110 protein-coding genes, 2 tRNA genes and 1 pseudogene (2 of these 113 running past the window's edge) are annotated in these 113,460 nt (G+C 71.0%); 81 read left to right on the forward strand and 32 right to left on the reverse strand.

What is annotated here, in order from left to right:
• From AMO33_RS27525 to gatB, 6 genes are all read left to right on the forward strand, one after another.
• Positions 1-752, forward strand: the 3' portion of a protein-coding gene (locus AMO33_RS27525; protein ID WP_060594799.1) for an NADH:flavin oxidoreductase. Its footprint begins 460 nt before the window's first position; the window shows 752 of its 1,212 coding nt (coding positions 461-1,212); the start codon falls outside the window, past its left edge; it ends in the stop codon at positions 750-752.
• Positions 753-938: 186 nt separating this feature from the next.
• A complete protein-coding gene (locus AMO33_RS27530; RefSeq protein WP_076573818.1) occupies positions 939-1,829 on the forward strand; it encodes a serine hydrolase in 891 nt (296 codons plus the stop codon).
• Between the two features lie 68 nt (positions 1,830-1,897).
• A complete protein-coding gene (locus AMO33_RS27535; protein ID WP_011210775.1) occupies positions 1,898-2,932 on the forward strand; it encodes an ATP-dependent 6-phosphofructokinase in 1,035 nt (344 codons plus the stop codon).
• 40 nt (positions 2,933-2,972) lie between these two features.
• Complete coding sequence (locus AMO33_RS27540; protein WP_011210774.1) at positions 2,973-3,437, forward strand: hypothetical protein; 465 nt, start codon at positions 2,973-2,975, stop codon at positions 3,435-3,437.
• A 96-nt stretch (positions 3,438-3,533) separates the two neighbouring features.
• The gene (locus tag AMO33_RS27545; RefSeq protein ID WP_060594801.1) at positions 3,534-4,910 is read left to right on the forward strand and encodes an alpha/beta hydrolase family protein; all 1,377 of its coding nucleotides are present in this window, start codon (positions 3,534-3,536) and stop codon (positions 4,908-4,910) included.
• Between the two features lie 52 nt (positions 4,911-4,962).
• Entirely contained in the window at positions 4,963-6,468 is a 1,506-nt protein-coding gene (gene gatB / locus AMO33_RS27550) for an Asp-tRNA(Asn)/Glu-tRNA(Gln) amidotransferase subunit GatB (RefSeq protein ID WP_371391990.1), read from the forward strand.
• Between the two features lie 61 nt (positions 6,469-6,529).
• Here the strand turns inward: gatB and AMO33_RS27555 are convergent, their stop codons facing one another.
• Both AMO33_RS27555 and AMO33_RS27560 read right to left on the reverse strand, forming a co-directional pair.
• Positions 6,530-6,940 (reverse strand): DUF4259 domain-containing protein, encoded by a 411-nt coding sequence (locus tag AMO33_RS27555; RefSeq protein ID WP_060594802.1) that lies wholly within the window; start codon positions 6,938-6,940, stop codon positions 6,530-6,532.
• A 100-nt stretch (positions 6,941-7,040) separates the two neighbouring features.
• Positions 7,041-8,144: a PQQ-dependent sugar dehydrogenase gene (locus AMO33_RS27560; protein WP_060594803.1), complete on the reverse strand. Its 1,104-nt coding sequence runs from the start codon at positions 8,142-8,144 to the stop codon at positions 7,041-7,043.
• Positions 8,145-8,261: 117 nt separating this feature from the next.
• Here AMO33_RS27560 and AMO33_RS27565 point away from each other — a divergent pair, with 117 nt between their 5' ends.
• Positions 8,262-9,161 (forward strand): DoxX family protein, encoded by a 900-nt coding sequence (locus AMO33_RS27565; protein WP_011210769.1) that lies wholly within the window; start codon positions 8,262-8,264, stop codon positions 9,159-9,161.
• A gap of 72 nt (positions 9,162-9,233) precedes the next feature.
• On the opposite strand, the gene ilvD is transcribed toward AMO33_RS27565, so the two are convergent.
• The gene (gene ilvD / locus AMO33_RS27570) at positions 9,234-11,075 is read right to left on the reverse strand and encodes a dihydroxy-acid dehydratase (RefSeq protein WP_060594804.1); all 1,842 of its coding nucleotides are present in this window, start codon (positions 11,073-11,075) and stop codon (positions 9,234-9,236) included.
• Between the two features lie 139 nt (positions 11,076-11,214).
• Positions 11,215-11,838, reverse strand: a complete 624-nt coding sequence (locus AMO33_RS27575) for a PH domain-containing protein (protein ID WP_076573820.1) — start codon at positions 11,836-11,838, stop codon at positions 11,215-11,217.
• A 348-nt stretch (positions 11,839-12,186) separates the two neighbouring features.
• Between AMO33_RS27575 and AMO33_RS27580 the strand changes: the two genes are divergently transcribed.
• The 4 genes from AMO33_RS27580 to AMO33_RS27595 all read left to right on the forward strand — a co-directional run bounded on the left by AMO33_RS27580 (position 12,187) and on the right by AMO33_RS27595 (position 16,505).
• Complete coding sequence (locus AMO33_RS27580; protein ID WP_060594805.1) at positions 12,187-14,130, forward strand: acetolactate synthase large subunit; 1,944 nt, start codon at positions 12,187-12,189, stop codon at positions 14,128-14,130.
• Positions 14,127-14,630 carry an acetolactate synthase small subunit gene (gene ilvN / locus AMO33_RS27585; protein WP_011210765.1) on the forward strand — a complete coding sequence of 168 codons (504 nt, stop codon included), beginning with the start codon at positions 14,127-14,129 and terminating at the stop codon, positions 14,628-14,630. Before AMO33_RS27580 ends, ilvN begins: the two co-directional genes overlap by 4 nt.
• Positions 14,631-14,738: 108 nt before the next feature.
• Positions 14,739-15,740: a ketol-acid reductoisomerase gene (gene ilvC / locus AMO33_RS27590; protein WP_170916168.1), complete on the forward strand. Its 1,002-nt coding sequence runs from the start codon at positions 14,739-14,741 to the stop codon at positions 15,738-15,740.
• A 111-nt stretch (positions 15,741-15,851) separates the two neighbouring features.
• Positions 15,852-16,505 (forward strand): Uma2 family endonuclease, encoded by a 654-nt coding sequence (locus AMO33_RS27595; RefSeq protein WP_060594806.1) that lies wholly within the window; start codon positions 15,852-15,854, stop codon positions 16,503-16,505.
• A 65-nt stretch (positions 16,506-16,570) separates the two neighbouring features.
• Here AMO33_RS27595 and AMO33_RS27600 read toward each other — a convergent pair whose 3' ends face one another.
• From AMO33_RS27600 to AMO33_RS27615, 4 genes are all read right to left on the reverse strand, one after another.
• Complete coding sequence (locus AMO33_RS27600) at positions 16,571-16,879, reverse strand: hypothetical protein (protein WP_127516205.1); 309 nt, start codon at positions 16,877-16,879, stop codon at positions 16,571-16,573.
• 249 nt (positions 16,880-17,128) lie between these two features.
• A complete protein-coding gene (locus AMO33_RS27605) occupies positions 17,129-17,968 on the reverse strand; it encodes a helix-turn-helix domain-containing protein (protein WP_060594807.1) in 840 nt (279 codons plus the stop codon).
• Positions 17,965-18,486, reverse strand: coding sequence for a DUF6879 family protein (locus tag AMO33_RS27610; RefSeq protein WP_060594808.1), 522 nt, complete (start codon positions 18,484-18,486; stop codon positions 17,965-17,967). Before AMO33_RS27610 ends, AMO33_RS27605 begins: the two co-directional genes overlap by 4 nt.
• On the reverse strand, positions 18,467-18,796 hold the full coding sequence (locus AMO33_RS27615) for a hypothetical protein (protein ID WP_060594809.1): 330 nt from the start codon (positions 18,794-18,796) through the stop codon (positions 18,467-18,469). Before AMO33_RS27615 ends, AMO33_RS27610 begins: the two co-directional genes overlap by 20 nt.
• 597 nt (positions 18,797-19,393) lie before the next feature.
• Here AMO33_RS27615 and AMO33_RS27620 point away from each other — a divergent pair.
• The 7 genes from AMO33_RS27620 (at position 19,394) to AMO33_RS27645 (ending at position 25,963) form a co-directional block, all read left to right on the forward strand.
• On the forward strand, positions 19,394-20,164 hold the full coding sequence (locus AMO33_RS27620) for an HNH endonuclease (protein ID WP_060594810.1): 771 nt from the start codon (positions 19,394-19,396) through the stop codon (positions 20,162-20,164).
• A 366-nt stretch (positions 20,165-20,530) separates the two neighbouring features.
• Positions 20,531-20,737: a cold-shock protein gene (locus tag AMO33_RS27625; protein WP_011210759.1), complete on the forward strand. Its 207-nt coding sequence runs from the start codon at positions 20,531-20,533 to the stop codon at positions 20,735-20,737.
• A gap of 177 nt (positions 20,738-20,914) precedes the next feature.
• On the forward strand, positions 20,915-21,037 hold the full coding sequence (locus AMO33_RS32740; protein ID WP_255266212.1) for a hypothetical protein: 123 nt from the start codon (positions 20,915-20,917) through the stop codon (positions 21,035-21,037).
• A gap of 198 nt (positions 21,038-21,235) precedes the next feature.
• Complete coding sequence (locus AMO33_RS27630; protein ID WP_011210757.1) at positions 21,236-21,442, forward strand: cold-shock protein; 207 nt, start codon at positions 21,236-21,238, stop codon at positions 21,440-21,442.
• A gap of 1,124 nt (positions 21,443-22,566) precedes the next feature.
• Entirely contained in the window at positions 22,567-24,165 is a 1,599-nt protein-coding gene (gene serA, locus AMO33_RS27635) for a phosphoglycerate dehydrogenase (RefSeq protein WP_011210755.1), read from the forward strand.
• 70 nt (positions 24,166-24,235) lie between these two features.
• The gene (locus tag AMO33_RS27640; protein ID WP_011210754.1) at positions 24,236-25,243 is read left to right on the forward strand and encodes a 3-isopropylmalate dehydrogenase; all 1,008 of its coding nucleotides are present in this window, start codon (positions 24,236-24,238) and stop codon (positions 25,241-25,243) included.
• A gap of 132 nt (positions 25,244-25,375) precedes the next feature.
• Complete coding sequence (locus tag AMO33_RS27645; RefSeq protein ID WP_011210753.1) at positions 25,376-25,963, forward strand: Uma2 family endonuclease; 588 nt, start codon at positions 25,376-25,378, stop codon at positions 25,961-25,963.
• Here the strand turns inward: AMO33_RS27645 and AMO33_RS27650 are convergent.
• Entirely contained in the window at positions 25,929-27,164 is a 1,236-nt protein-coding gene (locus AMO33_RS27650; protein WP_060594811.1) for an MFS transporter, read from the reverse strand. The two genes, AMO33_RS27645 and AMO33_RS27650, sit on opposite strands and share 35 nt — an antisense overlap.
• Before the next feature lie 201 nt (positions 27,165-27,365).
• Between AMO33_RS27650 and AMO33_RS27655 the strand changes: the two genes are divergently transcribed.
• From AMO33_RS27655 to AMO33_RS27670, 4 genes are all read left to right on the forward strand, one after another.
• A complete protein-coding gene (locus AMO33_RS27655; protein WP_011210751.1) occupies positions 27,366-28,139 on the forward strand; it encodes a fumarylacetoacetate hydrolase family protein in 774 nt (257 codons plus the stop codon).
• Between the two features lie 13 nt (positions 28,140-28,152).
• The gene (gltX, locus tag AMO33_RS27660; protein WP_060594812.1) at positions 28,153-29,622 is read left to right on the forward strand and encodes a glutamate--tRNA ligase; all 1,470 of its coding nucleotides are present in this window, start codon (positions 28,153-28,155) and stop codon (positions 29,620-29,622) included.
• Positions 29,623-29,751: 129 nt separating this feature from the next.
• Positions 29,752-29,823: transfer RNA gene (locus AMO33_RS27665), tRNA-Gln, on the forward strand.
• A 151-nt stretch (positions 29,824-29,974) separates the two neighbouring features.
• Positions 29,975-30,047 (forward strand) — tRNA-Glu (locus tag AMO33_RS27670).
• Between the two features lie 98 nt (positions 30,048-30,145).
• On the opposite strand, the gene AMO33_RS27675 is transcribed toward AMO33_RS27670, so the two are convergent.
• The 3 genes from AMO33_RS27675 to AMO33_RS27685 form a co-directional block, all read right to left on the reverse strand.
• On the reverse strand, positions 30,146-30,328 hold the full coding sequence (locus AMO33_RS27675; protein WP_060594813.1) for a DUF5302 domain-containing protein: 183 nt from the start codon (positions 30,326-30,328) through the stop codon (positions 30,146-30,148).
• Positions 30,329-30,430: 102 nt separating this feature from the next.
• Positions 30,431-30,988 carry a pyridoxamine 5'-phosphate oxidase family protein gene (locus AMO33_RS27680; RefSeq protein ID WP_011210748.1) on the reverse strand — a complete coding sequence of 186 codons (558 nt, stop codon included), beginning with the start codon at positions 30,986-30,988 and terminating at the stop codon, positions 30,431-30,433.
• 32 nt (positions 30,989-31,020) lie between these two features.
• A complete protein-coding gene (locus tag AMO33_RS27685; protein WP_011210747.1) occupies positions 31,021-31,722 on the reverse strand; it encodes an IclR family transcriptional regulator in 702 nt (233 codons plus the stop codon).
• A 155-nt stretch (positions 31,723-31,877) separates the two neighbouring features.
• Here AMO33_RS27685 and leuC point away from each other — a divergent pair, with 155 nt between their 5' ends.
• The 3 genes from leuC to AMO33_RS27700 all read left to right on the forward strand — a co-directional run bounded on the left by leuC (position 31,878) and on the right by AMO33_RS27700 (position 34,807).
• Positions 31,878-33,302, forward strand: coding sequence for a 3-isopropylmalate dehydratase large subunit (gene leuC / locus AMO33_RS27690; RefSeq protein ID WP_011210746.1), 1,425 nt, complete (start codon positions 31,878-31,880; stop codon positions 33,300-33,302).
• 39 nt (positions 33,303-33,341) lie between these two features.
• The gene (gene leuD, locus AMO33_RS27695; RefSeq protein ID WP_011210745.1) at positions 33,342-33,950 is read left to right on the forward strand and encodes a 3-isopropylmalate dehydratase small subunit; all 609 of its coding nucleotides are present in this window, start codon (positions 33,342-33,344) and stop codon (positions 33,948-33,950) included.
• Positions 33,951-34,108: 158 nt separating this feature from the next.
• Complete coding sequence (locus AMO33_RS27700) at positions 34,109-34,807, forward strand: HU family DNA-binding protein (RefSeq protein ID WP_011210744.1); 699 nt, start codon at positions 34,109-34,111, stop codon at positions 34,805-34,807.
• 127 nt (positions 34,808-34,934) lie between these two features.
• On the opposite strand, the gene AMO33_RS27705 is transcribed toward AMO33_RS27700, so the two are convergent.
• The 3 genes from AMO33_RS27705 to cofC all read right to left on the reverse strand — a co-directional run bounded on the left by AMO33_RS27705 (position 34,935) and on the right by cofC (position 38,816).
• Positions 34,935-35,873 (reverse strand): NUDIX hydrolase, encoded by a 939-nt coding sequence (locus tag AMO33_RS27705; RefSeq protein WP_011210743.1) that lies wholly within the window; start codon positions 35,871-35,873, stop codon positions 34,935-34,937.
• Positions 35,874-35,893: 20 nt separating this feature from the next.
• Entirely contained in the window at positions 35,894-38,062 is a 2,169-nt protein-coding gene (locus AMO33_RS27710) for an RNA degradosome polyphosphate kinase (RefSeq protein WP_011210742.1), read from the reverse strand.
• A gap of 73 nt (positions 38,063-38,135) precedes the next feature.
• Positions 38,136-38,816 (reverse strand): 2-phospho-L-lactate guanylyltransferase, encoded by a 681-nt coding sequence (gene cofC / locus AMO33_RS27715; RefSeq protein ID WP_011210741.1) that lies wholly within the window; start codon positions 38,814-38,816, stop codon positions 38,136-38,138.
• Between the two features lie 31 nt (positions 38,817-38,847).
• On the opposite strand from cofC, the gene AMO33_RS27720 reads away from it, so the two are divergent.
• A complete protein-coding gene (locus AMO33_RS27720; protein WP_011210740.1) occupies positions 38,848-39,858 on the forward strand; it encodes an NAD(P)H-dependent glycerol-3-phosphate dehydrogenase in 1,011 nt (336 codons plus the stop codon).
• Positions 39,859-39,923: 65 nt separating this feature from the next.
• The gene (locus AMO33_RS27725; protein ID WP_060594814.1) at positions 39,924-41,015 is read left to right on the forward strand and encodes a D-alanine--D-alanine ligase family protein; all 1,092 of its coding nucleotides are present in this window, start codon (positions 39,924-39,926) and stop codon (positions 41,013-41,015) included.
• 8 nt (positions 41,016-41,023) lie between these two features.
• On the opposite strand, the gene AMO33_RS27730 is transcribed toward AMO33_RS27725, so the two are convergent.
• From AMO33_RS27730 to AMO33_RS27740, 3 genes are all read right to left on the reverse strand, one after another.
• Positions 41,024-42,187 carry an NAD(P)-binding protein gene (locus tag AMO33_RS27730; RefSeq protein WP_011210738.1) on the reverse strand — a complete coding sequence of 388 codons (1,164 nt, stop codon included), beginning with the start codon at positions 42,185-42,187 and terminating at the stop codon, positions 41,024-41,026.
• Positions 42,184-42,837 carry a TetR/AcrR family transcriptional regulator gene (locus tag AMO33_RS27735; RefSeq protein WP_060594815.1) on the reverse strand — a complete coding sequence of 218 codons (654 nt, stop codon included), beginning with the start codon at positions 42,835-42,837 and terminating at the stop codon, positions 42,184-42,186. The genes AMO33_RS27730 and AMO33_RS27735 overlap by 4 nt, the downstream gene beginning before the upstream one ends.
• 104 nt (positions 42,838-42,941) lie before the next feature.
• Complete coding sequence (locus tag AMO33_RS27740) at positions 42,942-43,670, reverse strand: DUF3515 domain-containing protein (protein WP_011210736.1); 729 nt, start codon at positions 43,668-43,670, stop codon at positions 42,942-42,944.
• 99 nt (positions 43,671-43,769) lie between these two features.
• On the opposite strand from AMO33_RS27740, the gene AMO33_RS27745 reads away from it, so the two are divergent.
• The 4 genes from AMO33_RS27745 to AMO33_RS27760 all read left to right on the forward strand — a co-directional run bounded on the left by AMO33_RS27745 (position 43,770) and on the right by AMO33_RS27760 (position 46,766).
• Positions 43,770-44,771, forward strand: coding sequence for a thiamine-phosphate kinase (locus AMO33_RS27745; protein ID WP_060594816.1), 1,002 nt, complete (start codon positions 43,770-43,772; stop codon positions 44,769-44,771).
• Positions 44,772-44,782: 11 nt separating this feature from the next.
• Positions 44,783-45,466, forward strand: a complete 684-nt coding sequence (locus AMO33_RS27750; protein WP_011210734.1) for a uracil-DNA glycosylase — start codon at positions 44,783-44,785, stop codon at positions 45,464-45,466.
• A 70-nt stretch (positions 45,467-45,536) separates the two neighbouring features.
• A complete protein-coding gene (locus tag AMO33_RS27755; RefSeq protein ID WP_011210733.1) occupies positions 45,537-45,794 on the forward strand; it encodes a hypothetical protein in 258 nt (85 codons plus the stop codon).
• A gap of 90 nt (positions 45,795-45,884) precedes the next feature.
• A complete protein-coding gene (locus tag AMO33_RS27760) occupies positions 45,885-46,766 on the forward strand; it encodes an alpha/beta fold hydrolase (RefSeq protein ID WP_011210732.1) in 882 nt (293 codons plus the stop codon).
• Between the two features lie 10 nt (positions 46,767-46,776).
• Here the strand turns inward: AMO33_RS27760 and AMO33_RS32745 are convergent, their stop codons facing one another.
• From AMO33_RS32745 to rpmB, 3 genes and pseudogenes are all read right to left on the reverse strand, one after another.
• Complete coding sequence (locus tag AMO33_RS32745; RefSeq protein ID WP_041561253.1) at positions 46,777-47,553, reverse strand: enoyl-CoA hydratase/isomerase family protein; 777 nt, start codon at positions 47,551-47,553, stop codon at positions 46,777-46,779.
• 126 nt (positions 47,554-47,679) lie between these two features.
• A pseudogene (locus AMO33_RS32750) lies at positions 47,680-48,042 on the reverse strand (GNAT family N-acetyltransferase); the annotation flags it as partial.
• Positions 48,043-48,129: 87 nt separating this feature from the next.
• Complete coding sequence (gene rpmB, locus AMO33_RS27770; protein WP_011210730.1) at positions 48,130-48,321, reverse strand: 50S ribosomal protein L28; 192 nt, start codon at positions 48,319-48,321, stop codon at positions 48,130-48,132.
• A 344-nt stretch (positions 48,322-48,665) separates the two neighbouring features.
• On the opposite strand from rpmB, the gene AMO33_RS27775 reads away from it, so the two are divergent.
• Positions 48,666-50,300, forward strand: a complete 1,635-nt coding sequence (locus tag AMO33_RS27775; protein WP_060594817.1) for a DAK2 domain-containing protein — start codon at positions 48,666-48,668, stop codon at positions 50,298-50,300.
• A gap of 24 nt (positions 50,301-50,324) precedes the next feature.
• On the forward strand, positions 50,325-52,592 hold the full coding sequence (gene recG / locus AMO33_RS27780) for an ATP-dependent DNA helicase RecG (RefSeq protein WP_060594818.1): 2,268 nt from the start codon (positions 50,325-50,327) through the stop codon (positions 52,590-52,592).
• Positions 52,593-52,614: 22 nt separating this feature from the next.
• Here the strand turns inward: recG and AMO33_RS27785 are convergent, their stop codons facing one another.
• A complete protein-coding gene (locus AMO33_RS27785) occupies positions 52,615-54,036 on the reverse strand; it encodes a short-chain fatty acyl-CoA regulator family protein (RefSeq protein ID WP_174520494.1) in 1,422 nt (473 codons plus the stop codon).
• A gap of 222 nt (positions 54,037-54,258) precedes the next feature.
• Between AMO33_RS27785 and AMO33_RS27790 the strand changes: the two genes are divergently transcribed.
• The 4 genes from AMO33_RS27790 to coaD all read left to right on the forward strand — a co-directional run bounded on the left by AMO33_RS27790 (position 54,259) and on the right by coaD (position 59,267).
• Positions 54,259-54,639: an SgcJ/EcaC family oxidoreductase gene (locus AMO33_RS27790; protein WP_060594819.1), complete on the forward strand. Its 381-nt coding sequence runs from the start codon at positions 54,259-54,261 to the stop codon at positions 54,637-54,639.
• Between the two features lie 133 nt (positions 54,640-54,772).
• On the forward strand, positions 54,773-58,174 hold the full coding sequence (locus AMO33_RS27795) for a pyruvate carboxylase (protein WP_060594820.1): 3,402 nt from the start codon (positions 54,773-54,775) through the stop codon (positions 58,172-58,174).
• A complete protein-coding gene (gene rsmD, locus AMO33_RS27800) occupies positions 58,174-58,740 on the forward strand; it encodes a 16S rRNA (guanine(966)-N(2))-methyltransferase RsmD (protein WP_060594821.1) in 567 nt (188 codons plus the stop codon). Before AMO33_RS27795 ends, rsmD begins: the two co-directional genes overlap by 1 nt.
• Before the next feature lie 41 nt (positions 58,741-58,781).
• The gene (coaD, locus tag AMO33_RS27805) at positions 58,782-59,267 is read left to right on the forward strand and encodes a pantetheine-phosphate adenylyltransferase (RefSeq protein WP_011210723.1); all 486 of its coding nucleotides are present in this window, start codon (positions 58,782-58,784) and stop codon (positions 59,265-59,267) included.
• Between the two features lie 54 nt (positions 59,268-59,321).
• Here the strand turns inward: coaD and AMO33_RS27810 are convergent, their stop codons facing one another.
• The gene (locus AMO33_RS27810; protein WP_011210722.1) at positions 59,322-59,834 is read right to left on the reverse strand and encodes a GtrA family protein; all 513 of its coding nucleotides are present in this window, start codon (positions 59,832-59,834) and stop codon (positions 59,322-59,324) included.
• 232 nt (positions 59,835-60,066) lie between these two features.
• Here AMO33_RS27810 and AMO33_RS27815 point away from each other — a divergent pair, with 232 nt between their 5' ends.
• The 8 genes from AMO33_RS27815 to AMO33_RS27850 all read left to right on the forward strand — a co-directional run bounded on the left by AMO33_RS27815 (position 60,067) and on the right by AMO33_RS27850 (position 66,769).
• A complete protein-coding gene (locus AMO33_RS27815; protein WP_041560319.1) occupies positions 60,067-60,813 on the forward strand; it encodes a DivIVA domain-containing protein in 747 nt (248 codons plus the stop codon).
• 129 nt (positions 60,814-60,942) lie between these two features.
• Entirely contained in the window at positions 60,943-61,569 is a 627-nt protein-coding gene (locus AMO33_RS27820; RefSeq protein ID WP_011210720.1) for a YceD family protein, read from the forward strand.
• A 57-nt stretch (positions 61,570-61,626) separates the two neighbouring features.
• Positions 61,627-61,809 carry a 50S ribosomal protein L32 gene (rpmF, locus tag AMO33_RS30740; RefSeq protein ID WP_011210719.1) on the forward strand — a complete coding sequence of 61 codons (183 nt, stop codon included), beginning with the start codon at positions 61,627-61,629 and terminating at the stop codon, positions 61,807-61,809.
• A 25-nt stretch (positions 61,810-61,834) separates the two neighbouring features.
• Positions 61,835-62,557, forward strand: a complete 723-nt coding sequence (gene rnc, locus AMO33_RS27830; RefSeq protein ID WP_060594823.1) for a ribonuclease III — start codon at positions 61,835-61,837, stop codon at positions 62,555-62,557.
• 1 nt (position 62,558) lies between these two features.
• Entirely contained in the window at positions 62,559-63,443 is an 885-nt protein-coding gene (gene mutM, locus AMO33_RS27835) for a bifunctional DNA-formamidopyrimidine glycosylase/DNA-(apurinic or apyrimidinic site) lyase (protein WP_011210717.1), read from the forward strand.
• 66 nt (positions 63,444-63,509) lie between these two features.
• Positions 63,510-64,091 (forward strand): dihydrofolate reductase family protein, encoded by a 582-nt coding sequence (locus AMO33_RS27840; RefSeq protein ID WP_011210716.1) that lies wholly within the window; start codon positions 63,510-63,512, stop codon positions 64,089-64,091.
• Entirely contained in the window at positions 64,092-65,147 is a 1,056-nt protein-coding gene (locus AMO33_RS27845; RefSeq protein ID WP_011210715.1) for a PHP domain-containing protein, read from the forward strand.
• Positions 65,148-65,260: 113 nt separating this feature from the next.
• Positions 65,261-66,769 (forward strand): PstS family phosphate ABC transporter substrate-binding protein, encoded by a 1,509-nt coding sequence (locus tag AMO33_RS27850; protein ID WP_060594824.1) that lies wholly within the window; start codon positions 65,261-65,263, stop codon positions 66,767-66,769.
• 4 nt (positions 66,770-66,773) lie between these two features.
• Here AMO33_RS27850 and AMO33_RS27855 read toward each other — a convergent pair whose 3' ends face one another.
• From AMO33_RS27855 to AMO33_RS27865, 3 genes are all read right to left on the reverse strand, one after another.
• Positions 66,774-66,902 (reverse strand): hypothetical protein, encoded by a 129-nt coding sequence (locus AMO33_RS27855; protein ID WP_255266211.1) that lies wholly within the window; start codon positions 66,900-66,902, stop codon positions 66,774-66,776.
• A 113-nt stretch (positions 66,903-67,015) separates the two neighbouring features.
• Positions 67,016-69,151, reverse strand: coding sequence for an amylo-alpha-1,6-glucosidase (locus tag AMO33_RS27860; RefSeq protein ID WP_086844062.1), 2,136 nt, complete (start codon positions 69,149-69,151; stop codon positions 67,016-67,018).
• On the reverse strand, positions 69,148-70,278 hold the full coding sequence (locus AMO33_RS27865) for a glycosyltransferase family 4 protein (protein WP_060594825.1): 1,131 nt from the start codon (positions 70,276-70,278) through the stop codon (positions 69,148-69,150). Before AMO33_RS27865 ends, AMO33_RS27860 begins: the two co-directional genes overlap by 4 nt.
• A 490-nt stretch (positions 70,279-70,768) precedes the next feature.
• On the opposite strand from AMO33_RS27865, the gene AMO33_RS27870 reads away from it, so the two are divergent.
• The 7 genes from AMO33_RS27870 (at position 70,769) to AMO33_RS27900 (ending at position 74,872) form a co-directional block, all read left to right on the forward strand.
• Positions 70,769-70,957 carry a hypothetical protein gene (locus AMO33_RS27870; protein ID WP_086844058.1) on the forward strand — a complete coding sequence of 63 codons (189 nt, stop codon included), beginning with the start codon at positions 70,769-70,771 and terminating at the stop codon, positions 70,955-70,957.
• Between the two features lie 101 nt (positions 70,958-71,058).
• Entirely contained in the window at positions 71,059-71,517 is a 459-nt protein-coding gene (locus tag AMO33_RS27875; RefSeq protein WP_060594827.1) for an OsmC family protein, read from the forward strand.
• A 68-nt stretch (positions 71,518-71,585) separates the two neighbouring features.
• Complete coding sequence (locus AMO33_RS27880; RefSeq protein ID WP_011210707.1) at positions 71,586-71,888, forward strand: acylphosphatase; 303 nt, start codon at positions 71,586-71,588, stop codon at positions 71,886-71,888.
• 31 nt (positions 71,889-71,919) lie between these two features.
• Positions 71,920-72,651 (forward strand): hypothetical protein, encoded by a 732-nt coding sequence (locus AMO33_RS27885; RefSeq protein WP_060594828.1) that lies wholly within the window; start codon positions 71,920-71,922, stop codon positions 72,649-72,651.
• Positions 72,651-73,817, forward strand: a complete 1,167-nt coding sequence (locus AMO33_RS27890; protein ID WP_060594829.1) for a glutathionylspermidine synthase family protein — start codon at positions 72,651-72,653, stop codon at positions 73,815-73,817. Before AMO33_RS27885 ends, AMO33_RS27890 begins: the two co-directional genes overlap by 1 nt.
• Before the next feature lie 45 nt (positions 73,818-73,862).
• The gene (locus tag AMO33_RS27895; RefSeq protein ID WP_011210704.1) at positions 73,863-74,312 is read left to right on the forward strand and encodes a DUF350 domain-containing protein; all 450 of its coding nucleotides are present in this window, start codon (positions 73,863-73,865) and stop codon (positions 74,310-74,312) included.
• A gap of 116 nt (positions 74,313-74,428) precedes the next feature.
• Positions 74,429-74,872, forward strand: coding sequence for a DUF1707 SHOCT-like domain-containing protein (locus AMO33_RS27900; protein ID WP_011210703.1), 444 nt, complete (start codon positions 74,429-74,431; stop codon positions 74,870-74,872).
• Positions 74,873-74,929: 57 nt separating this feature from the next.
• Here AMO33_RS27900 and AMO33_RS27905 read toward each other — a convergent pair whose 3' ends face one another.
• Positions 74,930-76,147 carry a hypothetical protein gene (locus AMO33_RS27905; RefSeq protein WP_060594830.1) on the reverse strand — a complete coding sequence of 406 codons (1,218 nt, stop codon included), beginning with the start codon at positions 76,145-76,147 and terminating at the stop codon, positions 74,930-74,932.
• A 305-nt stretch (positions 76,148-76,452) separates the two neighbouring features.
• Between AMO33_RS27905 and smc the strand changes: the two genes are divergently transcribed.
• The gene (gene smc / locus AMO33_RS27910; protein ID WP_060594831.1) at positions 76,453-80,064 is read left to right on the forward strand and encodes a chromosome segregation protein SMC; all 3,612 of its coding nucleotides are present in this window, start codon (positions 76,453-76,455) and stop codon (positions 80,062-80,064) included.
• A 102-nt stretch (positions 80,065-80,166) separates the two neighbouring features.
• On the opposite strand, the gene AMO33_RS27915 is transcribed toward smc, so the two are convergent.
• Complete coding sequence (locus AMO33_RS27915; RefSeq protein WP_011210700.1) at positions 80,167-80,556, reverse strand: DUF2237 family protein; 390 nt, start codon at positions 80,554-80,556, stop codon at positions 80,167-80,169.
• 121 nt (positions 80,557-80,677) lie between these two features.
• Between AMO33_RS27915 and ftsY the strand changes: the two genes are divergently transcribed.
• The 12 genes from ftsY to trmD all read left to right on the forward strand — a co-directional run bounded on the left by ftsY (position 80,678) and on the right by trmD (position 92,805).
• Complete coding sequence (gene ftsY / locus AMO33_RS27920; RefSeq protein WP_060595193.1) at positions 80,678-82,243, forward strand: signal recognition particle-docking protein FtsY; 1,566 nt, start codon at positions 80,678-80,680, stop codon at positions 82,241-82,243.
• 253 nt (positions 82,244-82,496) lie between these two features.
• On the forward strand, positions 82,497-83,843 hold the full coding sequence (locus AMO33_RS27925; protein WP_060594832.1) for an ammonium transporter: 1,347 nt from the start codon (positions 82,497-82,499) through the stop codon (positions 83,841-83,843).
• Positions 83,844-83,847: 4 nt separating this feature from the next.
• Positions 83,848-84,186, forward strand: coding sequence for a P-II family nitrogen regulator (locus tag AMO33_RS27930; RefSeq protein WP_011210697.1), 339 nt, complete (start codon positions 83,848-83,850; stop codon positions 84,184-84,186).
• Positions 84,187-84,252: 66 nt separating this feature from the next.
• Positions 84,253-86,706 (forward strand): [protein-PII] uridylyltransferase, encoded by a 2,454-nt coding sequence (locus AMO33_RS27935; RefSeq protein WP_060594833.1) that lies wholly within the window; start codon positions 84,253-84,255, stop codon positions 86,704-86,706.
• Between the two features lie 122 nt (positions 86,707-86,828).
• Positions 86,829-87,143: a hypothetical protein gene (locus AMO33_RS27940; RefSeq protein ID WP_060594834.1), complete on the forward strand. Its 315-nt coding sequence runs from the start codon at positions 86,829-86,831 to the stop codon at positions 87,141-87,143.
• Positions 87,144-87,234: 91 nt separating this feature from the next.
• Positions 87,235-88,797 (forward strand): signal recognition particle protein, encoded by a 1,563-nt coding sequence (ffh, locus tag AMO33_RS27945; protein WP_011210694.1) that lies wholly within the window; start codon positions 87,235-87,237, stop codon positions 88,795-88,797.
• A 120-nt stretch (positions 88,798-88,917) separates the two neighbouring features.
• The gene (locus tag AMO33_RS27950; protein ID WP_060594835.1) at positions 88,918-90,012 is read left to right on the forward strand and encodes an amidohydrolase family protein; all 1,095 of its coding nucleotides are present in this window, start codon (positions 88,918-88,920) and stop codon (positions 90,010-90,012) included.
• 95 nt (positions 90,013-90,107) lie between these two features.
• Positions 90,108-90,662 carry a dihydrofolate reductase family protein gene (locus AMO33_RS27955; protein WP_011210692.1) on the forward strand — a complete coding sequence of 185 codons (555 nt, stop codon included), beginning with the start codon at positions 90,108-90,110 and terminating at the stop codon, positions 90,660-90,662.
• A 220-nt stretch (positions 90,663-90,882) separates the two neighbouring features.
• Positions 90,883-91,317, forward strand: coding sequence for a 30S ribosomal protein S16 (rpsP, locus tag AMO33_RS27960; protein ID WP_011210691.1), 435 nt, complete (start codon positions 90,883-90,885; stop codon positions 91,315-91,317).
• On the forward strand, positions 91,317-91,559 hold the full coding sequence (locus AMO33_RS27965; RefSeq protein WP_011210690.1) for an RNA-binding protein: 243 nt from the start codon (positions 91,317-91,319) through the stop codon (positions 91,557-91,559). The genes rpsP and AMO33_RS27965 overlap by 1 nt, the downstream gene beginning before the upstream one ends.
• A gap of 15 nt (positions 91,560-91,574) precedes the next feature.
• Positions 91,575-92,099 (forward strand): ribosome maturation factor RimM, encoded by a 525-nt coding sequence (rimM, locus tag AMO33_RS27970; RefSeq protein WP_060594836.1) that lies wholly within the window; start codon positions 91,575-91,577, stop codon positions 92,097-92,099.
• A 10-nt stretch (positions 92,100-92,109) separates the two neighbouring features.
• Positions 92,110-92,805, forward strand: a complete 696-nt coding sequence (gene trmD / locus AMO33_RS27975) for a tRNA (guanosine(37)-N1)-methyltransferase TrmD (protein WP_060594837.1) — start codon at positions 92,110-92,112, stop codon at positions 92,803-92,805.
• 6 nt (positions 92,806-92,811) lie between these two features.
• On the opposite strand, the gene AMO33_RS27980 is transcribed toward trmD, so the two are convergent.
• Positions 92,812-94,002, reverse strand: coding sequence for a PQQ-binding-like beta-propeller repeat protein (locus tag AMO33_RS27980; RefSeq protein ID WP_060594838.1), 1,191 nt, complete (start codon positions 94,000-94,002; stop codon positions 92,812-92,814).
• A gap of 104 nt (positions 94,003-94,106) precedes the next feature.
• Positions 94,107-94,955, reverse strand: a complete 849-nt coding sequence (locus tag AMO33_RS27985; protein WP_050768311.1) for a LuxR C-terminal-related transcriptional regulator — start codon at positions 94,953-94,955, stop codon at positions 94,107-94,109.
• A 95-nt stretch (positions 94,956-95,050) separates the two neighbouring features.
• On the opposite strand from AMO33_RS27985, the gene AMO33_RS27990 reads away from it, so the two are divergent.
• From AMO33_RS27990 to AMO33_RS28035, 10 genes are all read left to right on the forward strand, one after another.
• On the forward strand, positions 95,051-96,700 hold the full coding sequence (locus tag AMO33_RS27990; protein ID WP_060594839.1) for an AMP-binding protein: 1,650 nt from the start codon (positions 95,051-95,053) through the stop codon (positions 96,698-96,700).
• Positions 96,697-98,364, forward strand: coding sequence for an AMP-binding protein (locus tag AMO33_RS27995; RefSeq protein ID WP_060594840.1), 1,668 nt, complete (start codon positions 96,697-96,699; stop codon positions 98,362-98,364). Before AMO33_RS27990 ends, AMO33_RS27995 begins: the two co-directional genes overlap by 4 nt.
• 220 nt (positions 98,365-98,584) lie before the next feature.
• Positions 98,585-100,936, forward strand: coding sequence for a Tex family protein (locus AMO33_RS28000; RefSeq protein WP_011210683.1), 2,352 nt, complete (start codon positions 98,585-98,587; stop codon positions 100,934-100,936).
• Between the two features lie 47 nt (positions 100,937-100,983).
• Positions 100,984-101,865, forward strand: coding sequence for a hypothetical protein (locus tag AMO33_RS28005; RefSeq protein ID WP_011210682.1), 882 nt, complete (start codon positions 100,984-100,986; stop codon positions 101,863-101,865).
• A gap of 162 nt (positions 101,866-102,027) precedes the next feature.
• The gene (rplS, locus tag AMO33_RS28010) at positions 102,028-102,369 is read left to right on the forward strand and encodes a 50S ribosomal protein L19 (RefSeq protein WP_011210681.1); all 342 of its coding nucleotides are present in this window, start codon (positions 102,028-102,030) and stop codon (positions 102,367-102,369) included.
• Between the two features lie 82 nt (positions 102,370-102,451).
• Positions 102,452-103,228, forward strand: coding sequence for a signal peptidase I (gene lepB / locus AMO33_RS28015; RefSeq protein ID WP_011210680.1), 777 nt, complete (start codon positions 102,452-102,454; stop codon positions 103,226-103,228).
• 67 nt (positions 103,229-103,295) lie between these two features.
• A complete protein-coding gene (locus AMO33_RS28020; RefSeq protein WP_011210679.1) occupies positions 103,296-104,051 on the forward strand; it encodes a ribonuclease HII in 756 nt (251 codons plus the stop codon).
• Between the two features lie 46 nt (positions 104,052-104,097).
• Complete coding sequence (locus AMO33_RS28025) at positions 104,098-104,403, forward strand: DUF2469 domain-containing protein (RefSeq protein WP_011210678.1); 306 nt, start codon at positions 104,098-104,100, stop codon at positions 104,401-104,403.
• Between the two features lie 100 nt (positions 104,404-104,503).
• Positions 104,504-104,860: a YraN family protein gene (locus tag AMO33_RS28030; RefSeq protein ID WP_041561245.1), complete on the forward strand. Its 357-nt coding sequence runs from the start codon at positions 104,504-104,506 to the stop codon at positions 104,858-104,860.
• Positions 104,860-106,368 carry a YifB family Mg chelatase-like AAA ATPase gene (locus AMO33_RS28035; protein WP_060594841.1) on the forward strand — a complete coding sequence of 503 codons (1,509 nt, stop codon included), beginning with the start codon at positions 104,860-104,862 and terminating at the stop codon, positions 106,366-106,368. Before AMO33_RS28030 ends, AMO33_RS28035 begins: the two co-directional genes overlap by 1 nt.
• 110 nt (positions 106,369-106,478) lie before the next feature.
• On the opposite strand, the gene AMO33_RS32365 is transcribed toward AMO33_RS28035, so the two are convergent.
• A complete protein-coding gene (locus AMO33_RS32365) occupies positions 106,479-107,318 on the reverse strand; it encodes a hypothetical protein (protein ID WP_159005423.1) in 840 nt (279 codons plus the stop codon).
• Here AMO33_RS32365 and dprA point away from each other — a divergent pair.
• The 6 genes from dprA (at position 107,292) to AMO33_RS28065 (ending at position 113,243) form a co-directional block, all read left to right on the forward strand.
• A complete protein-coding gene (dprA, locus tag AMO33_RS32370; RefSeq protein WP_011210674.1) occupies positions 107,292-108,470 on the forward strand; it encodes a DNA-processing protein DprA in 1,179 nt (392 codons plus the stop codon). The two genes, AMO33_RS32365 and dprA, sit on opposite strands and share 27 nt — an antisense overlap.
• A gap of 86 nt (positions 108,471-108,556) precedes the next feature.
• The gene (locus AMO33_RS28045) at positions 108,557-109,480 is read left to right on the forward strand and encodes a tyrosine recombinase XerC (RefSeq protein ID WP_011210673.1); all 924 of its coding nucleotides are present in this window, start codon (positions 108,557-108,559) and stop codon (positions 109,478-109,480) included.
• A 44-nt stretch (positions 109,481-109,524) separates the two neighbouring features.
• Positions 109,525-110,280: an acetoacetate decarboxylase family protein gene (locus AMO33_RS28050; protein ID WP_181857427.1), complete on the forward strand. Its 756-nt coding sequence runs from the start codon at positions 109,525-109,527 to the stop codon at positions 110,278-110,280.
• A gap of 338 nt (positions 110,281-110,618) precedes the next feature.
• On the forward strand, positions 110,619-110,990 hold the full coding sequence (locus AMO33_RS28055; RefSeq protein ID WP_011210671.1) for a YidH family protein: 372 nt from the start codon (positions 110,619-110,621) through the stop codon (positions 110,988-110,990).
• On the forward strand, positions 110,987-111,307 hold the full coding sequence (locus tag AMO33_RS28060) for a DUF202 domain-containing protein (protein ID WP_060594842.1): 321 nt from the start codon (positions 110,987-110,989) through the stop codon (positions 111,305-111,307). Before AMO33_RS28055 ends, AMO33_RS28060 begins: the two co-directional genes overlap by 4 nt.
• A gap of 40 nt (positions 111,308-111,347) precedes the next feature.
• Entirely contained in the window at positions 111,348-113,243 is a 1,896-nt protein-coding gene (locus tag AMO33_RS28065) for an alkyl/aryl-sulfatase (RefSeq protein ID WP_060594843.1), read from the forward strand.
• Between the two features lie 49 nt (positions 113,244-113,292).
• Here AMO33_RS28065 and AMO33_RS28070 read toward each other — a convergent pair whose 3' ends face one another.
• Positions 113,293-113,460: the end of a GAF and ANTAR domain-containing protein gene (locus AMO33_RS28070; protein ID WP_060594844.1), read on the reverse strand. Its footprint extends 555 nt past the window's final position; 168 of the gene's 723 nt are visible here — the last part of the coding sequence; the start codon falls outside the window, past its right edge; it ends in the stop codon at positions 113,293-113,295.

Genomic DNA, 113,460 nt, shown 5'->3' on the forward strand with positions numbered 1-113,460 from the left:
AGGCCGGATTCGACGCGGTGGAAATCCATTTCGGCCACAACTACCTCGCCAGCTCGTTCCTGAGCCCGTTGTTGAACCGGCGCACCGACGGCTACGGCGGCACACTCGCCAACCGGGCCCGCTTCGCCCGCGAGATCGCCCGCGCCGTCCGCGCGGCCGTCGGCGGCCGCCTGGCCGTCCTGGCGAAACTCAATATGGAAGACGGGGTTCCGGGCGGGCTCACGCTGCCGGAGTCCTTGCAGGTCGCCGCGTGGCTGGAACAGGACGGCAGCCTCGACGCACTGGAGCTGACCGCGGGCAGCTCGCTGCTGAATCCGATGCTGCTCTTCCACGGCACGCCGCCGCGCAAGTCCTTCGCGAACGTGCTGCCGGTGCCCGCGCGGTGGGGATTCCGCGTCGTCGGCAAGAAGTTCCTCCGGGAGTACCCCTATCAGCCGGCCTATCTGCTCGAACGCGCCCGCCAGTTCCGCCGGGAGCTGTCGTTGCCGTTGGTGTTGCTCGGCGGTGTCACCGACCTGGACTCCATGCGCCTGGCGATGGCGGAGGGTTTCGACTTCGTCGCGATGGGCCGCGCACTGCTGCGCGAACCCGATCTGCTGCAGCGCATCCAGGCCGACGCGGGCACCCGGTCGGCCTGCACCCACTGCAACGAATGCATGCCGACCATCTACTCCGGAACACGGTGCGTGCTGCGGCTCGACAGCCCCGGCACCGTGCGCCACGCCCCGGCGTCGCAGATCGAACCGGCCTGAACGTCCTCGTCGCCGCACCGCGTCGCACCGGAGGTGGTCGCCGACCGTGGTACCCAGTACGGTGTCGGGGCGGCCCCACCGCCATCGGGGCCGTGCGGAGCCGGCGACGGCTGGCTGAGGCCACCGGCGACGGCGGCGCGCACGCTCCCGGCGTGCGCGGTGACGAGCCCGAGGATGTGTCGAGATATGTCTGCTGATCGGTCCGGGCGGACTGGGAAGGCGCTGGTCGCGGCCGCGCTGGCGATACTGGCGCTGACCTCCTGCACGATCGATACCGGCGACGATGCCCAGGCCGCCGAACCGCCGGTGGCGACCACGACGTCCACCCCCGCCGATCAGCAACGCATCGAGATCACCCTGCCCGGCACGCTGGCCGCGGACTTCCAGCAGTGGAAGGCCGGACTGCGCGGGCGCGCGGGACTGGCCGTCATGCCGGTCGGCGGCGAACGGATGGTGACCTTCGGCGACTGGACCAGCGGCCCGGCCTGGTCGACGATGAAGATCCCGTTGGTGATCGCGGCCGAACGCGCCGACGCGGGCGCGTCCACCTATGCGATGTCGGCGGCGGTCACCGCGTCCGACAACGCCGCCGCCGACACCCTGTGGCAGGGCCTCGGCGGTGGCAAGCAGGCGGCCGAGGCGGTGGAGGCGGTGCTGCGGGAAGCGGGCGACAGCACCACCGCGGTGCCACCCACCCGGGTACGGGCCGAGCATTCCGCCTTCGGGCAGGCCGAGTGGTCGCTGGCCGAGCAGGTGCGCTTCGCCTCCCGGCTGCCGTGCCTGTCCGGGGCGGACACCGTGCTGAACCTGATGGCCCAGATCGTGCCCAGCCACCGCTGGGGCCTCGGCACGGTCGGCGGCGCCGAGTTCAAGGGTGGCTGGGGGCCGGACACCTCGGGCGACTACCTTGTCCGGCAGTTCGGCATCATCGACGGCCCCGGCGGGCGGATCGCGGTGGCGCTGGCCGCCCAGCCCGAATCGGGCGCCTTCAGCGACGGGATGACCGCGCTGAACGCCATGGCCGCGCTGATCACCGACCATCTCGACGAACTCGCGGGTGGCAGCTGCCCGTCCTGACCGGGCGCGACGCGGCGTTGCCGGGGCCGCGGCTGCCGGAATCGCGCGCGAGGGGCAAGATAGCGGCCATGCGCATCGGAGTCTTGACCGGAGGCGGGGACTGTCCAGGACTGAACGCGGTCATCCGCGCTGTCGTTCGTACCGCGAACGGCCGCTACGGTGACGCGATCGTGGGATTCCAGGACGGCTGGCGCGGCCTATTGGAAGACCGCAAGATCAACATCCTCAACGACGACCGCACCGACCGGCTGCTCAACAAGGGCGGCACCATGCTCGGCACCGCGCGCACCAACCCCGACGTGCTGCGCGCCGGGCTCGGCAAGATCAAACAGACCCTCGACGACAACGGCATCGAGGCGCTCATCCCGATCGGCGGCGAGGGCACCCTCACCGCGGCCAGCTGGCTCTCCGACGAGGGGGTGCCGGTGGTCGGCGTCCCCAAGACCATCGACAACGACATCGACTGCACCGATGTCACCTTCGGCCACGACACCGCCCTCAGCATCGCCACCGAGGCCATCGACCGGCTGCACACCACCGCCGAATCGCACCAGCGCGTGATGCTGGTCGAGGTGATGGGCAGGCACGCGGGCTGGATCGCGGTCAACTCGGGCATGGCCGCGGGCGCCCACCTCACCCTGGTGCCGGAGGAACCCTTCGACGTCGACGAGGTGTGCACGATGATCAAGCGGCGCTTCCAGCGCGGCGACAAGCATTTCATCTGCGTGGTGGCCGAGGGCTCGCATCCCGCGCCCGATTCCGGGTTCACCCTGCGCGAGGGCGGTGTCGACGAGTTCGGCCACGAGCGGTTCACCGGCGTGGCGCAACAGCTGGGCACCGAGATCGAGCGCCGCATAGGCAAGGAGGTGCGCACCACCGTCCTCGGTCACGTGCAGCGCGGCGGCAGCCCCACGCCCTACGACCGGGTACTGGCCACCCGCTTCGGCCTGCACGCCGCCGAGGCCGTGCACGCCGGGCATTTCGGCCAGATGGTCGCGCTGCACGGCACCGCCATCGAACTGGTGCCGCTGGCCGAGGCGACCAAGCAGCTCAAGCGCGTGCCCACCGAGCGGTACCGGGAGGCGCAGGCGTTCTTCGGGTGACCCGCTGACATCGTCGGGGCCGCGAATTAGGCTGGCCGCCATGGTTTTCCTCGACGACGCCCCGGCCTGCCCGAACAGCTTGGATCTGCCCGCCGAGACGGTGACGGTGCTGCGCCGCCGAGCGCGCTCGGCCGGGCAGCCGCCCGCCGAATACGTGCGTGCCGAACTGGTCCAGCGGGCGGCCACCCGCGTGCCCGAGGACACCGTGGTGGAGTTCCTGGCCGCGCACGAGCGCGACCTCACCCCCGAGATCGACGGCGCCGCACGGGAACTGGCGCAGTTCTACGACCTGCCCGCGGAGACCTTGGCGGTGTTCGCCCGCCGCGCCGCCGCGAGCGGAACGCCGCTGGGTGAGTACGTGCGCCGCGAGCTGATCGCCTCGGCGCGGCGCACCACCGTCGAGGACGCGCTGGCCGAGTTCGCGGAGGTCTCGGCGGGCGCGCCGGAGCTGAACATCGACATGGAGGCCATCGCCGCCGCCGTGCGCTACGCGCGGGGGCAGTGAATCCGCGTCCGTCGCGCCTGATTCATCCTTTCGGCGGACCGGCTCGCGACCCGTGAACGATCCGGACCGGCAGCATCGACAGGTACCGTGCGGGTCATGCGCACCGGTCGTCTGCTCGTCTCACTCGTCGCCGTCCTGGTCGCCGTCGCGGCCTGTTCCTCCGGCTCCGAAGCACCCGACCAGGTCAGTGGCGCCTGGCACGGCGTGATCGAGGTGCCCGGCCAGCCGCTGGCGGTCGGGATCGACGTCACCGGGCCCGATTCGGCCACCATCGACATCCCGGCGCAGGGAATCGACGGGATGGCGCTACGCGATGTGCGCACCGCACCCGGCGATGTCGGTTTCGTGCTGCCCGGCATCCCCGGCGAACCCACCTTCAAGGGCGCGCTGGACCGCGAAAAGGACCGCATCACCGGTGATTTCACCCAGTTCGGGCAGAGCGTGCCGTTGACGCTGGAGCCGGGCGAACTCGCGCCGCCGAATCGCCCGCAGGAGCCGAAGCCGCCGCTGCCCTACCGGGCCGAGGAGGTCACCTTCCGCAGCGGGGAGATCACCGTCGCGGGCACCCTCACCCGCCCCGAGGGGGCGGGCCCGTTCCCGGCCGTCGTGCTGATCACCGGCAGCGGCGCGCAGAACCGCGACGAGGAGATCGCCGGGCACAAGCCGTTCCTGCTGTTGGCCGACACCCTCACCCGGGCGGGCTACGCGGTGCTGCGCACCGACGATCGCGGTGTCGGCGGCACCGGCGGCGACCTGGAGACCTCGAACTACGACGACCTCGCCGACGATGCCGCCGCGGGTATCGCCTATCTGCGTGGCCGACCCGACATCGCGCCCGACCGCATCGGCCTGCTCGGGCACAGCGAAGGCGGCTATCTCGCCCCGCTGGTCGCCGCCCGCCCCGACAGCGGCGTCGCCTTCGCGATCCTGATGGCCGGGCCGGCCGTCCCCGGCGGTGACGCGTTGATCGAGCAGACCCGCGCCATCCTCGCCGCCTCCGGCGTGCCCGCCGAGGAGATCGACAAGCAGGTCAGCGACACCACCGAGATGGTCGGGCTGCTGCGCGCCGGTGACATCGAGGGTGCGCGGGCGGTCTTCCAGCGACGGATGGCGCAGCTGCCGCCGGAGATGCGCGAGTCGATGACCGAGGCCGACAACCCGATCACCCCCTACTACGCCGCCTTCGTCGCCTACGATCCCGCGCCCGCGCTGGCGGCGCTGCGCGTCCCGGTGTTCGCCTTCTTCGGTGAGAAGGATCTGCAGGTGCTGCCCGGTCAGAACGAGGGGCCCGCCCGGCAGCTGCTGGCTGCCGGCCCGGACGCCACCGTGCGCGTGTTCCCCGGCCTCAACCACCTGATGCAGCCCACCGCGACCGGCGCGATCGACGAGTACAGCACCATCGAAACCACCATCGCGCCCGAAGTCCTCACCGCCGTCACCGAGTGGCTGACCGACCGGGTCCCGCCGCGGTGACCGCGAGGAGGTCGTGGCGATCGCGCGGGCGGGCTTACCTAGACTGATGGCCATGAGCGCACCCACGGTCGAGCTGATGGATTACGCCGATGTCGTCGCCCGGTACGAGCCGGTGCTCGGCATGGAGGTCCACGTCGAACTCTCCACCGCGACCAAGATGTTCTGCGGTTGCCCGACCGATTTCGGCGCCGAGCCGAACACCCAGGTGTGCCCGGTGTGCCTCGGCCTGCCCGGCTCGCTGCCGGTCGTCAACGAGAAGGCCGTCGAATCGGCCATCCGCATCGGCCTGGCGCTGAACTGTTCGATCACCCCGTGGGGCCGGTTCGCGCGCAAGAACTACTTCTACCCGGACCAGCCGAAGAACTACCAGATCAGCCAGTACGACGAGCCGATCGCCACCGACGGTCACCTCGATGTGGTGCTCGACGACGGCAGCGTGTTCCGGGTCGACATCGAGCGCGCGCACATGGAGGAGGACACCGGCAAGTCCGTGCACGTGGGTGGCGCCACCGGCCGCATCCACGGTGCCAGCCACTCGCTGCTGGACTACAACCGTGCCGGGGTGCCGCTGATCGAGATCGTCACCAAGCCGATCACCGGGGCGGGGGAGCGGGCGCCCGAGGTGGCCCGCGCCTACGTCACCGCGCTGCGTGATCTGCTCAAGTCGCTGGGCGTGTCGGATGTGAAGATGGAGCAGGGCTCGCTGCGCTGCGACGCCAACGTCTCGCTGATGCCGGTCGGCGCGAGCGAGTTCGGCACCCGCACCGAGACCAAGAACGTCAACTCCCTCAAGAGCGTCGAGGTCGCCGTGCGCTACGAGATGCGCCGCCAGGCCGCCGTACTGGCCGCGGGCGGCGCCATCGTGCAGGAGACCAGGCACTTCCACGAGTCCGACGGCACCACCTCGCCCGGCCGCCGCAAGGAGACCGCCGAGGACTACCGCTACTTCCCCGAGCCCGACCTCGAGCCGATCGCCCCGTCCCCGGAGTGGATCGAGGAACTGCGCGCGACCATTCCCGAGTACCCGTGGCTGCGTCGGGCCCGCATCCAGCAGGAGTGGGGGGTCTCCGACGAGGTCATGCGCGACGTCGTCAACGCGGGCGCGCTGGATCTCATCATCGCCACCGTCGAGGCCGGCGCACCGGCGAACGAGGCCCGCTCCTGGTGGGTCGCCTACCTCAGCGAGAAGGCCAAGGAACGCGGCGTCGCGCTCGACGAGCTGCCCATCACCCCGGCCCAGGTCGCCGAGGTGGTGAAGTTGGTCGAGTCCAAGACGGTCAACAGCAAGGTCGCCAAGCAGGTCGTCGACTTCGTGCTGGCGGGCGAGGGGGAACCGGCCGCCGTCGTCGAGGCCAAGGGTCTGGGCATGGTCAGCGACGACAGCGCGCTGCAGGCCGAGGTGGAGAAGGCGCTGGCCGCCAACCCCGACATCGCCGACAAGATCCGCGCCGGGAAGGTGCAGGCCGCGGGCAAGATCGTCGGTGACGTCATGAAGGCGACCCGCGGCCAGGCCGACGCCGCCCGGGTGCGCGAGCTCGTGCTCGCCGCCTGCTCCTGAGCGGTGCCGCCCGCGGTGACACCGCCGCGGGCGGATCCGGCCGGGTGCGCTCGCTGCGCGATCAGTGCGCCGCGAGCGCGTCCTGGTAGCGGTCGAGGCTGCGCACCATGGCTTCGCCCATCCCCTCGCCGGTCTCGTCCCACAGGTCGAACCACTCGTTGTCGGCGGGGCCCTGCAGCCTGCGCAGGCACCGTGCGGCCAGCTGCCGCAGCTCCGGCGTCACCGTGAAGGCGATATCCGTTGCGGCGCGGCTGATCTCGGGGTCAGCCAGGGGCTGATCGAGGTGGGCGAGCAGGACCGCGACACCGATCGCGCCCTGCGCCTCGTAGACCTCGACGTACTCCTCGGCCAGCACCTCGCGGAACACCTGGCGCACGTGCGCCTCGGCCGCGGCCTGGTCGGCGCCGCGGAGCGCGGCGATCGCGTCGTGCGATCCGTCGTTGTCGAACGGGCCCGTGCCCCAAGCTCCCACGTGTCTTCCCTCTCTCACCGATGCGCCGGTGAGCGTAACCGGAAGAAGCGGCGCGGCCCGTCCGCGATGCCACGCGGACGGGCCGTGTCGGGCGCATCCGTCAGTCGGGACCGCCGCCACCGCCGCCGGAGGGCGGCGGGACGCGCACGACGCGATCGTCGTTCGGCCCGGGGGTGCCCTCGGCCTTGTTCACCGTGCCGACCCACACCGTGCCGTCCGGGCCGATCGTCGCGCCCCCGAGCTGGCCGTACCGGTCCTGCACCATGAGCGTCGGCGCCGTGGTGACGGCGAGGGTGTTCGGATCGGTCGGTGCGATCGCCAGTGCCTTGGCGTAGGTCAGCGCGACCGCGACGCCGTCGGCGGCCACCGCGCAGCCCGCGACCCCCGGGCGGTCCGGCCAGGTCCACGCCACCGACACCGCGCCCGACGGGTCCATCCGCTGCAGCCGGTCCTCCACCGCGGTGCGGTCGGTGAACCACACGTTGTCGCTGCCGTCGCGGCACAGGTCGCCCGGGGTGCCGATACCCGCGGCGACGATCTGCGGCGCGGCGGAACCGGGAGCGGGGGAGTCCAGGCGCAGCAGCTTGCCCGCCAGCGAGCCCGGCGAATTCGCCAGGCCGGGGTTGCCCGCGTCGCCGGTGAGCACCATCAGCCGGTCGGGCGTCGCCCATTCGAGCGCGCCGCGATTGCCCGTGGCGCCCTTGGGAATTCCGGTGAGGATGTCCTTGGGCGGGCCGCCCTCGGCCAGCCGCACCACCCGGTTGTCGCTGCCGGTGGTGATGTAGGCGTAGATCAGCCCGTCCTCGCCGTAGGTGGGCGAGAGCGCGATGTCGAGCAGGCCGCCGTCGCCCGAGCCGTCCACGCTCACCGTCGCCACCTCCACCGGCGGGGTGTCCGGATCGACGACCTCGAGGATGCGCCCGGTGCGCCGTTCGGCCACCAGTGCGCCGTGGCCGACACCGACCAGGCCGCCGGTGGTGTCCAGGCAGGTCGCCACCACCGAGGGATCGGGGTCGATGCACGGGCCGCTGGGCCGGGTGGTCGAGCTCGGCGGCTGGTCCGGCGGCCGCGGATCGGCCGGACTGAACGTCGGCTCCGGGGTGAACGGGCTCGACGCGGAATCGTCGAACCTCGCGCACCCGGCCAGCAGAGCGGACCCGAGCGCCACACACATCGCCACGCGCCCCACGGCAACCAATCTCATGCCCCAGACGTTACGGAAACACCGCCGCGCGCGCCGCTCCCGGGTGGGCACCGGCGTGGACACGCCGTCGCCCGTACTGGCCGCACGCTCGCGTTTCCCGGCATAGGGTGTAGAGCCGTGAGCGAGAAGCCGAACGAGACGTCCGCCGGAACGCCCGCGGACGCGGAGCCCGCGGTGTCGAAGACCGGTCGCGGGGTGACCAGCCCGATGGATTCCCCCACCGAGCAGTTCCCCGCGATGAAGCTGTCCGAGCGGGACGTGCCGCGCACCGACGAGGAACTCGGTCTCGATCCGGACGTGCCCACCACCGGCGAGCGCGCCGCCGTCGCCGACACCGCGGCGACCCCGGCGGCCGACCGCGCCGAGGATCCCGCCGACGACACCGAGACGGCCGCCTACGCCTACGCCAGCATCCCGCCCGCCGCCAACGCGCCCGGCGAGCCGAGCAAGGCCGCCCGGCGGCGCAACGCCGAGAACCGCCGCGGCACACTCGATCTCGGGCTGTTGGTGCTGCGGTTGGTGGTCGGCGCGATCTTCCTCTACCACGGCCTGCAGAAGCTCACCGGCTGGTTCCACGGCCCCGGACTGGACGGCACCAGGGACATGATGGCCGACGGCGGCTGGGACCACCCGACGCTGTCGACCATCCTGCTCGTCGTCGGCGAGGTCGGCGGTGGCGCGCTGCTGGTGCTCGGCCTGGCCACCCCGCTGGCCGCCGGCGCGGTGCTGGCGGTGATCCTCAACGCGTGGGCGTGGAAGCAGGGCATGATCCCCGGCTTCCAGTTCAGTGCCGCGGTGCCGACCGGCGTCGAGATCGACAGCATCCTCGCCGGCGCGGCCACCGCCATCATCCTCACCGGACCGGGTCGTTGGGCGCTGGACCGCACTCGCGGCTGGGCCACCCGCCCGTCCTTCGGCTCCTTCGCGGCACTGGTCGCCGCCGTGGTCGCCGCCGGGCTCACCTTCTGGTACCTGCACGGCGGCAACCCGCTCACCGGCATCGGCCCGTTCGGCTGACCGGCCCGCGCACGGCGAGACCCCCGGCTCCCGAGCCGGGGGTCTCGCCGTGGGACGGAGCGTCGGAACCGGTCAGGGCACGCGGCGGACGGCGCCCTTGTCGGCCGAGGTCGCCAGCGCCGCGTAGGCGCGCAGCGCCGTGGTGACCGTGCGGTCGCGGTCGACCGGCTGCCAGGGACGTTCGGAGGCCTCCATCTTGGCCCGCCGCTCGGCCAGCACCGCGTCGTCGACGAGCACCTCCAGGGTGCGGGTGGCGACATCGATGCGGATCTGGTCGCCGTTCTCGACCAGGCCGATCACGCCGCCGCTGGCGGCCTCCGGGGAGATGTGGCCGATGGACAGCCCCGAGGTGCCGCCGGAGAACCGGCCGTCGGTGATCAGCGCGCACTGCTTGCCCAGGCCCGCGCCCTTGAGGAACGCGGTGGGGTGCAGCATCTCCTGCATACCCGGGCCGCCCGCGGGCCCCTCGTAGCGGACCACGAGCACGTCGCCCGGCTTGATCTTCTTGCCGAGGATCACCGAGACGGCCTCCTCCTGCGACTCCACGACCACCGCGGGGCCCTGGAAGGAGAACAGGTCCTCGTCGATGCCCGCCGTCTTGAGGATCGCGCCGTCCGGAGCGATGTTGCCGCGCAACACCACCAGGCCGCCCTCGACGGTGTAGGCGTGCTCCTTGTCGCGGATGCAGCCGCCCGCGGCGTCGGTGTCCAGCGAGGACCACCGGTTGTCGGTGGAGAACGGCTCGGTGGTGCGCACGCCGCCGGGCGCGGCGTGGAACAGCTCGATCGCCTCCGCGGAGGCCTTGCCCGAGCGGATGTCCCAGGTGTCGAGCCACTCCTCGAGCGTCGGGGTGTGCACGGTGGTCACGTCGGTGTGCAGCAGGCCGGCCCGGCGCAGCTCGCCGAGGATGGCCGGGATGCCGCCGGCCCGGTGCACGTCCTCCATGTGGTAGTCGGAGTTCGGCGAGACCTTCGACAGGCACGGCACCTTGCGGCTGATCTCGTCGATGGTCTCCAGATCGAAATCGATCTCGCCCTCCTGCGCGGCGGCCAGCGTGTGCAGCACCGTGTTGGTGGACCCGCCCATCGCCACGTCGAGGGCCATCGCGTTGCGGAAGGCCTTGGCGTTGGCGACGTTGCGCGGCAGCACCGAGGCGTCGTCCTCGCGGTACCAGCGGTTGGCGATGTCGACGACGACCCTGCCCGCCTTCTCGAACAGCGCGCGGCGCGCGGCGTGGGTGGCCAGCGTGGAACCGTTGCCCGGCAGCGCGAGACCCAGCGCCTCGGTGAGGCAGTTCATCGAGTTCGCGGTGAACATGCCCGAGCAGGATCCACACGTCGGGCAGGCGCTGCGCTCGACCTCGCTCAGGCCCTCGTCGGTGACGGAGTTGTTGGCACTGGCCGAGATCGCGGTGATCAGGTCCGTGGGCGCCTGCGCGACACCGCCCACCACCACGGCCTTGCCCGCCTCCATCGGCCCGCCGGAGACGAAGACCGTCGGGATGTTCAGGCGCATGGCGGCATTGAGCATGCCGGGGGTGATCTTGTCGCAGTTGGAGATGCACACCAGCGCGTCGGCGGTGTGCGCGTTGACCATGTATTCCACCGAGTCGGCGATGATCTCGCGGGACGGCAGCGAGTACAGCATGCCGCCGTGGCCCATCGCGATGCCGTCGTCGACGGCGATGGTGTGGAACTCACGCGGCACGCCACCCGCGGCGCGCACGGCCTCGGCCACGATCTCCCCGACGTCCTTCAGATGCACGTGCCCGGGCACGAACTGGGTGTAGGAGTTCGCGATCGCGACGATGGGCTTGCCGAAATCGGAGTCGGTGAGGCCGGTGGCGCGCCAGAGCGCGCGTGCGCCTGCGGCATTGCGTCCGGCGGTGGTGGTGCGTGAACGAAGCGGTGGCATGTGGATGGTCCTCGATGGGTCGCGGGGCTGGGGTGCGACGTCGCGCCGGACACGAGGTCGGCGGCCTCACCACGGTACTCCCGCGGCATCGACGGCCCGGACACCGGTAGCCGACAGCGCCGGATGCCGCGCCGGAGGCTCAGACCTTGCCGGTGTCGCTCTTGCCGGTGTCGTCGCCGCCGGTGTCGTCGCCGCCGGTGTCGCCGCTGCCGGTGCCGGTGCGCGGGGAATCGGTGCCGGGCGCGTCGTCGGTCGCGCTCGCCGCCTCGGCGTCCTCGCTCGCCCGCTCGGCCTGCGCCGCGGCGCCGAACACGTCGGGCAGCCGTCCCCGCGACGCGGCGATGAGCTTGCGCAACTGGTCGTAGCTCACCGCGGGCAACGCCACGGTCGAGTCGTCGGCGAGGTGCGCCCGCGCGAAGCCACGTTTGGGGATGCTCACGCCCTTGATCTGCGCCCAGTCCAGGCGCCGCGACCCGAACACGGTCCGCAGCTCGAGCCCGTCCCCGGTCACCACGGTCCTGGTCCTGGCGACCCACACGGCGACGGCCACCGGGATCAGCAGCAGCCACCACAGCCCGGCGGGCCAGCCGACGAAGAAGAGGAACACGCACAGCGCCAGCACCACCACGCCGAGGTAGGCGAGCGGCGTGATGCGGATGACGGCCCGTTCGGCGACGGCACCCGACGAGCTACCCGTCGACGATCCGGTCGCGGCGGTGTGGGACGATTTACCCGGTGGCACGGACTGATGCGGTGATGACACACCACCATCCTCGCATCCTGGTGATCGGACACAAGCAACCACGGTTGTCCCACATAATGGGACGCGCAGGGTCATCTGTTTGACTCTTCGGTTCACGCCCGCTTAACGTCGTGCGCGTGAATCGAAACGAGTTGCTCGTAATCGGCCGGCGCGTCCAGCGTTGAGCCTGACTGCCTAGGTCGAATACGTCAGCTCGCGTTTGCGACGCGCCACCCTCGAACAGCCACACGCTGTCGAGGGCTTTTTTGTGTTCGGACATCGTCCGGCACGGCGGGTCAGCGGACGCCGGTCGTGCCAGGCACACAAGTGTTGTCCGGGTTCGGAACGACAAGTGAGGAAACGAAGACGGTGAGCGCACCAACCGCACGACCCGGGCCCTCGGCCCGCAGGTCAGCGCCTTCGACGAATCAGCAGGCCACGCCTGCTGCCGCTACCACGGCGAACCGCCGCCAGGTTCCGCCCGAGCGAGTGACCGGCGCCCAGTCGGTCGTGCGCTCGCTCGAGGAGCTCGGCGTCGACACCGTCTTCGGCATTCCCGGCGGCGCGATCCTGCCCGTCTACGACCCGCTCTTCGACTCCACCAAGGTGCGTCACGTGCTGGTCCGCCACGAGCAGGGCGCAGGCCACGCCGCGACCGGCTACGCGCAGGCCACCGGCAAGGTCGGTGTGTGCATGGCCACATCCGGGCCCGGCGCGACCAACCTGGTGACCCCGATCGCCGACGCCCAGATGGACTCGGTGCCGATCGTCGCCATCACCGGGCAGGTCGGCCGCGGCCTGATCGGCACCGACGCCTTCCAGGAAGCCGACATCTCCGGCATCACCATGCCGATCACCAAGCACAACTTCCTGATCACCGACGGCATCGACATCCCGCGCATCATCGCCGAGGCGTTCTACCTGGCCGCCTCCGGCCGCCCCGGCGCGGTGCTGGTCGACATCCCCAAGGACGTGCTGCAGGCGCAGACCACCTTCAGCTGGCCGCCGGAGATGCGGCTGCCCGGCTACCGTCCGGTCACCAAGCCGCACGGCAAGCAGGTGCGCGAGGCCGCGCGGATGATCCTCGAGTCCAAGGCCCCCGTGCTCTACGTGGGCGGCGGCGTCATCAAGGCCGACGCCTCGGCCGAGCTGCTGGAGCTGGCCGAACTCACCGGCATCCCGGTGGTCACCACCCTGATGGCGCGCGGCGCGTTCCCCGACAGCCACCAGCTCAACATGGGCATGCCCGGCATGCACGGCACCGTCGGCGCGGTCGCCGCGCTGCAGAAGGCCGACCTGCTCATCACCCTCGGCGCGCGGTTCGACGACCGCGTCACCGGGCAGCTGGACTCCTTCGCACCCGGCGCCAAGGTCATCCACGCCGACATCGACCCGGCCGAGATCGGCAAGAACCGGCACGCCGACGTGCCGATCGTGGGCGACTGCCGCGAGGTGATCGCCGAGCTCATCGAGACGCTCAAGGCCGAGCCGACCGCGGGCGAGGCCCCGCTGCTGAACCTCACCGAGTGGTGGACCTACCTCGACGGCGTGCGCAAGCAGTACCCGCTGGGCTGGACCCCGCCCAGCGACGGCTCGCTCTCGCCCGAGTTCGTCATCGAGGCGCTCGGCCGCCTGGCCGGCCCCGAGGCCATCTACTGCGCGGGCGTCGGCCAGCACCAGATGTGGGCGGCCCAGTTCATCAAGTACGAGAAGCCGCGCACCTGGCTCAACTCCGGCGGCCTCGGCACCATGGGCTACGCCGTGCCCGCCGCGATGGGCGCCAAGATGGGCATGCCCGACCGCGAGGTCTGGGCGGTCGACGGCGACGGCTGCTTCCAGATGACCAACCAGGAGCTGGCCACCTGCGCGGTGGAAGGCGTGCCGATCAAGGTCGCGCTGATCAACAACGGCAACCTCGGCATGGTCCGCCAGTGGCAGACCCTGTTCTACGAGGAGCGCTACTCCAACACCGACCTGGGCACCCACACCCTGCGCATCCCCGATTTCGTCAAGCTCGCCGAAGCGCTCGGCTGCCACGGCATCCGGGTCGAGAAGGAAGAGGACGTCGAGGCCGCGATCCGCGAGGCGCAGTCCATCAACGACCGCCCCGTCGTCATCGACTTCATCGTCGGCAAGGACGCGCAGGTGTGGCCGATGGTCGCCGCGGGCACCAGCAACGACGAGATCATGGCCGCGCGCGGCATCCGGCCGCTCTTCGACGAGGACGAGCAGGCCGCCGAGCCCGCCGTCATCCACGAGGCGATGACCCACGGAGATCGCGCGGCCGAGCAGAACAAGGGGACCGAAGAATGAGCAGCACCCACACCCTGAGCGTCCTGGTCGAGGACAAGCCGGGCGTGCTGGCGCGGGTGGCGAGCCTGTTCTCCCGCCGCGGATTCAACATCGAATCGCTGGCGGTCGGCGGCACCGAGATCCCCGACATCTCACGGATGACCATCGTCGTCACCGTCGAGGACCTGCCGCTCGAACAGGTCACCAAACAGCTCAACAAGCTGGTGAACGTGATCAAGATCGTCGAGCAGGACGCCGACGCGTCGGTGGCCCGCGAGCTGATCCTGGTGAAGGTGCGCGCGGACGCGAGCGTGCGGACCCAGGTGATCGAGGCCGTGCAGTTGTTCCGCGCCAAGGTCATCGACGTCTCGCCCGACGCGCTCACCGTCGAGGCGACCGGCACCCGCTCCAAGCTCGACGCGCTGCTGCGCATGCTCGAGCCCTACGGGATCCGGGAGATCGTGCAGTCCGGTGTGGTCGCCGTCGGTCGCGGACCGAAGTCGATCACGGCGACTCGCTGAGTACCGAATATCCACCCGTCACCGGCGTCAGCACGGTGCTCCCCGTTCCGGCGGGGCCAGATTTCACAAGCTGTTTCTTCAGAAAGGAAACCACTAGTGGCAGTCGAGATGTTCTATGACGACGACGCCGATCTGTCGATCATCCAGGGCCGTAAGGTCGCGGTGATCGGTTACGGCAGCCAGGGGCACGCGCACTCGCTGAGCCTGCGCGACTCCGGTGTCGAGGTCCGGGTCGGTCTGGCCGAGGGCTCGAAGTCGCGTCCGAAGGCCGAGGAGGCCGGGCTGACCGTCGGCACTCCGGCCGAGGTCTCGGCGTGGGCCGATGTGATCATGCTGCTGGCGCCCGACACCGCGCAGGCGTCGATCTTCACCAACGACATCGAGCCGAACCTGAAGGACGGCGACGCGCTGTTCTTCGGCCACGGCCTCAACATCCACTTCGGCCTGATCAAGCCTCCGGCGAATGTCACCATCGGCATGGTCGCCCCGAAGGGCCCTGGCCACCTGGTGCGTCGTCAGTTCGTCGACGGCAAGGGCGTGCCCGCCCTGATCGCGATCGACCAGGACCCCAAGGGTGAGGGCCAGGCGCTGGCGCTGTCCTACGCCAAGGGCATCGGCGGCACCCGCGCGGGTGTCATCAAGACCACCTTCAAGGAAGAGACCGAGACCGACCTGTTCGGTGAGCAGGCCGTGCTGTGCGGTGGCACCGAGGAACTGGTCAAGACCGGTTTCGAGGTCATGGTCGAGGCCGGCTACGCCCCGGAGATGGCCTACTTCGAGGTGCTGCACGAGCTCAAGCTGATCGTGGACCTGATGTACGAGGGCGGCATCGCCCGGATGAACTACTCGGTCTCCGACACCGCCGAATTCGGTGGCTACCTGTCGGGCCCGCGCGTCATCGACGCCGGCACCAAGGAGCGGATGAAGGAGATCCTGAAGGACATCCAGGACGGCACCTTCGTCAAGCGTCTGGTCGCCAACGTCGAGGGCGGCAACAAGGAGCTCGAGGGTCTGCGCAAGCAGAACGCCGAGCACCCGATCGAGGTCACCGGCGCCAAGCTGCGCGGTCTGATGAGCTGGGTCGACCGGCCCATCACCGAAACCGCCTGATCCGTATCGCGCAGAAGGGCCGTCCGCACCCCGCGGGCGGCCCTTCGCGCGTCGTGGGACCGGCGGTCGAATGCGGCGCACCGCCCCGATCCGACTGCCTACGATGGCGCCATGCCCGCGTCCTTCACCGAGCGACCGGACCTCCCCGAATTCATGACCTGGGAGGACCTCGAGCAACTGCCTGACGAAATCGCCGATCAGATCGAGCTGTGGGACGGGCGGGTCGTCTGGGTGCGTCGTGGACCGAGCGAACACCAGCGATTCACCGTGCGCATCCGGAACGCACTCGAACGCTGCGCACGCGCGAGCATGACCACGCGCCCCGAAACCTGCTGGCAGGTGGACGTGGAGACCAACGTCTTCCTCGGCAGCACCGGTAAATCCGACTTCCTCACCCCCGACTTCCTGGTGTTCCGCTGCCTCGACTCCCCCTTTCAGGACGTGCGGGCGGCGGACACGCTCATGGTCGGTGAAGTGCTCTCGCCGTCGAACACCCAGTCCGACATGGAGGCCAAGAAAGGGCGGTACGCGAGTGCGGGTATCCCGTGGTACTGGGAGGTGACCATCGCGCACGACGAGAGCAGGATCGCCGTTGTCCGCTCCTACGCGTTGGAAACCGGGCACGGCCGCCTGCCCGATGGAGTGCGGCCGCTGCGGCCCGCCAACTATCTGCTCGCCGGCGAATGGACGCCCCACGATCAGGACGGCGTGCACATCGACTTCCCGTTTCCCATCGACATCCCCTGGGCCGAGCTCGCCTATTGATCGGTCGGCCCCCGACCACCGAACGGCCCGACACCTGTGGGTGCCGGGCCGTTGCGGGTGCGGGTTCAGCTGCTGCCGAACAACCCCCGCGGCTTGTTGTCGTGCCAGAACCGCCACAGCGGGTCGTCCCAGTGGCGGTTCTTGCGGCAGTCGTCCCAGCGGCCGGGGGAGTGGTTCCAGTCGTCCCAGAAACCCGGCTCGTCGCAGTCGAAGCGGTCACGATGATCGTGCCGCACCTCGGTCACCCCGGGCACCTCCGGCTGCGCCGAGGCGGGCACCGCCACCGCGGCCAACGGAATCACGGCGAGCGCACCGGCCGCGGCCACCCGCGCCACCAGCCTGCGTCTCGTCTCGGAACGCGTCGTCGAATACACCTTCAAATCCTTTCGATCGCCGGCGGGCACCACGCCCGCCTTCCCCCGACGGAGGATCCGCTCACCCACGGCGAACGGGTCATGATCGTCCGTGCCCCCACACCGCGAGCCCCGACACCCCACGCTGTGATCCGCACCCCCTAACTCTCGCGCACTCGCGCCCCGAAATCACCGGTCGGAGCGGGATTCGAGTGATTTTTCAGCACCAAGTAGGAGTCCGGTCAGGGGAAACCCTGAGGAGGGCGGCTGTCACCCCGAAGTCCGCTGTTCCTGACAGCGACGGATGAGCTCCCGGGCCCGCTGCCCGGTCACCGACTGACCGGCGAGAAGATCGAAGGCCCGCCCATACACCGCGACCTCCTGCGGACGGCTGATCGTCAGTTCGGCAGCGGTGCCCTCGACCATGACGAGCCGATCGTCGAACATCACGAAGTTCGTCGAGACGACGAGCGCCTCCGCCTCGGCGGGCACGATGCCGATCGTCACCCGCGGCATACCGAGCAGCGCGACGAGCCGGTCGAGCTGCCCGGCCATCACCGCGTCGTCACCGACTGTCGTGCGCAGTGCTTGCTCAGCGACGACGAAATGAAACCGATGGTCACGCTGATAGAGGACCCGCTGCCGCTCCATCCGCTTCGCGACGGCATCGTCCAGATCGTCGGGCACCCGGTGGAACTCCATCCCCCGCCGCAACTTGGCCGCCGCGTACTCCGCAGTTTGCAGCAGGCCGGGGACGATCTGCGGCTGATAGTCCCGGATGATGGAAGCCGATGCTTCCAGCTGAAGCGACTTCTCTTGCCGCCGTTTCAGCCCGGTTCCGAGGATCTTGCGCCACTCCAGATAGGCGACTTCGATGTCGTGCAGTGTGGCGAGCAGGTCGGGTAGCTCATCCTCGGCGTGACAGTACGTGCAGTACGCGCGGATATCGGCATCGGAGGGTTTGATCCGTGCGAACTCGATCTTGGAGACCTTGGACTCGTGCCAGCCCGCCAGCCGGGCCAGTGCGCGGTTGGTGAGTCCCGCTGAGCGACGCAGCTCTCGAAGCCGTGCTCCCAGAGCTGATCTCGCGTCGTGGACAGTGTTCGTCACCGCGTGGCGTACTCCCGATACGGAATCGCGATCTTCCACAGGCGATCGCGTACTTCACGGCAATATCCGGCGATGCGCGGATCGGTCGTCATCGCCAAGCCGGTCGGCCTTCCGGACTCGCTCGTCAGGTTGTAAACGACTCTCCGATCATCCAGCAGCCACCAGTCGTCCGGCGGTACGTCGCCGGCTCGATGACGGGGCACGTACCGAATATCCTCACCCGCAGCGGTATTCGTATCGGTGACCGAGAGCAACCATCGGTGGTAATCGGAGCGCGGCTCGGTGACCACCCGAACCCGGCGCACGGCGACGCCCCGCCCGGTTGTTTCCCGGATCAGGTCGTTCCATCGAAGCTTGTGCTCGTCGGGCAGTGCAGACTCACCGGCCAGGAACCGCCGGAAGCGCTCGGACTCGGACGGAACCGCATAGGAATCGCGAACCTCCAGGTGGAAGGCGTCGGCTTCACACTCGCGAAGGAGAGCGGCCCAGTCCGGCGGTTCATGCGGAAGGTAGAGCACCGTAGTACGTCCTCCTGATCTTCGGCACCTCGATCGCCGCCTCGTTGGCCGCGAGGTCCAGCTGCGCGAGTGTCTCGGCCTCGGTCACCGGACGTCCAGTCACGGTGAACGTACCGCGCCCGGAGTCGGTGAGCCTCGACCCGATGTACGTGTCCGGTTCGGCAAAGCCGGGCAGCAGGTGTGGGATCTCGATCGTCGCCACCTCTCCCGTCTCCCAGCCCTGCACGAGATAGGTCCCGTTGTCGGTGGCGTAGAGCGTCGGGCAACCGCCGACGTCCGACCCGCCCTTCCCGAGGAACCGCAGTCGCATCGCCTTCCCCCTCTGTCGTGAGCATGAGTGTTCTCAACAGCGTTGATCATGCATTACTGCGCGCGGTGGGTCAGCCCGATCGCGATTCTTGGGCACACTTGTGCTCACTCCTGGTGATCGGGCAGAGGGGTCCATACCGTGCTGATCAGTGATCCGCACGAACGGGGCTGGTCGGTCCGGGTCCCCCGGTGTGACCGCCGCGCGAGTGCCCACCGGCCGAGGCTGAGGAAGGGAACGATGCGCCGGTACTACGTCAAAGTTCATTGCTGTGGCCCGGAGTGGCTCGTCCATGTGCCTGCCGTGGACCGCTGGACCGTCACGGGCGACAAGCGGGCAATCGAGGCGACGGCTCGGAGTCTGATTGCCGACGTCACCCGGACTTCCGCCGGAGAATTCGATGTGGACCTTGTTGCGTGCAGAGCACTCGGGTCTGCCGGAGAGTTCGCGTCGACCGGCTCGCTACGACGCTGGGTGGCTCCGGAGTCCGGCATGCGCGGGTAGACCTCGCAGGTGCGGCGGTGCGCGGATTCGTGCAGGAAAGAGCGAATCCCGGTTCGACGGACACTCGCGTCGTGGGCGTGGCGGTAATCTGCTGGCGTGCCCGCCGATCCACCGTGGACCCGTGACGAGCTGATTCTGGCGTGTGACCTGACGATGGCGAACGGCTGGCGTGAGGTCAGGGCGAAGGACGAGCGGGCTGCGGAACTGTCCAGCCTGTTGCGGCGTATGCCGATTCATCCGCGCGAGCGGCGGAGCGAGCGATTCCGCAGCGTCGACAGCGTGTCGCGGAAGACGACGGACTTCATGACGATCCACCCGGACTACCGGGGGAAGCCGACGAAAGGCGGTGGGCTGACCAAGGAGGTGCTCGGCGACTTCCTCGCTTCGCCGGAGTCGATGCACCAGGCCGCCGAGACGATCCGTGCTCTGCTCGAGGACATGCCCGCCACGCCGCCGACCGAATCGCTCGGTTTCGACGTCGCCTTCATCGATTCGGTGGAGATCCGGGAGGGGACGCTGCTGGCGGCGAATCATTATCGTCGTGAGCGGAATCCGAAGTTGCGGAAGGCGAAGCTGGCGGAATTTCGCCGGGTGCATTCCCGGGTTTTCTGTGAGGTCTGTGGCTTCGACTTCGAAGCGGTGTACGGGGAGCGCGGGGCGGGCTATATCGAATGCCATCACATTGTGCCGCTGCATGTTTCGGGGGAGACCGTGACGAAGCTGTCGGACCTGGTGCTGCTGTGCTCGAACTGTCACCGGATGATTCACCACGGGTCGCGGTGGTTGAGTCCGGAAGAGTTGCGCGAGGTTGTTCAGGTGTCCGGACAGCCGGCCGGACCCGGGGGCGGCGAGCGGGTGGAGTTCTGAGGTTCCGATTCGATTACGAAAACCCTGGTGGGGCCCGGTCTGAGGGCAGGTGCGACCACTTCGGCGGGCTGTTTTGACGGCGCATGCCCGCACTTGCGGGGGTGGCGAACGGGGGTGATTCCGCTCATGGCGAACAGTGAAAATTCTATGTCCCACAATATTCTTCGATGCGCCGTCGAATAGCGCGCTGACCTGGTGACATGGGTCGGTGAACACCGGTGGCCGTAGAGTGTCGGCGCCGTCGGGAGGGTCGATTGGCTCACAACTACCCCCTGTGGAGGTGGAGGAATCCCGCGATCCGTGGCAGGGTGGATCTACGAGACCGGTGCATCGCAGTTTCCCCGGCTCGTCAACAGAAAGTATGAAATGGCTCAAGGCATTGTGAAGTGGTTCAACAGCGAGAAGGGCTTCGGCTTCATCGCTCAGGACGGCGGCGGTCCCGACGTCTTCGTGCACTACTCGGCGGTCAGCGGTTCCGGTTTCCGGTCGCTGGACGAGGGGCAGCGCGTGGAGTTCGAGATCGGCCAGGGGCAGAAGGGTCCGCAGGCCCAGGATGTCCGCGTCGTCGCCTGATACGTCGACTTGGTAGAAGCTCCGCACCGGATGGTGCGGGGCTTCTCGCGTTTTCGGGGGCATCCGGTCTTGGTGAATCGGGCATGGGCCGGCCGGTTCGAGGCCACCTCGTGGCCCGGACGCCGGCCGGGGCGGTGGCGGAGTCGATCGCCCTTGCGGAGCGGGATCGGGACGACCGTGACGCATCTCGTCGACGAGGCGGGCGCGCAGAAGGTGGCGGACCGCCGCCGCGCCGCCGTCCACACTGAGCACGGCGCGGCCCGTATGCCGTGCACGGCGCGGCCGGTCGCGGTGCGGTAGGCCCGGTCGTGCGGGCGATGCCGCCTACCCAGAGCGAGTTGTCCTCGCTCTGATTCGGGCTCGCGGCGAACCCGTCGAGCGAGATGGTGGACGGCGGCACGCCGGCGTCCGGTATGACCGCGGCGTGACGTGGACGAACTGCGCCGGGTCGCAGTAAGATTCGTCGGTTCTGCGCGTTCGACAGAAGGTTCGAGACGTATGGTTCAGGGCACGGTGTTGTGGTTCGACAGCAAGAAGGGCTTCGGCTTCATCGCCCAGGACGGCGGTGGCGCCGACGTGTTCGTCGACTACCTGGAGCTCGTCGGTGGTGGATTCCGCTCGTTGCACGAAGGGCAGCGGGTGCGGTTCGACCTACGCCAGAGCAAGTCCGGCCCCGAGGCCGTCGGGGTGCACGTCATCGGCTGACCGCTGCTGCCGAACGGATATTCGTGGTGTGATCCACCGCTTTCCTGATGGGTTTCCCTGTCTCGAAGTGCGGTGATATGTGAATTTTGCCGCGTACGCGGCCACGGAATTGTTGACATCAATTCTCAGGGCTTGCCGAGCACGGTTCAGCACGGTAAAGGCAGGCCCGAGATAGTGTGCTGATCAGTTGCCCTGGCTATGTATGCACTGGTGATAGCTGTTTGCCGAGGTAGCTGATGCCCGATAATCGGCGAGACCTATTACCCCGGCATGCGAAAAGTAGTCTGTGTCACAATTTCCGCAATTTCCGTAACCGGGTCGTCGCGGCCGTCGATGTGCCCTGTGTCAGCCAGTTCGACTGGGACGTTTTCGACGAAAAGGAATTCATATGATCCCCGTTATCATCGACACCGGTAGTGCTGCTCTGAACGGTCTCTTCGACACCCTCGGCGCCGCCCTGCACGGTCTCGTGGACACCCTGTGGACGGGATCGTTCGGCGGCTGATCACGCTGAGGCGTTGAACAAGGCCCCGCACCGGTCGGTGCGGGGGCCTTTCTGTATCTGTGCGGGGCCTTTCGGTATCTGCGGAGCTGCGGCATCTCGCGCACCCGCGGATCTGCGGCAGGGAAATGAGTTGCCGAATCGTAGCCGACATCAGCTCTTTGCACGTCGGAGCGCGCCCGAGGCGTTGCTAGCCTCCCGGTTGGAAGTTGGCTCACATCCGAGAACCCGGGTCGTCCGGCCGTTGCGGCGGTGGCCCGGTCCCTTCCGGTCGCACCCCGGCCGGTCCGAAGGAAGAGGAGTTCCCATGATTCCGATCATCATCGAAACCGGCAGCGCGGTGCTGGACGGCGTGCTCGACATCGTCGGCAGCATCCTCGACGGTCTCGGCGCAATGCTCGGCTCGTCCGAGTGAGGCGTTCGATCGGGTAGTGGCGGGCCCCGCACCGGTTTTCCGGGGCGGGGCCCGTTTCGGTGTCCTGGTTGCCCGATTCGCCGCGTATTCACTGGCGATCGCACCCACTGACGGCACCCGCCCACCGGGTGGCGGCACCCGCGCGAAGCTGGACCATTAAGCTGGGGCGCGGTAATTGCCGACCCCTTTCTCCAGGAGTACCCCACAGTGAGCCAAGCAGGCCGTCCTGTTGTTCTGATCGCCGACAAGCTCGCCCAGTCGACCGTCGACGCGCTCGGTGACGGTGTCGAGGTTCGCTGGGTCGACGGCCCCGACCGGCCGGCCCTGCTGGCGGCGGTCCCCGAGGCCGACGCGCTGCTCGTGCGCTCGGCCACCACCGTCGACGCGGAGGTGCTCGAGGCGGGCAAGAACCTCAAGATCGTCGCCCGCGCCGGTGTCGGCCTCGACAACGTCGACGTGCCCGCGGCCACCGAGCGCGGCGTCATGGTCGTCAACGCGCCGACCTCCAACATCCACACCGCCGCCGAGCACGCGGTCACCCTGCTGCTCGCCGCGGCCCGCCAGATCCCGGCCGCCGACGCCACCCTGCGCGAGCACACCTGGCAGCGCAGCAAGTTCAACGGCGTCGAGATCTACGGCAAGACCGTCGGCGTGGTCGGCCTCGGCCGCATCGGCCAGCTGTTCGCCGCGCGCCTGGCCGCCTTCGAGACCAAGATCATCGCCTACGACCCCTACGTCTCCCCGGCCCGCGCCGCCCAGCTCGGCATCGAGCTGGTCACGCTGGACGAGCTGCTGGGCCGCGCCGACCTCATCTCGGTGCACCTGCCCAAGACCCCGGAGACCAAGGGCCTGCTCAGCAAGGAGAAGCTGGCGCTCACCAAGAAGGGCGTCATCATCGTCAACGCCGCGCGCGGTGGCCTGATCGACGAGCAGGCGCTGGCCGACGCGATCACCTCCGGCCACGTGCGGGCCGCGGGCATCGACGTCTTCGAGACCGAGCCCTGCACCGACAGCCCGCTGTTCGAGCTGCCGCAGGTCGTGGTCACCCCGCACCTGGGCGCCTCCACCACCGAGGCGCAGGACCGCGCGGGCACCGATGTCGCCAAGTCGGTGCTGCTGGCGCTGGCCGGTGAGTTCGTGCCGGGCGCGGTGAACGTCACCGGCGGCGCGGTCAGCGACGAGGTCGCCCCCTGGCTCGAGATTGTCCGCAAGCAGGGCGCCCTGGTGGGTGCGCTGTCGGACGAGCTCCCGGTCAGCGTCGAGGTGCAGGTGCGCGGCGAACTCGCCGCCGAGGACGTGGCGGTGCTGGAGCTCTCGGCGTTGCGCGGCATCTTCTCCGCGCTGGTCGAGGACCAGGTCACCTTCGTCAACGCGCCCGCGCTGGCGAAGGAGCGCGGCATCAGCGTCGAGGTCACCACCGCCTCCGAGAGCCCCAGCCACCGCAGTGTCGTCGACCTGCGCGCGGTGTTCGGCGACGGCCGCACCCTGAACGTTGCGGGCACGCTCACCGAGCCGCAGCAGGTGCAGAAGATCGTCAACATCAACGGGCGCAACTACGACATGCGCGCCGAGGGCCTGAACCTGGCCGTGCTGAACTACGACGACCGCCCCGGCGCGCTCGGCAAGATCGGCACCCGCCTCGGCGAGGCCGACATCGACATCCTGGCCGCCCAGCTGAGCCAGGACATCGACAAGGAAGGCGCCACCGTCATCCTGCGTGTCAACAAGCCGGTTCCGGCCGACGTGCAGACCGCGATCGCCGAGGCCGTTGGCGCGGCCAAGATCGCCCTGGTCGACCTGTTCTGATCGAAACGACGTCGCCGCGCGCCGCCACCGCACCCCGGTGGCGGCGCGTGGGGCATGACGAGGAGTTGTCATGAAGCTTGCGGTCATCCCCGGTGACGGCATCGGTCCCGAGGTCATCGCCGAGGCGCTGAAGGTGCTCGACGTGGTCGTGCCCGGCGTCGAGAAGACCGAATACGACCTGGGCGCCAAGCGCTATCACGCGACCGGCGAGATCCTGCCCGACTCGGTGCTGCCGGAACTGCGCGAGCACGACGCGATCCTGCTCGGGGCGATCGGTGACCCGTCGGTGCCCAGCGGCGTGCTCGAGCGCGGCCTGCTGCTGCGCACCCGTTTCGAGCTCGACCACCACGTGAACCTGCGGCCGTCGAGGCTGTTCACCGGCGTGCGGAGCCCGCTGGCCGGTGCACCCGACATCGATTTCGTCGTGGTGCGCGAGGGCACCGAGGGCCCCTACACCGGCACCGGCGGCGCGATCCGGGTACGGACGCCGCACGAGGTCGCCACCGAGGTCAGCACCAACACCCGCTTCGGCATCGAACGGGTCGTGCGCTACGCCTTCGCCAAGGCGCAGGCCAGGCGCAAGCACCTCACGCTGGTGCACAAGACCAATGTGCTGACCTTCGCCGGGTCGCTGTGGCAGCGCACCGTCGACGAGGTGGGCGCGGAGTTCCCCGAGGTCACGGTCGCCTACCAACACATCGACGCCGCCACCATCCACATGGTCACCGACCCGGGCCGCTTCGACGTGATCGTCACCGACAACCTGTTCGGCGACATCATCACCGACCTCGCGGCCGCGGTGAGCGGCGGCATCGGCCTGGCGGCCAGCGGCAACATCGACGCCTCCGGCACCAACCCGAGCATGTTCGAGCCGGTGCACGGCAGCGCGCCCGACATCGCGGGCCAGTCGAAGGCCGACCCGACCGCCGCCATCCTGTCGGTCTCGCTGCTGCTGAACCACCTCGGCGACACCGAGGCCGCCGCGCGGATCGACGCCGCGGTCGCCAAGGACCTGGCCGCCCGCTCGGGCACCGCCTCCACCGTCGAGATCGGCGACCGGATCGCCGCGGCGGTCTGAACCGGTCATGACACGGGCCCCGCATCCGCACCGGATGCGGGGCCCGTCCTGTCTCGTTCGGGCGGCGCCCAGGTGGGTATCCCGAACGCACGGTATCGCCGAAGGTTCGGCGCGATACGGCAGGAGGATCTGGTGAGTGGACGGCGGACGGGACGCGGTCCGTACACGATCGGCGACCTGCACGCGCTGCCCGAGCACGGCAAGGGCTACGAACTCGAGGACGGCTGGTTGGTCGAAGTGCACCGCGGTGCCCGGCACAACCACGTGGTGCAGCGGATGGCCCGGCTGCTCGATCGCAGTGCCGATCTGGCCGTGCACGTCTGCCTCGGCGGCGGATGGGAGGTCGGAACGCCCGGCGGGGTGCGCAAGCCCGACATCGTGGTGGTGCCGCGCGAGGTGATCCGCGCCGCCATCGTCGCCGACCCACCGCGCGTCATCCCCGGCACCCAGGTGCGGCTGGCGGTGGAGGTGATCGCGCCGGGCAGCGCGAGCGAGCGCACCGACCGGGTGCGCAAGGTCCGCGAGTACGCGGCGGTCGGCATCCCGGAATACTGGATCGTGGAACATCATCCGCAGGTGCGCATCCACCGGCTGGTGCTCGCGGACGGCATGTACCGGGCGAGCGCGGTGGTGGAATCCGGTTCGGTGCTGACCGCGGATATCGGCTCGGACAACGGCTTTCGCGTCAGCGTGGATCCCGGCGACCTGCTCGAGGTCTGACGCCTGCGGCGGAGCCGTTCTCGCGGTGGGCTTTCGGGTCGGCGGGTACCAGGGGAACCGCCATCGCGGCGACGGCCGCGGTGACCAGGTAGGCCGCCGGGAACCCGCCGACGGTGACGAGCGCGCCGAACACCGGGGGGATGGCGGCCATCGCCAGATTCTGGCCGGTGTTCTGCATGCCCAGCCCGCGTCCGCTCCAGTACGGCCCGGCGATCTCGGCGACGGCGGTGAAGGCCAATCCGTTGTCCGACACGGTGATCACCGAGGCGGCGAACAGCAATCCGATCGCGAGCCACCACCACTGCGTCCACGCCGTCACGCCGAGCCCGGCCATGCACAGCGCCGCCGCCACCGCGATCTGACGCAGCGGTCGCAACCTGCTGCCCACCCGATCCGACCATGCGCCCGCGCCGATCCGGCCCAGTGCGCCGAGGATCTGGGTGGCGGTGACCACCGCGCCCGCCACCGGCAGCGACCAGCCGATGTCGCGGTGCAGCCACAGCAGCGCGAAGGTCCACACCACGCCCTGCGGGACGGCCAGCAGCACCGAGACACCGTGGATGCGCCACAGCGTGGCATCTCCGCGATAGGGGTTGTCCCGGTCGGCGGCAGCACCTTTCGGCCGCGGCGGGTCGATGATGGCGACCAGGCAGGCCAGCGCCGCGACGCCCGCCATCACCGCGGGGACCAGCACGGCCGCGGCGACGCCGTGGTGTTCGGCCACCGGCGGGATCGTCAACGCGGCGATGCCGACACCGAGCGGCTGCGCGGTCTGCCGGATGCCCATCGCCAGCCCGCGCCGCTGCGGCGGGAACCAGCCGACGATCACCCGGCCGCTGGCGCCGTTGGTGCTCGCCGCGCCGACGCCGCCGACGAACAACAGTGCGCCCAAGGCGAAGTCGTGCGTGGTGACGGCCGCGGCGGCGCCCGCGACGAACATCACCAGGGGACCGGCCACCAGCACCTTGCGCTCCCCGATGCGATCCACGACATAGCCCCAGGCGATCAAGGTGCAGACCAGCCCGACCGTGGGCATCGCCACGAGGACGCCCGCCGTCGGCAGCGCCATGCCGCGATTCGTCAGCGCGGGCAGCAGGAAGGGCGTGCCGTGGACGAACACGGCGCTGGCGGACTGGGCGAAGACGCCGAGCGCGAGCATGGACCACCGGCGGACGGCGCTGATCTGCGTCACGGTGGTCATCGGCCTCACCTCGGGATCTCGAATCTCAATATGTAAGATGGACTTCTCATCCAGTGAACTGCGAAACTCACCGTACACCCGCGGGGTGGTGCGGCGCACGCCCGGGCGGCGAGGTGCCGCGGGCGAGGAATCTCACATCGCCCGCGCCCGCGCGTACGGGCGCGCATCGCGGCGACCAGCGGCTTCCGTAGACTCCCCACCATGCGTCTAGGTCGAGTTGCCAGTCCCGAAGGGGTCGCGTTCGTCAGCATCGAGGGGGAGGGTGCCGACGCCGTCACCAAGGAGATCGCCGAGCATCCGTTCGGTACGCCGACGTTCACCGGGCGCAGCTGGCCGCTGGCCGACGTGCGCCTGCTCGCGCCGATCCTGGCCAGCAAGGTCGTCTGCGTGGGCAAGAACTACGCGGCGCACGCGGCCGAGATGGGCGGCGAGGCGCCCGAGCAGCCGGTGATCTTCATCAAACCCAACACCGCCATCGTCGGCCCGCACGCGCCGATCATCGTGCCGCCCAGCTCCCAGCAGGTGGACTACGAGGGCGAACTGGCGGTCGTGATCGGCCGTCCGTGCAAGGACGTGTCCGCCGCCCGCGCGCGCGAGGTCATCCTGGGCTACACCGTCGCCAACGACGTGACCGCCCGCGATCAGCAGCGCCAGGACGGTCAGTGGACCAGGGCCAAGGGCTACGACACCTTCTGCCCGCTCGGTCCGTGGATCGAAACCGCCCTGGACCCCGCGGATCTGGAGATCCGCACCGAGCTCGACGGCGAGGTGCGCCAGCGCAGCCGCACCTCGCTGCTGCTGCACGACATTCCGAAGCTCATCGAATGGGTGAGCACGGTCATGACGCTGCTGCCCGGCGACGTGATCCTCACCGGAACACCCGAGGGCGTCGGTCCGATGCAGGTCGGACAGCAGGTGTCGGTCACCGTCGAGGGAATCGGCACCCTGACCAATCCCGTTGCCGCCAAACGCTGATCGAGAGAGAGTCATGACAGAAGTACGGGTCCGTTTCTGCCCGTCGCCGACCGGGACGCCGCACGTCGGCCTGATCCGCACCGCCCTGTTCAACTGGGCCTACGCCCGCCACACCGGCGGCACCTTCGTCTTCCGCATCGAAGACACCGACGCCGCACGCGATTCCGAGGAGTCCTACCACGCGATCCTCGACGCGCTGCGCTGGCTCGGGCTCACCTGGGACGAGGGGCCCGAGGTCGGCGGCCCCTACGGTCCCTACCGCCAATCGCAGCGGCGGGAACTGTATCTGGACGTGGTGCGGCGGCTGCTGGAGGCCGGCGAGGCCTACGAATCGTTCTCCACCCCGGAGGAGGTCGAGGCCCGCCATCGTGCCGCGGGCCGCGATCCGAAGCTCGGCTACGACAATTACGACCGCGATCTCACCCCCGAGGCGATCGAGGCCTACCGGGCCGCGGGCCGGCCCGCCGTGGTGCGCCTGCGGATGCCCGACGAGGACCTCACGTGGACCGACCTGGTGCGCGGTGAGACCACCTTCAAGGCGGGCACGGTGCCCGACTTCGCGCTCACCCGCGGTAATGGTGATCCGCTCTACACGCTGGTCAACCCGGTCGACGACGCCTCGATGAAGATCACCCACGTACTGCGCGGCGAGGATCTGCTCTCCTCCACGCCGCGGCAGCTCGCGCTCTACGCGGCATTGCGCCGGATCGGGGTGGCCGACTTCACCCCGGAGTTCGGTCACCTGCCATTCGTGATGGGGCAGGGCAACAAGAAGTTGTCCAAGCGCGATCCGGAGTCCAACCTGTTCGCTCACCGCGACCGCGGATTCATCCCGGAAGGTTTGCTGAATTACCTCGCATTGCTCGGCTGGAGTCTCGCCGATGACCGCGACGTGTTCTCCATGTCCGAGATGGTGGCGGCGTTCGACATTTCGAAAGTGAATTCGAATCCCGCCCGATTCGACCAGAAGAAGGCCGACGCGCTCAACGCCGAGCACATCCGATTGCTCGAACCGGGTGATTTCGCCCACCGCTTGCGGCAGTTCCTCACCGAACACGGCCACATCGGCGCGGACGTGGACGAGAAAGTGTTCGCCGCGGCCGCCGAATTGGTGCAGACGCGCATCGTGGTGCTCGGCGACGCCTGGGATCTGCTGCGATTCCTGTTCGCGCCGGCCGACGAATTCACCGTCGACGAGGCCGCGGCCGCCAAGAACCTCGGCGCCGACGCCGTGCCGGTGCTCGAGGCCGCCATCGCCGCGCTGGAGCCGCTGCCCGGGTGGACCACCCCCGTCATCGAGGACGCCCTCAAAACGTCGCTGATCGACGATCTGGGGCTCAAACCACGCAAGGCCTTCGCGCCGGTGCGGGTGGCGGTCACCGGCTCGCACATCAGCCCGCCGCTGTACGAGTCGCTGGAGCTGCTCGGGCGCGAGCTCACCCTGGCGCGGCTGCGCTCCGGGCTCGAGTGGGCGCGGCAGTAGTCGAAAGCGGCCCAAAACAGGGCCTTGACCAGGCGATTTGTAGTTTACCCGCCGAGGTTTGGTAATCTCTTCCTCGGCCGGAAACGCGGCCCCGAGTCAGCCGGACCCGGGGCTGAAAGACCTGGTCAATGGGGTATGGTGTAATTGGCAACACAGCTGATTCTGGTTCAGCCATTCTAGGTTCGAGTCCTGGTACCCCAGCGGAGAATGTTGTACGTCTCTCGGTTCGCGGCCGAAAGTTGTTCAGCATCCGGCGATTTGGTCGCCGGGCTTCGGTCGGCTAAGCTAACCGAGTTCCCACAGATCGAAAGATCTACCGGGTGGTCACTGAGCAAGTGAGTGATCATGTCCTGGCCCCGTCGTCTAGCGGCCTAGGACGCCGCCCTCTCAAGGCGGTAGCGCGGGTTCGAATCCCGTCGGGGCTACGCAAGAAGAAAGGCCCATGCTCATGGCGAGCATGGGCCTTTTTGCTTCGCATTGGTCGTGTGGGGGCGGAGCCCGCAACGCCCCGCCCGGCGAGGGGCTAGCCGCTCTTGCGGCGGAACTCGCGTTTGTGGCCGGCCGCCGCATGGGCGGGGGAGGCCTTCGCGCGGGCGGCGAGATGGGCCTCGGACTTGGTGTGGTGGGCGTTCTTGCGGTCGAGGGCCTCGCGGAACTTGCGCTTCAGGTCCTCGGACGTGCCGGGGGAATCGGTGGAGTCGGTCATGGCGCTCCTTTCGTGGTTCTGCCGGGGTGGCGGCGGCCCGGTGGGCGCGCGCGATCCGGACATCCTCGACGCTAGCGCGGCGGGCGGGCGTTGTCGCTCGAATTACCCGGGGGTGTCCACGGACGGCTGGTCGGCGGTGACCGTGCTGCCGCCGAGCGGCATCGCGGGCAGACCGAGCTTGCGGTGGTCCCAGCTGCGGATACGGGTCGGTACCAGGCGCACCGCCACCCGCTTGTGCAGCATGCTGGCCACCAGCGGGCGCACCTCCTCGCTGTAGGGACCGGTGTAGCGCTCCCACACGCTCACCCCGACCGCCCACAGCTTGTCCGGGTCCTCGACGATCTCGGCCGTGCCCTCGAAGGAGACCCCGCGCAGCTGGTCGTAGGTCTGGCCGGCTTCCACCATGCAGGTGACCCGGGGATCGCGGCGCAGGTTGACCGCCTTCTGCGACTTCGCCTTGGTCTCGAACCAGATCTCCGGCAGCGCGGTCACCGTGCCGTCGGGGCCGCGCTCCCCGCCGATCAGCGCGAACCACATCGCGGTCAGGTGCGGGGTGCCGGTCGGGCCGAGGGTGGCGAGCGTTGCGATGCGGCTGCGCTCGAGGAACTCGGTCACCTCGGTGTCGGACATGACGATCTGTGCGCGTTGGTTGACTCCCATGCGCCAACTGTAGTGACCGGATGTGAAACGTGTTACAGCCGCTTGTGTAGCGCGTCGGCGGCGGCCACCAGATCCGCGGCCCAGCGCGCGCCCGGCCTGCGGCCCATCCGGTCGATCGGGCCCGACACCGAGACCGCCGCGACCACGGCGCCCGCCGTATCGCGCACCGGAGCCGACACGCTCGCCACTCCCGCGGCCCGCTCGGCCGCGCTCTGCGCCCAGCCGCGCCTGCGCACCTCGGCCAGCGCGCGCTCGCCGAACACCGCCTCGGGCAGCACGGTGCGCTGCAACTCGGGCTCGGCCCAGGCCACCAGCACCTTGGCCGCCGAGCCCGCGGTCAGGGGTAGTCGGGCGCCGATCGGCACGGTGTCGCGGAGGCCGGACGGCGGTTCCATCGCCGCCACGCAGATGCGCGCGGTGCCGTCGCGCACGTAGAGCTGCACGCTCTCGCCGGTGATCTCGCGCAACCGGGGCAGAATCAGCCCGGCTGCCTCCTGCAACGGATCGCTCGCGCCCGTGGACAGCTCCGCGAGCGCCGGGCCCGGCCGCCAGATGCCGTTGTTGTCGCGCGCGAGCAGCCGGTGCACCTCCAGGCCGACCGCCAGCCGGTGGGCGGTGGCCCGGGGCAGGCCCGTGCGGGCACAGAGCTCGTTGAGACCGCAGGGCTGCTCCGCGACCGCATGGAGCACCGCCACTGCTTTGTCGAGAACACCGATACCGCTATGCTGTCTCATAGAACGATACTAGCGTCTCGTATGCTGGGAAACGCAACTCCGGCGGGCATCGCCGGGAGATGCGGCTTCCGGCCGGGACGCGCAATCCCCAGAAGTCGAACCGCGGCGGCACAGCCCGCCGTCGCGGCCGCAGCCCGTTCGAAAGGTGATCGAGAATGGCCGACCGCCCACGTACCCTGGCCGAGAAGGTCTGGGAAGAGCACGTCGTCGCCCGGGGTGAGGGCGAGGGCGCCTCGCGCGAGCCGGATCTGATCTACATCGACCTGCACCTCGTGCACGAGGTCACCAGCCCGCAGGCCTTCGACGGCCTGCGCGCCGCGGGCCGCCCGGTCCGCCGTCCCGACCTCACCATCGCCACCGAGGACCACAACGTCCCCACCGTCGACATCGACAAGCCGATCGCCGACCCGATCTCACGCACGCAGGTCGAGACGCTGCGCCGCAACTGCGCCGAATTCGGCATCCGGCTGCACCCGATGGGGGACCTGGAACAGGGCATCGTGCACGTGGTCGGCCCGCAGCTCGGCCTGACCCAGCCCGGCATGACCGTGGTCTGCGGTGACAGCCACACCTCCACCCACGGCGCCTTCGGCGCGCTGGCGATGGGTATCGGCACCAGCGAGGTCGAGCACGTGCTGGCCACGCAGACCTTGTCGCTGCGCCCGTTCAAGACCATGGCGATCAACATCGACGGGCAGCTGCCGCCCGGGGTCACCAGCAAGGACGTCATCCTGGCCGTGATCGCCCAGATCGGCACCGGTGGCGGCCAGGGCTATGTGCTCGAGTACCGCGGCGAGGCCGTGCGCGCCATGTCGATGGAGGCGCGGATGACGATGTGCAACATGTCCATCGAGGCGGGTGCGCGAGCCGGCATGATCGCCCCCGACGAGGTGACCTACGAGTTCCTGAAGGGGCGTCCGCACGCGCCGAAGGGTGCCGACTGGGACGCCGCGGTGGCCGCGTGGGACGCGCTGCGGACCGACGAGGGCGCTGTTTTCGACGCCGAGGTGCACATCGACGCGAGCTCGCTGAGCCCGTTCGTCACCTGGGGCACGAACCCGGGCCAGGGTGCGCCGCTGAGCGCGACCGTGCCCGATCCGGCCGATTTCGCCGACGAGACCGCCCGCGAGGCCGCCGCGAAAGCGCTGCGGTACATGGATTTGACCCCGGGCACGCCGCTGCGCGAAGTCGCCGTCGACACCGTTTTCGTCGGCTCGTGCACCAACGGCCGGATCGAGGATTTGCGGGCGGCGGCCGAAATCCTGAAGGGCCGCCGGGTTGCCGAGGGCGTGCGAATGCTGGTCGTACCGGGCTCGATGCGGGTGCGCGCGCAGGCGGAAAAGGAGGGGCTCGGCGAGATTTTCACCGCCGCGGGCGCCGAATGGCGGCAGGCGGGCTGCTCGATGTGCCTGGGCATGAATCCCGACCAGCTCGAGCCCGGCCAGCGCTGCGCCTCCACCTCGAACCGCAACTTCGAAGGCAGGCAGGGCAAGGGCGGCCGCACCCATCTGGTCTCGCCGCTGGTGGCGGCCGCGACCGCGGTGCGAGGGACCCTGTCCTCACCGGCCGACCTGGACTGACGTCCACCCAGACACCCGAACCGACCCAGGAGAATCCCGATGGAAGCCTTCACCGTGCACAAGGGAATCGGCGTGCCGCTGCGCCGGTCCAATGTCGACACCGACCAGATCATTCCGGCCGTCTACCTCAAGCGGGTCACCCGCACCGGTTTCGAGGACGCGCTGTTCGCCGCATGGCGCTCCGATCCGGACTTCATTCTGAACACCGAGCCCTTCAACCGCGGCACCGTGCTCGTCGCCGGACCGGATTTCGGTACCGGATCCTCGCGTGAGCACGCGGTGTGGGCGCTGTCGGACTACGGCTTTCGAGTGGTCATCTCCTCCCGTTTCGCCGACATCTTCCGCGGCAATGCGGGCAAGGGCGGCCTGCTGGCCGCGCAGATGTCACAGAACGATGTCGAAATGCTCTGGAAGATGATCGAGGAACAGCCCGGCCTCGAATTGGTGGTGGACCTGCGCGACCGCACCGTCACCGCGGGAACCGTCGTGTTGCCGTTCGATATTGATGACTACACCCGGTGGCGTCTGCTGGAAGGATTGGACGACATCGGTCTCACGCTGCGCCGCAGCGACGTCATCGCCGAGTTCGAAAAGGCAAGGCCGACATGGAAGCCCACCACCCTCCCGGCGCCTATTTCGCAGGCGTAATCATCCGGGAGTGATAGCTGGCGCCGATCAGGGGGCGGTAGCTGGACGTGTGCTAAACCATCATGAATTTTGGCGTGGCACATAGACTCTTGCCCAAAGTGGGTTTACCGTGGTACCTAGTCGGTCCGACGACGGGCCATTAGTCTGCGGAGGATTCAATGAACAAGGCGGAACTGATCGACGTTCTGACCGAAAAGTTGGGTACGGACAGGCGCACGGCTACCGCGGCAGTCGAGCATGTTGTCGACACCATCGTGCGTGCAGTGCACAAGGGCCAGAGCGTCACCATCACCGGATTCGGTGTCTTCGAACAGCGCAAGCGTGCCCCCCGTGTCGCCCGGAACCCGCGCACCGGCGAAACCGTCAAGGTGAAAGCCACTTCGGTGCCCGCGTTCCGGCCCGGCGCCCAATTCAAGGCGGTGATCGCGGGTAAGCAGAAGCTGGCCGCGACCGGCCCGGCCGTCAAGCGGGGCGTGAATGCCCCTGTGGCGGCCAAGAAGACGGCGGCCAAGAAGACCACGGCCGCCGCCAAGAAGACCGCCGCCAAGAAGACCACCACGGCCACCAAGGCCCCCGCCAAGAAGACGACGGCGACCAAGGCCCCGGCGAAGTCGACCGCACGGAAGACCACCACGGCCACCAAGACCGCCGCCAAGAAGGCACCCGCGAAGAAGACGACGGCCACCAAGGCTTCGGCGACCAAGGCGTCGGCGACCAAGGCCACCGCGGCCAAGAAGACCACCACCGCCGCCAAGAAGACCACGGCGACGAAGGCCACGGCCGCCAAGAAGACCACGGCCGCGAAGAAGGCGCCCGCGAAGAAGACCGCGGCCAAGAAGACCGCCGCCCGCCGCTGAAGCGGCCCACCCACACCCCGCCGCTGGACCGAGAACGGCCCCGGGAAGTCTCCCGGGGCTGTTTCGGCTTGTGGGGATCGGGTTTTCGATCATGGGGGAATTCCCCTAACGATCCCCTAGCCGAAGGTCACGATTTCACTACGCCGGTCGAGAGCGAGCGGTCCATGTGGTCGGCGTCGACGAGTTGTCCGCCGGCGATCGACAGCACCCAGACGCTGCCCTTGCGATTGCGCGCGGGCGGCAGCTTCAATCCGTCGCGTTCGGCCCACCGGTCGAGCAGGTCGGGAATGACCTTGCCCTGGCTGCACACAACCCGGACGTGCGCAGGCGAGACCAGCTCGGCCAGCCTGGCCAGGCCCGCGTCCGGATCGGCGGCGTAGCCCTCCTCCGACAGCAGCGGTTCGAGCGTGATCGGCACGCCGAGCCGCTCGGCCAGCGGCTCCACGGTCTGCACGCAGCGCAGCGGCGGCGCGGAGAACACCTGGGCGGGTCCGAAGGCGAGCAGATTGTCCGCCAGCGCCCTGGCCTGCTCCTGCCCGGCCCGTTCCAGCGGTCGCTGCTCATCGGGCCCGTCGAAGCGTTCCCGGTGGCCGGCCTTGGCGTGCCGCACCAGCAGCAGGGTGGCGGTGTCGGCGGGCAGGCGGGCGAAGGTGCGTACCACCTGCCGGTCCATCGGATAGGACAACTGGTCCATCACCTTGTCGAGCGGATACCAGCCCAACTCGTCCACTTCGGCGTTGGCGTGGAACTCGCCGTCGGCGACCTCGGCCGCCCAGTAGTCCACGCGCTTGAGTTTGCGGTGCCCGGGGATCGGATAGGTGACGTGACCGAGGTAGCGGCCGAGCCGGCAGTTCAGGCCCGTTTCCTCCCGGACTTCGCGCACCGCGGCGAGCACGGGGGTCTCGCCGGGGTCGAGTTTGCCCTTCGGCAGCGACCAATCCTGATATTTCGGCCGGTGCACCACCGCGATCTCGATCGTGCCCGCCGGGGAGCGCCGCCACACCACCGCACCCGCGGCATGAATATTGGCTGTCACCCGGGGATCCCAGAACGGCCCGCCGTCCATCGTGTATCCCGCGCTCTCGCTCACTGCTGGTCCGGCCTCCGTAGGCGCATCAGGAACTGCTGGTGGTCGCGCACCTGCCCGTCCGCGGTGCCCGCACGGTCCGGGGAAGCCTGCCAACTGCCGTCGGGTTGGAGCACCCAGCAGCGGGTGGTGGGGGCCAGCGCCGAGTCGAAGACCTGGCCGAGTTGCTCGCGCAGCTTCGGGTCCTTCACCTGTGCCATCACCTCGACCCGGCGGTCCAGATTGCGGTGCATCATGTCGGCGCTGCCGATCCAGTACTCGTCCTGCGCCTGGAAGTGCATGATCCGCGAGTGCTCGAGGAACCGGCCCAGGATCGAGCGCACCTCGATGTTCTCGCTCATGCCGGGAACGCCGGGCTTGAGGCCGCAGATGCCGCGCACCACGATCTGCACCGGCACACCGGCCTGGGAGGCACGGTAGAGCGCGTCGATCACCTGCTCGTCCACGATCGCGTTGGCCTTCAACCGGATTCGCGCCGACGCGCCCCGCTGGGCCAGTTCGATCTCGCGCTGGATGCGTTCGATGATGCCCGCCCGTACGCCCTGCGGCGCGACCAGCAGGTTGCGATAGTTCGCCTTGCGCGAGTACCCGGTCAGCGAGTTGAACAGGTCGGTCAGGTCGGCGCCGATTTCCGGTGCGGCGGTGAGCAATCCGACGTCCTCGTAGAGGCGGGCGGTCTTGGGGTTGTAGTTGCCGGTGCCGATGTGGCAGTAGCGGCGGATGGTCGAGCCCTCGCGGCGCACCACCAGGCAGGTCTTGCAGTGCGTCTTCAACCCGATCAGGCCGTAGACCACGTGCACGCCTGCCTGCTCCAGCGTGCGGGCCCACTTGATGTTGGCCTGCTCGTCGAAGCGGGCCTTGATCTCCACCAGCGCGACCACCTGCTTGCCCGCCTCGGCCGCGTCGATGAGCGCGTTGACGATCGGCGAGTCACCCGAGGTGCGGTACAGCGTCTGCTTGATGGCCAACACCTGCGGGTCGGCGGCGGCCTGCTCGATGAAGCGCTGCACGCTGGTGGAGAAGGAGTCGTAGGGGTGGTGCACCAGCACGTCGCCCTCGCGCAGCGCGGCGAACACGTTGCGCGGGGTCTCGCGCTCGCCGAAGGCGGGCGGGGTGGCCGGGACGTAGGGCGCGTCCTTGAGGTTGGGGCGGTCGACGCTGTAGACCTGCCAGAGGCAGGACAGGTCGAGCAGACCGGGCACCTGGATGACGTCACCCGGGTCGACATCGAGTTCGCGCAGCAGCAGATCGAGCATGTGCTCGGTCATGTCGTCGGAGACCTCGAGCCGCACCGGCGAACCGAAGCGGCGCCGGGCCAGTTCGCGTTCCAGCGCCTGCAGCAGATCCTCGTCGCGGTCTTCGTCGACCTCGAAATCGGCGTTGCGGGTGATCCGGAAGGAGTGGTGCTCGACCACTTCCATGCCGGGGAACAGCTGGTCCAGGTGGGCGGCGATGAGCGCTTCCATCGGCAGGAACGCCGCGATCGTCGAGCCGTCGGTGCGGCGCACCCGCACGAAGCGGTCGACGTTGTCGGGGACCTTGACGCGGGCGAAGTGCTCGCCGCCGGTCAGCGAATCCTTCACCGTCACCGCGAGGTTGAGGCTGAGTCCGCTGATGTAGGGGAACGGGTGCGCCGGGTCGACCGCGAGCGGGGTGAGCACCGGAAAGACCTGGTCCTGGAAGTAGGCCGACAGGCGACCGCGTTCGTCGGCGTCGAGGTCGTTCCAGTCGATGATGGCGATGCCCTCGGCGGTGAGCGCGGGCAGGACCGAGTCGAGGAACACCCGCGCGTGCCGGTCGGCGATCTCCTGGGTGCGCGCGGTGATCATGGCCAATTGCTCGCTGGGCGAGCGGCCGTCGGCGGAGCGAACCGACAGGCCGGTTTCTGCACGGCGCTTGAGCCCGGCGACCCGCACCATGTAGAACTCGTCGAGGTTGGACGCGAAGATCGCCAGGAACTTCGCCCGTTCCAACAGGGGGAGCGAGGCGTCCTCGGCGAGCGCGAGAACGCGCGCGTTGAAGTCGAGCCAGCTCAACTCGCGGTTCAGGTAGCGATCTCGTGGCAACCGCTGCGTCGCCTGGTCTGCCTGAGGGGGAGTCGCGGCCGGCGGTGGCGTGGGCAGCTGCTGCTGCTTGACGGTTTCCGTATCGCTCACGCCACCGATCATCCCTTACCGACCACGCGGTGTGCACGTCGACGCCGCCGAACACCTGGCGAATCCCAGGTGCCGCGGCGACCCCCTAGCACACCCGGCGGGCCGGTTCGTGAACACGGCAGGACCAGCCGATGTCGCGCAGGAGTGCGCGTGTCGACGAACCGGCGCCCAACTCCACCGCGCGCTCCAGATCGGCGGCGGTGTCCACGTCGCGGCGCAGCCCCGGCCACTCGCCCGGCAGATCCACCGCGCCCGCGGCGATGTGGCGCCGTGCCGAATCCGGGCCGAACGCCGGGGCCAGCTCGCCGCCGTCGCGCACGAGCAGCGCCGCGGTGCCGGTGCCCGCGTGGTCGGTGACGATCGCGCGTCCGCCGCGCGGCGCCGTCGCCAGCACGTCGGCCAGTTCGTCGGGACGCAGTGCGGGCAGATCGGCCTGGAGCGCCAGCAGGTCGACGCCACCGTGGCGCGCCCGCACCCCGGCCGCCGCGGCGGCCAGCGCGGCGTTGAGGCTGTCGGCGGAATCGGCGGCAGGCTCGGGATGCACGTGCCCGCCGAGCGAGCGAGCCAGGTCGGCGACCGCGGCGTCCGGGGTGACCACGGTGACCGCGGCGATGCCCGGCACGGACGTCGTCGCGGTCATGGTGTCGGCGAGCATGGCCAGCACCAACCGGGCCCGGTGCTCGGGGCGCAACCGGTCGGCGAGACGGCTCTTGGCCTGATCCAGGCGCTTGACCGCGATCAGGGCGTGCACGGCGTGCGGACGCATGCGCCCAATCCTTGCATGGCATATTGGGTTGATGACGAGGGCGGCAGTACTTGGTGCGGGTTCCTGGGGAACCGCGTTCGCGAAGGTGTTGGCCGACGCGGGAACAGAGGTGACGATCTGGGCGCGGCGCCCGGAGATCGCCGAGGCGTTGGCCACCGAACACCGCAATCCCGCCTACCTTCCGGACGTGCAACTACCCGCCGTATCGGCCACGCACGACGCCGAGGCCGCGCTCGACGGCGCGCAACTGGTCGTGCTCGCGGTGCCCTCGCAGTCGCTGCGGGCCAACCTCACCGGATGGCGGCCCGCGCTGCGCGCCGCCATCGACGAGCACGACGCCACACTGCTGAGTCTGGCGAAGGGCATCGAGACCGGCACGCTGCTGCGGATGAGTCAGGTCATCGCGGAGGTGACCGGCGCCGAGGAACGCCGCATCGCGGTGCTCTCCGGTCCGAACCTGGCCAGGGAGATCGCGGCCGGACAGCCCGCCGCGACCGTCATCGCCTGTTCCGACGCCGCCCGGGCGGAGGCCGTGCAACAGGCCAGCTACACCGGCTATTTCCGCCCGTACACCAACACCGACGTGATCGGCTGCGAGATCGGCGGCGCCTGCAAGAACGTGATCGCGCTGGCCTGCGGCATCGCGGCGGGCATGGGTCTGGGTGACAACTCCATCGCCAGCCTCATCACCCGCGGCCTCGCCGAGATCATGCGGCTGGCGGTGACCCTCGGCGCGGAGCCGGTGACGCTGGCCGGGCTGGCCGGGGTCGGCGACCTGGTCGCCACCTGCACTTCGCCGCTGTCGCGCAATCGTTCCTTCGGGCACGTGCTCGGCGCGGGCGGATCGATGGAGGCGGCGCAGCAGGCGACCCATGGACAGGTCGCCGAGGGTGTGAAGTCGTGCACATCGGTGCGGGCGCTGGCCGCCGCGCACGAGGTGGAGATGCCGTTGACCGACGCCGTGCACCGGGTGTGCCACGAGGGCATTTCGGTTCGCGAGGCCGTCGGCAGCCTGCTCGGACGCCGCATCAAGCCGGAGTAGGGACCCCAGAAGTCCGGGCACGGGCAGCGACGGAGAAGCCCGCCGCGCCCGGTACCGTTCGGTGCATGACGAACCGGATCAGGGTGGCTGTGGTGTTCGGTGGGCGGAGCAACGAGCACGCGGTGTCGTGTGTCTCGGCCGGGAGCGTGCTGCGGCACCTCGATCCCACCAGATACGAGGCCGTCCCCATCGGCATCACGCCACAGGGCGGCTGGGTGCTGGCGAGTTCCGACGTCGCCGCGATCGGCCTGAGCCACGAGGCGCTGCCCTCGGTGGACGCCGGCGGCACCGCCCTGACCCTGACCGCCGACCCCACCCGCGGTGGCGAGCTGGTCGCGCTCGACGACGCGGGCGCGGTGCTCGGGACGGTGGACGTGGTGTTCCCGATCCTGCACGGTCCGTTCGGCGAGGACGGCACGCTCCAGGGCATGCTCGAACTCGCCGGGGTGCCCTATGTCGGGCCCGGCGTGTTGGCCAGCGCCGCGGGCATGGACAAGGAGTTCACCAAGAAACTGCTCGCCGCCGAGGGGCTTCCGGTCGGCACCCAGGTGGTGCTGCGGCCCGGCACCGCGACCCTCACCGAGGAACAGCGCGAGCGGCTCGGCCTGCCGGTGTTCGTGAAACCGGCGCGGGCGGGTTCCTCGATCGGCATCACCAAGGTCGACGACTGGGCGGCGCTGGACACCGCGATCGCGGCCGCGCGCGAACACGATCCGAAGGTGATCGTGGAGGCGGGCATCGTCGGCCGCGAGGTGGAATGCGGCGTGCTGGAATTCCCGGACGGCCGGATCTCGGCCAGCGTGCTCGCCGAGATCCGGATGCCCGAGGGCGACGGGCCACAGTTCTACGACTTCGACACCAAGTACCTCGACGACGTGTGCGAATTCGACGTCCCGGCCAAGCTCGACGACGACATCGCCGAGCAGGTCCGCGAACTGGCCGTGCGGGCCTTCCAGGCCCTGGACTGCCAGGGCCTGGCCCGCGTCGACTTCTTCGTCACCGCCGACGGCCCGGTCATCAACGAGATCAACACCATGCCGGGCTTCACCTCGATCTCGATGTACCCGCGCATGTGGGAGGCCACCGGCATCGACTACGGGACACTGGTGTCGACGCTGATCGAGACGGCGCTGGCGCGGGGGACCGGGCTGCGGTAGCGGACGGGTCACACCGCGCGGGCGGCGCGGGCGCACGCGGCGACGGCCGCGCGGGCGGCGTGCAGTGCGCTGTTGATCGAGATCTCGCCGCGCATCCCGGGCGCGGCGACCATGTCGCCGGCCAGGAACACGTCGTCACCGCGGACCACCGCGGGGCGGTCGCGCCAGGTCTGTCCCGGCAGATCCAGCGCGCCGGTGCGGCCCTTCGCCGTCGCGGTGCGGCGGAAGGTGGCCCGATCCCGCCAGCCGGGCACCGCGAGATCGGCGAAGCGGGCCAGCCGATCCTGCGCGGCACGCGGGGATTCCCCGGCCCGCACCGGCATCTGGAGCTGGAACAGCGAGTGGCCCGCCGGGGCGATCGTCGGGTCCTGCATGGTGTAGCTCTCGTGGAAGCCGCCCTCGTCGAGGTCGAACAGGATCGTCCGGTCGCGGCGGTCGGCGGGTACACCGAGGTCGAGCAGCGCGGCGTGGCCGCTGGTCCACGCGAGCGTGTCGTCGCCGAGCAGGCGGCGGGCCGCGTGCAGATCGGTGGCGACCACGACCGGGCCGCCGGACGGCAGGGCGTCCAGGCGCGCGCCCGTCTCCACGACCACGCCGAGTTCGGCTGCGCGCGCTGCCATCCGATCGATCACGCGTTGCCAGCCGCCGCGCACCCAGCGCACGGCGGGCACCTTCGGGCCGAACACCCGGCCCACCAGGTCCCAGACGAACGCGGCCGACAGGCGGCCGGTATCGGCGTCGTAGGTGGCCACCGCGATGGCGTTGGCCATTCTGGTCGCGGTGCGTTCGCCCCAGCGCCCGGCCGCCCAGGACCGGAAATCCTGATCCACCGGGGCGGTGACCGGGCGCAGCTGAGCGCGCAGCACGTCCATGGGGAGCATCGGACGCACCCGGCCGTCGGCACGGAAACCGAAGCGCGCCATGGCCGCCGGGCCGGGCAGGCCGAGTCCGGCGACGAACCCGCGCCGCTTCAACCACGCGTAGTGCGGGCCGTCGGCGTAGAAGACGTGGGCGCCCTCGTGGGCGACGTAGGGCGGGGCGGTGGCGCGGGCGCGGCCGCCCAGGGTGGCGTGCGCCTCGTACAGGCGTACCGGCACGCCGGCCTCCGCGCACGCGATGGCCGCGGTCAGCCCGGCCAGGCCGCCGCCGACGACGGTGATCGTGGTGGTCATGATCGTTCCTCTCCCTCGGGGCCCGCCCAGTCGAGCCGGGCGGCGGTGAGTTCGGCGGTGGCGCGCAGGTAGCTGTCGGCATCGATCGCCGCGGGATGGTCGCCACCGAAGATGTCGCGGATGAGCCAGAAGTGCGAGATCGCGCCGACGACGACGGCCGCGGTGGGTCCCCAGTCCCGGTCGCGGTGCTCGGGTGCGGCCAGCCCGGCCAGTGCCCGCGTGACCACCAACATCACCGTCGCGTACTCCTCGCGCCGGAACACCTCCAGTACGGACGGGTCGATGCTGTTGTCCCGCAGCAGGATTCGCGTCACATCCCGGTCGTGCTCCAGGCGGTCCAGCCCGATCCGGCACAGCACCGCCAGCCGGTCGGCGGTGCTACCACCCGGTGCCGCCGCGGCCAACGTCTCGGCGATGGGATGCTGCGGATCCAGCAGCCGCGTCCATTCGGCGCCGCGCTCGGTCAGCCGGTGCGCCACCGCCGCGGTGAGCAGCGCGTCCTTGGACCGGAAGTGCCGGTACAGCGCGCCCGAGCCGCCGGAGAGTCCGGCCTCCTGTTCGATCTGGGCCACCGATGTCGCGGCGAAGCCGCGCTCGCCGAACAGGCGCAGGGCGGCCGAGATGATGCGTTCGCGGGTGGACGGGGCCACATCGCCTCCTTGTAAGTAACCACTTACTTACAGTGAAGCGGCACCGGCGTGCGCTGGCAAGAGGGGTGTGGGAATCGCCACGGGGACAGCCGTCCCCCCAATGGTCAGTTGGGGAGCGGGCCGGGGTCGATCTCGCGGGCGGGAAGGGTGGCGGTGATGGTGTCGGAGACGGTTTGCAGGGGGGTGGGGCCGGAACTGTCGGGAACCGTCAGGGCGATGTAGGTCTCGCGGTCCACGGCGAACCAGGTGCTGGTCGCCGCGGCGTCGTCGCGGATCTGGAACCACTGCACGCCGTTGACGATCTGCAACGACGAGGCGCGGTTGAACTCGAGTGGGCGGTCCAGGCCGCAGCGCAGCACGACGGGCTCGCCCTCGCCCTCCGGCTGCCAGGCGCGCGTGGCGGGCGGCGCGGGCTCGATCAGGGTGGCCTTGGTGTAGTCGCCGAGGTCGGCGGGCAGCGCGGGCAGCAGCGCCTGGCATGCCGGACCGTCCGCGGCGGGGGCCGGGACCGGGCCCAGCGCGAGCGGCTCGCGTTCGGTGGGCAGGTTGCGCGCCATCACCGCCGCGACCAGCACACCGACGACGAGGATGACCGGCAGCGCGACGGCGGTCGCGATCAGGGCGGGGGAGTAGGCCCGTTCGGCGGGCTCCGGGTCGACGGACTCCTGCTCGGCCTCGTCGGCGGGCTCGGGGTTCCCGGCGGGCGGTTTGTCGAGGGACGGGCGGTCGGTCTCGGTTCCGGCCCGGTCGCCGTCGGGGCGCTGGGCGCCGTCCGCTGCCTCGCGGCCGCCGTCCTCGCGTTCGGCGCCGTCGTCCGGCGAATCCGCCGCCATGCCCCGGGTCCTTTCCTCGTCCGCCTCGATGGTCTCGGTCGGGATCAGGGTACCGTCGAGCGGATTTCTGCCTGCACGACCGTCGCGGAAGGAGGACCGATGATCGGCGAGGACGGGACGCCGCCGACGGTGCGCGAGCTCGGGGAGTTCGCGCTCATCGAGCGGATCAACGCCGGTCGTCGGCAGGGCCCGGAGGTGCTGCTCGGCCCGGGGGACGACGCGGCGGTGGTGGCGGCGCCGGACGGGCGGTTCGCGGTGAGCACCGACATGCTCGTCGAGGGCAGGCATTTCCGGCTGGACTGGTCGACACCGCACGACGTCGGCCGCAAGGCCATCGCCCAGAACGCCGCCGACGTGTTCGCGATGGGCGCGCGGCCGACCGCCTTCGTGGTCGCCCTCGGCTGTCCCGCCGACACCCCGGTCGAGGTGATCGACGGACTCGCGGCGGGCATGTGGGCCGAGGCGGAGCGGGTGGGCGCGTCCGTCGCGGGCGGTGACCTCGTGCGCAGCCGCGAGGTGGTCGTCTCGATCACGGCCTTCGGCGACCTGGGCGGACTACCGCCGATCACCCGGGCCGGTGCGCGGCCGGGCCACGTGGTCGCGGTCGCGGGCCGGCTCGGCTGGTCGGCGGCCGGCTTGGCGGTGCTGACCACCGGTGCGGCGCCGGACGGTCCGCGGGCCGAAGCGGTGGCGCTGCACCGGGTTCCGCACCCGCCGTACGAGGCGGCGCCGGTGGGTGGCGGCCCGCGCCCGCACGCGTTGACCGACGTCTCCGACGGCCTGCTGGCCGACCTCGGCCACATCGCCGACGCCTCCGGGGTGGCGATCGACCTGTCCGCGTCCGCGTTGCGCGACGACGCACTGACCGCACTCGCCGCCACGATGAATGTCGATGCGCGGCAATGGGTTCTGGGTGGCGGCGAGGATCACGCCTTCGTCGGCGCCTGGGCGCGGGAGGCGCCGCTGCCGCCGGGCTGGCGGGCGATCGGGACGGTCCGCGCGGGGTCGGGGGTCACCGTGGACGGGATGAGCTGGGACGGCGCCGTGGGCTGGGAATCGTTCCGTGGGGCGGAGGCTGCGCCGGGAAACGAACCGCGATAGGTTGTGCGGTCATGGGCGCGAAACCACTGTCGGAAATCATGGATCCGGGCTGGGCGCAGGCGCTGGAGCCGGTGGCCGACCGCATCAGGGCGATGGGTGATTTCCTGCGGGCCGAGAACGCGGCCGGACGCGGCTACCTGCCCGCGGGCGAGAATGTGCTGCGCGCGTTCCAGCGGCCGTTCCGCGACGTGCGGGTGCTGATCGTCGGCCAGGACCCCTACCCGACGCCGGGGCACCCGATGGGCCTGAGTTTCTCGGTGGCGCCGGATGTTTCGCCGATTCCACGCAGCCTGGCCAACATCTTCGCCGAACTGCACAAGGACCTCGGCCACCCGACACCCTCCTGCGGCGACCTCACCCCGTGGTCGGATCAGGGTGTGCTGCTGCTGAACCGGGTGCTCACGGTCTCGCCCGGCCAGCCGGCCTCCCATCGCGGCAAGGGGTGGGAGGCGGTGACCGAGCAGGCCATCCGCGCGCTGGTCGCCCGGGACGAACCCCTGGTCGCGATCCTCTGGGGCCGCGACGCCGCCACCCTGAAGCCGCTGCTCACCGAGGCCGAGGTGCCCTACATCGAATCGGCCCATCCCTCCCCGCTGTCGGCGTCGCGGGGATTCTTCGGCTCCCGGCCGTTCTCGCGGGCCAACGAACTGCTCGACGAACTCGGCGCCGAGCCGGTCGACTGGCGCCTGCCCTGACCATCCCACCGTGTCCCGGGCGCTCCGGGGCCTGTTCCATCGCACGACACATCGATTGAGGAGCACCACCATGCAGCACACCACCGTTCGCGCCGGTCTGCGCGGTACCACCGCGACCCTGGCGTTGGCCGCCGCCCTGGCCGGGGGCGCGTCCGTCGCGAACGCCGAGCCGTTGCGGCTCGAGCCCGCCGCGCCGAGCGCGGTCGAGACCGCGCCGGTGGCCGAGGAGTTCACCTCGTCCGGCTCGTCCACCATCTCCGCCTCGGTCAACGCGAAGATCGCCTGCACCTTCCAGCGCACTTTCAGCGCGATGCCGCTGGACTGCTGACCTGTCGCGACGCCGGGCCGGCGGACAGCCGCCCGGCCCGGCGCGCAGGGGGGACTGTGAGGAAGCACTCATCTGTGCGATCCTCGGATCGTGAGTAATGCGAACTACCTTCTCGAGCCGCAGACGCTGCGGCTGCGCGGCTCGGGCGGGCTCGAGCTGGCCGCCGACCTGTTCGGCCCCGAGGACGGGCCGCTGGTGATCTTCCTGCACGGCGGCGGCCAGACCCGGCACTCCTGGAAACGCACCGGCGCCGCGCTGGCCGCGGGCGGACTGCGGGTGGTCACGCTGGACGCGCGTGGCCACGGCGACAGCCAGTGGGCCCCCGACCGCGACTACAGCCGCGCGGTGATGGTGGCGGATCTGCTCGCGGTGCTCGACCAACTCGGCGCGACCCCCGAGCGGGGTGCCGTGGTGGTTGGCGCCAGCATGGGTGGCATCACCGGACTGCTGGCCACCGCGCAGCCGGGCGGTGCCGCGATTCGCGCGCTGGTCCTGGTCGACATCGTCACCCGGCCCCAGCCCGAGGGCGTCGAGCGGGTGATGACCTTCCTGGGCAAGCACCGCGACGGCTTCGACACCGTCGAGCAGGCCGCCGACGCGGTCGCGGCCTATCTGCCGCACCGCCCCCGGCCGAAGAACCACGACGGCCTGCTGCGCAACCTGCGCCACCGCGACGGCCGCTGGTACTGGCACTGGGATCCGGACATGATCGACGGCCGGACCGCCGACGCCGACACCGACAGCATGGCCGCGCTGCTCGAGCCCGCCGCCCGCGCGCTCACCATCCCGGTACTGCTGGTGCGCGGCCGGATGTCGGATGTGGTGAGCGAGGAGGCGGTCGCCGAATTCCTGGAGCAGGTGCCGCACGCGCAGGTGGTGGAGATCGGCAACGCCGCGCACACCGCGGCGAGCGACGACAACGACGCCTTCACCGACGCCGTCGCGGAGTTCGTGCTCGCCGCGGCGCGCTGATCCGCGGCGGTCAGAACCGGGGCGGGCGCTTCTGCACGAACGCGTCCACACCCTCCCGGCCCGCCGGGCTGTTCGCGGCCGCGGCGATGCCGTCCCGCTCGCGGTCGAGCTGGTCGCTCAGCGACGAGGTCAGCGAGGCCCGCAGCAGTTCCTTCATGCCCGCGTAGGTGGTGCGCGGTCCGCGTGCCAGCGTCACCGCCAACTCCCGCGCCGCCTCACGGACCGCGTCGTCGGCGACGAGCCGGCTGAGGATGCCCAGGCGCACGGCCTCCTCGGCGTCGAGCACCGCGTCGGTGAGCAGGATCTCCCGGGCCCGGCCCATGCCGACCACCCGGGGCAGGGTCCACGACATGCCGCCGTCCGGGCTGAGCCCGATGCCCGGATACGCCGGGCGCAGCTTGGTCGACGGGCCGCCGAGGGCGATGTCGGCGGCGAGCACGAGGCTCATGCCCGCACCGGCGGCCCAACCCTGGACCCCGGCGACCACGGGGACGGTGGTCGCGTCGAGTGCGCGCACGAACTCGTGCAGGTCGGTCGCCAGCCCGTGGATGTGCGCGCCGCGATCCTCGGCGGCGGCGAAACCGCGCACGTTGCCGCCCGCGCAGAAGTTCGCGCCCGTACCGGTGAGCAGGACCGCACCCACCTCCGCGCCGCGCTCGCGCAAGGCCGTGGTGCCTGCGGCGATGCCGGCGAAATCCAGTGCGGTGCCGTTGGCGGCGGTGGCGATGGTGATCTGCAGGACGCCGTCGGCGGTGGTGATGTACTCGGTCTGCTCGGTGGAGGTCATGCTCGGCACCTTAGCGGCGGGCCGGACCATGCGGACCTGGGGTAGGGCCGTGAACGCCTCCGGCCCGCGTTCGCCGGAGGCGGTGAAGCCGTGCCTGCGGTAGAAGGCGCGGGCCCGGGGATTGTCTTCGAAGACCCACAGACTCGTGGCGACGCCGGGGTCGAGGACCGCGTCGAGCAGGTCGTCGGCCACCCCGGTGCCGTACCACCCGGCACGGACGTAGAGGGCGCGCAGCTCGCCGTGGGCGGCGGTGGCGAAACCGATCACGTCGTCGCCGACGAGCGCGACGCGGGTGCGACCGGAACGGTCGTCGCGGAGGTCGCGGGTCACCGCGGCGGCCCGGCGGTCGACGTCGAACGCGTCGAGGATCGGCGCGGGGACCAGGCCGCGGTAGGCCTCACGCCAGGAGGCGATGTGGCAGGCGGCGATGCCGCGGGCGTGCGCGGTGGTGGCGGGCAGGATGCGCCACGGCCGGTTCGTGGTCCTCATCGGAGACCGGTGGGACGACAACGCCCCGGCTCACCCGAAGGGGTGCCGGGGCGTGTGCGGAACAGCGTGAATCAGCCGCGGAGCGAATCAGCCGCGGACGACCTTGCCCGCCTTCAGGCAGGAGGTGCACACGTTCATGCGGCGGGTGTTGCCCGGGGCGACCTGGGCACGCACGGTCTGGATGTTCGGGTTCCAACGACGGTTGGTGCGCCGGTGCGAGTGCGAGACCGACTTCCCGAAGCCGGGGCCCTTGGCGCAGACGTCGCAGACGGCAGCCATAGTCGCGAACTCCTTCATGTCAGGTGGGGACCGCCGCCCGGAACGAGCGGCATGTCCGGAAACAATGTCGTGATGTGCCCCTGCCGGCTGACACCGGCGTGCGCCAACCTCGGCGGGCGGCGCGCGGCAACCCTGCAAGAGTAACCGCCCGACCCCCGATCGGCCAAACCGGGGGCCGCGGGGCAGCCGCCGACGCCGAGGTCACGTGCCCCGGCGGCGGTCGTCGCCGCTGTGCGGCCGGTGTCGGCGCGGGCCGCTAACCTGGCGGGCGGCGGTGGACAGCGGTGCGAGGGAGTGAGGTGACAGTGCCCGGGGAGCGGGAAACGATCGACAGCGCTGCGCTGATGCTCTGGGGGCGGCTCTGCCTCGAGGGGCTGGCCGAGCGCCGCGAGGAGATCAACTCGCTCAACGTGTTCCCCATCCCCGACGCGGACACCGGCACCAACCTGCTGGCCACCATGCGGGCCGCGGTCGCGGCGGCCGAAGACCGGGTCGGCGCCTCCCACGGCACCGCGCACGAGGTCGCGACCGCCATGGCGCGCGGCGCGACCGCGGGCGCGCGCGGCAATTCCGGGATCATCCTGTCGCAGCTGCTGCGCGGCATCGCCGAGGCGAGCGAACCCGGCCCGCTGACGGCGGCGACCCTGCCGCGGGCCTTGCGGCGGGCGGCCGAACTCGTGCGGGCCGCGCTGAGCGCACCGGTGGAGGGCACCATCCTCACCGTGCTCGAGTGCGCGGCCGACAGCGCGTCGGCCTGCCGCGAGCCGTCGTTGGCCGAGGTCGCCGTGGCCGCGGCCGACGGTGCCGCCAAGGCGCTCGGCGACACCCCCTCGCAGTTGCCGGTGCTGCGCGCGAACGGCGTCGTCGACGCGGGCGCGCGCGGACTGGTGGTGCTGCTCGACGCGCTGGTCGCGGTGACCCGCGGGCACCGTCCGGCCCGGCCGGAGTACCGGCGGCCCGCGGCTGTCCCCGGCGCGCGGCCCGCCGCTCCCGGCCACGCGGTGGCGCGGACACCGGCCGCGTCCGCGTCCGCGTCGGAGGGCCCGCCGACGCCGGGGTTCGAGGTGATGTACCTCGTCTCCGACTCCGACGACGCGCGGATCGAGCGACTCCGCGGCGCCTTGACCGTGCTGGGCGACTCGGTGGTGGTGGTGGGCGACGGCGCGGGCACCTGGTCGGTGCACGTGCACTGCGCGGATGCCGGGGCGGCGGTGGAGGCCGGCCTGGCCGCGGGGACGCCGCGCGGCATCAGGATCGAGAGCTTCGATATCGACGGCGTCGGCCCGGACGGCGGGCACGCCGACGACGAGCCCGAGGACGGTCCGGCCGACCGCGGGGTGCTCGCGGTGGCGACCGGCGCCGACGCGGCGGCGCTGTTCGAGGCGGCGGGCGCGGTGGTGCTCGACGACCATCCGGTCACCTCGGCCGGTCTGCTCTCGGCGATCCGGCAGATGCCGCACCGCGAGGTGCTGGTGCTGCCCAACGGCGCGCTCCCCGCGCACGAGCTGGTGGCCGTCGGTGTGGCCGCGCGTGGTGAGCATCGCGACGTGCTGCTGCTGCCGAGCGGGTCGATGGTGCAGGGACTGGCCGCGCTGGCGGTCCACGACCGCGCCCGCATCGCCGTCGACGACGCCTTCGCCATGTCCGAGGCCGCCGCCGCCACCCGCTGGGGTTCGCTGCGCCGCGCCGAGCAGCGCGCGCTCACCATGGTCGGCACGTGCGCCCCGGGCGAGGGTCTCGGCCTGGTGGGACACGACGTCGTCGTCATCGACCGGGACGTGCCCGGTGCCGGGCGCACGCTGCTGGACCGGATGCTCGGTCTCGGCGGCGAGCTCGTGACGCTGCTGCTGGGCGCCGACGCCGATCCCGGGCTGGCCGAGGAGCTGTGCGCGCACATCGAGGCGGGATTCCCCGGCGTCGAGGTGGCGGTGTACCCGGGCGGACAGCGGGGGGATCTGGTGCAGATCGGGGTGGAATGAACGGTGTGGAATGAGGGCTGACACATGGCGACACTGAGCGACCGGCTCGACCACATCCTCGGCGCGAAGGCGGCCGACTCGCTGGCCGACGCCTTCGACATGCACACCGTCGAGGATCTGCTGCGGCACTACCCGCTCCGGTACGCGACCCAGGGCCAGCCGCTCACCGAGGAGGCGCCCGAGGACGGCTCGCACATCACCGTGATCGGCCGGATCGCCAAGACCGAGCTGCGCCCGATGCGCAACCGCCGCGGCTCGCTGCTGAAGGTGCAGCTCGACACCGGCTCGGGCCGCCCGGTCGATGTCACCTTCTTCAACGGCGACAAGGTCAAGTACGTCGTGAAACAGGGCCTGCGGGCGATGATGTCGGGCAATGTCAGCTATTGGCGGCCGGGCAGCTGGAGCCTGAGCCACCCCGGTTACCTGATCCTGCCCGAGACCGAGGACGAGTCGGTCGGCACGATGACCAGGGTGCGCGGCGGCGGTGATCTGCGCGGATTGGCCGAGAGCGCGAAAGGCGCTGCCGGAGTGGACGTCTCGTTCATGTCGCGGGAGTTCATCCCGGTCTATCCGGCGACGGCGAAGGTGCAGAGCTGGGATCTGCTGGCCTGCGTGCGCCAGGTGCTCGAACAACTCGATCCGATCGACGACCCGCTGCCGCAGGACATCCGCGAGGAGCGCGGGCTGCTGCCGGTCTCGGATGCGCTGCGGCTGATCCACCTGCCCGAGCACCGCGCCGACATCGATCGCGCCCGGGACCGGCTGCGCTTCGACGAGGCGCTGGCCCTGCAGCTGGTGCTGGCCGAACGCAGGCACGAGGTGTCCGGGCGCACCGCGCGCCCGTGCCCGCCGCGGCCCGACGGCATCGCGGCAGCCTTCGCCGAGCGGTTGCCGTTCGAGTTGACCGCGGGGCAGCAGAAGGTGATCGGGGAGATCTCCGCCGACCTCGCCCGCACCCATCCCATGCACCGGCTGTTGCAGGGCGAGGTGGGGTCGGGCAAGACCATCGTCGCGCTGCACGCCATGTTGCAGGTGGTGGACGCGGGGCAGCAGTGCGCGCTGCTCGCCCCCACCGAAGTCCTCGCCGCCCAGCACTACCGCTCGCTCACCGCGATGCTGGGCGAGCTGGGGACCGCCGGTGAACTCGGCGCGGCCGAGCACGCCACCCGGGTCGTGCTGGTGACCGGGTCGATGTCGGCGAGTGCGAAGAAGGCGGCGCTGCTGGCGGCGGTCACCGGCGAGGCCGGGATCGTGATCGGCACCCACGCGCTGATCCAGGACAACGTCGAGTTCTTCGACCTGGGCATGGTGATCGTCGACGAACAGCACCGTTTCGGCGTGGAACAGCGCGACGCCCTGCGCGCCAAGGCCAAGGCCGGGGCAAGTCCGCACCTGCTGGTGATGACCGCGACCCCGATCCCGCGCACGATCGCCATGACCACCCTCGGCGACCTGGAGACCTCCACGCTCACCGAACTGCCGCGCGGCCGTTCGCCGATCACGTCCAAGGTGGTGCCGCGCAAACTGCATCCGAACTGGGTGGACCGCGCGTGGGAGCGCATCCTGGAAGAGGTCGGGCAGGGCCGCCAGGCGTATGTGGTGTGCTCGCGCATCGGCGACGACGAGGAGGGTGGCAGGACCGCCAAGGGGCGCAAGGCCGCCGAGGAGAAGGAGCCGCCGCCGACGCAGGCGGTGCTCGACGTGTTCGAGATGCTGCGGCACGGGCCGCTGGCCTCGGTGCGGGTCGGCCTGTTGCACGGCAGGCTGCCCGCCGACGAGAAGGACGAGGTGATGCGCGCCTTCCACGAGGGCGCGGTGGACGTGCTGGTCTGCACCACCGTCGTCGAGGTCGGCGTGGACGTGCCGAACGCGACGGTGATGGTGATCGTCGACGCCGACCGGTTCGGCGTGAGCCAGCTGCACCAGCTGCGCGGGCGCGTCGGCCGCGGCGCGCATCCGGGCCTGTGCCTGCTGGTGACCGACGCGGCGCCGGGCGGGTCGGCGATGACGCGGCTGGAGGCGGTCGCGGCAACCAACGACGGGTTCGAGCTCGCCGTGCTCGACCTGCGCCAGCGGCGCGAGGGCGATGTGCTCGGCTCGGCCCAGTCCGGCACCGCCCGCTCCCTGCGGCTGCTGTCGCTGCTGGACGATCTCGAAGTGATCACCACGGCGCAGGACTTGGCGCGCCGGCTGGTCGAGGCGGACCCGGGCCTGCGCGAGCACCCGGGCCTGGCCGCGATGATGCACGCCGCCGTGGACGCCGAACGGCTGGAATACCTCGCCAAGTCCTGAGCCGCCCGCGGCCGGTCGCCGGCTAGCGCGGCAGGCGTGGGTAGGGCAGGTCGGTGCTGGTGTGCTCGCTCACCGTGAGCGGGCTGCCGATCTGTGGAAAGGCGCGTTGCGGGCAGGCCGGGCGCTCGCAGACCTTGCAGCCCGCGCCGATCGGCACCGCGGCGGCGGGATCGTCCACCGGCAGTCCCGCCGAATACACCAGCCGGTCGGCGTATTCGATGTCGCAGCCGAGGCCGATGGCGAATTCCCTGGTGGCGCCGCCGAATCCGCGCGGCGCGGGGGCGGTGGTGCGGGCGATCCAGAGGTAGCGCCGCCCGTCGGGCATCGCGGCCACCTGGGTCAGGATGCGGCCGGGCTGGGCGAAGGCCTCGTGCACCACCCACAGTGGGCAGCTGCCACCGACCCGGGAGAAGTGGAAGGCGGTGGCGGACTGGCGCTTGGAGATGTTGCCCGCCCGATCGGTGCGCACCAGGAAGAACGGCACGCCGCGTTGCCCTTGCCGCTGCAGAGTGCTCAGCCGGTGGCAGACCGTCTCGAAGCCGACCTCGAACCGCAGGCTCAGCAGGTCGATGTCGTAGCGCAGTTCCTCGGCCGAGCGCAGGAACCGGCCGTAGGGCAGGATCAGCGCCGCGGCGAAGTAGTTGCCGAGGCCGACCCGGGCCAGCGCGCGGGATTCGCCGGTGAGCGACGGTGTTTCGGCGAGCACGGCGTCGAGCTGATCGCCGTGCAGGAGGAAGCCCAGCGTCGCCGCGATCTGGAAGGCCCGCTGGCCGGGCCGCAGCCGCCTGGCCAGCGTCAGCGTGCGGCTCTCGGGGTCGTAGTGGCGCTTGGGGATGGCGGGGTCGGCGCCGTCGCCGCGTACCAGCACCGTCACGCCCGCGCGTTCCTCGGCGACCCGCGCCAGCTGGCGATCCAGCGAGCCGATCGTCAGCCCGCACTCCTCGAACATCTGCTCGGCGGCGTGATCGAGCTGGGGGATGTGGTTGTGGTGGTCGTAGAAGAAGTCCCGTACGTCCTCGTAGGGCATCGGCACCCCCGGCGCGCCCGCGGGGGTGGCGACCCGCGCCGAGAGCAGATCCAGCTGGTCGGTGGCCGCGCGCAGCCGCCGGTGCATGGCCACCAGGATGCGGGCCACTTCCGGCTGCCGGGTGGCCAGCTCCTCGACCTCGGTGAGCGGGGCGCTGTCCCCGCCTGCGGCGTCGACCAGTACGTCGTGCAGATCGGAGACCAGCCGCGCGTCGGAGTCGGCGGCGAAGAACTGCACGTCCAGATCGAACGTGGAATTGAGCTTGAGCAACACCGGGATGGTGAGCGGTCGCTGGTCGCGCTCGAGCTGATTGAGGTAGCTGGGCGAGAGATCGAGGGATTTGGCCAGCGCGGCCTGGGTCATCCGCCGTTCCTCGCGCAAGCGCCGCAACCGGGCACCCGCGTACATCTTGCGCACGGGCGCAAATCCTAGACCCTTCGCGCTTCGCAGACCTCGCCGTCGCGCGGCTTGTCGGCGCCGGAATCCCACTGCGGCAACGCATTCTGACGTCGGGCGCGGCTGTGTAGCGTGCGAAGGCCCCGGCGGGCCGCAGCGCGCGTTCCGCCGAACCCGCGTGAGACCAAGCGGTTGTTTGCTTCAATCGGAAGCCGTCCCCGCCGCCGACGAGAAGAGTGCCCCATGACCGACCCCGACGCCGTCGTCCGCGCCCTGTGCCAGGCCTGGTCGACCCCCGACCCCGACGCGATCGCGGCCTACTTCGCCGAGGACGCCGTGTACCACAACATCCCGATGGAGCCGGTCGTCGGCCGCACCGCCATCCGGGAGTTCGTCGCGGGATTCCTGACCACCTTCGAGGCCATCGATTTCGAGATCCACCACCAGGTGGCCGCCGACGGCGTGGTGATGAACGAGCGCACCGACACCATGCGCGGCAAGGACGGCCGAGCCACGCCGCTGCCGGTCATGGGTGTGTTCGAGGTGCGCGACGGCCTGATCACGGCCTGGCGCGACTACTTCGACATGGCGGCCGTGACCGCCGCGTTCGCGCCACCGGAGTGAGCCGCCGGGCGCCACGGGCGTGTGACGGGCGGATGAACGAAACTTCGCAACCTTGCCAGCCAAAGTTGTGAAGAAGATGCCGAAGCGGGACTTCGGTGTCCGCGGCCGGTAGGTGGCCGGGTACCTTTGTCCAATGTTCTCGAAAGTCTTGGTCGCCAATCGGGGCGAGATCGCCATCCGCGCGTTCCGCGCTGCCTACGAACTCGGCATCGGGACGGTCGCCGTGTTCCCCTACGAGGATCGCAACTCCGTCCACCGGTTGAAGGCGGCCGAGTCGTACCAGATCGGGGAGCAGGGCCATCCGGTTCGCGCCTACCTGTCGATCGACGCCATCATCGACGCGGCCAAGACCGCGGGAGCCGACGCCGTCTACCCCGGCTACGGCTTCCTGTCGGAGAACCCCGACCTCGCCGCCGCCTGCGCGCGCGAGGGCATCACCTTCATCGGCCCCTCGGCGGAGGTGCTGGAACTGGCGGGCAACAAGGCCCGCGCCATCGAGGCGGCCAAGGCCGCCGGGCTGCCGGTGCTGCGCTCGAGCGAACCGTCGGCCGACGTCGACCAGCTGCTGGCGGCGTCCCGCGAGCTGGAGTACCCGATCTTCGTGAAGGCGGTCGCGGGCGGCGGCGGACGCGGCATGCGCCGGGTCGCCGCGCCCGAACAGTTGCGCGAAGCGATCGAGGCGGCCTCGCGCGAAGCCGAATCGGCCTTCGGCGACCCGACGGTGTTCCTCGAGCAGGCCGTGGTCAACCCGCGCCACATCGAGGTGCAGATCCTGGCCGACCAGCACGGCAACGTGATGCACCTGTTCGAGCGCGACTGTTCTGTGCAGCGGCGCCACCAGAAGGTGATCGAGCTGGCGCCCGCGCCGAACCTGGATCCCGCGCTGCGCGAGCGCATCTGCGCCGACGCGGTGGCCTTCGCCCGCCAGATCGGCTACAGCAACGCAGGCACCGTGGAATTCCTGCTCGATGAGCGCGGCAACCACGTCTTCATCGAGATGAACCCGCGCATCCAGGTCGAGCACACCGTGACCGAGGAGATCACCGATGTCGACCTGGTGCAGTCGCAGCTGCGCATCGCCGCCGGGGAGAGCCTGGCCGACCTCGGCCTGAGCCAGGACGCGGTGGCCATCCGCGGCGCGGCGCTGCAATGCCGCATCACCACCGAGGATCCGGCCAACGGCTTCCGCCCCGACACCGGCCGCATCACCGCCTACCGCACCCCCGGCGGCGCGGGCATCCGCCTCGACGGCGGCGCCAACCTCGGCGCGGAGATCGGCGCCTACTTCGACTCCATGCTGGTCAAGCTCACCTGCCGCGGCCGCGACCTGCCCGCCGCCGCCGCGCGGGCCCGGCGCGCGCTGGCCGAGTTCCGCATCCGCGGCGTCACCACCAACATCCCGTTCCTGCAGGCCGTGCTCGACGACCCCGACTTCAAGGCGGGCCGGGTCACCACCTCGTTCATCGACGAGCGGCCGCAGCTGCTGACGCTGCGTCAGAGCGCCGACCGCGGCACCAAGATCCTCGAATACCTGGCCGACGTCACGGTCAACAAGCCGCACGGCGAGCGCCCGACCGCGGTCTACCCGCACGACAAGCTGCCCGCCATCGACCTGAGCGCGCCGCCGCCGGACGGCTCGCGGCAGCGGCTGCTGCGCCTCGGCCCGGAGGGCTTCGCCCGCGAGCTGCGCGCGCAGAAGGCCGTCGGCGTCACCGACACCACCTTCCGCGACGCGCATCAGTCGCTGCTCGCGACGCGGGTGCGGACCAGCGGCCTGCTCCAGGTCGCCGGCCACGTGGCACGGATGACGCCGGAACTGCTCTCGATCGAGGCGTGGGGCGGGGCCACCTACGACGTGGCGCTGCGCTTCCTCTACGAGGATCCGTGGGAGCGGCTGGCCGCGTTGCGCGAGGCGATCCCCAACATCTGCCTGCAGATGCTGTTGCGCGGGCGCAACACCGTCGGCTACACGCCGTATCCGGAACAGGTGACCAAGGCGTTCGTGCGGGAGGCCACCGACACCGGCATCGATATCTTCCGCATCTTCGACGCGCTCAACAACGTCGACCAGATGCGCCCCGCCATCGACGCCGTGCGCGAAACCGGCCGCGCCGTCGCGGAAGTGGCGATCAGCTACACCGGTGACCTGTCGGACCCGAACGAGAACCTCTACACCCTCGACTACTACCTCAAGCTGGCCGAGCAGATCGTCGACGCGGGCGCGCACGTGCTCGCGATCAAGGACATGGCCGGGCTGCTGCGCGCGCCGGCGGCGGCCACCCTGGTCACCGCGCTGCGCAGCAACTTCGACCTGCCCGTGCACGTGCACACCCACGACACCCCGGGCGGTCAGCTCGCCACCTACCTGTCGGCGTGGCAGGCCGGCGCCGACGCCGTCGACGGCGCGAGCGCGCCGATGGCGGGCACCACCAGCCAGCCGCCGCTGTCGGCGATCGTGGCCGCCGCGGCCAACAGCGAGTACGACACCGGCCTGAACCTGCAGAACGTCTGCGACCTGGAGCCGTACTGGGAGGCGCTGCGCAAGGTGTACGCGCCCTTCGAGTCCGGACTGCCCTCGCCCACCGGTCGCGTCTACACCCACGAGATCCCCGGCGGTCAGCTGTCGAACCTGCGCCAGCAGGCCATCGCGCTCGGCCTGGGCGACCGCTTCGAGGAGATCGAGGCCAAGTACGCCGCCGCGGATCGGCTGTTGGGCCGCCTGATCAAGGTGACCCCGTCGTCGAAGGTGGTCGGCGATCTGGCGCTCGCGCTGGTCGGCTCCGGCGTGGACATCGACGATTTCGCCGCCGACCCGGGCCGCTACGACATCCCGGACTCGGTGATCGGCTTCCTGCGCGGCGAACTCGGCACTCCCGCGGGCGGCTGGCCCGAGCCGTTCCGCAGCAAGGCGCTGGCCGGGCGCGGACCCGCCAAGCCCGAGACCCCGCTCGATCCGGCCGACGAGGCCGCCCTGGCGGGTGACTCCGCCGAGCGCAGGGCGACGCTCAACCGGTTGCTGTTCCCCGGACCCACCGCCGAATTCCTCGCCCACCGCGAGAAGTACGGCGACACCTCCGGGCTCTCGGCCAACCAGTTCTTCTACGGCCTGCGTCACGGCGAGGAACACCGGGTGCAGCTGGAGAAGGGCGTCACCCTGCTCATCGGGCTGGAGGCCATCTCCGAGCCGGACGAGCGCGGTATGCGCACCGTCATGTGCATCCTCAACGGCCAGCTGCGCCCGGTCGCGGTGCGCGACCGCTCGGTGGCCGGTGAGGTGCCGGTCGCGGAGAAGGCGGACAAGACCAACGCCGGTCACGTGGCCGCGCCGTTCGCCGGTGTGGTGACCCTGGCCGTCGGCGAGGGCGACACCGTCGCGGCGGGCGACACCATCGGCACCATCGAGGCGATGAAGATGGAGGCCGCCATCACCGCGCCCCGCGCGGGCACCGTCGCCCGGGTCGCCATCGGCAAGGTGCAGCAGGTCGAGGGCGGTGACCTGCTGGTGGAACTGCGGCTGCGCGAGTCCGCGGACTGATGCCGCGCATCGTCGCGGGCACCGCGGGCGGGCGCAGGCTGCGCGTCCCGCCCGCGGGCACCCGGCCCACCTCCGACCGGGTGCGCGAGGCGCTGTTCAGCGCGCTCGCCGCCCGGATGGATTTCGCCGGCGCGCGGGTGCTGGACCTGTACGCGGGTTCCGGGGCGCTGGCGCTGGAGGCGCTCTCGCGTGGCGCGGCCCGTGCCCTGCTGGTCGAATCCGACCGGCGAGCGGCGCAGGTGGTGCGGGCCAACATCGCCGAACTCGGGCTGTCCGGCGCCGAACTGCGCGTCGGGTCGGTGGGCGCGGTGCTCGAGCAGGGCGGCGCGGGGGAGTTCGACCTGGTCTTCGCCGATCCGCCCTACGAGCTCGGCACCGCGGCGGTGGCGGCGGACGTGGCGCTGCTCGCCGCCCGCGGCTGGCTCGCCGACGGCGCCCTGGTGGTGGTCGAGCGCTCGGCGCGCAGCGCGGAAATCGACTGGCCCGCAGCGTTTCTGCCCGGCGCAGCGCGACGGTACGGCGAGACGCGGCTGGAACTGGCCGAGTACGCGCCCGGAGCGGACTGAGCGGCGCGGCGGGGCGGGCGCGGGCCTGATAGCGTCGGCCCATGGCTGGAGCACTGTGCCCCGGGTCCTTCGATCCGGTGACGAACGGACATCTCGACGTATTCACCCGCGCGGCGGCGCAATTCGACGAGGTCGTGGTGACCGTCATGATCAACCCGAACAAGAAGGGCATGTTCGACGTCGAGGAGCGCATGGAGCTGCTGCGCGAGACCACCGCGCATCTGCCCAACGTGCGGGTCGCGTCCTGGCGGGGCCTGCTGGTGGACTTCGCCCGTGAGCAGGGCATCACCGCGATCGTCAAGGGGCTGCGCGATGCCACCGACTTCGGCTACGAGCTGCAGATGGCGCAGATGAACAAGAAGCTGTCCGGCGTGGACACCTTTTTCATCGCCACCAATCCGGCGTTCAGCTTCCTGTCCAGCTCACTGGTGAAGGAGGTCGCCACCTACGGCGGCGACGTCAGCGACATGCTGCCGCCGGTGGTGCACAAGCGGCTGCTGGACCGGATCGCCGAGCGGCGCGGCTGAGGCTCGGGTCGAGGCGGGTCCGGGCCGCGGCTCGTCGTCCAGCAGACGCGCTGTCTAGAAAACCAGGCCGCGCAGCGCGAGGAAGCGCATGCCGCCCACCGCCGCGGTGACGGCGAGGACCGCACCGGCCTGGGCGAGGTCGCCGAGGCCGGGCGCGAAGACCTCGAGTCCGGCCAGCGCCGCCGTGGTGATCGCGAGACCGAGCACGGCGAGACCGCCCGCCTCCCACTGCGCGGTGAACCAGCCGACCCGATCGGCGGCGTGGAAGGTGAGCTGGCGGTGCAGCTCGTTGGCGATCACGGTGCTCACCACCGAGCCCGCGATGTTGGCCGCGATCGAGCCGAGGTCGTACATGGCCAGGAACAGCAGGACGTAGACGACGTTGCTGGAACCGCCGACCAGGGCGAACCGGATCAGCTGCGGCAGGGCGCGATCGCCGCGCAGGTAGGCCAGGACCCGGGACAGCCGGGGCATGGGGGCCGTCCACAGGACCGGCTGGGGCACCGCCCACGGCGTGTACATCCCGGCAGGCAGGACCGCCGAGCGCGGTGGTTCCAGAGTGGCCATGGTCCATCCGATCGAACGTGCTCGCGGGACCGGTCCCCGTCGACGGTCCCCTGGGTCGAATGTACATGAAGTGGAGGATCGCTCTCCACTTGGTTTCTGTGGTGTTCGAGACACTCGAACGACACACCGGACCGAGACTCGGCAGAACCGGTGACGAGGGGCACACTGGGCCACGGGCGCGCGTGTCCGCGACGGGGTACTCCGCGACAGGAACGACTAGAGGTTGGTGAGCATGTATCGGGTTTTCGAGGCGCTCGACGAGCTGGTGGCGATCGTCGAGGAGGCGCGCGGCATCCCGCCGACCCGCAGCTGCATCGTGCCCCGCGGCGACGTGCTCGACCTGCTCGACGATGTGCGTGACGCGCTGCCCGGCGAACTCGACGACGCCCAGGACGTGCTCGATCACCGGGACAAGATCGTCTCCGATGCCCGCACGGCCGCCGAGACCACCGTCACCTCGGCCGACGAGCAGGCCCGCGACACCATCGACTCCGCTCGCGAGGAGGCCGACCGCATCCTGGCCGACGCCAAGGCGCACGCCGATCGCATGGTCGCCGAGGCGAGCGCGCACGCCGACCACCTGGTCACCACCGCCCAGGCCGAGGCCGAGCGGATCGTGGCCGAGGCCAAGGCCGAGTACGAAACCGTCACCGGCCGGGCGCGCGCCGAGGCGGACCGGATGATCGAGTCCGGCAAGGCCTCCTACGAGCGGTCGGTGGCCGAGGGCGAGGCCGAACAGGCCCGCCTGGTCGCCCAGACCGAGGTGGTGCGGGCCGCGCACGCGGAGTCCGCGCGGATCATCGACACCGCGCAGGCCGAGGCGGACCGGATGCGCGACGAGTGCGACCACTACGTCGACTCGACGCTGGCGCAGTTCGAGGAGACCCTCAACAGCACGCTGCGCACCGTCGGCCGCGGCAGGCACCAGCTGCGCAGCGGTGCGGGCGCCCCGGACTACGCCACCGACTACCGTCGCTGATCTCACCCCGCCCGCAGGTCGGCGGCGTTCGCTCCGCCCGCGGCCACCGCGGCGATTTTTGGCAGACCGCCGTGCCCGGCGTATTGTGGAGTGGTTGCCCATTTCCCTTCGATCGTGAGTGAGTTCGTGATGCCCGCCGGTTCCGGTTCCGCGTCGCGTCCCCGAGCGGCCTCGCACCGCACGGCGGACGCGGGTTTCGTGCTGGACGTCCGCAGCCTGGGCCGCCGCCCGGGAACGATGCGGGAGCTGCAGCGCACCGTCACCACCGAAGAGCGCATCGGGTTGGACCTGATCGCCATCCCGCAGGGCGCCCGGGTCGAGCTCGACCTGCAGTTGCAGGCCGTCTCCGAGGGCGTGCTGGTCACCGGGACGGTGTCGGCGCCCACCGAGGGGGAGTGCTCGCGCTGCCTGGAGCCGTTCACCGGCGAGGTGCGGCTGCGGGTCACCGAGCTGTACGCCTACCCGGACAGCACCACCGAGCAGACCACCGAGGACGACGAGGTCTACCGGATGCAGGACGACCTGATCGACCTCGAGCCGCTCATCGTCGATGCCATCGGGCTCGAACTGCCGCTCCAGCCGCTGTGCAGCGAGGACTGCCCCGGACTCTGCCCGCAGTGCGGGGTTCGGATGGCGATTGCGGGATCCGAGCACCGGCATGAGATACTTGACCCTCGCTGGGCCGGGCTGGCGAAGTTCGCCACCGGATCGCCCGGCACCGGCGGTCCCGATGCGGACGCCGACCCAGACCGATAGCGCAAGACCCCCGTCAGCCGTCACCGGCAGAGTAATAGGACAAGAGGAGAAGTAGTCGTGGCCGTTCCCAAGCGCCGGATGTCCCGTTCCAACACCAGGTCGCGGCGCAGCCAGTGGAAGGCTGCGGCGCCGACTCTGATCACCTGCCCGAACCGGGCCTGCGGCCAGAAGACTCTGCCGCACATCGCGTGCCCCTCCTGCGGCACCTACAAGGGCCGCCAGGTCACCGCCGCCGTCTGACCGGTTCGACCCCCTGACATCGAACGTGACGGCCAGCAAGGACGACACGGGCGCGTCCGATGATCACGCGAGCCTGCTCGAGGCCCTCGGTGTCGACGTACGACCGGATCTACTGCGCTTGGCGCTGACGCACCGGTCGTACGCCTACGAGAACGGCGGCCTGCCCACCAACGAACGCCTGGAATTCCTGGGCGACTCGGTGCTGGGCCTGAGCATCACCGAGCGGCTCTACCACGAACACCCGGACAAGTCCGAGGGCGAGTTGGCGAAGCTGCGCGCGAGCGTGGTGAACATGCACGCGCTCGCCGAGGTGGCGCGTGGTCTGGGCGAAGGCGGTCTCGGCGCGCACCTGCTGCTCGGTAAGGGCGAGGAGCTCACCGGCGGCCGGGACAAGCCGAGCATTCTCGCCGACGGCATGGAATCGCTGCTCGGCGCCGTGCATCTGCAGCACGGCATCGACGTGGCCCGTGGCGTGGTGCTGCGGCTGTTCGCCGACCTGCTCGAGCGCGGCCCCCGCATGGGCGCCGGACTCGACTGGAAGACCAGCCTGCAGGAACTCACCGCCGAACGCGGCCTCGGGGTGCCCTCCTACGAGATCTCCTCGACCGGACCCGATCACGACAAGGAGTTCACCGCGACCACGGTGATCGGCGGCCGCGCCTACGGGCAAGGGGTCGGGCGCTCGAAGAAGGAAGCCGAGCAGAAGGCCGCGGGCGCCGCCTACCAGGCGCTGACCGCCGAATCCTGACGTGCCCGAACTTCCCGAGGTCGAGGTCGTCCGGCGTGGGCTGGCCGAGCATGTCGCCGGCCGTGTCGTCGGCGCCGTCACCATCACCCACCCGCGTTCGGTACGCAGGCATCTCGCGGGTTCGGCCGATCTGGCCGCCCGGATGACCGGGCGCCGGGTGCGCGCCGCGCAGCGTCGCGGCAAGTACCTGTGGCTCACCTTCGACGAGCCGGGCGCCGCCGACGAGACCGCGCTGGACGCCGCGCTCGTGGTGCACCTGGGCATGAGCGGTCAGATGCTGGTACAGCCCGCCGCCGCGCCCGTGGAGAAGCATGCGCACATCCGCGCCGCGCTCGACGACGGCAGCGAGTTGCGGTTCGTCGACCAGCGCACCTTCGGCGGCTGGGCGCTCGCGCCGCTGGCCGAGGTGGACGGTTCGCTGGTGCCCGAGCCGGTCGCCCACATCGCCCGCGATCCGCTCGACCCGCGCTTCGACGCCGAGTCCGTGGTCGCGGCGATCCGGGCCAAGAATTCCGAGATCAAGCGCGTGCTGCTGGACCAGACCGTGGTGTCGGGCATCGGCAACATCTACGCCGACGAGTCGCTGTGGCGGGCGGGGATCAACGGCAACCGGCTCGCGTCCGGCCTCACCCGCCCCGCGGTGCGCAGGCTGCTCGCCGAGGTGCGGGCGGTGATGCTGGAGGCCTTGGCGGCGGGCGGCACCTCCTTCGACGCGCTGTATGTCAACGTCAACGGGCAGTCCGGCTACTTCGAACGCGCACTGGCCGTCTACGGCAGGCAGGACGAGCCGTGCCGCCGCTGCGGCGCGCCGATCGTGCGCGAGAAGTTCATGAACCGATCGTCGTATTCCTGCCCGCGCTGTCAGCCGAGGCCTCGCCGCCGCTGAGCTTCGCGCGTTACCGTTGCCTCGGGTGGTCCGGTGCGTTCGCCGGATCGTCGGAGGAAGGACACCATGCGCAAGCTCACCTACTACGTCGCGTCGACGATCGACGGGTTCATCGCCACCGAGGAGGGGTCGGTCGACTTCTTCCCGGTCGGTGGCGATCACGGCCCGGCGATCACCGCGCAGTACCCCGAGACCCTGCCGACCAAGGTGCGCGAGTCGATGGGGATCACCAAGCGCAACGCCAGTTTCGACACGGTGGTGATGGGCCGCAAGACCCACGATTTCGGGGTGCGGACGGGGACGTCGAGCCCGTACGCGCACCTGCGGCAGTTCGTCGTCTCGACCACCCTGCCCGAGGCGCCGGACCCGGACCTGGAGCTGATCGCCGACGACCCGCTGGGCCGGGTGCGTGAGCTCAAGCGGGAGAAGGGCCTGGGCATCTGGCTGTGCGGCGGCGGCGAGCTGGCGCAGGTGTTGTTGCCGGAGATCGATCAGATCTTCCTCAAGTTGTATCCGATCGTGCTCGGCCGCGGCAGGCCGCTGTTCGGGTCCGGCCCGCGGCTGCCCGAGCCCGCGAAGTTCCGGGTGATCACCAGCCGGGTGTTCGAGGACGGGGTGGCGTTCGTGAAGTACAGCAGGATCAAGTAGATGGCCGCGCCCGGTACGGCGGCGGACCCGGCCCGGGCGCCGGGTCCGGTGGAGGCGCTGCGCGAGATAGGGTTCTGGCTCGAGCGCGCCCGCGCGGAGACGCACCGGGTGAAGGCGTACCGGCGGGCCGCCGAGGTGGTGGCCGGGCTGACCGAGCCGGAGGTGGCCGCGCACGCGGCGGCCCACAGCTGGCAGGAGCTGCCCGGCATCGGACCCAAGACCGCCGCCGTGATCGCCCAGGCCTGCGCCGGTGAGGTGCCCGCGTACCTGGCCGAGCTGCGCCGCGCCGCCGCGCCCATCGGGGCACCGGGAAAACCGTTGCGGCAGTTGCTGCGCGGTGATCTGCACACCCATTCCAACTGGTCCGACGGCGGCAGCCCGATCGAGGAGATGATGCGGGTGGCCGCCGCGCTCGGCCACGAATACTGCGCCCTCACCGATCATTCGCCGCGGCTCACGGTCGCCAACGGGCTGTCCGCGGACCGGCTGCGCAGGCAACTGGACGTCGTCGCCGAGCTGAACGAGCGACTCGCCCCGTTCCGCATCCTCACCGGCATCGAGGTGGACATCCTCGACGACGGCACCCTCGACCAGCGCGCCGATCTGCTCGCCGAGCTGGATGTGGTGGTGGCCAGCGTGCATTCGCACCTGCGCGCCGAGTCGGAGGTGATGACCAAACGCATGGTGTACGCGGTGGCCAATCCGCACGTGGACGTGCTCGGCCACTGCACCGGCCGGCTCGTCACCGGCGGGCGCGGCACCCGGCCGGAGTCGACGTTCGACGCCGAGATGGTGTTCGAGGCGTGCCGGCAGTACGGCACCGCGGTCGAGATCAACAGCCGCCCCGAACGTCTCGACCCGCCGTCCCGGCTGCTCACCCTCGCCGTCGAGATGGGCTGTCTCTTCGCGATCGACACCGACGCGCACGCGCCCGGCCAATTGGACTGGCTCGGTTACGGTTGCGAGCGAGCCGTGGCCAACGGCGTTGCGCCGGAACGGGTGATCAACACCTGGCCGGTGGCGGACCTGCTCACCTGGACCCGGTCGCACTCCTGATCCGGTGTGCGCCGGTGAATTCCGGCCGAACTCCGCGGTAACACCCTGTCCCGCGGCCCCTGCGGCGCCGACAATGATCGGACGGCGGTGAAGCGGGGCGGGAGTGGTTGCGGGTGGCTGATTTTCCGCTCGACACGGTGCTGGCGATCCTCGGTATCGCGGTGCCGGTCGGGGCCTTCCTGTGGGAGTTCGTCCTCGTCGGGCGGCGCAGGCTCGGGTACCGGGTGCAGATGGACACGCCGGTCACCGGCGAGGTCGAATCAGTCTTCCCCGGGGTGCTGACGCGGCTGCGTCCCGACGGCGGCGGCCCGGAACTACGTGAGCTGTCGGTGGTGCTGGTCCGCATCGAGAACAGCGGCACCGCGACCATCGAGCGCGGCGACTATCTCACCCCCGACGACCGCGTCGGCCTGCATCTGCGGTTCCCGCAACGCCGGGTGGTCGGCATGGCGGTCACCGAACTCAGCGACCCCGCCCTCGGCGACTGTCTCGACGCCCGCTCCGGGATCGCGGTGCGGGAGGACACCGGCGGGCACATCGGCGTCATCGACCTGCCTAAGGTGCCGCTCAATCGCGGCGAGCACTACAAGATCCTGGCCATCCTGCAACGCTCGGACGGTGATGGCGCGTACCGGCCACCGGTCCTGTTGGGCAGCCTGCGCGGCGGCCGCATCACCGAGACCCGCAGCCGCACCGGCGTGCCGAGGGTGATGCTCGCGCTCACCGCCTTCCTGGTGGCGGTGATCGTCGGGCAGTTCGCGGTGGCGGTGCTGGAGCGGCCGCCGACGCCGCTGGACTGTGCCGAGGGGGCGTTGCGCGTGATCGGTTCCTCGGCGTTCGAGCCGGTGATCCGCGACGCCGCCGCGCAGTACGGCCGCCGCTGTCACGGCACGACATTCAGCTTCGAGTTCGCCGGTACCGAACGGGGCTTGGACCGCCTGGCGCAGGCCGGACCGGACGCCGGGCTGATCGCCATCGGCGACGGGCCAAAGGGTCCCGGTTATCCGGCGTTGCGCGAGCGGGCGCTGGCACTGGCGGTGTACGGGGTGTTCGTGCACCGGGATCTCGGCATCACCGACCTCACCGTGGCGCAGGTCCGGGACCTGTACCAGGGGCGGATCACCAACTGGCGCACCCTCGGCGGGCCCGATCTGCCGGTGGTGCTGATCGACCGTACCCCCGGCTCGGGCAGCCGGGTGATCTTCGAGCAGGCACTGCTCGGCGGCGAGCAACCGCCGCGGCCGCACCGCAGCTGCACCGCGATCAAGGACACCGCGGGCACCTACTGCGACGTGCCCGTCACCGAGGACATGCACCAGGCGGTGGCCGAGATCCCCGGCGCCATCGGCTACGGCGAACTCGCCGAGGCGCGCCGCGCCGGGATGGCGGTGCTCACGCTCGACGGCGTCGCCCCCGACCGGGCGGCCGCGATCGCGGGCCGCTACCCGTTCCGGGGCGTGGAATACGCCTACACGCACGGCGATCCGCCCGCCGGGTCGCCCGCGGCGAGCTTCCTGCACTACCTCACCGCCGGGCTCGGCACCGAGGTGTTGCGCGCGCACGGCAACGAGCCCTGCGCGGGCGGCAGGCTCGAGCCCGGCCGCTGCGCGCCGACGGGGTGAGGGCTCAGTTGTGTTCGCCGCGGCCGTAGAGGTACGCGGCCGCCGCCAGGTACTGCCTGCACTCCGGGCCGTGGCCGGCGTGGGTGGCGCGCAGGAACTGCGCCAGATCCATGTCCAGATCTGTCGGTTCCACCGTGCAGTCCCGGTGTTGCGCCCCCCAGAGGTCCCGCCTGTCCAACGATGTCTGCATCGTGACTCCAGCTGCGTGTGTAGGTACGAGCGGATGGGCGAGTGACGCCGGCGGCGTCAGTCGGTGACGAGCTTCCAGTCCTCCGGGACGCGGGCCGAGATCACCCGCGTGCCTTCGGCTTCGAGATCCACGGTGATGTCGCCGAGCCGCAGCTCGGTGAGCGAGACGCGGCCCCACTCCGCGGGCAGATGCGGCCGGACGGTGAGCGTGCGCGCGGGCACGTCGGGGTCCAGTCCCAGGAACGCGCGGACCAGCAGCAGCGGGGCCGCACTGGCCCACGCCTGGGGCGAACAGGAGGTGGGGTAGGGGACCGGCACACTGAACCGGGTGCGGGAGAACCCGCAGAACAGCTCCGGCAGCCTGCCGTCGAACGCGGCCGCGGCGTCGAGCAACCCGGTCGCCAGCCGGGTGGCCAGATCGACCGCGCCCGGCACGTGCTGATAGCGCAGCAGCCCCGCCACCGCGATGGCGGTGTCGTGCGGCCACACCGAACCGCAGTGGTAACTCATGGGATTGAACGCGCCCATCGAGGAGGCCAGCGTGCGCAACCCGAACCCGCTGTCCATCTCCGGGCCGGACAACTTGCGCACGAGTTCGGCCACGTGCTCGTCCTCGGCGATGCCCGCCCACAGGCAGTGCGCGGTGTTGCTGGTCAGCGCGTCCACCCGCCGCTTGGCGCCGTCGAGAGCGACCGCGTACCAGCCCCGTTCGGGTAGCCAGAACTGTTCGGCGAACTTCACCCGCAGCTCCGCGGCGCGCTCGCGCAGGCGCTCGGCCAAGCGCGGCTCGTCGTAGGCGTCGGCCAGTTCGGCACGCGCCAGCAGTGCCGCGTGCACGTAGCCCTGCACCTCGCACAGCGCGATCGGCGCCTCGGCGATGTGGCCCTCGGCGTCGTTGATGCCGTCGAAGCTGTCCTTCCAGCCCTGGTTGATCAGGCCGCGATCGGTGGCCCGGCGGTACTCGACGAATCCGTCACCGTCGCGGTCGCCGTACTCGGTGATCCAGTCCAGGGCCGCGTCGGCGGCGGGCAGCAGATCCCGGATCGCCTCCGGGTCCGCGCCCCAGCGATGGCATTCGGCCAGCAGCATCACGAACAGCGGGGTGGCGTCGACGGTTCCGTAGTAGATGTTGCCGCCGAGCACCTGGCCGCCCGCCGGGCCGCGGCGCATCTCGTGCATGATGCGCCCCGGCTCCTCCTCGGTGAGCGGATCGACCGTGCGGCCCTGCAATTCGGCCAGCTGCTGCAAGGTGCCCAGCGCCAGGTCGACCGCGAGCGGCAGCGCCATCCACGCGGTGAGCAGGCTGTCGCGGCCGAACAGCGTCATGAACCACGGCGCGCCCGCGGCGACGAACGGCCTGCCGTCGCCCGCCTCGTCGTGGATCTGCAACGCGCCGAGATCGCTTTCGGTGCGCCGCAGCACCTGGGTGAGGACCGGATCGGCCGCGGTGATGTCGGTGGCGGTGTCACGCCAGGCCTCGATTTTGCGACCCGGCGCGCTCACACCGTAGTGCTCGCCCGGCGCCACCGCCGCCTGCACCCGCTGGTTGCCGAGCGTGGGCTGGGCGATGATCTCGGTCTGCCAGGTGCCGCCGACCGGCACCACCACCCGCCAGGTGAGGGTGCCCGGCTGCACGAGCGGCTCCACGCTGGCCGAGACCGACAGCCCGCGCATCCGATCCACCCGGTCGTGCAGCAGCAGTTCACCGTCGGCGACGGTGACCTCGGCCCGATGATGGCCCGCGCGACCCTCTTTCACCGCGAACAGATCCACGAAGTCGGCTTCGACGTGCAGTTCCAGCGTCACCGCGGTCGGTTCGCGGCCCATGTTCTCCAGGATCAGCAGCTCGTGCATGCCCTCGGCGACGATGCGCTCACGGACCACCAGCAGCGTGCTGTCGGCCAGGCCCGCCTGCGGCGGCCTGCGCAGCACGAAGCGCGCGGTGAACGCCTCGGGGCTGAGCACCGACAGCGGTTCGGCGGGTTTGCCGTCGACGAGCAGTTCCCACCGGGACACCACGCGCGCGTCCCGGAAGAACAACCCGTGCGGGCGGCCGGGTTCGACATCGCCCAGCCGGTTCGACAGGCAGAAGGTCGAGCCCTCCACCAACGTCACCGAGCCGGAACCGCCGAATCCCGCCGCCTCGCCCGAGTTCAGCGGCGAAGGGCCGCCGGAGTTTTCCGCACCGGTCACGCCAACCCGCCCGCGGCGACCGAGAGAGACCGCGACCGCGCGCCCAGCTGCGCGGCGCCGAATCCGCGGGCCACCGAATCACCGGTGGTGGCAAGGGATTCCGAGAGCAGGAGGCGACGATAGACCTGCTCGTACCCACGGCCGAGGGTGTCGGCGTCGAAGTGCTCGACGACATGGGCGCGGCACGCGGCCGGGTCCATGGTCTGCACCTCGGCGATCGCGGCGGGCAGTTCGGCCGGGTCGTCGCAGATGCGCCCGGTCACCCCGTCGACGATCACTTCCGGCACCGCGCCCCCGCGCAGTGCCACGACCGGCGTGCCGCACACCATCGACTCGATCATCACCATCCCGAAGGGCTCCTCCCAGCGGATCGGGAACAGCAGGCACCGTGCACCGGCCAGCAGTTTACGCTTGGCGGTCGCGTCGGCGAGGCCGAACACGTGATCGCGCTCGGTGAGCAGCGGGCGCACGTACTCCTCGAAATACGCCTGCTCCGGCGGCTCGCTGCACTTGCCGGCCAGCACGAGCGGAATGCCCGCCGCGTGTGCGGCTTCCAGCGCCAGGTGCGGCGCCTTGCACTCGTTGAAGCGGCCGAGGAACAGCGCGTAGTCCTCCTTCTCGGGCTGGAACGGCCACTCGGCGACCCGCAGCGCGTTGTGCACGCGCCCGGCCCAGGGGAGGTCGGGCGCCAGCTCGCGCTGACGGTCGCTGATCGCCACCAACGCGACCTCGTCGCCCAATTCGCGGTAATAGCAGTAGGAATCGTCCTCGACCGGGCCGTGCACGGTGAGCACGGTCGGCAGGCCGAGCATGCGGTAGACCGGAGCGTTGAGCGGTCCGGCGAAGGTGTGGTCGTGCACGAGATCCACGCCCTCGGTGGCGACCAGGCGCTCGATCGCGCGCCGCACCTTCAGCGCGTGCACGACTTCGGGGAACGGCTCGCCGAGCCGCTCGGGGACGGTCCGGTCCCAGACCGGCACGAGTTCGCCCTTGGTACCGGGCTCGCCCGCGCCGATCAGGGTGACGCGGTGGCCGCGATCGACCAGTGAGTCGACCAGATCGGCCACGACGGCCTCGACGCCGCCGTACGCCTTGGGCGGGACGTCGAAGTACGGCGGAACAACCATCGCAATGTGGAATTTGCTACCGGGGTGATCGATCGACACTAGATCCGAAGCGGCACGCTGCGCCGAGACCGGCGCCGAGAACACTGCGCTCATGACCCTCCTTCCAGGGACACAACCGTTGGCACTCGCATCCACCCAGCACTCCGGTGCGCCGGGTGCCGAACATGGTGGCCGCCTCGGCGGAGGTGAAGCTTTCGTGCATTCGCCGTCCATGGGGCTTCGTTGGCCTGGTCGCGCTGGAACTCCACGATCAGAGGGGCCGACGCCGTGGTACCGCGCCGCGGACGCGCCAACCACGATGCGTGCCGTGTCGTTATGTATTCGTTACGGGAACGATAGTTTCGGCGCGCCGGATGTATCGGTCATGTGTCCAGGACGGTTGTCGCGTAGGGTGGACGGTATTCGGGGGCTTTCCGAGCGCACCGCCGACGTGGCCGTGCCGCCTCCGATTCGCGATCCGGCCGCCGTCTCGCCGGGACAGGAGCGTCCCATGACGCATGATGATCGACCGTCGTTCAGCCACGAGCCGACGCCGGAGCAGAACCAGACCGTGTCCGCCGCCGCCGTGCCGCGCCCGGTCTTCAGCAGTGCCGACACCGCGCCGTCGGCGCCCGCCGACCCCGCCGAGGGGCGCGCGCACCGGCCCACCCGCGCGGGTGCGCATCGCCGCCGCGCGTAACCCGCGCGGTGTGGTGCGGGTCGCTGCCCGGAATGCCCGGGAACCGGCCCGGCGTTGCCAGCCGTGAGCGTTCCCGACGACAGATGGCAGGATCCCACGCTATGGCTGCGACAACCCCGACGACATCCTCGACCTCCGCACCCGCCGAGCCGACCACGCTGTGGGTCGAGCGCACCGGTACCAGGGCCTACACCGGCCGCAGCTCGCGGGGAGCCGAGGTGAAGATCGCCTCGCAGGGGGTGCCGGGCGCGTTCACCCCCGGTGAACTGCTCAAGATCGCCCTGGCCGCCTGCTCGGGGCTCAGCGCCGACTTCCCGCTCTCGCGCAAGCTCGGCGACCACTTCGACGCCACCATCCGCGTCTCCGGCGACGCCGACCGCGAGAACGAGGTCTACCCGCAGCTCGAAGAGGTGTTCGAGCTGGACCTGAGCGAACTCGACGAGCAGGAGCGCGAGCGACTACTCGTCACCGTGCAGCGGGCCATCGACAAGGTCTGCACGGTGGGGCGCACGCTGAAGGCGGGCGCCAAGGTGACGTTGTCCTTCGAGATCGACGCCTGAGCCGCAGGGCGCGCGCCCACCCGCGGGTCGGCGCGCACGCCCCACTCCGCACCGGGCATGCTGTGCCCATGAGCGAGAGCCCACACGACCACGCCGGCGACCCGGTCCGTCTCTCGGCCTGGGTGCACGGGCACGTGCAGGGAGTCGGCTTCCGCTGGTGGACCCGTTCGCGCGCACTGGAATCGGGGCTGACCGGCTACGCCCGCAACGCGCCCGACGGCCGGGTGCACGTGATCGCCGAGGGTCCGCGGGAGCGCTGTGAGCGGTTGCTGGAGCTGCTGCGTTCGGGCACCACGCCTGGCCGGGTGAGCCTGGTTGTGGAAAGCTGGGAGCCCGCGCGGGGAGATTTGACCGGATTCGAGGAGCGCTAGTGGTGGGTGCAAGGCCGACGGGGAGCGACCGGTGAGCACGCCGGGGCCGGGGGACGGGGATCCGCGGGAGCCCGGGCCGGAACAGCCGGGTTGGCAACCGCCGCAGCTCAACGTGCCGGACGAGCCCGCGCGCGGCGCGCCCGAGCCGGGACCGGATTCGCCGGCGGCCGGGCAGGGCGGCCCGCAGGGGCCGCAACCGCCGGGCGGCACCCCGATGCCGGGCCGGATCCAACGGCAGGAGCCGGGTGTCACCCAACCGCGTCCGCCGACGGTGGCCGAGGCGCGGGCCAGGGACAAGGCGCGCAAGCAGGCCGCCGAGGCCGAGCGCGCGGCCGCCGCGGCGGCCGAAGCCAAGCGCCGCACCCGCAACCGCGTGCTGATCGGCGGCGTCGCGATCGTCGGCGTGGCCGGTCTGGTCGGCGGCGGCTACCTGGCCTACCGCGCGCTCAGCGCACCCGACGAGGTCACCGCGTATTGCGTGAAGACCGAGAACGGCCAGGAGGTCGTGGTCGAGGACCGGTACTGCCAGCCGGGCCAGGCCGGATTCGTCGACGACGACGGGCGTTCGAGCACCGGCTCGCTGATCATCCTCGGCGGTGGCCCGCAGTACCGCTACTACTACGGCGGCACCAACACCGTCGGCAAACCGCCCACCGGCGGCACCACGGTCAAGCCCAAGAGCGCGCAGATCACCACCAAGTCCGGCACCACGATCCAGCGCGGTGGCCTGGGCAGCAAGAGCACCGGTGGCGGTGGTTCCTGATGCGTCGCGTGCGGGGGACCCCGCGTCCGGGCTGGCAGCGCATCATCGAAGAACAGGGTCTCGTCTACGGCTCACCCGGCCGGGACGCCCACGGTGCGCCGCGGCCCTACTGGGACGAGTCGGTGCACTACGAATTCGACATGGCCGAGATCCTCGCCCTGGAAGCCGATGTCGAACTGCTGCACTCGATGTGCCTCAACGCCGTCGAGCATGTGGTGCTCACCGAACGGTTCCGGGATTTCGGTCTGCCGGAATGGAGCTGGGCACCGATCGCCGAATCCTGGCGGCGCGGCGGTCCCTACGTCTACGGCCGCTTCGACCTGCGCTACGACGCCCGGCGGCCGGCGAAACTGCTGGAATACAACGCCGACACCCCCACCTCGTTGCTCGAGGCCGCGATCGTGCAGTGGCACTGGCTCACCGATACCCACCCCGGCGACGACCAGTGGAACTCGCTGCACGAGAAGCTGGTCGAGCGCTGGGGCGAGCTGCGCAAGCAGCTGCCCGATCCGCAGTTGCACTTCGCCTGGTCCTCGGCCGACGCCTCCGGTGAGGACAACGTGACCACGGCCTACATGCAGGAGACCGCCGCCGAGGCCGGATTCGACACGATCGCGCTGCCGATCGAGGAGATCGGCTGGGACGTCGAGCTGGAACGTTTCGTCGATCTCGCCGAGGCGCCCATCGAGGCGATCTTCAAGCTCTACCCGTGGGAGTGGGTGCTCGACGACGACTTCGGCAGGAAGGTCGTCGCGAGCCTGCCGGAGACCGCCTGGATCGAGCCGCTGTGGAAGGCGTTGCTGAGCAACAAGGCGATTCTCGCGGTGCTGTGGGAGATGTATCCCGGGCATCCGAATCTGTTGCCCGCCTACCTCGACGAGCCGCACGAACTCACCGAGTACATCCGCAAGCCCAAGCTCGGCCGCGAGGGCGCGAACATGACGATCGTGGGCGCGGGCCTCGAGACCGCCACCGGCGGCGTGTACGGCGCCGAGGGGTACGTCTATCAGCTGCTGGACCCACTGCCCGAATTCGACGGCATGCGACCGGTACTCGGCGCGTGGATGGTCGGCGACACCTCCGCCGGGCTGGGCATCCGCGAAACCGCCGGGCTGATCACCGACGACGGCGCCGCCTTCGTGCCGCACCGCATCCCGACCGACTAGCTCGCACCGCACCTCTTTCGTTCGACACCTTCCGGAAGGATCACGATGACCGCAGTCGCCCTCGAATCGGGGTACTGGAGCGCGCTCGGCGAGGGCGTAGGGGCCATCCTCCTCTACGCCGTCGTCGGCCTGGCGCTGATGCTCGTCGGCTTCTACGCCGTTGATCTGAGCACGCCCGGCCAACTGCGCAGGCTGGTCGCCGAGGGCAAGCCCAACGCCATCATCGTCACCGCGGCGGGTCTGGTCAGCATGGCGTTCATCGTGGTGCTCGCCATCTACTCCTCGGCGGGCAAGCTCGCCGAGGGCCTGATCGCCGCGCTGGTGTTCGGCCTGGTGGGCATCGTCGCGCAGATCGTGTCGGTGCGGGTGCTCGAGCGGGCGTTCGGCATCGACATCGGGGCGGCGCTGCACTCGGAGACCAGGACCACCGAGGTGCTGGTGGTGGCCGCCGCGCACTTCGCGCTCGGCCTGGTCGTCGCGGTCGCGATCCTCTAACGGCCCGACGGCGGCCGGTGCCGCGGCCGGTACGGCATTGACATTCCACAGTGGAGGATGCACACTGTGAACATTCCATTGTGGAAGATCCACCCTTGGAAGATGGAGCCGACCCGATGAGGACACCGGACATGGACATCTCGCCCGCCACCCGCGCCTCCGACGCCGAACGCGAACAGGTCGTCCGCCAGCTGACCGGACACCTGGCCGACGGCCGCATCGATCTGGCCGAATACGACTCGCGCGTCGCGCGCGTCTACGCCACCACCACCCGTGCCGACCTGACCCTCGTGCTGTCGGATCTGCCGCCGCTCGTCGAGAAGCCCGAGCGGCCCGCACCGGTCGCGCGGCCCCGCCTGCCGATCTGGCAGCGCATCGAATTCGCGAGCTGGGCGGGCGTCAGCGTGCTCGTGCTCGTCATCTGGGCCGCCGTCTCCCTCGGGGTCGGCGAGTTCACCTACCCCTGGCCGGTGTGGGTGATCGGCCCGTGGGGCGCGGTCCTGGGCTTCCGCATGCTCACCGGCTGGGAGTCCGGCCGGGGGTGCGGGCGCCCGGTCTGAGGGGTACGGGTCGCCCGACGGTTCCGCTCGGCCGGCGGTGGCGCACCGAGCGGCCGATCATCGGTAGCGGTGGCCCCGGCGGCGGGGTGGGGCCGGGTCGGCGCGGTGGTCCGCACCGTCGCCGGGCGCGGTGGCCACCGCGTCGGCGACATCGTGGCGGGCCCGGTCCCGGTTCGGCGCGACCCGGCTCGGATACGGCTGGCCGGGACGGGGTTGGCTCGGATACTGCTGGCTCGACGAGGACCGGCTCGGGTAAGCCTGGCTCGGAAAAGGCTGGGACGGGACGCCTGTCGAATTCTCCGCGTCGATCCCGGTGCGGGCGGCGAACGGGCCGGACGCCGACTCGGGCTGGGGACGCGACGGTCTCGGCGGAGTCGTGGCCGGGCCGGTCCGCGTGCGCCGGGGCAGGTCCGGCCGAGCGGGCCGGTCTGCGGGCGGCACCACGTCCGCGTCCGGCCTGCGGCGGCGCCCGGACGGGCTCGGCGTGGCCGCGGGGAGGGGACCGGAGCCGGGGCCACGCCGGGTCGGTGGCTCGTCGCGAATCGCCCCTGACCGGGCGCGGCCGGCGCGTTCCTTCCGCGTCCTGTGCGCGACCGGATCGTTGTCCCGGCGCCGGGCGTCCGCACCGGATCGCGCGCCGGGTTCACGCGGCGGGGTGTCCTCCCGGCCCGGGACGGGGCGTCGTGCGCCGGGACGAAGGATGGGGAGTTTGTGGGTGGTCCGGCTGGGATGGTCGCCCTTCTCCCGATAGGTGCCGGGGATGCCGTGCGCGCGCAACCAGGCGCCGGGGTCGGCGCGGCTGTCCGGATCGAGCCGCGGAACGACCTCTTCCAGGAGATCGAGCACGTGTCCGTCACCGCCGAGGACGCCGCGCACGGCGGGAAAGGTGTCCGGGCGGAAGGTCCACGACCATTCGTGGCCCGGGTGGGGTCCGTCGTGATCGCGGCCGTGGATGACGAGGTTGCCGGACTTCGCGATCCTGGCCCGGATCCGCCGGCCGCCGGTGGCGTAGCGGTAGTCCTCCGGTTGCGGGGCGGGCGGGTGCTCGGCCTCCAACTCCTCGACGTGCTCGAGGTGTTCGGCGCGCACGATCTCGAACCACGCGGCCAGCAACGCCAGCGCGCCGAGCACCGCCGCGGCGACCAGCTCGAGCCACACGTCGGTCGGGACGATGCGCCGGGTCCGCTCACAGGCGTGCAGGAACAACAGGCACCCGGCGACGAGCGCGGTGATCCGGCCCAGCCGAAGAACCGTGCCGATCGATGGTGCGCGCATCCGCTGTTGCTCCCGAACGAGAATTTCCGTCGCCGAATCCGACTGGATCGTATGCGCAGCGGAGCCGAAAAGGCAGGGTGAGAACTGTCCGGCCGGGCCGGGCCGGCCCCGTCCGTCCGGGCAGGTCGGACAGCAAATCTCCAGCACCGGGAAATCCCGGCGTACGGCGCCGGGCTCGTTAGTCTGATCGGGGGGCCGGGCCGGGCGGTGACCGCGCCGCCGTCACGGTGCTGACCGGCCGATATCATGGCTGGTCGCCCCGTGGCGCAGTGCCCGCCCCACCCGCGCACGAAAGGTCGTCGAATTTGCACCTGAAGAGCCTGACGTTGAAGGGATTCAAATCCTTCGCGTCCGCGACGACGTTGCGCTTCGAGCCCGGGATCACCTGCGTGGTCGGGCCCAACGGCTCCGGCAAATCCAACGTCGTCGACGCGCTCACCTGGGTGATGGGCGAGCAGGGCGCCAAGGCCCTGCGCGGCGGCAAGATGCAGGACGTCATCTTCGCGGGCACCGCGGGCCGCGCACCGCTCGGTCGCGCCGAAGTCACCCTGACCATCGACAACTCCGACGGCGCGCTGCCCATCGACTACGCCGAGGTGTCCATCACCCGGCGCATGTTCCGCGACGGCGCGGGCGAATACGAGATCAACGGCAACTCGTGCCGCCTGATGGACGTGCAGGAACTGCTCAGCGACTCCGGCATCGGCCGGGAGATGCACGTCATCGTCGGACAGGGCCAGCTCTCCGCGATTCTCGAATCGCGGCCGGAGGACCGCCGCGCCTTCGTCGAGGAGGCCGCGGGCGTGCTCAAACACCGCAAGCGCAAGGAGAAGGCGGTCCGCAAGCTGGAGGCCATGCAAGCCAACCTCGCGCGCCTGACCGACCTCACCACCGAATTGCGCCGTCAGCTCAAACCGCTGGGCCGCCAGGCCGAGGTGGCCCGCCGCGCCCAGACCGTGCAGGCCGACCTGCGTGATGCCCGCCTGCGGCTGGCGGCCGACGACCTGGTGACGCGCCGGGCGGAGCTGGCCAGCCAGCAGAGCAAGGAAGCCTACGCCCGCGAGCAGCAGATCACCGTGCAGTCCGAGCTGGATGCCGCCAATGCCGCGCTGGCGCAGCAGGAGTTCGAGCTGTCCAAGCTCACGCCGAGTGCCGAGGCCGCCGCGCAGACCTGGTTCCAGCTCTCCGCGCTGACCGAACGGGTGAACGCCACCATCCGCATCGCCGGTGACCGGGCCAGGCATCTCGACACCCAGGCACCGGTCGGCACCGGCCGCGACCCCGACCAGCTGGAGGCCGAGGCCGACCGCGTCGAGGCGGAGGAGGCGGAACTGCGCGAGGCGGTGGAGATCGCCGCCGAGACACTGGAGGCGGCGCGCGACCAGCTGGCCGAGCGCGAGCACGCCGCCAAGGCAGCCGAACAGGCGCACCTGGCGGCGGTCCGGGCGATCGCCGACCGGCGCGAGGGGCTGGCGCGCCTGACCGGCCAGGTGGAGAACCTGCGCACGCGCGCCCAATCGGTCGATGCCGAGATCGCGCGGCTCTCGGTCGCGATCGCGGAGGCGCGCAGGCGCGGGGAGAGCGCACAGGCCGAATTCGACGGCGTGCAGGCGGAATTGAGCGAACTCGACGCGGGCGAGGAGGGGCTGGACGCCCAGCACGAGCACGCCGTGCAAGCGCTCGAGCTGGCCGACGAGCGGGTCCGCGAACTGCGCGAGCAGGATCGCGACGCGAGCAAGCGGGTCGCCTCGCTCACCGCCCGGATCGAGGCGCTCGGCATGGGGCTGGCGCGGCGCGACGGGTCGGCCTGGCTGGTCGAACACCACCCCGAGGGGTTGCGCGGCCCGCTGTCGGAGCTGCTGCGCGTGCGCGCCGGGTTCGAAGCGGCGGTGGCCGCGGTGCTCGGTCCGGTCGCCGATGCCGTCGCCGCCGACACCGCACCGGCCGCGCACGCCGCCATCCGCGCACTCAAGGACGCCGACGGCGGCCGGGCGGCCCTGGTGTTCGGCGCCGCCGCCGGGGACGAGCCCGCGGGCGAGCCGCTGCCCGCGGGCGCGCATCGGCTCACCGACGTCGTCGACTGTCCCGCCGAGCTGCGCGCGGGCATCCGCGCGCTCACCGCCGACGTCGCGGTCGTCGACGACCTCGATACCGCCGCCGCGCTGCTGGCGCAGCGGCCCGACCTGCGGGTGGTCACCCGCGACGGCGATCTCACCGGCACCGGCTGGCTCATCGGCGGCTCCGACCGGGCGCCGAGCCAGCTCGAGATCCAGGCCGACATCGACGCCGCGAAGGCCGAACTCGTCGCCGCCCAGCGGCACGCCGAGGAACTCGAGGCGGCGCTGGCGGGGGCGCTCGCCGAACAGGCCGACCGCAAGGAGGCCGTCGACCATGCGCTGATGGCATTGCACGAATCCGACCAGGCGATGATCGCCATCTACGACCGGCTCGGCAGGCTCGGCCAGTCCGCCCGGTCGGCGCAGACCGAGGCCGAACGACTGACCGGCCAGCGGGCCGACGCCGAGGCGAGCCGGGAGGAGACGCTGGCCGCCCTCGCCGAACTGGAGGAACGCCTGCGCAACGCCGAGCACGAGCAGGCCGCCGTCGACGAGGGCGCCGGCACCGCGGGCACCGAGGCCGCCGCCCGGGTCCGGGAGGAGGCCGCCGCCGCCCTCGCCGAGGCCAGGTCGATGGAGGTGGAGGCCAGGCTCGCGGTACGCACCGCCGAGGAACGCGCCGAATCGGTGCGCGGCAAGGCGGATTCGCTGCGTCGCGCGGCCCGCGCCGAACGGGAGGCGCGAGCCAGGGCCGAGCGCGCGCAGGCCGCCCGCAGGCAGGCCGCCGCCGTGGCCGCCGCCGTCGCCGAGTCCGGCGCGCGCATCGCGGGCGAACTGGAGAAGGTGGTCGCGGCGGCCGCCGCCCGCCGCGACGAGCTGGTGCGCAGGCGCACCGAATGCGCGGCCCAGGTGGAGCAGACCAAGGAGCGGGTGCGCGCACTGACCACCCAGCTGGCCCAGCTCACCGACGCCGTGCACCGCGACGAGGTCGCCAAGGCGCAGGCCGCGCTGCGGATCGAGCAGCTCGAGGCCACCATCGCCGAACAGTTCGGTATCGCCCTGCCCGACCTCATCGCCGAATACGGTCCGGACGTGCCGCTGCCGCCCTCGGATCTGGAATGGCAGGAGTACGAGCAGGCCAAGGAGCGGGGTGAGCAGGTCAGCGCCCCGCAGCCGATGCCGTACGACCGGGCCGAGCAGGAGCGCCGCGCGAAGCGCGCCGAGAAGGATCTGGCCACGCTGGGCAAGGTGAACCCGCTCGCGCTCGAGGAGTTCGCGGCGCTCGAGGAGCGCTACAACTTCCTGGCCACCCAGCTCGAGGACGTCAAGAACGCGCGCAAGGACCTGCTCGACGTGGTCGCGGAGGTGGACGCGCGCATCCTGCAGGTGTTCACCGAGGCCTACGCCGACGTGGAGCGGGAGTTCGTGCAGGTGTTCTCGACACTGTTCCCCGGCGGTGAGGGCAGGCTGCTGCTCACCGACCCCTCCGACATGCTCACCACCGGCATCGAGGTGGAGGCCCGCCCGCCCGGTAAGAAGGTCAAGCGGCTGTCGCTGCTGTCCGGCGGGGAGAAGTCGCTCACCGCTGTCGCGCTGCTCGTGGCGATCTTTCGCGCCCGCCCCTCCCCGTTCTACGTGATGGACGAGGTGGAGGCCGCGCTGGACGACACCAACCTGCGCCGGTTGATCGGGTTGTTCGAGCAACTGCGGGAGAAGAGCCAGCTGATCGTCATCACCCACCAGAAGCCGACGATGGAGATCGCCGACGCCCTCTACGGCGTCAGCATGCGCGGCGACGGCATCACCCAGGTGATCTCGCAGCGTCTGCGCGGGGAGAACCTGACACCCGCCGCGACCTGACCGACCTCAGCCGGGCCGGCCCGGCAGCCGCACGATGCTACGCCCGGTCGCCACCGGAACCGACCGATCGTGTGGCTCCGGCGGGGTCGGCGGACGCGCCGCCTAGAGCAGATCGCTGACGTCGTCGGGCACGTCGACGGCGTATTTGCGCAGGATGTCCATCGAGATCACCTCGAGGGCGTTCTCGTGGGTGGCGGCCAGCACCACCGGCGCGGCCGCCCCGTCCTCGTGGGCGTGCAGCCAGCGCACCGCCACCACGCACCAGCGGTCGCCGGGCTGCAGGCCGGGGAAGTTGTTCTCCGGGCGCGGGGTGCTCAGGTCGTTGCCGATGGAGGCCTGATGCTCGAGGAATTCCGCCGTGACGACGGTGCAGACGGTATGGCTGCCCAGATCCTCCGGCCCCGTACTACAGCAGCCGTCCCGGTAGAACCCGGTGAGAGGATCGGTGCCGCACTCTTCCAGCGGCCCCCCAAGCACGTTTCGATCGGTCACGTCGCCGATCCTATTGTTCCGGGGCGAGAAGTTCCGCAGGACAAGAAATCTCGAGGGGCTGTGTCACCGCTCCCGGGCGCGCCGAACAGGACCGATGTGGCGTTCTGCAAGGATGGTCGTCGTGAGTGCCGAAGCCTGGATTGTGATAGCCGCCGTCGCCGCCCTGCTGCTGGTGGCGCTCGTCGCCGGATTCGTCCTGTACAAACGCCGCCGGATCTCGCTGTCCGCCCCCACCGCGGAGAAGGAGCTGACCGACCGCTCGGGCGGCTACACCGCAGCGGGCGGATTCACCTTCAGCCAGGGCGGGACGGCGACGGCCACCCGCCCGGAGCCGCTGCAACGCACCGACACCGAGGGGCAACCGCACGTCGGTGACGACGCCGCCGTGCCGCGCGACGCGCCCCGGCGCGGCATCACCAACGTGCCGCTGCCCGAGGGCGATGTCACCGAGGGGCCCAGCGGCGGCGGCGCCACCGTCGCCGAACCGGAACCGGAGACCACCCCCGCACCCGATCTGCCCGGCACCACGGCACCGGCCACCGACACCGCGCCCACCGACACGGCGCCCACCCATACCGCGCCCACCGATACCGCGCCCACCGATACCGCGCCCACCGATACCGCGCCCACCGACACGCCCGCACCTGCCGAGACCACTCCGGCGGCGCCCGCCACGACCCCGCCGGTCGCCGAGCCGGACACGGTCGTCCCCGAGGTGCCCGCCACCCCCGCCGGTGCCGAGACCGCGCCCGCCCTGGAGGAGATCGAGCCCACCGCGGGCAGGCTGACCAAGCTGCGTGGCAGGCTCTCGCGCTCCCAGAACGCCGTCGGCAAGAGCCTGCTCGGCCTGCTCGGCGGCGGCGACCTGGACGAGGACTCCTGGGAGGAGATCGAGGACACCCTGGTGCTGGCCGATCTCGGCACGGCCAGCACCACCGCCGTCGTCGAGCGGCTGCGCGAGGAGATGGCCGCGCGCAGTGTGCGCACCCCGGAACAGGCGCGTCAGGTGCTGCGCGACGTCCTCGTGGAGGCACTGCGCCCGGAGCTGGACCGCTCGATCCGCGCGCTGCCGCATCCGGATCACCCGGCGATCCTGCTGGTCGTCGGCGTCAACGGCACCGGGAAGACCACCACGACCGGCAAGCTGGCCCGCGTGCTGGTCGCCGACGGCCGTCGCGTGCTGCTCGGCGCTGCCGACACCTTCCGCGCCGCCGCCGCCGATCAGTTGCAGACCTGGGGTGAGCGGGTCGGCGCGGAGACCGTGCGCGGCAAGGAGGGCGCCGATCCGGCCGCCGTTGCCTTCGACGCGGTCGCCGCGGGCATCGAGCGCGGCGTGGACGCCGTGCTCATCGACACCGCGGGCCGCCTGCACACCAAGACCGGCCTGATGGACGAGCTCGGCAAGGTCAAGCGCGTGGTGGAGAAGAAGGCCGCCGTCGACGAGGTGCTGCTGGTGCTCGACGCCACCGTCGGCCAGAACGGTCTGATGCAGGCGCGGGTCTTCGCCGAGGTCGTCGACATCACCGGTGTCGTGCTGACCAAGCTGGACGGCACCGCCAAGGGCGGCATCGTCTTCCAGGTCCAGCACGAACTCGGCGTGCCGGTCAAGCTGGTCGGCCTCGGCGAGGGCGCCGACGACCTCGCCCCCTTCGAAGCGGGCGCCTTCGTGGACGCCCTGCTGGGCTGAGCCGCACCACCGAACCCACCGCGGCCGGGCAGCGCGCCCGGCCGCGGCGTGGGCCGCCCGGCTCGCCCGACATGTCCGCACACCAGGGGCGATACCTGTGGTGAACGTCACGAAACGTGACCGAAACACAACCGCGGCATCCGTTCACTCAGGTGAAACACCACAGCTCTCCGGATGAAACACCGAGCGAACACCCTTCTCTGCAGGTCCATTTGCCACAGGCGGCTGGGCCCGAGATGAGGAGGACATTAAGGTGGCTTTTCCCGTAATCGGCGCGCCGGACGCCGGTGACACCGCATGGATGCTGGCCAGTGCCGCACTCGTGCTGTTGATGACGCCAGGACTCGCGTTCTTCTACGGCGGCATGGTCCGCAGCAAGAACGTGCTCAACATGATCATGATGAGCATCAGCGCGATGGGTTTGATCACCATCCTATGGGTGCTGTACGGCTTCTCCGTCGCCTTCGGTGAGGACAAGGCCAACCTCATCGGCGACCCCGGCCAGTACTTCGGCCTGAAGGGGGTGTTCGGCGGCAGCTACCTGGCCTCCACCGATCCCGCCGAGCCCGCCGCGATCCCGCTCAACGGCACCATCCCGCTGTCGCTGTTCGTCGCGTTCCAGCTCATGTTCGCGATCATCACCGTCGCACTCGTCTCGGGCGCGGTCGCCGACCGCCTGAAGTTCGGCTCGTGGCTGGTCTTCGCGGGCGTGTGGGCCACCATCGTCTACTTCCCGGTGGCGCACTGGGTGTTCGCCTTCGACGGGTACACCGGCGAGGAGGGCGGCTGGATCGCCAACAACCTCAAGGCCATCGACTTCGCGGGCGGCACCGCGGTGCACATCAACGCCGGCGCCGCCGGTCTGGTGCTCGCGCTGATCCTCGGGAAGCGCAAGGGCTGGCCGCAGACGCCGTTCCGCCCGCACAACCTGCCCTTCGTCATGCTCGGCGCCGGTCTGCTCTGGTTCGGCTGGTACGGCTTCAACGCCGGGTCGGCCGTCGGCTCCAACGGGATCGCCGGCGCGACGTTCCTCACCACCACCATCGCCACCGCCGCCGCGATGCTCGCCTGGCTGGTGGTGGAGAAGATCCGCGACGGCCACCCCACCTCGCTGGGCGCGGCGTCGGGCATCGTGGCCGGCCTGGTCGCCATCACCCCGGCGTGCTCCTCGGTGAACGTGCTCGGTGCGCTGGCCATCGGTGTGGTCTCCGGTGCGCTGTGCGCGCTGGCGGTCGGCCTGAAGTTCAGGTTCGGCTTCGACGACTCGCTCGACGTGGTCGGCGTGCACCTGGTCGGTGGCCTGGTCGGCACCCTGATGGTCGGCCTGGTGGCGGCGCCGGAAGCGCCCGCGGCGGTCGAGGGCTTGTTCTACGGTGGTGGGATCGAGCAGTTGAAGCTGCAGGCCGTCGGTGCGTTCACCGTGCTTGCCTACTCGCTGGTCGCGACGGCCGTCATTGCTCTGATCCTGAAGTTCACGATCGGTCTGCGCGCCGACGACGAGGCCGAGTCGGTGGGTCTGGACGAGTCCGAGCACGCGGAAACCGCATACGATTTCGCTGCTGTGGGTGGCACGGCACGCTCGCTCGTCAAGGAGGCATGACGACATGAAACTGATCACCGCAATCGTCAAACCGTTCACGCTCGAGGACGTCAAGACCGGTCTGGAACAGGCGGGCGTGTTCGGCATGACCGTCAGCGAGGTGCAGGGCTACGGCAGGCAGAAGGGCCACACCGAGGTCTACCGCGGCGCCGAGTACTCGGTGGACTTCGTGCCGAAGGTCCGGGTCGAGGTCGTCGTCGACGATGCCTCCGTCGACAAGGTCGTGGACGTGATCGTCGAGGCGTCGCGCACCGGCAAGATCGGCGACGGCAAGGTGTGGGTCACCCCCGTCGAGTCGATCATCCGCGTGCGCACCGGCGAGCGCGGCACCGACGCGCTGTAGCGGGATTTCGAGTCGAGCGGCGGCCCCGCTCCCACCGGACAGCCCGGTCGGGGCGGGGCCGCACTCATGAAACGGGTGGTGGTCGTGGGTAGTGGTAGCAGGCGGACCGACAGCGGACCGGCCAAGGCCGGTGGTGCCGCCGATCTGGTGCGGGCGCGGGCGCAGTTGCTCGAGGGTGGGCTGCCGCGCAATCCACGGCTGGACGCGGCATCGCTGCGGCAGGCGCTGGTGGACCTGTACGAGCTGTGGCTCACCGGCAAGGGCGCCGAGCTGGGCATCACCGCCGAGAGCGGCCTGGCCGTGGTGGCCGTCGGCGGGCTCGGGCGCAAGGAGATGCTGCCGTACTCCGACCTGGATCTGGTGCTGTTGCACGACGAGGTCGATCCCGCGCGGGTCGCCGAGGTCGCCGATCAGCTCTGGTATCCGTTGTGGGACGCCCACATCAAGCTCGACCACAGCGTCCGCACCGTGCCGCAGGCGCTGCGGGTGGCCGGTGACGACCTGATCGCCGCGCTCGGCATGCTCGAAGCCCGCCACATCGTCGGCGATGTGGAGCTGAGCAATCTGCTGATCGGCGGGGTGCGCCGGGAGTGGCGCAACGGGATCCGGCATCGGTTCGACGACCTGGTCGCCCAGGCCGAGGCCCGCTGGCAGCGCTGCGGCGAGATCGCCCACCGGGCCGAGCCCGACCTGAAGAACGGCCGCGGCGGACTGCGCGACATCCAGCTGCTCGACGCACTCGCCGTCGCACACCTGACCGACGCCATGCCGGGGCTCGGTCCGGAGGTGCCCGGCGGCGGACTGCGGCAGGCGCACCGCCGGTTGCTCGACGTCCGTACCGAGCTGCACCGGGTCGCCGGCCGCGGCCGCGACCAGTTGCGGGCGCAGGACGCCGACGAGATCGGCGCGGCGCTGCGCATCGGCGACCGCTTCGATCTGGCTCGCACACTGAGTGATTCGGCCCGGACGGTGAGCTACTCCGTCGAGGTCGGATTGCGCACGGCCGCCAACGCGCTGCCGCGGCGCGGGCTGGCCAGGCTGCGCCGCATGCCGGTGCGTCGACCACTCGATGAGGGGGTGGTCGAGCACGCGGGCGAGGTGGTGCTGGCCAGGGACGCGCGGCCGCAGCGCGATCCCGGGCTGATCCTGCGGGTGGCGGCGGCGTCGGCGCAGACCGGGCTGCCGATGTCGGCCACCACACTCAACCGGCTCTCCGAGGACGCGCCGGAACTGCGGGAGCCGTGGCCCAAGGACGCGCTCAACGACCTGCTGGTGCTGCTGGGCGCGGGCCGGGGCGTGATCGCGGCGATCGAGGCGCTGGACCGGACCGGGTTGTGGGGCAGACTGCTGCCGGAGTGGGGCGCGGTGCGCGATCTGCCGCCCCGCGATGTCCTGCACACCTGGACGGTCGACCGCCACCTGATGGAAACCGTCGCCTACGCGAGCGCGCTGAGTACCCGGGTGGCCCGGCCCGATCTGCTCGCACTGGGCGCGCTGCTGCACGACATCGGCAAGGGCAGGCAGGGCGATCACAGCGTGGTCGGGGCGGAGCTGGCGACGCAGATCGGGCGCAGGCTCGGACTGTGGCCCTCCGACGTGCGGACGTTGAGTGCGATCGTGCGCCACCACCTGCTGCTGCCGGACACCGCGACCCGGCGCGATCTGGACGATCCGCAGACCGTGCGGCACGTCGTGGAGGCGCTCGACGGCGACCCGCAACTGCTGGAGCTGCTGCACACGCTGGCCGAGGCCGATTCGCTGGCCACCGGACCGGGGGTGTGGGGCGAGTGGAAGGCTTCGCTGATCGGGGATCTGGTCCGCCGCTGCCGGGCGGTGATGGCCGGTGACGCGCTGCCGACGCCCGCCCCGATCGCGCCGGAGTTGCTCGCCAAGGCCGCGGCGGGCGGTGTGCATGTCGAGTTGGCACCGGGGGAGGGCAAGTTCAGCCACGTCGTCACGGTCATCGCGCCGGACGCGCCCGGTCTGCTCTCCGATGCCGCGGGTGTGCTCGCCCTGCACTCGCTGCGGGTGCTGTCGGCGTCGCTGGGTGTGCACGGCGACTCGGCCGTCGACACCTTCGTCGTCACACCGAAATTCGGCGATCCGCCCGACCCGGGCCTGCTGCGCCAGGAACTGATCCGGGCCATCGCCGGCGACCTCGATCTGCCCGCGGTGCTCGCCGAGCGGGAGCGGGCCGCGGTCGGTGCCGGTCGCGGTCCCTATGCCCAGGCGCAGCCGCGGCTGTTGTGGACGCCCACCGGCACGCCGGGGCAGGTGATCCTGGAACTGCGCGCCGAGGACCGGATCGGTCTGCTGAGCAGGCTCGCCGCCGCGTTCGCCGACTGCGGGGCCAATGTCCGCTGGGCCAAGATCGTCACCATGGGCGCGGCCGTCGTCGACGCCTTCTGCCTGGAGCTGGGCGGTCCGGACGAGCAGGCCCAGCGTGCCGCGCTCACCGACGCGGTGCTGCGGGTGGTGCCGCAGCCCGCCCCGAAGCCGCCGGAGGAGACCCCGGCCTAGCGTGTCGCCGCCGGGCCGCGACCGGAATGTTGCAGACCATTTGCTGGAACGCCTCCTCGGTTCCCGCGCGGCCCCTACGATCATCAAGGTCCGGCTGTCGCGAGCACGAGGGGAGCAGGTCGATGGCGATTCAGGTGGTTGCGGCATCGATGATGACCAGCGACGAGACGTCCCATATGGCGCGGTGCGTCGGCGGCGACCTGTGGGTGGTCTCCTGGCTGCCCGGGCGCACGCTCACCGGCAGGCAGGCCGTCACCGCGATGACGATCGCCACCGCCGTCGCCACCCGGGACATGACCGGCCCCACCGAATGGGCCGGCCTCGACGAACTCGCGCTCGAACTCGGCCTCACCGGACGCCAGGCCGTCCATCTGGTGCGACTGGAGAATCACGACTATCGCGGCACCGGTGATCCGGCGCGCATCGTGGCCGAATAGCCGCTGCTCGGCGCACCGCGTGCGCGCAGGCCCGGGTGACCCCATTACGCTGGGAGATAATTGACGTCACTCGAGATCAGGAGCGCGATCGGTGTTCGAATCCCTGTCCGACCGGCTTACCGGTGCCCTGAAGGATCTGCGCGGTAAGGGGCGTCTGTCACCGGCCGACATCGACGCCACGTGCCGGGAGATCCGGTTGGCCCTGCTCGAGGCCGACGTCGCGCTGCCCGTGGTGCGCGGTTTCATCGCCAGGATCAAGGAGCGCGCCAAGGGCGCGGAGGTCTCCGCGGCGCTGAATCCCGCCCAGCAGGTCGTCAAGATCGTCAACGAGGAACTCGTCGGCATCCTCGGCGGCGAGACCCGCAGGCTCAACCTGGCCAAGACCCCGCCGACGGTGATCATGCTCGCCGGTCTGCAGGGCGCCGGTAAGACGACGCTGGCGGGCAAGCTCGCGAAATATCTGAAGGGGCAGGGACATCAGCCCTTGCTGGTGGCCTGCGACCTGCAGCGCCCCGGCGCCGTCACCCAGCTCCAGGTGGTCGGCGAGCGCGCGGGCGTGCCCGTCTTCGCCCCGCACCCGGGCACCTCGGTGGGCGGCGGGGAGAACCCGCTGGGCATCACCGCGGCCGACCCGGTCGAGGTCGCGCGCGGCGGCGTCGCCGAGGCCCGCAACAAGCAGTACGACATCGTCATCGTCGACACCGCGGGCCGCCTCGGCATCGACGAGGAGCTGATGCGCCAGGCCGCGAGCATTCGCGACGCCGTCCAGCCGGACGAGACGCTGTTCGTGCTCGACGCCATGATCGGTCAGGACGCGGTGACCACCGCCGAAGCCTTCCGCGACGGCGTCGGCTTCACCGGCGTGGTGCTCACCAAGCTCGACGGCGACGCCCGCGGCGGTGCGGCGCTGTCGGTGCGCAACGTCACCGGCGCGCCGATCATGTTCGCCTCCACCGGTGAGAAGCTCGAGGACTTCGACGTCTTCCACCCGGACCGGATGGCCAGCCGCATCCTGGGCATGGGTGACGTGCTCACCCTCATCGAGCAGGCCGAACAGGTCTACGACGCGCAGCAGGCCGAGGAGGCCGCGCGCAAGATCGGCAGCGGCGAACTCACGCTGGAGGACTTCCTCGAGCAGATGCTCGCCATCCGCAAGATGGGCCCGATCGGCAATCTGCTGGGCATGCTGCCGGGCGCGGGTCAGATGAAGGACGTGCTCGCCCAGGTCGACGACAAGCAGCTCGACCGGGTGCAGGCGATCATCCGTGGCATGACCCCCGCCGAGCGGGCCAACCCCAAGATCATCAACGCCTCCCGGCGCCTGCGCATCGCCAACGGCTCCGGTGTCACGGTCTCGGAGGTCAACCAGCTGGTCGACCGGTTCTTCGAGGCCAAGAAGATGATGGCGATGATGGGCCGCCAGATGGGCATGCCCGGCTCGCGCCGCAACGCCAAGAAGGGCAAGAAGGGCAAGAAGGGCGGTCGCGGCCCCACCCCGCCGAAGGTGCGCGGCGGATTCCCGGGCATGCCCGCCGGAATGCCGGGGATGCCCGCCGGGATGCCCGACATCTCCAACATGCCCGCGGGTCTCAACGAGCTGCCGCCGGGGCTGGAGAACTTCGATCTGTCGAAGCTGAAGTTCCCGAAGAAGTAGGCGCCCGGCCCGACTCGCGGCGCCCGAGCGCCACCCGCAGGCGGCGCGAACGGGACAGAATGGGACTCGCGAGCCTCGCCGCGGCACCGCGGCGGCGCACCGAGTGAGGGAGGTCCCGCCGTGCATCTTCGTGGAGTCGTTCTGCCCGACGACGAGGTTCGTGACCTGTGGGTACACGACGGCCTGGTCTCGTTCGAGCCGATGCGGGATGCCGAAACCCTTTGTGACAGCGGCTGGATCGTGCCGGGCCTGGTCGACGCGCACTGCCACGTCGGCATTCGCTACGGCGGTGGCGACGAGGACCACGACGGCGCGATCGCCCAGGCCGAGATCGAACGCGACGCCGGTGCGCTGCTGCTGCGCGACGCGGGCTCGCCCATCGATACGCGCTTCATCGACGACCACGACGACCTGCCCCGCATCATCCGCGCGGGCAGGCACATCGCGCGGCCCAAACGCTACATCCGCGAGCTGGGGATCGAGCTCGACGACGAACGGGACCTGCCGCAGATCGTGGCCGAGCAGGCCCGCCGCGGCGACGGCTGGGTCAAGATCGTCGGCGACTGGATCGACCGCTCCGTCGGCGATCTGCGCCCGCTGTGGAGCGATGCCGTCCTGGTCGAGGCGATCGAGGCCGCGCACGCCGAGGGCGCCCGGGTGACCGCGCACGTCTTCGGCGAGGACGCGCTGCCCGGGTTGATCAACGCCGGTATCGACTGTCTCGAGCACGGCACCGGCCTCACCGACGACACCATCGCGATGATGGTCGAGCACGGCACCGCCCTGGTGCCCACCCTGATCAACATCGACACCTTCCCCGAGATCGCCGACAGCGCGGGCCGCTTCCCCGTCTACGCCGCACACATGCGCGACCTGCACCGTCGCGTGCGCGACACCATCGGCAACGCCCACGACGCCGGCGTGCCGATCTACGCGGGCACCGACGCGGGCGGCTCGATCCGGCACGGCCGCATCGCCGACGAGATCGCCGCGCTCGGCAAGGCCGGGCTGTCGGCGCACGAGGCGCTCGGCGCGGCGTCCTGGGCGGCCCGCGACTGGCTCGGCAGGCCGGGCATCGCGCACGGGGCGCCCGCCGATTTCGTCGTCTACCGCGACGATCCGCGCGAGCATCCCGATGTGCTCACCGAGCCCGCCTGGGTGGTGCTGCGCGGGCGGGTGGTCAAGTCCGCCGATCCCGTCACCGGACACCGGTGACCGGCGGGTCGACGAGGTTCCGGCGGAGGCGGGCCGGGCGTCGACGGTCCGCCTTCCCCGCGTGGGGGTAGCACCGATCCGAGGAGGAGGTCGCTGTGCGCGATCTGGTCGTCACCGAGAACATCACCGTCGACGGGGTGATCGAGGCCACCGAGGGATGGTTCACCGTCGGCAACGACGCCCTCGCGGAGCAGGCCGACATCAACGCCGAGTTGATGGCCCACACCGCCGCCTGCGATGCGGTGCTGTTCGGTCGCCGCACCTTCGAGGACATGCGCGGATACTGGCCGCGGCAGGACGACGACCGCTCCGGCATCACCGATGACCTGAACACGATCCGCAAGTACGTGGTCTCCCGCACCATGACCGACCCCGCCTGGCACAACTCGGTGGTCCTGCGGGGGCTCGACGAGGTCGCGGCGGTGAAGCGGGAGCCGGGCAAGGACATCGTCTGCACCGGGAGCATCGAGCTGGTGCACCAGCTGATCGCGGCGGGGCTGGTCGACGAGTACCGGTTGTTCGTCTACCCGGTGGTGCTCGGGCGTGGCGCCCGCCTGTTCGGTGAGGGAGCGCGGCTGCCGCGGCTGCGGCTCGCCGAGAGCAAGCGGTTCCGTTCCGGGGTGGTGCTGCTGCGGTACCGCCCGTCCTGACCACGGACCGATTTCGAGCCGGGCTGGCCCGTCTGGCACAATGGACCACCGTCCTGGACAGGACAGTGTCAGCCCGTCTCCGGTTACGTACCGCGCGGCGGTCACGCACTCCAAGCGCAAAACCGGGCTCGCAGACCGTGCGGGTCGCTGAATTGCGCGGTGACCATCCTGGTCGTCGCCCTCGTGGCGGTGGCCGCCTACCCGAAAGAGGCAGATCAGCATGGCTGTTCGCATCAAGCTCACCCGCCTGGGCAAGATCCGCAACCCGCAGTACCGCGTCGTCGTCGCCGACGCCCGCACCCGCCGTGACGGCCGGGCGATCGAGTCCATCGGCAAGTACCACCCGAAGGAAGAGCCTTCGCTGATCGAGATCGACTCCGAGCGCGTCCAGTACTGGCTGAGCGTCGGCGCGCAGCCGACCGAGCCGGTGCAGCGCCTGCTGGAGATCACCGGTGACTGGCAGAAGTTCAAGGGCCTGCCCGGCGCCGAGGGCACCCTGAAGGTGAAGGCCGCCAAGCCGTCCAAGCTGGACCTGTTCAACGCCGCGCTGGCCGCCGCCGAGAACGAGCCCGTCGCCGAGGCCGTCACCCCGAAGAAGAAGGCCAAGAAGGACGACGCCGCCGCCGAGTCGACCGAGGCCGAGGCCGCCGAGTAATGAGCGCCGTCGTCGCCGATGCCGTCGAGCACCTCGTGCGCGGCATCGTCGCCAATCCCGATGACGTCCGCGTCGAGCTGATCACCGGCCGTCGCGGACGCACCGTCGAGGTGCACGTGCACCCCGACGACCTGGGCAAGGTGATCGGTCGCGGTGGTCGCACCGCGACCGCGCTGCGCACCCTGGTCGCGGGCATCGGCGGCCGGGGCATCCGGGTCGACGTGGTCGACACCGACCAGTAGCCGGAGACGCCGCCGATGGAACTCGTCGTGGGACGGGTCGCCAAATCGCACGGGGTGCGCGGAGAACTCGTCGTCGAGGTCCGCACCGACGACCCCGACGCGCGCTTCGCCGGGGGCACCGTCCTGCGCGGGCGGCTGCCGCGCTCGACCGAGGTGCGGGAATTCACCGTGGAGTCGGCCCGGGAACACTCGGGCCGGCTTCTGGTGTCCCTGGCCGGGGTCGACGACCGGTCCGCCGCCGACGCGCTGCGCGGCACGTTGTTCGTCGTCGACAGCGCCGAACTGCCGCCCTCGGACGATCCGGACGAGTTCTACGATCACGAACTCGAGGGCCTGAGTGTGCGCGACACGGCCGGTGCCGTGCTCGGTACCGTCACCGAAGTGCTGCATTCGGCCGCCGGTGAACTGCTCTCGGTGCGAGCCGCCGAGGACGGGCGGGAGATCCTGATCCCGTTCGTCACCGCCATCGTGCCGACCGTCTCGGTCGCCGAGGGGTACGTCGTGATCGATCCGCCCGAGGGCCTGCTCGATCCGGAATGACACGGGCCGCATGAAACTCGACGTCGTCACCATCTTCCCCGAATATCTGGAGCCGTTGCGCACGGCGCTGCTGGGCAAGGCCATCGACAAGGGACTGATCTCCGTCGACGTGCACGACCTGCGCCGCTGGACGCACGACGTGCACAAGTCCGTCGACGACGCCCCCTACGGCGGCGGACCCGGCATGGTCATGAAGCCGACCGTGTGGGGCGACGCGCTCGACGCGGTGTGCCCCGACGACGCGCTGCTCGTCGTCCCCACCCCGGCCGGCGTGCCCTTCACCCAGGCCACCGCGCAGCGCTGGGCCGCCGAACGCCACCTGGTGTTCGCGTGCGGTCGCTACGAGGGCATCGACCAGCGTGTCTTCGACGACGCCGCCCGGCGGGTGCGCGTCGAGGAGGTCAGCATCGGCGACTACGTGCTGATCGGCGGCGAGGCGGCGGTGCTGGTGATGGTCGAGGCGGTCGTCCGGCTGCTGCCCGGGGTGCTCGGGAATCAGCAGTCCCACGAACAGGATTCGTTCTCCGACGGCCTGCTCGAGGGGCCCAGCTACACCCGCCCGGTGAGCTGGCGCGGCCTCGAGGTGCCGCCGATCCTGCTCTCCGGTGACCACGCCAAGGTCGCGGCGTGGCGGCGCGAGCAGTCGCTGGCCCGCACCAGGGAACGCCGTCCCGACCTGTTGCCGCCGGAGTCGTCGTCGGGCTGACCGACCTCACTCGGCCGGAACCACCGCCACGGTGCCGTCCGCACCCGGCACCAGGAGTCCCCACGGCGCCATGGTGGGGTTGTCGCGGCGGGCGAGTGCCATCGTCAGCGTCGGTTGTTCGTCGCGCACACTCGGCCCCGGACCGGCGACCAGCGTGCGCGTACCGTCGCCCATGTCGTAGGCGACCAGCGAGACCGCGTTGTCCCCGAGCCGTTTCCGCATGGTGGCGAGCAGGACGTTACTGCTCACCGCGGCGGTGAGCGGAAGGACTTCTTCCCGCTCGTCGAGCGGCGCCGTCCACCGCACCCGGCCGTCGGCCTCCTCCAGCCGCATGGCGGTGTTCTCCGCCAGCGTCGTGCTGTCCATGACCAGCGACACCCCGTCCGGACGGGGGAGCCGGTACCGCGAGCCGGGGGCGGCGGGCCTGCGAGCGAGTGGTTCGCCGGTCGTGATGTCGAGGACGTCGGTCTCCCCGCTGCTCAGTTTCACCGCCAGGGTGTTGCGCGACTCGACGGCGACGTGGTCGCCACCGGTGAGCTGCCGCTGCCAGCGCACCGCCCCGTCGCGTGGATCCAGCGCTGCGACCCACTGGTCGGCACCCTTGCCGTCGGGGCCGGTCGCCGTGTGGCAACGGATCAGCACCACGTCGCGGATCCACACCGGAACGAGCGCGTCCTCGGTGGGCGGGCAGCCGAAGGAGGCGAGGGACACCGACCAGGCCTGGGTGCCGGTGCGGGCGTCGGCGAAGGTCACCGTTCCGTCGGCGGTGTCGCCCTGGGTCCACTCCTCGGCCGCCGTGCTCCACAGTTGCTCGCCGGTTTCGGTCGAGTACGCGACCAGTCCCGGGGTGCCCTCCCAGCCCACGAGCAGCACCGGCTGGAACAACACCGGCCGCACCCGGTCGGTGTCGGGCCGGGCGCCGTCCTTGCGCAGGGTCCACTGTCGCGTGCCGTCGGGGGCGAAACCGACGACCGCGTCCTCGGTCACGGTGTAGAGGCCGGTCTCGGTCACCCCGATTTCGCGGTGGGCGCCGACCTCGAGGGTGCGGATGGCCGCCAGATCCAGGACCGGCGCGTCCGGCGGTCCGCCCGGCCCCTGCGCGTCCGGCGCGCCGAGACCGCACGCGGCCATGGTGAGCGCCAGTGCGACACCGACGACGACCCGCGCCAGTACGCGCATGCTGATGTTCCCACCCATGATCGAACTCCCCCTCCCGGAATCGGACGGGGTCGATCATCGCACGCGCGGCCGCACCGCGGAATGTGTGGCCCGACGGCTGTGGACGACGGCAGCGCTGTGGATTACGGCAGCAAACCCAGCCGACGGGCGGTGACCACGGCCTCGTGCCTCGAATGCGCGTCCAGCTTGGTCATGGCGTTGCGCAGGTAGCTCTTCACCGTCTCGGGTCCGAGGGAAAGCCGCTGCGCCACTTCCTGATTCGTGCATCCGAGCGCCACCTCGGAGAGCACGTCGAGCTCCCGCCGGGAGAGTTTGGGTGCGGTGGGGGAGGTCTCGCCGGTGAGCATCCTGGTCAGCCGGGCGCACACGCCGTGCAGCCGCTCCCGGGTGCGCTCGTCGCGCACCGTGCCCGCCAACCCGCGCAGTTCGGCGTTGATCTCGCGCAGTTCCTCGGTCAGCTCCGGTCCGGCCTCGCGGGCCGGGCTGGCCACCTCGAGCAACCGCAGCCGCCGGTCGACCTCGTCGCGGATGGCGATCTCGGTGGCCAGGCGCCTGCTCGCCCGCACGATCAGATCGGCCGTGCGGTCCCCGACCGGCCCGCCGCGGGTGGCCGCGTAGAGCACCGCCCGCGACCGGTCGCCGACCACCACCGGCACCGCCGCGACCGAGCGGATGCCCTCGCCGGAGACCGGCTCGTCGTAGTGGTGGGTGATCGTGGAGGCGTTGCGGTAGTCCGCGACCGAGGCGGGCCTGCGCAGGTCCATCACCCGGCCGCCGAGTCCTGAACTGCGCAGTACCGGCAGCCCGCGCAAGCCGTTGGTCTTGGTGCCGAAGAACTCCGAGAGCAGCAGGGTGTCTTCGTGGACTTCGCCGCCGAACACCACCGGTACACCCGTCTCTCGGGCGATCCAGCGGATCTCGGCGCGCAGCGCGTCACCGTCGCGCGGGCGCAGCAGGGAGGTGCCTGTCAAGGGTTTCACCCCTTTTCGGGGGTAGTCGTCAACGTGATCCGACCCACATTCTATTCGACACCGGGGAGCTGGATCACCGAGGAGGAGAGAGCACGATGACGATCGACGTGGACGCACGGGTGCGTGAGTTCCTGGACACCTACGACGGACCCGACGCCTGCGCCGCGGAACTGCTGTGCGACCGGCACCCCGCGGACGCGGTCGCCTTCACGGTGATCGAGTCGGATCTGTCCTCGACCGACCTCACCTACGGTGAGCTGCGCGAGCGATCCGCACGGTTCGCCGCGGCGCTCGCCGGTCTCGGCGTCGGCCCGGGCGATCGGGTCGCCACGCTGATGGCCAAGTCCGCGGACCTGGTGGTCGCGCTGCTGGGCATCTGGCGGCGCGGCGCGGTGCATGTGCCGCTGTTCACCGCCTTCGCCCCGCCCGCGATCGCGCTGCGGCTGGACGCGAGCCGCACGGTGGCGGTGATCGCCGACGCCGATCAGGCCGCCAAGCTGCTGCCGGGTGAGGACATCCCGGCCGAGGTCCCGTGGCGGCTGATCGTCGCCGGTCAGGTCCCCGAGTCGCTGGCCGTGCGCGAGCCGCTGCGCTTCGCCGAGCTGCTGGAGTCCTACGACGCCGACGATCCACGTGGCGCGGCCGTCGCGGTCGGCGGTGACGGGCTGCTGGTGCAGCTGTTCACCAGTGGTACCACCGGCACGCCGAAGGGCGTCCCGATTCCGGTGCGCGCGCTGGCCTCGTTCCACGCCTACCAGGAGTTCGCCCTCGACGTGCGCCCGGACGACGTGTTCTGGAACGCCGCCGACCCGGGCTGGGCCTACGGCCTCTACTACGCGATCCTGGCGCCGCTGGCCGCCGGCACCCGCAGCCTGCTGCTGCACGCCGGGTTCTCGCCCGCGCTGACCTGGCAGGTGCTGGAGAAGTTCGGCGTCACCAACTTCGCCGCCGCCCCCACCGTGTACCGGGCGCTGCGCTCCGACGACGGGCCCGCGCCCGCCGGTATCTCGCTGCGCCGGGCGTCCTCGGCGGGCGAACCGCTCACCCCGGAGGTGGTGGCCTGGTCCGCGCGCACCCTCGGGGTGCCGGTGCGCGACCACTACGGGCAGACCGAGCACGGCATGGTCATCTGCAACGCCTGGCACGACCAGCTGAACGCGGCCGCGCCGCTGGGCTCGATGGGCCGCCAGCTGCCGGGCTGGACCTGCGCGGTGCTCTCCGACACCGCCGACGTCGAGGCCGCCCCCGGCGAGCTGGGCAGGCTGGCCATCGACACCACCCGCAGCCCGCTGATGTGGTTCCTCGGCTACCTCGACGCCCCCGAGCGCACCGCGCAACGCTTCACCGCCGACGGCCGCTGGTACCTGACCGGTGACGCCGGCTCCCGCGACGCCGACGGCTTCTTCACCTTCTCGGCCCGCGACGACGACGTCATCATCATGGCCGGGTACCGCATCGGCCCGTTCGAGGTCGAGAGCGTGCTGGTCATGCACGACGACGTCGCCGAGGCCGCCGTGGTCGGCCTGCCCGACGAACTGCGCGGCGAGGTGCTCGAGGCGTTCGTGGTGCTGCGCTCCGGTGTCGACGGCAGCGCGGAGCTCGCCGCGGAGCTGCAGCAGTTGGTGAAGCAGAAGTTCGCGGCGCACGCCTACCCGCGCCGCGTGCATTTCGTGGACAGTCTGCCCAAGACGCCCAGTGGCAAGGTGCAGCGTTTCGTGCTGCGCGAACAGGAGGCCAAGCGATGACGACAACGACAACGACGACGGCGACGAGAGCACTGCCGAGTTACGACTCCGGCCCGTCGCCCACCCCGCTGCTCGGCGACACGATCGGCGCGAACCTCGACCGCACCGCGGCCGCGCATCCGGATCGGGAAGCGCTGGTGGACATTCCGTCGGGCCGCCGCTGGACCTACCGCGAACTCGTCGCGGCGGTCGACGCGCTGGCCGCGGGCCTGGACGCGCGCGGTATCCGCAAGGGTGACCGCGTCGGCATCTGGGCGCCGAACTGTGCCGAGTGGTTCCTCACCCAGTACGCGACCGCGAAGATCGGCGCGATCCTGGTCAACATCAATCCGGCCTATCGCACCAGCGAACTGGCCTATGTGCTGCGCCAGGCGGGCGTGCGCATGCTGATCGCGGCGCGCGAGTTCAAGACCTCCGACTACGTCGCCATGATCGACGAGGTGCGCGGGGAGTGTCCGGGGCTCGAGCAGGTGCTCATCCTCGGCGACGACCAGTGGCAGCAGGTGACGAGCACCACGCCCGACCCGGTCCGGTTGGCCGAGCTCGGCGCCGAGCTCACCATGGACGATCCGATCAACATCCAATACACCTCGGGCACAACGGGTTTCCCCAAGGGTGCCACGCTCAGCCACCACAACATCCTCAACAACGGCTTCTTCGTCGGCGAGCTGTGCGGCTACACCGAGCAGGACCGCATCTGCGTGCCGGTGCCCTTCTACCACTGCTTCGGCATGGTCATGGGCAATCTCGCGGCCACCAGCCACGGCGCGGCGATCGTGATCCCGGCGCCGTCGTTCGATCCGGCCGCCACCCTGGCCGCCGTCGCCGCCGAGAAGTGCACCTCGCTCTACGGGGTGCCGACGATGTTCATCGCCGTGCTCGCCGAACTCGACACCGAGCTGGAGAAGTCCGGCGCCGCACCGGATCTGAGCACCCTGCGCACCGGCATCATGGCAGGCTCACCGTGCCCGGTGGAGGTGATGAAGCGGGTCATCGACCGGCTCGGCATGAGCGAGGTCTGCATCTGCTACGGCATGACCGAGACCAGCCCGGTCTCCACCCAGACCCGCCGCGACGACGACATCGACCGCAGGACCGCCACCGTCGGCCGGGTCGGCCCGCACCTCGAGGTCAAGATCGTCGACCCGGCGACCGGCCGCACCGTGCCGCGCGGCGAGCCCGGCGAGCTGTGCACCCGCGGCTACTCGGTGATGCTCGGCTACTGGGACGAGCCCGAGAAGACCGCCGAGGCCATCGATGCCGCCCGCTGGATGCACACCGGCGACATCGGCGTGATGGACGAGGACGGCTATGTCGCGGTGACCGGCCGCATCAAGGACATGGTGATCCGCGGCGGGGAGAACATCTACCCGCGCGAGATCGAGGAATTCCTCTACACCCATCCCGACATCCTCGACGCCCAGGTCATCGGCGTGCCCGACGAACGCTACGGCGAGGAGCTGATGGCCTGGATCCGGATGCGCGAGGGCGCCGAACCGTTGGACGCGGCGGCCGTGCGGGAATTCTGCACCGGCAAACTCGCGCACTTCAAGATCCCGCGGTACGTGCACGTCGTCGAGGAGTTCCCGATGACGGTCACCGGCAAGGTGCGCAAGGCCGAGATGCGCGAGCTGGCCCGCGAAATGCTGCAGTCCGGCACGTGATCGGCACGCACACAGCCGCGCGCGCCGGGTGCGTCGGCGGATCCCCCGGGATCCGCTCCGGCGCCCCGGCGCGTCGCCGTATCCGGCGCACGCACCGGGAAACGCCGCGGAGAGGCGGAGCAGCCGCCGTCGGTGGGAGCCGCTAGTGTTGCCGCTCGTGACGACAGCGCCCGAGATCGCCAGTTCAGAGACGAACAGCACCGATACGACCGCCGCACCGGTGGGCACGCTCGCGGGTCCGGCGGGCGTCGGCAGCCGCATCGCCGAGGAACTCGGGGTGCGGGAGAGCCAGGTCCGCGCCGCGGTCGAACTGCTCGACGCGGGCTCGACCGTGCCCTTCATCGCCCGGTACCGCAAGGAGGTGACCGGCGGCCTCGACGACGCGCAGCTGCGCACGCTGGAGGAACGCCTGCACTACCTGCGGGAGCTGGACGAGCGCCGCGCCGCCATCATCGAATCCATCCGCGCCCAGGGCAAACTCGACGACGAGCTGCACCGCAGCCTGCTGCTGGCCGAGACCAAGGCCCGCCTCGAGGACATCTACCTGCCCTACAAGCCCAAGCGGCGCACCAAGGCCCAGATCGCGCGCGAGGCCGGGCACGAGCCGGTGGCCGACGCCCTGCTGGCCGACCCCACCACCGATCCCGCGCAGTACACCGCCGAGCAGCTCGACGGCGCCCGCGCGATCCTGGTCGAGCGGTTCGCCGAAGACGCCGACCTGGTCGGTGAGTTGCGCGAGATGATGTGGAATCGCGGGCAGCTCACCTCCACCGTGCGGCCCGGCAAGGAGGAGGCGGGGGCGAAGTTCGCCGACTACTTCGAGTTCAGCGAGGCGTTCAGCTCGCTGCCCTCACACCGGGTGCTCGCGCTGTTCCGCGGGGAGAAGGAGGAGGTGCTCAGCCTCCAGCTCGAGCCCGACACCGAGGAACTCGCGCCGGGGGAACGCAGCGTCTACGAGGGCCGCATCGCCGCGAAGTTCGGCATCGCCGATCGCGGACGCCCCGCCGACAGCTGGCTGCTCGACACCGTGCGGTGGGCGTGGCGGACCAAGTTGCAGGTGAGCCTGGGCATCGACACCAGGATGCGGCTGCGGCAGGCGGCGGAGAAGGACGCCGTCGACGTCTTCGCGGCGAACCTGCGCGATCTGCTGCTGGCCGCCCCCGCGGGCACCCGCACCACGATGGGCCTTGACCCCGGCTACCGCACCGGTGTCAAGGTGGCCGTCGTCGACGCGACCGGCAAGGTGGTCGCGACCGAGGTGATCTACCCGCACAAGCCGCAGGGCCAGACCGAGAAGTCGCTGGCCGTGCTCGGCGCGCTGGTGGCCCGCTTCGGTGTCGAACTGATCGCGATCGGCAACGGGACGGCTTCGCGCGAGACCGACGCGCTGGTGGCCGAGCTCATCTCCCGCATCGGCGCCACGTCGGACAAGAAGCCGACCAAGGTGGTCGTCTCCGAGGCCGGCGCCTCGGTGTACTCCGCCTCCGCCTACGCCTCCCAGGAACTGCCGGAACTGGACGTCTCGCTGCGCGGCGCGGTCTCGATCGCACGTCGGTTGCAGGACCCGCTGGCCGAGCTGGTGAAGATCGATCCCAAGTCGATCGGCGTGGGCCAGTACCAGCACGATGTCTCCGAGACGCTGCTGGCCCGCTCGCTGGGCGCGGTGGTCGAGGACGCGGTCAACGCGGTCGGCGTCGACGTCAACACCGCCTCGGTGCCGCTGCTGTCGCGGGTGTCGGGCATCGGCTCGGCCGTCGCGGAGAGCATCGTCGCCCATCGGGACCAGAACGGGCCGTTCCGTTCCCGTACCGCCCTGCTCGACGTGCCCCGGCTCGGGCCGAAGGCATTCGAACAGTGCGCGGGCTTCCTGCGCATCCGCGGCGGCGACGATCCGCTGGACACCTCGGCGGTGCACCCGGAGGCCTACCCGGTGGTGCGGCGCATTCTCGAGGCCACCGGCCGCCGCGTCGACGAGCTGATCGGCAACACCGGCGTGCTCCGGTCGTTGCGGCCCGCCGAGTTCACCGACGAGAAGTTCGGCGTGCCCACCGTCACCGACATCATCGGCGAACTGGAGAAACCCGGCCGCGACCCGCGCCCGGAGTTCAAGACCGCGGAATTCGCCGCCGGGGTGGAGAAGGTCGCCGACCTGAAGCCGGGCATGGTGCTCGAGGGCGTGGTGACCAACGTCGCGGCGTTCGGCGCGTTCGTCGACGTCGGCGTCCACCAGGACGGGCTGGTGCACGTCTCGGCCATGTCGCACTCCTTCGTCAAGGACCCGCGCGAGGTCGTCAAGTCCGGTGACGTGGTGAAGGTGAAGGTGCTCGAGGTCGACGTCGCCCGTCAGCGCATCGGCCTGTCGCTGCGGCTGGACGACGAGCCGGGCGCAGCCAAGGGCGAGCGCGGCGGCCAGCGCGAGGGCGGGCGCCGCGGCGGTTCCGGTGGTGCCGGCGGCGGACAACGGCAGAATGGACAGGGGCGGCAGCAGAGTCGCAACCAGGGCAGGCGCAACGCCCCCGCACCCAGCGGGTCGATGGCCGACGCCCTGCGCCGCGCCGGATTCGGGAAGTAGCAGCCGACCCGGCGGCGCACCGGAGAAGCGGGGAGGTACCGGCGGTCATGCGACGGTGGCTCGAACAGGACGTGATCGCGCACGGCCGCCTGCCGCTGCTCTGCTTCCTCTTCGGCTTCATCCTCGGCTTCCTGTTCATCCGGCTCAGCGTCCGGATGATCCGGGCCGATGTGCGGTGGTGGCCGGGCAACCTGCGCGCCGGTGACGTGCACATCCACCACATGGTGTTCGGGGTGGTGCTCGTCCTCGGGTCCGGGCTGGGCATGGTCGCGGTGATCGAGGACGCCGACACCCCGGTCGCCGCGGCGCTGGCGGCGGCGTTCGGCGTCGGCAGCGCCCTGGTGCTCGACGAGTTCGCGCTGATCTACTACCTGCGCGACGTCTATTGGGAGGAGCAGGGGCGCACCTCGGTCGACGCGGTCTTCGTCGCGCTGGCCGTGACCGGTCTGTTGCTGCTCGGCTTCCATCCGCTGTCGCTGCTGGAGATCAACGACTTCCGCACCTCGCTCGGCACCGTCGGGCACCTGGTGGCGGCGGGTTTCGCGCTGGCGAATCTGGCCATGGCCGCCGTCGTGATCGCCAAGGGCAAGATCTGGACCGGCCTGTTCGGCATGTTCTTCCCGCCGCTGCTGTTCGTCGGCGCGCTGCGGCTGAGCAGGCCGGGCGCGCCCTGGGCACGCTGGCGTTACGCCAACCGCCGCCGATTGATGGCGCGCGCCATCGTGCGCGAGCGCCGCTATCGCAGGCCGGTGATCCGGGCGAAGATCTTCGTGCAGGATCTGGTGGCGGGCAAACCCGACGTCGAGCACGCCCGCACCGCCGCCGAGGCCGAGCTCAGCCGCACCGTGGTGCCCGCGCCACCCGCGCCGCACCGGCACCACGGCGCGCCCGCACCGGACCGGCCCGAACCGGCGGAGGCGCCCCGCTGACCCCGGCCGATTTCGTCGCGGCCCGGCCCGTCTGGCACAATGCTCAGGTTGCCCTGGGTGCTTTCTCGACCCCGGGAGCATCCCTTAATTCGGAGCATGAACCGGTCGAGCACACCCGTGCCGCCAGGGTCCTCTGTTCGCGCGAACTCCAGAAGGATGGAAATGAACACCCTTGACTTCGTCGACGAAAAGTCGCTGCGCAGCGATGTCCCGGACTTCCGGCCCGGCGACACCCTGAATGTGCACGTGAAGGTCATCGAAGGCTCGAAGGAGCGCATCCAGGTCTTCAAGGGCGTCGTGATCCGTCGCCAGGGCGGTGGCATCCGCGAGACCTTCACCGTGCGCAAGGTGTCGTTCGGTGTCGGCGTGGAGCGCACCTTCCCGGTGCACAGCCCCAACATCGATCACATCGACGTCGTGACCCGCGGTGACGTCCGCCGGGCGAAGCTGTACTACCTGCGCGACCTGCGCGGTAAGGCGGCCAAGATCAAGGAGAAGCGCTGAGCGCTGCCCTTGACCGGGACAACTGATCGTCGACTGGCCCGGCACCGGACGTGAGTCATGGTGCCGGGCTAGTCTGTTCGGCGTGGCAGACGAAAGTGGGTCGGTGCGGGTGTCCGAATCGGACGACGAGGGGGCGGGCCGCCGCGGGCGGCGCAGGGGTAATCGGAAGACCAAACAGCAGCGGCCGTTCTGGCAGGAACTGCCGATCCTGATCGGCATCGCCGCCATCATCGCCGCGCTCGTGGTCACCTTCATCGGCAGGCCGTATGTGATCCCCTCCCAGTCGATGGAGGAGACGCTGCAGATCGGCGACCGCATCTACGTCCAGAAGATCAGCTACTACGCCGGGGACCCGCAGCCCGGTGATGTCGTCGTCTTCGTCGGTCCGCCCTCCTGGAACACCCGCTACCAGTCGATCCGCTCGGACAACCCGGTGGTGCGCGGCGTCCAGAACTTCCTCTCCTTCTTCGGGCTCGTCCCGCCCGACGAGAACGACCTGGTCAAGCGCGTCATCGCGGTCGGCGGGCAGACCGTGCAGTGCTGCGACGCCCAGGGCCGGGTGATGGTCGACGGCAAGGCCCTCGACGAACCGTATGTCCAGAACGACTACCGCTGGCTGACCGGCCAGCAGAACGCGAGCTACCCGGCCGGGCGGGTGTTCGGGCCGATCAAGGTGCCCGAGGGCCATCTGTGGGTGATGGGGGACAACCGCAACCAGTCCGCGGATTCCCGCGCGCACGTCGGTGACGAGCTCCAGGGCACCGTGCCGATCGAGAACGTGCGCGGCAAGGCCGTGTTCAAGATCTGGCCGCCGACCCGGCTCGGCCCCATCCGCGCCGAGGACCCGCAGGGCAACTGAGGGGCACGGGCGGATAATTCGCACGGTAGGGATGCACGCAGTGGGGCAGGCAAGCCGGAGTGGAGCGATGACGGCACGCACGGGGTGGCCGCCGCGCATGGTGATGCGCAAGGCGGGTGGGTTGCGCACGCTGGAGGCGGCGCTGATCCGCGGCGGGCTCGGACCCGTCGCGGGCGTGGACGAGGCGGGCCGCGGTCCCTGTGCGGGCCCGCTGGTGGTGGCGGCCTGCCTGCTGGCGCCCAAGGCCTACGACCGGCTCGCCGGGCTCGACGACTCCAAGAAACTCACCGAGGCCGCCCGCGAGGAGCTGTACCCGGTGATCACGCGGCTCGCGCTGGCCTGGGAGGTGGTGGTGATCCCGGCCTGGGAGATCGACGCCATCGGCATCCACGTCGCCAATATCGAGGGCATGCGCCGTGCGGTCGCGGGCCTGCGACAGCGGCCGGGCTACGTCCTCACCGATGGGTTCCGGGTGCCCGGCCTCGCGGCGCCATCCCTGCCGGTCATCGGCGGGGACGCCGCGGCGGCCTGCATCGCCGCCGCGAGCATCCTCGCGAAGGTCACCAGGGACCGGATCATGGTCGAGCTGGACAGCCGCCACCCGGGCTACGGTTTCGCCGCCCACAAGGGCTACAACACCCCCGAACACACCGCGGCGTTGCAGCGGCTCGGCCCGTGCAGCGAACACCGCCGGTCCTGGCGGAATGTGCGCGAGCGGCTGGGGCTGCGCCCGCTCGATCCCACCGTCGAATACGCCGAGACGGTGCTCGCCGACGGCGTGGCGGACAGCCGGGTGGCTGCCGACGCGGCGCATGCGGGATGATGTCGGAATACGACGCACTGCGCCGAGAAGGAGGACGTCCCACCCGATGAGTGCCGAGGACCTCGAGAAGTACGAAACCGAGATGGAGCTCTCGCTGTATCGCGAGTACAAGGACATCGTCGGTCAGTTCTCGTACGTGGTGGAGACCGAGCGTCGCTTCTACCTGGCCAATTCCGTCGAGCTGCGCCCGCAGAACGCCGACGGCGAGGTGTACTTCGAGGTGCGCATGAGCGACGCCTGGGTCTGGGACATGTACCGGCCCGCGCGCTTCGTCAAGCACGTGCGGGTCATCACCTTCAAGGACGTCAACATCGAGGAGCTGGAGAAGCCGGACCTTCGCCTGCCCGAGTGACGCGGCCGCGTTGTCCACAGCCGTCCGGTGATCCCCAGGGCGGCTGAAAGCCCAGGTCGCCGCGTCGGGATCGGCGGCGTCGGCGACCATCCTGGCCCGTGTGGGAGACAAACAGGCGCTCGGCGCACACGGGGAAGAACTGGCCGCCCGCTTCCTGCGGGACGCGGGCATGGAGATCGTCGCGCGGAACTGGCGGTGCCGCTACGGCGAGCTGGACCTGATCGCGCGTGACGCACAGACCACCGCCTTCGTCGAGGTCAAGACCCGCCGCGGGCTCGGGTTCGGCACGCCCGCCGAAGCGGTCACCTTCACCAAGCGCCAGCGGATCCGCCGCCTGGCTCTGCTGTGGCTGGCCGAACAGGACGGGCCCTGGCAACAGATCCGGTTCGACGTGGTCTCGGTGCTGATGACACCCGGGCATCGCCCCGTCATCGACCACCTGAAGGCGGTCTTCTGATGGCGCTCGGCCGCGCCCACTCGGTCGCCGTCGCCGGGGTGGACGGCCAGTTGGTGGAGATCGAGGCCGACATCGGCCAGGGGCTGCCCTCGGTGCATCTGGTGGGCCTGCCCGACACCGCCCTGACGGAATCCCGGGACCGGGTGCGGGCCGCGGTCGCGAACTCGGGGGAGAAGTGGCCGGACGGCCGGGTCATCCTGGCGCTGTCCCCGGCGACATTGCCCAAGGTGGGCAGCGTCTACGACCTGGCGCTGGCAGCGGCGGTGCTCGACGCCGCCGACGCGATCCCCTCCGCCCGGCTCGGCAAGGCGGTGTTGCTGGGCGAACTGGCCCTGGACGGACGGGTGCGGCGGGTCCGCGGCATCCTGCCCGCGGTGATGACGGCGCGCGCCGCGGGCTGGCCCACGGTCGTGGTGCCACGCGCCGCGTTGGCCGAGGCGGGACTGGTGCAGGGCATCGAGGTGCTCGGCGCGGAGACCCTGCGTGGCCTGGTGGCATGGCTGCGCGGGGAGGGTGGGCTGGCCGAACCCGACGGCGTCCTGCCCGGCGCCGCCGCCCCCGACGGCGACCTGAGCGAGGTGGTCGGGCAGGAGGAGGCACGGTGGGCGCTCGAGGTCGCCGCGGCCGGCGGCCACCATCTGCTGCTCACCGGCCCGCCCGGCATCGGCAAAACGATGCTGGCGCAACGGCTTCCGAGTCTGCTGCCGCCACTCACCGAAGCGGAGTCGCTGGAGGTGACGGCCATCCACTCGATGGCGGGCGCGTTGTCGGGCGAGCATCCCCTCGTCACCACACCGCCGTTCGTGGCACCGCACCACTCCACCTCGGTGACCGCGATGATCGGCGGCGGCTCGGGCACGGCACGGCCGGGCGCGGTCAGCCGGGCGCACCGCGGGGTGCTGTTCCTCGACGAATGCGCCGAGATCGGCACCAAGGTGCTCGAGGCGATGCGTACCCCGCTCGAGGAGGGCGAGGTGCGCATCGCCCGCCGCGACGGCGTCGCCCGCTATCCCGCGCGCTTCCAGCTGGTACTCGCCGCCAACCCGTGCCCGTGCGCGCCCGCCCGCGACGTGGACTGCATCTGCCCGCCGCTTGCCCGTCGCCGCTACCTGGGCAAACTGTCCGGTCCGCTGATGGACCGCATCGACCTCTGGGTGCGCATGCACGGTCACACCGGGCCCGCGCTGGGTTCCGAGGTCGCCGAGAGCAGCGCCACGGTGCGGGAGCGGGTCGCCGCCGCCCGCGCCGCGGCGGCGCACCGCTGGCGCGCCGACGGCTGGCGGACCAACGCCGAAGTGCCGGGACACGTTCTGCGACAGCGTTTTCCGCTTCCCGCCGAGGCGGTCGCCCCGCTGGAGGCGGCCGTGCGGATGGGCAGGCTGTCCGCGCGCGGCGCCGATCGCGCCATCCGCGTCGCCTGGACGGTGTGCGACCTGCGCGGCGCTCCCGTCCCCACCGCACGGGACGTGATGCTGGCCTTGAACTTCCGGCAGCGCGGCGCACCGTGACACGACAGACCCCGGCCGCGGCGGACACGCCGGTCGGCGCACAGGTATTCGACGATTCCCAGGGGGGACAGCAAATGACCGAGGTAGTGTCCGAGAGGGCCGGAGAACCATCAGCGCGCCGAGCGAGCCGAGAGCACGAAACCGCCGCCTCCTCGGCGCCTGCGGACAGGATCGACACCTCCGGTGCGGTACCGGGTGGTGGTCGCGGCTCGGCGGCGCAGGGAGACGCCGAGCCCGGTCACCGCGCAACCGGTCACCGCGGGGCAGGTCGTGCTGCGGCCGCGCATTGCGAGCCAGGAGTCGGCGACCGACCGGAGGACTACGAAGCCCGCAGGGGCGCGGTGGCGGTCTCGGACGTAGTTCGCAGCAGTGTGGGGGTGGGGGACAGGGGCGAGGAGTCCGGTGACAGTGCCCGCGACGGCGGTGATGGCGGCGGTGACGGTGATGGCTACGGCAACGGCGGTGGTGACGGCGGCGACGGTGCCGGGGCGATCTCGCATGCAACCCGCAGCAGCGTGGGGGACAGGAGCGAGGAATTCGGTGACAGTGCCTGCGGCGGCGGCGAAGGTGGCCGCGGTGACGCCGATGGCGATGGCGACGGCGGCGCGGGGGCGGTCTCGGATGCAGCCCGCAGCAGCGTGGGGGACAGGGGTGACGAATCCGGTGACAGCGCCGTCGGCGGCGGGAACGGCGGCGGGAAGTGCGGTGACGGCGTCAGGGATGACGGAGGTGGCAGGAACGGCGGAGGTGGTGGCGGCGTCGAAGGGGATGGCGCGTACAGCGGAGTCGACGGGGACCGGGGAGGTGACGGGGACCGGGGAGGCGACGAGGTCGGGGGCGGCGACGTGGACGGCGGCGGTGCGGATGGCGGCGGCGGGGGCATCGAGGTCAGGGGCGGTGGCGAAGCCGGGAGCCGCCCCCGCGTGGTGTGCGCGTCCTCGGCCGATCACGACGCGCGGCGACTGGCGTGGGTGTATCTCTCGCGGGTGGTGGAGGGACCGTGTGCGGCGCTGTCGGCGCTGATCGAGTCGGTGGGCGTGGTGGAGGCGGCGCGCGCTGTGCGCGAGCGGGAGTTGCCCGAGGCGTTGCGGGGTGCCACCCGAGCACGGCGCGAGGTCGACCGCGCCGAGGCCGATCTCGCGACGATGGCACGGCTCGGTGGCCGGGTGGTGACTCCCGAGGACGCGGAGTGGCCTGCTTGGCGGATGCTCGGGCTGAGTCAGCTGGCGGGCGGACCGGACCCCGACGGCGCGGTGCCGCTGGTGCTGTGGGTGCGGGGGCCGCGTTCGCTGCTGGAGTCCAGCGAGCAGGCGTTGGCGGTGGTCGGTTCCCGGTGCAGCAGCGGTTACGGCAACCGGGTGACGGCGGAGCTCGCGGGCGATCTGGCCGCCCGCGGCTGGACCATCGTCTCCGGTGCGGCCTTCGGCATCGACGCGATGGCCCACCGGGCCGCCCTGGCCGTCGGCGGTCCCACCATCGCCGTCCTCGCCTGTGGTGTGGACCGGCCGTATCCGGCCCAGCACGACCGGCTGCTCGCCGAGATCGCCGAGGTGGGGCTGGTCGTGAGCGAGTATCCGCCCGGCACCGTCCCGCACAAACACCGCTTCCTCGCGCGCAACCGGTTGATCGCCGGGCTGGCCGACGGTGTCCTCGTCGTCGAGGCCGGTTTGCGCAGCGGCGCCCGCAACACCGTGAAATGGGCGCGCCGCCTGTGCCGCCCCGCCCTCGCCGTGCCCGGCCCGGTCACCTCCGCCGCATCGGTCGGCTGCCACCGCATGATCCGCGAGGGCGAGGCGCTGCTCGTCACCCGCGCCGAGGAGGTGATCGACGAAGCGGGCCCGCTGCGGTTGTCGCTGCCGGGTGGGACCGTGACCACCGTGGCCGAGTCGCTCACCGGGGACGAAGCGGTCGTCTACGCGGCGCTGCCGGCCATCGGCTCCCGGCTGCCCGGCGAACTCTGTGGCACCACGGGCCTGTCCACACCGGCCGTTCGCGCGGCACTGGTCGCGCTGGAGATGGCGGGGCTGGTCGGCGCCGACGCCACCGGATGGTCACGTCTGGCCCGCCCTCGACGGTCCGGCGGTACCGCCGCGGATGGGTGATTCGATACTCGGACCCGCCCCGGGGTCGGCGGCCGACGGCGGCGCGGGAACTTGTCAACCGCGAGCGGGCGGGTCACGGTGGGGGAATGGAGGGTTTGCCGGAAGACCTGACGGCGTTGCTGGCGGAGTACGGGCGACATCTGCGGCTGGGGCAGAATCGCTCCGCCCACACGGTCCGCGCCTACGTGGGGGATGCCCGGGCGTTGCTGACGCACTTGTACACGCGGTCGCCGGACGCGGCGATCGGGGAGCTGGACCTGCCGTTGCTGCGGTCCTGGTTGGCCGATCTGGCCGCCGCGGGCGCGGCGCGCACCACGCTGGCGCGCCGGGCGTCGGCGGTGCGGACGTTCACCGCGTGGCTGACCGGGACGGGTAGGTTGCCGGCTGACCCCGGCCTGCGGCTGGCCGCGCCCAAGGCGCACCGCACCCTGCCCGCGGTGCTGGCCCGGCAGCAGGCAGTGGCCGCGATGGACGCCGCCGAGTCCGGTGCCCGGCAAGAGGATCCGATGGCCTTGCGGGACCGGTTGATCGTGGAGATGCTCTACGCCACCGGCATCCGGGTGAGCGAGCTGTGCGGCCTCGACATCGACGATGTCGATCGTGAGCGCAGGCTGGTGCGGGTGCTGGGCAAGGGCAACAAGGAACGCTCGGTGCCCTTCGGCGGACCCGCGGATCTGGCCGTGGAACAGTGGCTGCGGCGCGGCAGACCCGCCTTCGCCACCGTCGAGTCGGGCCGGGCGCTGCTGATCGGGCGGCGGGGGCGACGGCTGGACCAGCGACAGGCGCGGACCGTGGTGCACGAGGTCGTCTCCGCGATCCCCGGCGCACCCGACCTCGGCCCGCACGGCCTACGCCACAGCGCGGCCACCCACCTGCTCGAAGGCGGAGCCGACCTGCGCGTGGTGCAGGAACTGCTCGGTCACAGCAGCCTGGCGACCACCCAGCTCTACACCCACGTGTCCATCGAGCGATTGAAGAAGGTGCACGATCAGGCGCACCCGCGGGCCTGACGAACGCTATTCTGAAACAAGTTCTAGTTTCAGGAGGCGGGCGCATGGCGGTGGAGACAGGCGACGGAGCGGTGCGCACCCACCTGGTGCTGGGTCGGGAGATCCGGATGCCGGTGCGGATCCGCACCGCGCACGCCTTCATGGCGTCCTATCTCGTCCCGGTCGCCGCGGCCCAGCGCCTGATCGACTACTCCGGGCTGCGCGTACTCTGCCTGCCGGGTGGGCGGGCGATGTGCACCCTGGTCTTCGTCGAGTACGTGGACGGTGATCTGGGCCCCTACCACGAGTTCGGGGTCTCGTTCATGGTGCGACACCACACCGCGACCGGCGGCGGCACGCTCGCCGGCCTGCGCGGATTGCTCGGGGGCTCGGCGGGCGTGTTCATCCATCGGCTGCCGGTGGACGGTGAATTCACCCTGGCCGCGGGTCGCGGCATCTGGGGTTTCCCGAAGGAACTCGCCGACTTCGACGTCACCCATCACGGCGTGCGGCGCGGTGCGCTGCGCCAGAACGGTGCGCTGATCGCGGAGCTGACCGTGCGGCCCGGCCTGCCCACGCCGCTGCGCCGGGGTGCGGGCGCCTCCTTCGACGCCTACTCCCACATCGACGGCGTCACGCGCTGCACGCGCTGGGAGATGGCGCCGACAGGGATGCGGGCCCGCCCGGGCGGTGCGGAGCTGGTGCTCGGCGACCATCCGTGGGCGGCCGAGCTGGCCTCGCTCGGGCTACCGCGCCGGGCGGTATCGGCTTCGACGGTGGAGCGCCTGGCGATGGTCTTCGAGGACGCCGTGGTGGTGTAGCGGCGGGCGTTCCGTGCCCGAATATCTTGTGGTGCCGGGAAATCCGGCGACCCGGGTCCGCCCGCCGGCTGCCGGGGAGCCGGTCGAGACCGGGACGCCGGGGCTGCCTCACCGGGCACGGCCGCGGCCAGGAAGTCGGGGACACTCCTGCCCCGCGCGGCTCGTAGACGACCAACCGGTCCGCCGCTAACCTGGCGTTGCGGGCCGTTTGCTTGCGGTCCGAACCGACCGGATGGGGAGTGGTGTCCCGTGCGACCTTGCGCTCGGAGCGTGGCCACGGGGCCGGTCGCGGCGCCGCGCGGTACCGCTTCGGACACCGAGCGCCCGGGGGAGTCGAGGTGACCCTCCCGGACCGCGGCGGCGAAACCGGTACCGACGAGCCCGCCGCGGAGATCGATTACCGCTTCACCCTCGCCAACGAACGCACCTTCCTGGCGTGGATGCGGACGGCGCTGGGATTGCTCGCCGGTGGCGTCGCCGTCCACACGCTCGTCCAGCCGTTCCCGATCGGCGGGTTCCGCCGGGCACTCGCCCTGGCCTGCATCCTGCTCGCGGTGATCGTCGCGGTCGGCGCGTACGTCAACTGGCGGCGGATCGGCGCGGCCATGCGCCGGGGCGCGCCGCTGCCCGACAGCCTGCTGGTGCCGATCCTGGCGGCGGGCATCGGACTGGTCTCGATGCTCGCGGCGGTGGCGGTGATCCTGCGATGAACCCGCCCGACACCGGCTTGGCCGCCGAACGGACCGCGCTGGCGTGGCGGCGCACCGCGCTGGCGGCCACCGTCGTGGTGGCGCTGTTGGCCGAACACGCCATCGGCAACGGCGGTGCCGGACTCCTGCCGCTGGCCGCGGGCGTGGTGCCGCTGGCCGTGGTCGCGATCGTCGCGAATCGACGGGCCCGGCTGCTGCGGCACGCCGGGCCCGAGCGGGTTCGTCCCGCGCGCGTCACCGTCGCGGCGGCGACGCTCGCCATCCTCGTTCTCGCCGCCGTCGGTGTGGCCGTCGTCGGCACCGAACCCTGGCCCTGACACCGCGGGCCCTGATGTTCGCCAGGAGGTCACGATGGACATGAGCACTGCGGCCGATCCGAGCCCGGCCATCGTCGCGGCCAACCGGCGTGCGGCCGCCGCGCTGCCGTTCGCCGACACCACCGACGCGGCCGACGCCGACCGCGGCTTCGTCGCGGCGTTGCGCCCCGGTGTCGTCACCACCGCCGACGGAACCGTCGTGTGGGACAGCGACTCCTACGCGTTCCTGCGCGAGCCGTGTCCGCCCTCGGTGCACCCGAGCCTGTGGCGGCACTGTGGACTGTCGGTGCGGCAGGGGCTGTTCGAGGTGACCGAAGGGATCTATCAGGTCAGGGGGCTCGATCTGGCCAACATGACCATCGTGGAGGGCGAGCGCGGCATCGTCGTCATCGATGCGCTGATGTCGGCCGAGACGGCCGCGGCGGCGTTGGCCCTCTATCGCGAACATCGCGGCGACCGGCCGGTGACCGGGTTGATCTACACGCACGCGGGCGTCGATCACTTCGGTGGCGCGCTCGGCGTGACCACCGCGGCCGAGGTCGCGGCGGGGCGCTGTCCGGTTCTCGCGCCCGCGGGCTTCCTGGAACAGGCGGCGGCCATGAGCACGGGTGCGGGCGTCGCGGCCGCCCGGCGCGCCTCCTACCGGTACGGAGCGGTCCTGCCGCGTGGGCCATTGGGCAGTGTCGGGGCCGGACTCGGGCAGACCACCTCGCTCGGCACCGTCACGCTGCTGCCGCCGACGGTCGAGATCGCGACCACCGGCCGCCGCGCGACCATCGACGGGGTGCCGTTCGTCTTCCAGGTCGCCGCGGCCCCGTCGGCGGCCGAGATGACCGTGTACCTGCCGCGGCACCGGGCACTGGGCGTGGGCGCGAGCGCCGCGCACGCCCTGCACGATCCGGAGGCGCCGTGCGGCGCGCCCGCCGGCGACCCGCGCGCGTGGACGAAGTACCTCAGCGAGACCATCACGCTGTTCGGCGACCGCAGCGAGGTGCTGTTCGCGAGCCACCACTGGCCCACCTGGGGCCGCGACCGGGTGGTCGAACTCCTCGCGCTGCACCGCGACCTGTACGGATACCTGCACGACCAGACACTGCGGCTGATGAATCTGGGCCACGTGGGCGCCGAGATCGCCGAACGGCTGGAACTGCCGCCCGCGCTCGAGCACGCCTGGCACGCGCGTGGCTACCACGGCTCGGTGAGCCACCACGTCAAGGCGATCTACCAGCGCCACCTCGGCTGGTTCGACGGCAACCCCGCGCACCTGTGGGAGCATCCGCCGGTCGAGGCCGCGCGCAGGCACGTGGAGTTCATGGGCGGCCCCGAGGAGGTGCTGCGCAAGGCGCGCGCCAGCTACGAGGCCGGTGACTATCGGTGGGTGGCCCAGGTCGTCGACTACGTGCTCTTCACCGACCCGCACAACGAGGAAGCCCGGCACCTGCAGGCCAGTACCTTCGAACAACTCGCCTACGGCGCGGAGAACGCCGCCTGGCGCAACATCTACCTCGGCGGCGCCTACGAGCTGCGGTACGGGATCTTCGGCACGCCGAGCGCCTGGGCCCCGGCCGGTGCGCCCGAGACGATGACCGTCGAGCAGATCTTCGACGCCGTCGCACTGCGGGTCGACGGGCCGAAGGCGTGGGAGCTGCGGATGCTCACCGAATGGCACCTCACCGACACCGACGAGGTCCACCGGGTGGAGGTACGCAACGGCGTACTCACCCACTGTCCACGCCCGCCGGGGCCGCTGCCCGAACCCGACGCGACCTTCGTCCTCGACCGCTCGGCGCTCGTCCGGGTGTTGCTGGGGGGTGCGGATTTCGGCGTGGCGGTCGCGGCGGGCGACATCGCCATCGAGGGCGACCCGACGAAGCTCGCCGCGCTGGTGGCCGTGCTCGACACCCCGGACCCGGATTTCGCGATCGTCACCCCGTGAGCGGCGAGAACCAGGGCAGGTTCAGGATGCGGCCCGTGCCGCCTCGGGTTCAGCGGCGGGCGGGGGCGGTGAGGACGATGCCCGCGTCGACGGTGCCCGCGACGATGCCGCCGGCCAGGTCGGCGAGGCGGCGGCCGGTGCGCAGCGCGTGGCTGCGCAGGCGATCGAAGGCTTCGGGATCGGTGAGATCACCGCGCTGGGCGAGCACGGCTTGCGC

The organism is Nocardia farcinica (assembly GCF_001182745.1).
Classification (GTDB): Bacteria; Actinomycetota; Actinomycetes; order Mycobacteriales; family Mycobacteriaceae; genus Nocardia; species Nocardia farcinica.

Bases quoted from the DNA above. Each gene is read 5' to 3' on its own strand.
- AMO33_RS27810 (WP_011210722.1), bottom strand. From the start codon at position 59,834: ATGGCCACTCTGGAACCACCGCGCTCGGCGGTCCTGCCTGCCGGGATG.
- AMO33_RS27930 (WP_011210697.1), top strand. From the start codon at position 83,848: ATGAAACTGATCACCGCAATCGTCAAACCGTTCACGCTCGAGGACGTC.
- ilvN (WP_011210765.1), top strand. From the start codon at position 14,127: ATGAGCAGCACCCACACCCTGAGCGTCCTGGTCGAGGACAAGCCGGGC.
- AMO33_RS27775 (WP_060594817.1), top strand. From the start codon at position 48,666: ATGCTCTGGGGGCGGCTCTGCCTCGAGGGGCTGGCCGAGCGCCGCGAG.
- AMO33_RS27685 (WP_011210747.1), bottom strand. From the start codon at position 31,722: ATGAGACAGCATAGCGGTATCGGTGTTCTCGACAAAGCAGTGGCGGTG.
- AMO33_RS27790 (WP_060594819.1), top strand. From the start codon at position 54,259: ATGACCGACCCCGACGCCGTCGTCCGCGCCCTGTGCCAGGCCTGGTCG.
- leuC (WP_011210746.1), top strand. From the start codon at position 31,878: ATGGCCGACCGCCCACGTACCCTGGCCGAGAAGGTCTGGGAAGAGCAC.
- AMO33_RS27845 (WP_011210715.1), top strand. From the start codon at position 64,092: ATGGCCGCGCCCGGTACGGCGGCGGACCCGGCCCGGGCGCCGGGTCCG.
- AMO33_RS27795 (WP_060594820.1), top strand. From the start codon at position 54,773: ATGTTCTCGAAAGTCTTGGTCGCCAATCGGGGCGAGATCGCCATCCGC.
- AMO33_RS27675 (WP_060594813.1), bottom strand. From the start codon at position 30,328: ATGACCGACTCCACCGATTCCCCCGGCACGTCCGAGGACCTGAAGCGC.
- AMO33_RS27755 (WP_011210733.1), top strand. From the start codon at position 45,537: ATGCAGCACACCACCGTTCGCGCCGGTCTGCGCGGTACCACCGCGACC.
- recG (WP_060594818.1), top strand. From the start codon at position 50,325: ATGGCGACACTGAGCGACCGGCTCGACCACATCCTCGGCGCGAAGGCG.
- AMO33_RS28050 (WP_181857427.1), top strand. From the start codon at position 109,525: ATGGCGGTGGAGACAGGCGACGGAGCGGTGCGCACCCACCTGGTGCTG.
- rimM (WP_060594836.1), top strand. From the start codon at position 91,575: ATGGAACTCGTCGTGGGACGGGTCGCCAAATCGCACGGGGTGCGCGGA.
- AMO33_RS28025 (WP_011210678.1), top strand. From the start codon at position 104,098: ATGAGTGCCGAGGACCTCGAGAAGTACGAAACCGAGATGGAGCTCTCG.
- AMO33_RS27625 (WP_011210759.1), top strand. From the start codon at position 20,531: ATGGCTCAAGGCATTGTGAAGTGGTTCAACAGCGAGAAGGGCTTCGGC.
- AMO33_RS27530 (WP_076573818.1), top strand. From the start codon at position 939: ATGTCTGCTGATCGGTCCGGGCGGACTGGGAAGGCGCTGGTCGCGGCC.
- AMO33_RS27905 (WP_060594830.1), bottom strand. From the start codon at position 76,147: ATGCGCGCACCATCGATCGGCACGGTTCTTCGGCTGGGCCGGATCACC.
- AMO33_RS27740 (WP_011210736.1), bottom strand. From the start codon at position 43,670: ATGGCGGCGGATTCGCCGGACGACGGCGCCGAACGCGAGGACGGCGGC.
- AMO33_RS27900 (WP_011210703.1), top strand. From the start codon at position 74,429: ATGAGGACACCGGACATGGACATCTCGCCCGCCACCCGCGCCTCCGAC.
- AMO33_RS27680 (WP_011210748.1), bottom strand. From the start codon at position 30,988: ATGGGAGTCAACCAACGCGCACAGATCGTCATGTCCGACACCGAGGTG.
- AMO33_RS27540 (WP_011210774.1), top strand. From the start codon at position 2,973: ATGGTTTTCCTCGACGACGCCCCGGCCTGCCCGAACAGCTTGGATCTG.
- AMO33_RS27545 (WP_060594801.1), top strand. From the start codon at position 3,534: ATGCGCACCGGTCGTCTGCTCGTCTCACTCGTCGCCGTCCTGGTCGCC.
- AMO33_RS27615 (WP_060594809.1), bottom strand. From the start codon at position 18,796: ATGCGACTGCGGTTCCTCGGGAAGGGCGGGTCGGACGTCGGCGGTTGC.
- AMO33_RS27745 (WP_060594816.1), top strand. From the start codon at position 43,770: ATGATCGGCGAGGACGGGACGCCGCCGACGGTGCGCGAGCTCGGGGAG.
- AMO33_RS28035 (WP_060594841.1), top strand. From the start codon at position 104,860: ATGGCGCTCGGCCGCGCCCACTCGGTCGCCGTCGCCGGGGTGGACGGC.
- AMO33_RS28065 (WP_060594843.1), top strand. From the start codon at position 111,348: ATGAGCACTGCGGCCGATCCGAGCCCGGCCATCGTCGCGGCCAACCGG.
- AMO33_RS27965 (WP_011210690.1), top strand. From the start codon at position 91,317: ATGAGCGCCGTCGTCGCCGATGCCGTCGAGCACCTCGTGCGCGGCATC.
- AMO33_RS27725 (WP_060594814.1), top strand. From the start codon at position 39,924: ATGACGAACCGGATCAGGGTGGCTGTGGTGTTCGGTGGGCGGAGCAAC.
- AMO33_RS27560 (WP_060594803.1), bottom strand. From the start codon at position 8,144: ATGAGATTGGTTGCCGTGGGGCGCGTGGCGATGTGTGTGGCGCTCGGG.
- AMO33_RS32745 (WP_041561253.1), bottom strand. From the start codon at position 47,553: ATGACCTCCACCGAGCAGACCGAGTACATCACCACCGCCGACGGCGTC.
- AMO33_RS27875 (WP_060594827.1), top strand. From the start codon at position 71,059: ATGGCTGCGACAACCCCGACGACATCCTCGACCTCCGCACCCGCCGAG.
- AMO33_RS27815 (WP_041560319.1), top strand. From the start codon at position 60,067: ATGTATCGGGTTTTCGAGGCGCTCGACGAGCTGGTGGCGATCGTCGAG.
- AMO33_RS27935 (WP_060594833.1), top strand. From the start codon at position 84,253: ATGAAACGGGTGGTGGTCGTGGGTAGTGGTAGCAGGCGGACCGACAGC.
- rsmD (WP_060594821.1), top strand. From the start codon at position 58,174: ATGCCGCGCATCGTCGCGGGCACCGCGGGCGGGCGCAGGCTGCGCGTC.
- AMO33_RS27750 (WP_011210734.1), top strand. From the start codon at position 44,783: ATGGGCGCGAAACCACTGTCGGAAATCATGGATCCGGGCTGGGCGCAG.
- ilvC (WP_170916168.1), top strand. From the start codon at position 14,739: ATGTTCTATGACGACGACGCCGATCTGTCGATCATCCAGGGCCGTAAG.
- AMO33_RS28005 (WP_011210682.1), top strand. From the start codon at position 100,984: ATGCGACGGTGGCTCGAACAGGACGTGATCGCGCACGGCCGCCTGCCG.
- AMO33_RS27865 (WP_060594825.1), bottom strand. From the start codon at position 70,278: ATGGTTGTTCCGCCGTACTTCGACGTCCCGCCCAAGGCGTACGGCGGC.
- rpsP (WP_011210691.1), top strand. From the start codon at position 90,883: ATGGCTGTTCGCATCAAGCTCACCCGCCTGGGCAAGATCCGCAACCCG.
- AMO33_RS27820 (WP_011210720.1), top strand. From the start codon at position 60,943: ATGCCCGCCGGTTCCGGTTCCGCGTCGCGTCCCCGAGCGGCCTCGCAC.
- leuD (WP_011210745.1), top strand. From the start codon at position 33,342: ATGGAAGCCTTCACCGTGCACAAGGGAATCGGCGTGCCGCTGCGCCGG.
- AMO33_RS27990 (WP_060594839.1), top strand. From the start codon at position 95,051: ATGACGATCGACGTGGACGCACGGGTGCGTGAGTTCCTGGACACCTAC.
- ilvD (WP_060594804.1), bottom strand. From the start codon at position 11,075: ATGCCACCGCTTCGTTCACGCACCACCACCGCCGGACGCAATGCCGCA.
- gatB (WP_371391990.1), top strand. From the start codon at position 4,963: ATGAGCGCACCCACGGTCGAGCTGATGGATTACGCCGATGTCGTCGCC.
- AMO33_RS28060 (WP_060594842.1), top strand. From the start codon at position 110,987: ATGAACCCGCCCGACACCGGCTTGGCCGCCGAACGGACCGCGCTGGCG.
- gltX (WP_060594812.1), top strand. From the start codon at position 28,153: ATGACAGAAGTACGGGTCCGTTTCTGCCCGTCGCCGACCGGGACGCCG.
- cofC (WP_011210741.1), bottom strand. From the start codon at position 38,816: ATGCGTCCGCACGCCGTGCACGCCCTGATCGCGGTCAAGCGCCTGGAT.
- AMO33_RS27995 (WP_060594840.1), top strand. From the start codon at position 96,697: ATGACGACAACGACAACGACGACGGCGACGAGAGCACTGCCGAGTTAC.
- AMO33_RS27890 (WP_060594829.1), top strand. From the start codon at position 72,651: ATGCGTCGCGTGCGGGGGACCCCGCGTCCGGGCTGGCAGCGCATCATC.
- AMO33_RS27535 (WP_011210775.1), top strand. From the start codon at position 1,898: ATGCGCATCGGAGTCTTGACCGGAGGCGGGGACTGTCCAGGACTGAAC.
- AMO33_RS27700 (WP_011210744.1), top strand. From the start codon at position 34,109: ATGAACAAGGCGGAACTGATCGACGTTCTGACCGAAAAGTTGGGTACG.
- AMO33_RS28045 (WP_011210673.1), top strand. From the start codon at position 108,557: ATGGAGGGTTTGCCGGAAGACCTGACGGCGTTGCTGGCGGAGTACGGG.
- trmD (WP_060594837.1), top strand. From the start codon at position 92,110: ATGAAACTCGACGTCGTCACCATCTTCCCCGAATATCTGGAGCCGTTG.
- AMO33_RS27895 (WP_011210704.1), top strand. From the start codon at position 73,863: ATGACCGCAGTCGCCCTCGAATCGGGGTACTGGAGCGCGCTCGGCGAG.
- AMO33_RS28020 (WP_011210679.1), top strand. From the start codon at position 103,296: ATGACGGCACGCACGGGGTGGCCGCCGCGCATGGTGATGCGCAAGGCG.
- AMO33_RS27655 (WP_011210751.1), top strand. From the start codon at position 27,366: ATGCGTCTAGGTCGAGTTGCCAGTCCCGAAGGGGTCGCGTTCGTCAGC.
- AMO33_RS27720 (WP_011210740.1), top strand. From the start codon at position 38,848: ATGACGAGGGCGGCAGTACTTGGTGCGGGTTCCTGGGGAACCGCGTTC.
- AMO33_RS27870 (WP_086844058.1), top strand. From the start codon at position 70,769: ATGACGCATGATGATCGACCGTCGTTCAGCCACGAGCCGACGCCGGAG.
- rplS (WP_011210681.1), top strand. From the start codon at position 102,028: ATGAACACCCTTGACTTCGTCGACGAAAAGTCGCTGCGCAGCGATGTC.
- AMO33_RS27705 (WP_011210743.1), bottom strand. From the start codon at position 35,873: ATGGACGGCGGGCCGTTCTGGGATCCCCGGGTGACAGCCAATATTCAT.
- AMO33_RS27595 (WP_060594806.1), top strand. From the start codon at position 15,852: ATGCCCGCGTCCTTCACCGAGCGACCGGACCTCCCCGAATTCATGACC.
- AMO33_RS27710 (WP_011210742.1), bottom strand. From the start codon at position 38,062: ATGATCGGTGGCGTGAGCGATACGGAAACCGTCAAGCAGCAGCAGCTG.
- coaD (WP_011210723.1), top strand. From the start codon at position 58,782: ATGGCTGGAGCACTGTGCCCCGGGTCCTTCGATCCGGTGACGAACGGA.
- rpmB (WP_011210730.1), bottom strand. From the start codon at position 48,321: ATGGCTGCCGTCTGCGACGTCTGCGCCAAGGGCCCCGGCTTCGGGAAG.
- AMO33_RS27940 (WP_060594834.1), top strand. From the start codon at position 86,829: ATGGCGATTCAGGTGGTTGCGGCATCGATGATGACCAGCGACGAGACG.
- AMO33_RS27630 (WP_011210757.1), top strand. From the start codon at position 21,236: ATGGTTCAGGGCACGGTGTTGTGGTTCGACAGCAAGAAGGGCTTCGGC.
- AMO33_RS27880 (WP_011210707.1), top strand. From the start codon at position 71,586: ATGAGCGAGAGCCCACACGACCACGCCGGCGACCCGGTCCGTCTCTCG.
- AMO33_RS27650 (WP_060594811.1), bottom strand. From the start codon at position 27,164: ATGACCACCGTGACGCAGATCAGCGCCGTCCGCCGGTGGTCCATGCTC.
- AMO33_RS27980 (WP_060594838.1), bottom strand. From the start codon at position 94,002: ATGGGTGGGAACATCAGCATGCGCGTACTGGCGCGGGTCGTCGTCGGT.
- AMO33_RS27640 (WP_011210754.1), top strand. From the start codon at position 24,236: ATGAAGCTTGCGGTCATCCCCGGTGACGGCATCGGTCCCGAGGTCATC.
- AMO33_RS27840 (WP_011210716.1), top strand. From the start codon at position 63,510: ATGCGCAAGCTCACCTACTACGTCGCGTCGACGATCGACGGGTTCATC.
- AMO33_RS27730 (WP_011210738.1), bottom strand. From the start codon at position 42,187: ATGACCACCACGATCACCGTCGTCGGCGGCGGCCTGGCCGGGCTGACC.